Raw genomic sequence first — 115,343 nt, forward strand, 5'->3', positions numbered from 1 at the left:
TTTTTAAAGAAGGCGTTCAATAGGCCATTAGCCAGTTTACCAATCAACTTGACTCCCTCACGGGCCAGTGTCCGGCTCGCTTGTGTCTGAGCGGCTTCCATCGGGGTTTGCCTTCTAGACCGCGTAGCCGTTGGTCTACTCGCTTCTTTCTCTGCCTGCTGACGGGCCTTTGCTTCTTCTTTCAATCTATTGGCAGCCAACAACCTTTCCTCCAAGATTTCGGCTGCTGTCCGTCGCTCTATCCGTTCTTGATATTTTGTAAAAAAAGAAGATCCCTTGATGAGCTCTTCATACTGCGAACTAGCACAAGGCCCCATTACAGCCCGAGCGGGCACCAAATGCGTAGCCACCACCTCTGTCGGAATTCCCTTATCATTCAACACCGTTACTAGTGCCTGTCCTGTCCCCAGGGATGTAAGCACTTTATCTATCTGATAGAACTCCGAGGTCGGATAAGTCTTTACCGTCTTACGTAGATTCTCCGCATCATTGGGAGTAAAAGCCCGTAGCGCATGCTGTATTCTATTTCCTAATTGGCCTAATACACTCTCAGGAATATCCGTTGCTGCCTGAGTACAGAAGAAAACCCCAACACCTTTGGAACGAATCAAACGTACAATTTGTTCAATCTGTGTTAAAAAGGCCTTAGATGCCCCATTGAATAACAAATGAGCTTCGTCAAAGAAGAACACCAATTTGGGCTTGTCCAAATCTCCTACTTCTGGCAACTTCTTAAATAACTGTGCCAACAGACTTAATAAAAAGGTAGAGAAAAGTAACGGCTGGTCCTGAATGTCGGAGATATTCAAAAGAGAAATAACACCCTTGCCATCCACTTTTCCAAACAGATCATTGATATCAAACTCTCTTTCTCCAAATACATCGGACACCCCTTGTTGTTCTATGGCAACAATCTTTCGCAATATAGCGCCAGAACTCGCAGCACTGATTCTTCCGTAATCATCTTTGATCTCCTCCCCACCAGGTCCATCAGAAAGATAGCTCAAAAGTCTTTTTAAATCCGTAAAATCCACTACAGGTAATTGCGTATCCTCTGCATATTTAAAAATAGCGCTCAACACCCCCGACTGGGTATCATTTAAGTCCAAAATTCTGGACAAAAGCACCGGACCAAAGTCCTCGATAGTGACACGCATGGGAGCCCCTAGCTTGCCACTCAGCGAAAACAATTCTATCGGAAATGCAGAAGGCTCAAACGGAATACCGACAGCCTGCCCACGTTCAAGCAGTGCATCATTCGTCTTCCCTGCTTCGGCCAAGCCGGACAAATCTCCTTTCACATCCAACATAAAAACAGGAACTCCGGCATCCGAAAGCTGTTCGGCCATCAATTGCAGTGTACGCGTTTTACCCGTACCCGTCGCTCCGGCGATCAGCCCATGACGGTTCATCATCTTCAAAGCCAGATTCACCTTAGCATCTGTCACTACCTCACCATCTAAAATACCGGACCCCAATTGAATAAAAGGTCCTTTGGGATTATAAGAAGCTAGAACTTTATCAATAAACTGTTGTTTCATTATGTCAACAAATTAGTGTTTGTACTATCGAATTTATAAATAATCGGTCAATTATCTGAATTAAATAATCCCACAAAACAATACATATTGCCAAAAACAACAATAACTCAACCTTTATTCGCTTCTTTTGTAATTTTTTTATAATAAAATTTCAAATAACATCCTGTTTGCAGATTTTTATTTTATTTTTGTCAAAGTGAAAATAACAAAGAGCATATCCCTATTTAGCAAAGCACAGCGAATCATCGCTGCTAAAGTTTGCTTCTTTGTATTTTTTACCAAGATGCTAATATCTGCCTCTCCTATGTTTATGGATGTGTTGGACAAAGGCACAATATTACAAGTAGTCATGCAACTGGAGGTCGAATTGACCTCAAAAGGAGCCAACAGTAACAATGAAGACCTACACGAACATGGTGTAAAAGTTTTCAAACCTGACGCTATTGACTACCTTACCTTCAATCCTTCAGTGGAGAACAACGGAAAGCAACGCAACTATCTCCGTAATGAAAAGGGGATTTGTAGCTATCACCCATCTGTTCCCACTCCGCCTCCTAACTGTTAAGATAGATTTTTTAAACTCTTCACACACCTGATGTAGCCTTTTTGGGGACGCAATGGGGTATGAAATGTAGTTTACACGCTATTTTAAACAACACATTTAGACATTATTTAAAGTTTATGTTAGGAACACGTATGTCCGCTTTTCTAAAATTATCGAAAAGGGACTTAAAATATGACTTCCCTGCTAGTATTGTGGTCTTTCTTGTCGCCTTGCCCCTATGTTTGGGTATAGCAATGGCTTCAGGAGCTCCCCTTTTTGCAGGTATATTGACAGGAGTTATAGGCGGGCTAGTAGTAGCTTCATTCTCCGGCTCACAACTCAGTGTGAGTGGACCAGCTGCAGGATTGACCACCATCGTTTATGGTGCTATACAGCAATTAGGAGCCTATGAGACATTCTTACTCGCAGTAGTTATCGCTGGTATTGTACAACTCGTATTAGGTATTATAAAGGCCGGGATGATAGGCAATTTCTTCCCTTCATCTGTCATTCTTGGCATGCTGACTGCTATTGGTATCACGATTATATTAAAGCAGCTTCCTCTTGCCTTTGGCATGACCGGAGCCCACGCTTTCGAACTGGAAGACGGAGGAGGGATAGCGGCATTCAAAGACACCGTATTCGCTGCTGTCAATTTAGGAGCAGCAGTGATCTGTTTTCTTTCCTTAGCCATACTTATCTATTGGCCTACCATCAAAGGACTCAATAAACTTCCTGCTCCACTTGCTGTAGTTATTGTAGGTATAACGTTAGGATTTGCGTTTCAGGGAACACCCTTCGCATTGACTCTTGGCGAAACTCACTTTGTAGCCATACCTACTGTATCCTCCTTCGAAGAATTCACGGGATTATTTATCTTTCCAGACTTCACACAGATTGCAAATCCTGATGTATGGATGGTAGCGGTCACTATTGCTGTCGTAGCCAGTTTAGAAACGCTGCTTAGTATAGAAGCAGTAGACAAGCTAGATCCCTTCAAAAGAGTATCACCTACGAATAGGGAATTAGTAGCACAAGGAGTCGGAAATATGACATCTGGGCTGTTGGGAGGTATACCACTGACATCCGTTATCGTCCGGTCATCAGCCAATGCCAATTCAGGAGGGCGTACACGACAATCTGCTATACTACATGGTATCTGGCTATTATTAGCTGTACTCGCCATTCCATTTGTTATCAATTTGATACCGCTTGCCTGTTTAGCGGCCATCCTATTACACACCGGTTACAAATTAGCTAAGCCCGCATTATTCAAATCAATGTACGGCAAGGGATTAGATCAATTTATCCCATTTATTGTCACCGTGATCGCTATCGTGGCGACAGACCTCCTAAAAGGCGTAGGAATCGGTATTCTTGTATCCATGTTTTACATTTTTAGAGCGAACATACAGAATGCATTTATCTTCGATTTCACGAAAGATCCGGAAACAGACGATCAGGCAGATAGCAAAGTGGTGATCACGCTTGCCGAAGAAGTCACTTTCTTAAATAAAGCGGCCATACAAAAACAGCTTTATGACTTACCCAAAACCGTAAAGTCAGTTACAATAAATGGTCGTAACAGTAAATTTATAGACAAGGATGTAATCGAGGTTATTAAGGACTACGAACAAAATGCACTAAGCAAAGGCGTAGAAATATCCCTAATAGATATCGCCTACAAAAAGCAACCACAGAAAAATTTCAAACGCTCTAAAAAAGAAGTTTTAGAGAACTAAAGTCTGTGCTTGAACATAACACAACACACAAGAAATCACCCACATAAGAAAATATGTAGGTGTAAAATAATAGAATTAAAGTTAAAATGCTGTAACTTGGACTCGTTTAAGCAGTCCATATATTAAAAATAAACATGGAAAATAAAGAATTAGAATTAGGTTTTCAAAAAATATTAGACGGGAACAAAGACTGGGTAAACTTTGTCAGCAAAGACCAAACTGGTCGTTTCCAACAATTGGCAAAGGGTCAGAACCCAGAAATATTATGGATCGGCTGTGCGGACAGCCGTGTTCCTGCCAACGAAATTACAGGGACAAAACCTGGAGAGGTTTTCGTACACCGTAACATCGCAAATATGGTAATTCACTCCGATATGAGCATGCTATCTGTACTGGATTATGCCGTAAATGTATTAAAAGTAAAGCAAGTTATTATTGCTGGTCATTACGGTTGTGGTGGAGTTGCAGCTTCGTTAAGCCGTCAGCAATTTGGCATTATCGACAACTGGCTATGCCACATCAAAGATGTATATCGTATCCATGCTTCAGAAATAGATGCGATTACAGATCATGATAAGAAAGTAGACCGCTTGATTGAACTAAATGTAAAAGAACAAGTGTTCAATCTATGTACAACTTCAATAATCCAGAATGCATGGAAAGAAAGAAATGACCTTGCTGTACATGGTATGGTTATCAATATCGGTACCGGTGAATTAACAGATCTTGGTTGTACATTTACGAGTAACGACGACCTTGGCGATATCTTTGCTTATAAATAGGAAGATATAGAATCAAACAAAAAAAGCAATGAGAATAAGTCTCATTGCTTTTTTTGTTGTAAGGTGCCTATTATCAACTAAGCACCGACTTGACGCCAATTTTTTCGAGCGTGGTATAAACCTTGAACAATGCTCTAGGCACGTGAAAACAGCCCTTCCATTTCCCTCCTTTCAAGCTTAACAAAGGCTCTCCTTGACGATTCAGATAACCATACCACTCACCATACTGAGGGTCTGAAAACTTATCGAATGAATACTGATCTAACCGTTCGAACCATTCTTTACATTTTAAATTGCCAGTATAGGCATATCCTTTAGCCATACAAACTAAAGCTTCCAAATGTACCCACCACAATTTCTGATCCCATTCCAATTGCTGCAATGGTTTGTTTAATATATCTTTAAAGTATACTATCCCTCCATGCTCCTCATCCCAACCATATTCTAAAGCACGCAAAGCAATATCTACGCATCTCTGCATAAGTAAGGGATCTCTTTTACGCTCCGCAAGATCCATCATAAACCACATTGCTTCAATAATATGACCTGGATTTACCAACCTACCTTCAAAACTATCAGAAAAGCTTCCATCTAAATGAACATTTTCCATAATGAGCCCTGATTCCTCCTGATAAAAGACATTCATGACTTCATGAATAACCTTATCGATAAGTTCATCCACTATTTTACTACCGACTATATGCTCTAACTCTAAAGACAAGTTACTCAATATCATAGGTAACGCAAACCCCTTGAGCGATCTAGTATCAGGGTATCCCTTATCATACTTACCTTTAGGATTATCCTGTCGTTCTAAAATTCTCTTGAAAGTATCATGAGCTATCTGGCCATATTCATCTGTTCCGGTAATTTTATACAAAGAAGCTAACCCCATACTCGCAAAACAGTCCGAAAAAATATTGTAGGGCTGCACAAGAGCACACCCGGATCTATCCAAAGAAAAATACCAATCCCCCCGCTCATCTCGCCCATGATCCAAAATAAATCTCGCCCCTTGAATAGCCATATCTTTCCAGACAATGTTTTGCTCCACCTCATTATAGAGGGCGGACATTGTCCAGATCTGTCGTCCTTGTAGCCACATAAATTTGTCCGTATCAAAAACAGAACCGTCCCTATCTAAACAGGTGAAAAAACCACCATACTTTTCATCGTTGGAGTGCTTAACCCAAAAAGGCATCACATTTTCCAGTAATTCCCGCTTATATTTTTCAACAAATGCTTCCATCTCTTTATTTGCTCAGTGCTTCTATATATTCTTTATATCTATTGTACAAATGTCCCGCTTGCAGGTAGGCTGATTGAGGGCTCATAAAATGAGAAAACTCAAATGTAATTGCTTTATCGTACCCAGCCTTTTTCGCGGCTTCCAGTTTCAATCTTAATTTTTCAAACTTGATCGGTAAAAACTTGATGGGCATGTCCCGATCAAAAGATTCAGCATTAGTCCAGCATTCCATATTATATTTATCCGCCAGTTTTTTATTAACGCTAAAAAAGTCTTCCAATTCATGATAATCAATGTGTCCGTCTTGAAACGCAACTGCATCTACTGAGGTATGAATTTCATCAAAAATTTCGTTCCATTCCCGCTCATGTTCCTGAAGCGATACAACATCAGACTTTGTCAGGGATGAGGTAGCTGCCATCACAGCCTTCTTACCATCTATCCATGGAGAAATAAATGTTGGGAGCCCTCCACTGACTGCTTTACACTGCTCTCCCAGTATACGAAAAGCACTTGCTGCGCCTTTAGTCTGACGGCTTATCTCCATACTTAAGTACCATCCGCCAAAACTTTTATACGTACCGTACTTCGCCCACACTTCGTCAATCACAAAACGATTGGCATCTATCTCATGCTGCATATCTCCTGTATCCCAATACTTACCACTATCGTAAAGTCCGAAGAAAAACTTCATACCATGCTTATCAGCTAATTGAAGAAACATTTCGACCAAGTCGACCGGTGGTTCATAGCACCCCATTCGATCGATCAATAATGGTGAAGGGTAGGTGATAAATCGACGATAACCGCTACGGATCAAAATAACAGTATCAATACCTACGGCTTTCATATAGCCAAAATCACGATCCCATTCCGCTCTACCCCAGTTTTGATGAGGGATATCATGGCTGATTTCATCCAAAAAAGTTCCTGTTATCTTCATCTATAAATATTTATTTGCTTTTAAATAATTCACCCATTTTATATAAGCCTCCGTGTTCACATGAATTCCATCCATGGTAAATTCCTTCTTCAACACATAATCATCAGCTAGTACGGATTTGACATCGATGTAGATCACACCATACCTTCTAGCTAACTCCATAATGCCGCTGTTTAAGTCCTTTATCTTTTGTTCCTTTCCAAAAAGATAATCGTATTTAAGCACCGCTTCATTCAATGGCAGCGTACTTTGTACAAAGATTTTAGTCGCAGGACTTTCTCTTTGGATAGTTTGAATAATTTTTTCGTAGTTTTTTAAGCTCCATGCTGTAGACAAACCACGGCCCACATCATTGATACCCATCATTAAAAAGATCTTCTTAGGTTTTGAACTGATAGCTCCTTTTATACGGGCTTTCATGCCAAAAGTATTATCACCACCGATTCCCCTGTTACCAATTTTATATTTTCGACCAACCAATTCCTGCCAAGGCCCTCTTTCTGTTATACTGTTTCCAAAAAAAACAACATCATATTTAACAGCGTTTAGTTCATTATACAATTTTTCGCGACTTTCATAGTACCAGTTATTGTAGGTACTATCTTGAGATTTATCTTGAGCAAAAGCTGAGAACAAACCAAAAAAACCTAACAAACCCATAACCATCTTTTTCATAATTATAGTGCTTTTACTTTCCTTAAATAATTAACAACTTCAACATAAGCAGCCACTTCCAAATGGATACCATCTGGCGTAATTTCCGCACGGAGATTACCATTCCTATCAGCAACGATTGGGTGCAAATCAACAAACTCGACATGCTTATGAGCTGACGCAATACGCTTCAAACCATCATTCAATATCGCGATATCAGCATTATTGACAGCCTTAAACGATTCGATTAGTTTTTCAGGAAGAATCGGCAAAATACTATTGAGATAAATCTTGGTCTTAGGAGATTCCTTTTGGACACGGCGAACTATACGCTCATAATTCTGAATGATATTGCTCGTGGGAACACCTCTTTTCAAATCATTCACACCAATCATTAAAAACAGTTTTTGCGGTTCATGTCTTAATACCTCATCCAATCTCGCTAAAACCCCATATGAAATATCTCCACTAATTCCTCGATTTAGAATTGGCAAATCAGGCGCAATATCATTCCAACGCCCGGCGTCAGTTAAACTGTTTCCTAAAAAAACAACAGCACCTTTCAATATTGGCATTTTGCGGTATTGATCTAATCTTTCAGTGTATCCACTAAATACATAATTGCTATCGATACTCGTCTTTATCTGCCCATTTACAGCTATAGAAGCCAACATAGAAGCAATTATTAACACATGCTTTATCTTCATATTACTCAAATAATAAACTATTTATGATCTCCAAAACCATTTTTTGTTCGTCGCAAAATTGGTCACGATCACCATTAAAAAAATATAAACAAAGGTCCTCACCAATGCTAAATAAGGATTTACAGCAGCCAATGTATCAAAGAATGGCAATAGGTGCAGTAGTCCAAGAATAGGCGTTATGAAAAAAGCGGAAACACAATAAGCAATCATTGGATTCTGTCCATTTTTTACGACAGAAGTTATCAAGATGTTATCTGGAAAACACTTCGTTAGATAATCACATACGATGTAAAAAAGAAATGCCAGACCACTTGTTAAGAACCAATAACTAAAAGATGAGGGGTCTTTCTTAATACCACCATCCAAAGGTTCAAAGAATAAGGCAACTGTAGCAAATACAAAACCCCAACTTACTAATGTCTTATAAAAGGCAAATTGACCTTCGTTGTACTTCCTAAAAAAAAGAAGAAACAACAGCCCAAATAGAGCGTGTCCCAAAAGATTCAACCCCAACAGCCTCATGTACAAAGTCACAACGTGAAATACCACAAAGGCAAAACACAGCAAGGTGAGTACCCCAGCTTTGGGCCGTTCTTGATCTGAAAACACGCGATTAGTAATATCCTTGTTTGTGATTAGTAAATCCCCTAGAATAGAACCTGGCAGCACAATGCATAAATACTTTAAAAAAGAAAAATTATAAAACCACTTTAGATCAGGATGAAAATTCCATACGTACGAAGTCCAACTATCGGCAATATCTTTCGTGAACCAAATCCCCATAAATGCGATTAGAACAGCGATACGTAACAGAAAGCTCTTAGCCGTCAACAACCAAAACAAGGAACCAAATACGGCCATATTTGCCAATACAAGAATGATAATATTGCTTTTAGACTTATCAAATGTATTTCCCAGAATTGTACTGTGGTAATAGATTAAAGAAGCAAAAATTAAAAAGCCTAAAATCTGTATGCCATTCTTTTTAAGTTTGGTTCCTTCAAAGCGTAAAAAAACTAGAAAGAAAGCACCGAAGGCCACCAAAGCACTTAAATAGTTCACCCATTTCTCCCCTTTTAAGTTATCAGGAGTTAGATAGGCCAACATTATAGCAAAGAAAACTAACAATAATCCACGTCGAAGCAAACCTACTCCGATTACAGCATACTGTTTTGCTTCCAATTTTCCCCGGAGTGCCAGCGGAAAAGCTGCCCCCATAGCAAACAAGAAAAAAGGAAATACTAAATCCACCCACGTAATTCCTGGATTATTGGGATTAAATTTAAAATCCGGAGGTCCGACCTGTGCATGATACATCCAAGCGGGGAAGTCATTGGTCCAGGGAATAACCGCTGCCAACACCATACCGATTATGGCGAGCCCACGCAATAAATCTATACTATAATTCCTTTTCATCGTATTATATTAAAAGCCAGAGCCACTGATATGTACAACCTCGGCCCCTTTTGATTTTTCATCTACAGAAGCGTCAACCTTGAAGAACTGTTGTTGTGGACAGTTCATTTCTGTATACCTACCATCGTGAAAAGGAGTTTTTACAACTTTACCTTTTTCATAACGCAAAAGATCGGTATGGAGCCATTTTCCCATACTTACTTTGGTTGTAGTAGGCTGGACAGGTTTACCTTCATTTCCCATTTGATCGATCGCATTTACCCTTTTAAACTCACCAAGGCCGTCTAACGTATAACCGGCACATTCAAAAGTCGTCTCATACTTCTTTCCTGCACCTTCAATGACAAATTTCACCAGTCCTTTCCCAACTGTTTCTATTGACATAAAAACCTCTTCTCCTGGATACCAATAATAATCTTTTGTAGCTGGACCGTTTAAGAATACCGCTTGTTGACCTGATTTGTGAGAGGCTCTCCGTAAAAATGGACGAAATGCAACCCGTGCGTCAGATATATTGCCTTTTTCATCCTTTATGACCTCCCAACTCAAACCAATATCCGTCTCCTGCCCATCCACATGTCCACCCAGATAAATGGATGGATTATCAAGAAACTGTTGCTCTTTCTTTGGATTTTTTCGGGTCTGGTCAAAAGTAATCTGTGGCAATACTGCCGTCCCACTAATCCCAACCCAATGATCTACACTAGAAACCAACTTGCGGTAATAGGCTCCCTGAAAACAAGGTTTGCTTGCCGCAGGCTTAACCTCATTTGGGAAATACTTAGACGATTCTTGGGGCAACTCCGGCTTTACAACTTCCATCTTCTTTGCAGGTGCACAGGAGATGCAAAATCCAATCGTTACGGCAAATAAGAGACTCTTCATATTCCGAACTATAGATCTATTGGGACTAAAATCAATGGCGTTGGCAAACAGGAAGCCCCTGGAGGTGAGTAGGTAAAATTAATCTCCTGAACCTCTTTTGATGGATCTGGCTTATATATTTCCACTAAGATGAGCTCGGGTGCCGCTTTTGTAATTAACGCATCGCTAGGTAGCTGTCTAATAACTTTTTTCCCATTATTATCAAACAGTTCCATTGCCAATCCCATTCCTCCACACCATTTATTATCTGCAGAACGCGAATTCCAAGTGACCAATGCTAATGCTTTGCCGTCTGTACTTTTCCACTTTATCTTCGTGTTGTACAAAACACCATAATTCCCCGCATTCCGCGCATATGCTTTAGCTTCGCCTATTGTTCCTTCTATCCAAGGGTCATCTTTTCCATCCGCTATAATAAGCTGAGTAATACCCGATTTCGTGTCTAAAGTATCCTTACTCGAGACAGCATAGTTAGACGTACCGAAAAGTCCCCGGCCAGCATTGCCATGACTATGAGGGATTACATTCTTTATTCGTTCAAAAGCTTTAGGACCACTTACCTCTGGTGATGTCTGCAGTACAGAAATCTGTGCCGGTTGATCTACGACAAACTCATAAAATCCATGTACCAGCTCATCATACGCTACAATATTTTTCTCTAATTGTTCATCTATAGCGATCACCTCACCAGGTTTAACCTGCCGCACGTTCTTAGTGACATTAGAGGCGAAATAGTCTTCTAAGCCCTGTTTACCCACCTGGAAGTAATTCGTGCTTGGTCTCTGAGAGGAATATTTCAGCATACGCAAAGACATTACTTCTGTCCCCGTATTCTTGATAACAGCCGTAATTTTTCTTTTAATTTTTTGAGGTTCTTTTACTCCATTAACATTATACACATATAAACGTACTGCTCCAGGCACGACATTTTCCTGTAATGCAATAGCTTCTGGCACTCGGATATATTCAGGATCATCAGATATAATAAACTGAGGACCTGGCATTACCGTTTTGTTAAACTCAATCTTAGGAAAATCAGTTCTCAGAAAACCATCTAGCTTTAAAATACTGCCAACTTTTCCTTCACGAACAACTTTCTGTTCGTTTTCTGTTGCATAAAAATTTTGCTGTGAGGATTGTGCGATCGCACTGATATTAACACTTAACATTCCTCCAAAAAGGATGAAACCAAATATATTCTTCTTCATAAAATTATTTTACGGTTACTTTGACTGTTTTGACTGTTTCTTGGATATCGTTGTAATTCCCATTTACAAACACAAAGGATACTTCATATTCTCCCGGAGCTGTAAACTTGTAGACGTACTCTTCCATATCACTATCGGGATATTTCTTGATAGCTGTTCCTTGATCTGGACTCACCTTATTGGGATCAAAACGCTTTGAAATCGACCATTTTTCTACGTCTAGCAAATTACTTTCTGGGTTGTAATAAATCATATCTGCATTCGAATATACCCAAACACCCTTATCTGAAGGCAATATGGTGACAGAATTCCATGCTGCTCCAGCACGATTGGTTACCGGGATGGTTTCCGTATCTGAAAATCTATTTTGAACATTAAATTGGTATACACGCCAGGTTCGTTGCTGCGCACTACCGGTTGTGGAAGCTAATCCGACATATTTAAACGCAAAGAATACGGGTTTACCAGGTTCTATTAGATCTTTAATACTTACATATTCCGATACTGTACGCACACCCACAGCTCCGTTTGCAGCAGTACACCAAGTCAAGCGATCACTTATATCTGTCCATTTAGCGGTTTCAACATCCTGTTTTGTATATTTCCCATTAAAATTGGTCGAAACCAATAGCTTTAAATTATTCGGCTGAATACCATACAACACCTGTGTTTCGATATTTAGTCGTAAATCTCCACCTTCTAATTCTACACGGTTACGGTGCTTGTATTCCTTCCCTTTTTCACCAGAATAAAACGTAATCATATCAGCCGATCCATTCAAACTAAATCGAACCTCCTCATTAACTTTATATATCTCCCTGGCTGTAGTAACATTTACAGAAGGTACTGCCACTTCATCTCTGACACAGGAAACCATCATACTTGAAAAGATGGCAACAGCATATAATATTTTTGTTATTTTCATATGTATATAATTTGTCTTTTAATAGCCATATGGAATATCCAAACTATATTCATTCTTGTTTGTAAAGCCTGAGCTACATGGATATTTCATTGTGATAGCTTTAAAATTACCAACCTGCATTTTGTTTCATTAACTTATTAACCACCATTTCATCCCTTGGGATAGCATATAAAGTATCTCTTTCTGTAATATTCTCCGCTGTTCGAAAACCATATTGATAACTTGCATTTGCAGACGACTTATACGCGATCAAACCTTTCATCGTTGGCACAAATATTCCCCAACGAATCAGATCAAGACGTCGCTGTCCTTCAAAACCTAATTCCATGGATCGTTCCGATTGGAGGGCGATCTGAAAATCAATCTCATCTAATCCAGCTGGTAGATCTGCTTCATTGACATTGACAGCGCCAGCTCTCAATTTACCATAAGCTCTTCTTCTTACCTGATTTACGTACTCATCAGACTCCGAACTCCGATTCCCAGGAAGCATATTATCGGCTTCTGCATACATCAACAAGACATCAGCATACCGCAATAAAGGGAAATTGATAACTGTAGTATTTGTACTTTTGACACCTGTTTTCTCGTACTCACGACGCCATTTCGCGGCACAACGATTATAATATATAGTGGCAGAACTTCCTGTATATAGGATTCTATTGGTGCTAGGAGCAGCTTCATAGTAATAATCGTTGATATTCCAGTCACGTCGTTCGTCACCTGTTTTGAATAAGTCGTAATAAGACTTCATGATTTTTTGCGCTCCATAACTGTATCCAATGACTGTATTTGACGTACCAATACCATTGATAGATCCTACCGAACCTTCCTCATACTGTGCCCCCGAGATATACGCGAACTCGACCTCCCATATTGATTCTCTAGTATCATAGGCTTTTTGGGCGTGATTTTTAAATACCTGAGTATAATCTGTATTTAAGCGATGGTAACCTAGATCAATAACTTTTCCTGCCCATTTTTTTGCATGCGTATATCTTGACTTATCTCTTAATGGTGCTCCGGCCATCTTTAAGTTGACACGTGCCAAGACTCCCCACACAGCTGACTTTGACACCCTCCCAGCATGCGGGTAAGAAGTCACATCCGCGACCTTATCCGCTGCAAGCTCCATATCACTGACGATTTGCGTGTAGATTTCTGTCAGTGTACCAGGTTTCATATCGACTTCACTAGGAGACTTCGTGGCCTGAAGACGTAAAGGCACTCTTCCCCAGTTCGAGGTTAATACAAAGTAATAATAAGCACGTAAAAACAGCGCCTCACCTCTATACACTTCGCGAGTTGCATTAGGCATATCTGCTTTATCAATGTTTTCCAAAAGCATATTAGCACGATTAATCCCCTCATACAATGCAGTCCATGTATTTAACAACTTGGTATCACCGATATCATAATTGTAAAGCGCAATATCTTGCGTATTACTAGACAAAGCGAAAAATCCTTCATCACTCATATCCATTTCGAAAAACAAATAGCGACCATACATTGCAGACTTACCCAATACATCATATACCCCGCTCAGTGCAGATAGAACTTCCTTTTCATTTCTATAATAATTGGCCGGAGCTACAAAATCCGTCGGATTTTCATTCAAAAATTTATCGCAGGCCCCTAAAAGGGTAGAGATTCCTAAAAGACTATATAAAATTATCTTCTTCATTACTTACTTCAATTAAAATTTAAAAAGTAACATTTAAACCAAATGTGTAGGTCTTAGCCCTTGGGTAAGCCGAATAATCAAATCCAGACGTCAATGCCGAATTGCGCACAGATACTTCTGGATCGTATCCCGAATAGTTTGTCCAAGTATGTAAGTTCTGAGCCGAAAAATAAATACGGGCTTGCGCAATCTTGATCTTGTTGAGATATTCGGACGGTATATTATAGCCAAAGGCAACTGTCTTTAATCTCAAAAAAGAAGCATCTTCTACCACACGACTCGAATAGGTTTTGTAGATCACACCTTTTGCTGCGGGCAAAGTTCCTTCTGGATTGGAAGGAGACCAACGATCTTTATAGCTCTCAAACTGGTTCGTGTTGTATTTATAGCCAGACTCCATAATAATACGATTAGCATTCATCACATCATTACCATAAGACCACTGCAAGAATACATTCAGATCAAACCCCTTGTAAGCAAAGTTATTTGACCAGCCACCAAAATGCTTTGGTAAAGGATTACCTATTACGACTTTATCATCGTCATTGATGATCCTGTCTCCATTCAGATCCTTGTATTTAATATGTCCTGGTTGTACAGTAGTTGTACCATTGGTCGTAATAGTTGGTTTTAAAGTATAGTTTGCTCCATCAAAATCAAAATCATCATATCCATATACTCCATCCCAAAGCAAACCATAGAACTGAGAAACAGGCTGCCCTATCTTAGCAATATATCCAGGAACGGTTCTCCAATCATCCCCCCAGCCCATTGCAGTAAGTCGTGCTGTCTGATTATCCACCAATGCCAAAACCTTATTTCTGTTGAAGGAAATATTAAAATCAGAAGACCAAGTAAAAGCTTTCTTTATAGGCACAAAACCCAATGTAATCTCCAATCCATCATTCTGAATCTTTCCAATATTCTTGATTGAAGTACTAAATCCTGTTGATGGGGACATTCCCGCATTCATTAACAAATCGATACTCTTTTTGCGATATACATCCAATACTAAAGAAATACGCTCATTAAAAAATCCTAAATCCAGACCAAGATCCGTTTGTTCCGAGGTCTCCCATCTTAAATCAGCATTACCCAATGATGTTGGTATTACACCTCTAATAATATTCCCTCCAAAGCTGTAACCACTCGTATTTTGGCTTTGCAAAGCTGCATGAGCAGCAAAATTCCCTACGGCATTATTCCCAGTTCTACCCCAAGAAGCCCTTAACTTAGCGTTAGACATCCAGTTCAGATCTTTCATAAACTTTTCATTATTGATACGCCAAGCACCTGCCAATGAAGGGAAAAAACCATATACATTATCACCTAACAATCGTGAAGAACCATCCATGCGACTTGTGATAGTCAGCATATAGCGCGAGTCATAAGAATACATTGCACGTCCCATAAAACTAGCCATTGTTGCTGCTGAGGTTGTAGAAGTAATACTTGAAGGCTCGCCTTCATCCAAGCCTGACAGGCCAAGGTTTTCATTTTGTAGACGGATAGCCGAAGCACCAAAAGTCAAACTCGAAGCTCGTTCTGCTGTAAATGCAGCCATCGCATTGATATAATGTTTCTTTGCCAAGGTCTTGGTGAATGTCAATTGATTGGAAACATACCAGCGATCAGACTCTATAAAACTGCGTGAACCATTTAACTGCGAATTCGTAAATTCATGTCCTGTCCGAGAATTAGCTCCATTATAAGTATCATACCTCCTATTACCCTTATAGTACGTTCCTGATAGTTTGTATTTAAGAGACTTCAAAATCTCATATTCTCCATATCCATTCACTGTGAACGTAGTACCATAGTTTTCCCGCAGTTCATTCTGCGTGGTCATAATCGGGTTAAAACGATGCTCTTGGGATTGCTCAATTTCAGGATCTAGCCCTTCTTCCAAAAGGTTTGTATTCGTAACCGACACTGGCCTGAATGCCCAAACGCTAAATAGCAAGTTGAGTTCGTGGTTATAGTTTGACGTAGATGTAGGGGTTCCGTAATTCTTGTAGTTTGAGTAATTAGCATCTAAACCAACTTTCAACTTCTTGTTCACCTGTTGATCCAATGTCAGACGGCCTTGAGTACGACCAAAACCGGAATTCAGAATAATCCCCTCCTGATTAATCCGTGATAAAGATGCACTATACTTCGTTTGCGGAGTACCTCCACTCAAAGAGAGATGATGATTAGACATAGGTGCAACCCGCATGACCTGATTCTCCCAATTGATACCATCCAACAACTTATAATCCTCTATATCCACTTCGCCCCCCTGCAGGTAAAGTCCCTTTGTTCTGACAGGATCAATATCCCATTGCAACTTCACAAAATCATAAGGCTTTAACACCTTTTGTCTACGAGAGCTATTCTGAAAACCATAATATGTATTGTAACCGACCTTTGGAGCGGATAGTTTACCACGCTTGGTCGTTACGATCACAACACCATTACCACCTCTTGCACCGTAAATTGCCGTTGCAGACGCGTCTTTCAAAATATCTATAGACTCGATATCTGCTGGATCTAACGCATTTATAGGGTTTGCAGCAGCATTTCCATCGTTGGGGTTTTCGACAGGCATACCATCAATAACATAGAGAGGCCCCGTGTTTTGGGTAATAGAACCAATACCGCGAATCACAATATCAATATTAGAACCTGGCTGTCCTTCTGAGGAAGTTACCTGAACCCCTGCCACGCGTCCAGCTAATGCTTCATCAAATGATTTCACTGGAGCTTTTTGTAAATCCTTCATTTTCACAGACCCAATGGATCCTGTTAAATCCGAACGCTTTTGCTCTCCATATCCAATTACAACAACGTCCTCCAACAAAGAACTACTTTCGACCAGTCTTATCTGAACAACTGTCTGTCCATCCAAATCATAGTTTTGAGGCTCGTACCCAAGCGAGTTAAACAACAACTTACCCTTAAGACGATCCGTATTAATAACAAACTCTCCCCGTTTATTAGTTTGAACCGTAATATTACTTCCTTCTAATTTCACTGTTACAGCTTCGACTGGAGTACCAATATTATTGACTACCTTCCCGCTGATTTGACGCACCTGAGCATGTGCTAAAGATAGCGTTGCACCTATCCAGAAGATGGCTACACCTACTGCAGACCAATATTTATATTTTATCATTTTAGATTATTTTTGGTTAGTCTTAAAAAGCTTAGTTATTTGCCAGAATCAGATTACCTTTGAAATCAACCTTTTTTTCAAAAACTTTCAAATGATGGTCTAATAGGACCGCAACTTTTCTCCTATCCAATCTCGTTTCTTCATTCACCAAACCAGAAATACCAGTTTGACCGAAAATATCTTGAACTTCATTAAGCGTAATCTGCTTTCCAATCGCAGAGAATATTTCCTGTAGATCCCTGACATTCAAAGGCTCGCCAGAAGCAGTCCAATTGTTCAACAATTCAGGATAGTAGGTTCTTAATCCTAGCATCAGTTCATAGCCACTGATTTCACGTTCTGGATAAAACCAAGTTTGGTTCGCCCATTTGTATGGAATTCCAATACCTCGTAGTATACCCGTCGCCCCTATTTTATGTAGGATTTTAAACTGTGGATCTGTCGAAGGAACATCTATATAAGGCATGATATAGGCCTTATGATCAAGCAAAGTGGATTGAACATCCCGAATAGCAACCTTGGATGGATTTATTCCTTTTTGAACAGCTAGTGCGGCCACGACTCCTGAAGCTTGACCAATGCCCAAAACTACAGGCTGAAGGCGGGTAGCACCATTTACGATATTACTTACGCCAATACTTTTTTCTGCTACAATCAAACCTTCATAGTCTTTTGGTATCAAGGCCCCCATCGGCACGTTGTATGAGGGTACACGGATTTTGACAAAATCAATCTCGGGAGCATTGCCATATTTATAATGGTGATGATCGATTGTATAATCTCCCACGACCACTCCGGTACGATAATACGATTCTGGAGTTTCAAAAGGAGTCATGATATGTTGCAAGGAAAATAGCGACTTCGCTTGAAGCCTACGGGACTCTCTATGATAAGGAATCATAGGAAAACCGTCTTTGGTCGGATATTCGCTAAAATCTATCCCCAAGTGTTTAAAACCTAATTCAGCCTGGATATAATACACAAAGCGCAATGTCATCTGCTTGGCTTCTTCCAATAGCTTGACGCGTTCGGCAGGAGTTTTCTCAACAATATTCAGATAAATATCGTTTCCTTTTTTAGGCCAGTTGATCATAAACTTATTATTAGGAAGCCTCCCATACGTCAACATCTTAAAACAGTCGTTATTATCTTTAAGGAGCGTAGCCGGATCCGAAACATCACAACAACCTGCAAACTCTTCCTTCGAATAATTTTTCGGTTTTTTGATAGTCTTATCGACCCCCTTTCCAAAATCTTTTAGAGTGATGACGTAAGTCAGATCCTGAACGATATCGTTTCCTTCTACTAACGCAAAAGGCTCATTATTCAATGACTTACTATCCATTCCCAGGTAGTAAGGTACATTCAGAGAAGCCATTACATCGCCTAGCTCTGTAGCATCAATCAACACTTTACCTTCAACGCTTACTTCTTTACCCTTTTTATCTTTGGCTGTTACGATCCATCCTGTGGAAGTCTTGTCGGCTTTAGACCAAGTTGTCTCAAAGAGAACCTGTATATTCTTTTCTCTTTTTACCATTTCTTGTAGAATATTATTACCCACAGACGGCTCAAATAAAGTATTACTCACCCAACCCGTCTCGACGGCTTTTGGCCCACCATAATAATCATACAGCTTTTGGCGAAACTCGGCCCACAGTCCTGATGGCAGACGATGGTTTCCATCAATTGCGGAGACCCCAGCAGCAGTCAACATACCTCCCAACCATACCGTCTCTTCCAGAACAACTACATTTACACCAAGCCTAGATGCTTGAATCGCAGCCATTGTACCACTAGCGCCACCACCAATAATAACAACATCCGTCTTCAACTGTGCATAGCCAAGCTGAATCGTCGTGGCAATGATTAAAATAAATTGTAAAAAAATCTTCTGCATATCATCTATCGTTTTTTAACTAATACTGCGCTCACTACTTTACGCTCACCTGCAACATCTGAAGGCTTTATCGTAGTAACCCCATCGACAACCATCGATGAAGATCCTCCTCCATCTAAATTCACTGCTCCGACACACCCTACCTGAAGCATTACTTGCGCCACTTCTTTTAACGTTAAACCAGGTGCCCCATCCTTGTTACCACCTTCTGCAGCAAATAATACCACATTACCGTTTTTCAAATAACCGATTGCCGATCTAGCACGGGAAGATGTATTATCTACAGCGATAAGCTCTTGTACATCAGTTACATTTACACTAGAATCTTTAACCAACATAGGTGACCCACCAATCGCACTGTTCTGTTCCCACAAACTACCTCCTACAGGAAAACTTGCAGTCGGAACAGCCTGAGGCGCTTTTCCCTCTTCATTAGGACTAGGTTGTGGATAAGCATAAACTCCATTGCTTAAAGTGTATATCCATGAAACGGATGGCTTATTCTCTTTATTTAATCCGAATGCTGCACGTGTCGGGTAATATGGAGTACTTACCCCACCTAAAGTTCTATTCAAACTCTTAATATTATCTGCACTCTTAAGTCCATTAAATAAAACCAAACTATAACTAGCTCCCGTCCCAAAAAAGCCTCCATTTATGCAGGCATACACCTCGCCGGCCTCTTCGCTAAAAAATGTTGAAGGTGTTTTTGCTGTAGTTGACATAATAGGTTTAAACTCCAGATTCAGCTTGGGATTGAAAGCCAATATATACATGTTGGTTGCCTTACCATTCACGGCTTGATTACTTTTGTAAACCGCTATTCCTTTCGGAAATGTCGACATCAACCCCTGCTGCTTTTGCCAAACCGTTGTATCCAAATCAATTACAGGCTTGGGAGTTTTATATTTATCAAGCTGATAAATTGAATATAAGCCTACTTCTTCCTTTTTATTACATGCAGACTGCAATAATATAACTGCAATAAGAATGCTATTCAACAAAAATTTATGTATCATAAAGTCAATAATTAGGTATCTAAAACGCTAAATAAGAAAAAAAATATTGAAACATCAATTTATTTTTAATTTATTTTAAAAACAAAGTCTTTATTACACTATTTATTAATAATACAAATCAAGAGCAGAGTCGTATTTCAGGCAACGTAGCAACCAATTCATAAAAAAGGCGGGATAAAACCCGCCTATAAACTCAAACAAACAACACATTATTTTTTAAGACCTTCAGCGAGCTGTTCCCACCAACCATAATTGATGATATGCACAATATCAAACACCATCGCACCTTGCGATTTTGAACGGCACATCTTAAGAGCCTTTATAAATTGCTCTGGATGTTCCTTATATTGCTCCACGTAAAGCCCTGCATACACAGGTACTTTTCCCATAGTCACCTTATTCACCAGTTCTGCAGATCCTTCTACCGTATACCAATCATCTTTCTTCACCACCAATCCAGATTCTAACGTTTTCTCTGTAGTATCTGCTTTCTGTAACAATTCAGACTTCTCTACTTCAAAATAATAGTTCCCGGTAGTAAACAAATCAAGATATTCTGCGTACCCGGTATTTTTATAAGCTTTGTTTGCCCAAGGAAAATCTAGACTAGGATCGTAATCCTTACTTGCAAAATTAACCCCGACATCGTAATAAAGCGGATACCAAGATCCTGTATAGTCTCCAAAAACGATGTTCGGATTAATCCCCTTGATTTCATTACGGGCTTCTAAAATAAAATCATGAATAATTGTGGCCCTCCATTGCAACCAGTCATTAAACAATGGGCCATCAATCCGTTCTTTACCCTTGAAACTAAAGATGTCAACAGGAAAGTCTGTAATTTCTTTTCCCAGATGCTTCTCAAACAAAGCTTTGCTCTTTGGTGAAAAATCTGCGTTCAAGTTATCAAATCGAACACGATCCAAGATAATGCCGTCCAATTTAGGATACAATCCGACCAGCTCCTTCAATATAGACAGCTCATAGGCTTGTACTTCTGGTAAAGCCGGGTTAATCATGGCTGAATACTTGTTCTTTTGTTCCGTTATCAACTTAAATCCTTCTGGTAGATACGACATTGTCTGCCAAGCAGCTTTTGCTGTATCACTATACACCACCCCGCGATCAAAATAATTATGCCCTGCCACAAATACATTGGTAGAAGCATGCACCTTTAAGCCTAATTTCTGCCCCTCTTCAATAAACACCGTTAACATATCCCATGACAGATCTTTCTGAACCTTACTCTCTCCCCAAGAAGTCATAACAGGAGCGATCTTACTCGGGTACAAGACCTCTCCGGTAATCGGCTTTACATCGACAACAATATCTGTCACCCCAGCATCCTTTGATTTTTTGAGGTAATAAACGATCGAATCTTTAACACAGAAACGATCGAAATTGGCGGTAGCATCAAACCATAAAATGTTTCGATTGATAAAATAATTTGTAGTCTTCTCTTCTTTCGCAGCAGAAGAGCAGGAAAGAAATAAAACGGAAATAAACAATAAAGTTAATCGCATAATAAGGTATAGGATAATTCTAAAACAGCCTACCTTCTAAAGTAAATTTAGAAGGTAGGAATGAAATTATTTAGTCAGCATAGGTAGTAAACTCATGACACACCAAATATCCAAATGTACTTAGCATATAAACTTGAAGACGCTCACCATTCTCCGAAGCACCAACACAAATATCTCCAGTAGCGTTCAAATTAGCATTTCCCAAGAATAATTCAGATTGATACACGCGTAAGTCATTATAATTAGGAGCCGAAATAGATGTTCCAATCAATGATCTATTAGTGATATCATAGACGAACATCTGTGAATTATCATTTTTTTCGATCAATTTTAACTGGGCGACAATATCAGCATTATTGAATCTGATATAGGCGATAGAATTATTCATCACTGTATTTGGCACTGTTGGAAAACTAGCAATCCGTCCATAGTTCGACCCCGAGAGGTAAACCAATTCTGTATTTGCACTTGCGATATAGTTAGCCCCCTCATTAGCACTCATCGGAACATACTCTGCCAAGAACCCCAACGAAGTTTCACCATCCTTATATTCTTTTAAAACAGGCTGTGTACTTGTGAATGAACCATTCTCCATCCGCCACTCATAAAAGAATCTACTATTGGCCAATGATGCCGTCATTACTCCCTTACCAGTCAAACTTCCTGCCCATGCCACCTTACGTCCAATACTTCCATCACCAGGGGCAGTGGCTGGTTTCACATTTGTCCACTCCAACAGCTTAACTGGATTTTTATCATTTACATTATTATACCTGTATACAATAAAAGCATTATTTACAGGTGTGTAACTGGTAATCGCAAATGACTCAGTTCCATCACCAATTCCCTGAAATGACAAACGCCCTCCAGGCAAAGGACTAGTTATACTGTGCGAAAATACACCAGTAAATCTATTGTACACTTTAAATACAGACGGGCTACTTCTGGTAACAATAACTACATAATCACCACTGACGAACAGAGAAGTTTCATTATTTGCTGAAAAACCTAAATCCGCCGCAGTTTTCACAAATAACCGACGGCTAATTCCCAAACCACTATCCTTCTTCACGGGTTCTTTAACAACAAAAGTATAGTCAGATTTAGCATCACCTGGTGCTGAAACACTGAAAATTTTAGATCCAGTTCCTAAATCAACTGTACTACCGTTTGCAATAGATCCTGTTGAATGCTTATTGATTACATATTCCAACTTTACCTTACTCACATCGATACCGGGGAGAACAAAAAAGGTCACGGTTTTCCCTGTTATAATTCCTTCCACGACATCGGTACCAACAGTTATTGTCGCTTTACTTAACGCCGTACTTCCCCTTTTCAAGGCTTTGATCACATAATTCTGCTCTTCGCCTGTCCCCGACCGTACGGTTAAGGTTCGGGGTTCACTCAGATCAATGAAACCATTAAGCCCGGGAACTATCTGAGCATCTGCAGGCAAAGAAGCTCTTAAAAGCATACGTTTCAGATTCACTTCATTGTCCGAATCTATAGGGTAATAGTAATCTACATTTACAAAGAAAGTATCATTCGCAAAGGTACTATTAAACAAACGATCAGTAGCTTTTCCTTCTATCGTGGCATAAATATCCGCCAAGGTCTTTTTATCATTCCGCTGCCCATAGTCTGGCTTCTGGCAAGCATTAAAAGCCAACAAAACGAGGGCGCCGTAAACTATATTTTTTAATAACATTTTCATAATTTTTAAGTGAACGTATGATTACCAACCAAAGATTTGATTAAGCCCTAAATTCAGCTGCACCTCATTTTCTGGGATTGGCAAGTAATAAAGTTTTCCAGTGAAACTTCTATTGACTGCGTCTGCCGAAACAACCTCGTATGTATACCCCGTACCCAATCCAGTGATTTTATGACCAGTCATTTTCTTACCATTCAATTCGATATGTGCCTTTCTCCACCTACGCAAATCCCAAAAACGGTGTCCTTCAAAAGCTAGTTCTACTTTTCGCTCATGCTCTATAGCTTGCATCGCCTGAGTATTACCCGAAACACTAATAGCGTTAAGCCCTCTTTTATTCCGTAACATATTGATATAGGTCGTTGTTGAAGCATAATCATCCAATTGTGCTTTGGCCTCTGCCAATACTAAGACAATTTCTGCATACCGCATCTCAACCCAACTTTGCGTACTCTTATTCACAACAAAAGTCGTATTGTTCGGATCCAACATTTTCTTTGCGTAATACCCTGTAACTGTCCGCTTTGGATCTCCGCTTTTACCAAACTCTACAAAACCTTCTACAACATCGGCTTCCGTAGTATTGACTACACGTCCCTTCCAAATTGAGTTATTATGTAGAATTGTTGCTTCAAAACGAGGCTCCCTATTATTATAAGGATTAGCGGCATGCACAGGATTAGACCAGGAAAACTTAGTACCATCTGCCATTTCAAATTCATCAACCAGTTCTGCAGTGGGCACCCCGTATACAAGTGTATTTCCTGCGGCATCACGCGGAGGGGCATAACCCAAGTCATAATCGTGTGTTATATTAGGAGCTAGATAATCCACCCTAAAAATAGCTTCTTTAGTATCTTTCTTTCTAAATATCCCTGCAAAATCAGCATCCAGCGCATACAAGCCTTCTTCTGCCAATTCAACAACTTTTGTCGCAGCATTGGCGGCTATACCAAAATATTCTTTTGCCTTTGCTTGTGGGATTCCTGTCAGAGCATCCGTATTAAACTGCTTGTTATCATACTTTGCTATTGAACCAGCATACAATGCTACACGCGACAGCATACCATAAGCTGCACCTTTAGTTGCGCGTCCGCTCAGATTTGTTTTTGGTAGATTATCAGCGGCAAAAGTTAAATCTTCAATCATAAAATCATAAACTTCCTGTTCACTAGAGCGCGGTTTATCTTTCGAATTATAATCGCCTAATGACCTAAAAACAGGAAGGCTGCCATGCAATTTTGCCAACCAGAAATAAGTATAAGCTCGGACATAACGACCTTCTGCCTCATACACTATTTTTTGTTCCTCACTTAGTTTAGATTTTGTTCTTACTCCCTCCAGCATTTCATTAACACGTCTAATCCCAACAAAACCTGGATTCCAAAAGTTCAATCCTACTGTAGCAGGAGAGAAATAATTCGAATTAGAAATCAAAGTATTGACAGTACCATTTCCTAAAGTATTGGAAGTAAATTTCATACCATCTGCCAAAGCATCCATAGCATTATTATAACCCAGATTCGGGAAATTACCGAACTGAAACTTTTGAAATACCCCATACATACCTGAAACGTATAACTCGGCGGTATTGGGATCCGACCAGACACTCTCCTCGACAAGACGATCTTGTAGACTCAGATCCAGATTACACCCTTGAAAAGATATAGCCACCAGTGCTAAAATCGCTACACTCGTTCTTTTTATAGTTGTTTTAATATTTTTCATGAGAATCACTTAATGTTAGATAATGAATCAGACCTCCTTAGAAAGTTACATTTAAGCCAAATTCAAAGATGCGCTGTTGCGGATAAAATCCGTTATTTACGTTAGGCATCTCGGGGTCGATATACTTTAATTTATCCCAGGTAAACAAGTTTGAGCCAGAAACAAACAGTCTGATATTTTCAACTTTTATCTCTTGCAACATTGCTTTAGAAAAAGTATAGCCTAACTGAGCAGACTTCAATCTTAAATAGCTTCCATCGCGCACCCATCCTGAGTTAGAAAAACCATTTTGATTAGAGATGCCAGTTGCTTTATAAGCACTCAGTCGTGGAAATTCAGCATTTGGATTATCTGGTCTCCAAGAATTTTCAACTAAGAAATAAGGTGAGTTTCCGTAATTATAAAATGCTCTTGTAAATGGTGTATTGTCATCAACACCGCTAGTATTTGAAGACCCCTCATAAGTACCTGCCAAACTAATATTTACCTTAGTTGCTCCTTGTAACAGTGCTGAAAAATCAAACCCTTTATAAGCCAAATCTATATTCAAACCAAAAGTTAACTCGGGCACATTAGAGCGACCAATGTAAGTTTGATCCTCTGCCGCGGTGATTTTGCCATCTCCATTAAGATCTCTGAATTTAAAGAACCCAGGAGCCAAAGTACCTCCACTAGGTGTCGGGGTATTTCTAGCCTCTTCCCAATCTTGAATTATGCCATCAGAGATAAATCCGATTTTGGTACCGACAGGCTTACCGATCAAACTCTTCCATGCTGGTGTACCATCAGGTTCATCTCTTTTTAAAATGCGGTTACGAGCCCAATTCACATTACCTGTTATACCATATTTAAACTCCCCAACGCGATCATTATAACGCAACTGTGCATCAAAACCTCTATTATCTACAGAACCCACATTAACTAACGCCGGATAATAACCACCTATAGAGCCTGGGTACAAATTATTAACACGCTCAAGTATATCCTCTGTAAGACGGTAGAACCATTCAAAATCAAAACCCACTTTTCCATTTAAGAATCTAGATTCAAACCCCACATTCATAATCGTAGACTCTTCCCATCTCAACTTTGGATTCTGCAAAGGATTGGTATAGATAGGCATTACAGGTTTTCCTCCGATTACAACAGGAGGAGTATGCCCATGCGGTACAGTATTATTAATCGTGGTCTGAGAAAAAGTAGATAAGTAAGGGAAGGTACCTACTTGGGCACGATCATTTCCGGCTCTACCATAGGAGGCTTTCACCTTCAGAAAATCAACCGTCTCCAAAGCTTTTGCAAAGAAATCTTCTCGAGAGACAATCCAGCCTAATCCCACTGCAGGAAACGACTTCCAACGGTTTTCCTTAATGAAGTTTGCCGAAGCATCCCACCTCGATACCAACTCCACAAGATACTTATCTTGATAAGCATAGTTTAAACGCGCTACGAACCCCGCTCTTGCCGTTTCCGCATCACTAGAGCCCGTAGCCGCAATTAGATCATTGGGATCTGTTGATCCGTAGTTAATTTCTTGAATAATAGAAATTGGAAAGTTACTAGCCCCAGTTGCAAAAATATTGCCCTTGGTCCCGGAATATTCATATAGGGCCAACCCCGTAAAGGTGTGATCTCCCACAGTCTTGCTGTAGTTCAAACTCGACTGCATCGTCTTTCTATAAGATGCTTGGTAATCCTGTCTAAGCGTTGTTTTTCCTATACCCGGCACCACATCCAGTGCTATATAATCACCTGTCACCTGATCACGGGCACGTCCCATAGTACGGTAAGGCGTGGTCCACCTTTTGCCCTCTCTTCCAGTAAAATCATAAGCCCCTTGTACCTTCAACACGAGTCCCTCTACCCCTGGCACACGAAAATCAAGATTCGCCTGCCCTTGAAATATATTGGATTTATACTTCTGATATCCCGAATTTTCTACAGAAGCGACAGGATTCACCCAACCAGCACCAGCTTGGTAAGCCGTCGGAAGACCATTGGGTGCATACATCGGTAAGTTAGGCAACATACGAACCGCTTGATAAAAAGGATTCATATATTCTGAATTATCCGGCGAAATCCCAGGCGTATTACTAACTTGATTACGTAACCCAACATTTAAGGTGAGTGTAAGATAATCATTGATATCATTTTTCAAATTTGTCCTGACATTGTATCGCTTAAATCCAGTATTATCAATTACCCCATCTTGATCCATGTGACTTATAGAAGCAAAATATTGCGACTTACTTCCTCCTCCGGAAATAGTCGCCGCATGATGCTGTGAATAAGAATTATTATCAGTCAGCAAACTTACCCAGTCCGTATTTCCCAATAACGGGTTTGTGTTGGTACCGGAACGAACAGCGTCAATCATTTCTTGGCTGTAAACTAATCCCACCTGAGCCTGATTGGTGCTCAGTAAAAAATCATTATCTAGTTCTGTCCCTTTGTTGTACCAAGCCATATAATCTGGTCCATTCAAAAATTTGGGAAACCTCGTATTCTGACCAATACTATAGCCAAAATTATAGGAAACCCTCGTTTCCTCTTTACGTCCAGATTTTGTTTTGACGAGAATAATACCATTTGCGGCCTGCAGTCCATATGCCGCGGTGGCTACTGCATCTTTAAGAAATGAAATAGTTTCAATCTCACTAGGGTCTAAATACGCCAAAGTGGACAAGCTTCGTTCAATATCATCGATGATGACCAATGGTGATTGATTTTCCCCGTACGTGCCTACACCACGTAAATACAATGATGTATTATCAGCACCCGGTCTTCCCGACTGTTGCAATCCTGTTAATCCAGGGACTCGCCCGACGAGCGAGTTTGTAATATTCATGGATGGCGCTTTTTTAATATCATCAGCAGATATTTGCGTAACAGATCCCACAACATTGCTTCTTTTTTGCGTACCATAAGCTACAACCACAACCTCATCAATCTCTTTATCGCTTGAAGTCAATACAACAGTCACATTATCTGCAGTCCTAACAACCTGTTCTTTTGCTTGAAAACCGACATAGCTAATCTCTAAAGTCACAGGAAAGCTATCAGAATTAATTTGAAAAAAACCTTTACCATCCGAAAATACAGAGGCTGCCTTTCCCTTTAACTTAATGTTCGCCCCTGCGACAGGTTTGCTCCTTTCATCAAGAACGTGGCCTTTCAGCACAGATTGGGCAAACGTTACAACAGTTTGCATCAGCAAAAAAAGCAAACTAATGGTCTTTAGGCAAAAAGACCGCTTAAAGTTTAAAAATTGCATAATTTAGTTTTTAATGTTTATTTTAAATATTCATCTACTCAAAACATAGCTACTCGTTGAAATTATAATCAGTTAGTCAACAAGAATAGGAACCATAGCTATCCGGCATCCCCTTTTATCAAAAACAAGAATATTTTCCCACGAACAATACGATATCATATTTAAGCTTTGCTCGGTACTCCGACACTAAATACGAAATAAAATATCAAACAATCAATTTATTTATAATTTTTTTTAATATATATCACATAAAAAGACACATATAAAACAAAAAGAATATCAATTAAATAAATAAAATACTATTTAAACAAAAAAATCTCATCGCTTTTAGCAATGAGATTTCCGAAAAACATATATATATATTACGCTTCTTCCAATTCTTCAGGCTTTTTTAAAGGCACCAACCAAGTCACTATAAAAGCGGGTATTGTCGCAATCATGACCCATATAAAGAACTCCCTATACCCCATCATATCACTCAACCAGCCACTGATCATCGACGGTATCATAAATCCAAGATTCACTAGACCACTCCCGAAAGCATAATGTGCCATTTTATATTTTCCCGGGGCGATATTCTGCATAATGAACAGGATCAGTCCGACAAAACCAAATCCATAGCCAAAATATTCAATAACAACCGCACTCCCAATTATATATAGATTTTCAGGTTGTGTTACTGCTAGAAACGCATACGCAGCAAAAGGTATATTAAAAGCGGTACATAGGATCAAAAGCGATTTTCTATTTAATCCGCTCTTAGCAATAAAATTACCCGCTACAATAGATCCTAAAACAAAGGCGATAGCTCCAAAAACACCATACAACAGGCCAATCTGCGATGTACTTAATTCCAAGCCCCCTTCAGCACGCGATGACTTGAAGAAAAGGGGAATTATCTTGATAGCCTGCCCTTCGGCGAAACGATAAAAAACAATGAACGCTAGACTGAACCAGATATGCTTCTTCTGAAAAAAAGTAATAATGACATCTTTCAAAGTCGCCATCCCTTCTTTAAAAGTAGACGATTTCACAGTCGATTCTGTGGATGGTAGCACCCGCATATTATAGAATCCCAACAATAGCATTATAGCTCCATACACAAACATAACAATCATCCATGCGTTGTGGATACCAACTTCCCGTTCCAACTGCCCCGCAAAGTAAACCAATGCCCCCCCAGAGAAAACTTTAGCTACGTTATAAAATGCACCTTGCCAACCCACATATTTAGCTTGCTGTTTAGCAGACAACTCATTGAGATAAACACCGTCTGCGGCCGTATCATGAGTAGCTCCGCTCAATGCTATAATTGTCAATATTGCAATGGAAAAACTAAAAAAATGACCCAACTGCAACGTCAATCCCACCAATCCAAACAATATCCCTGTGAATATCTGCGTAATATAAACGAAGAATTTCCTTGTCTTATACAATTCCAAAAAAGGTCCCCAAAGTGGCTTCAGCGTCCAAGGAATCATAATCAGCGAGGTCCAAAATGCAATCTGCGTATCAGAGACCCCCATATTTTTATACATAATAGAACTCGCGCCTGATACTGCCACAAAGGGCAGTCCCATAGCAAACCAAGTTGTAGGTATCCAATACATTGGATGTAAAGTCTTCTTATTCTCCACTCGAAACGGTATTTGGTCTTTAAATGATTACTTGAAAGTTCAATTTTATCAAAAAAAAACTTAACACGCAACTTATTATTAAAATATTTTAAAAACATGCTATCATTAAAAGCTATCTATATCAGAATAAGTTCTTGTTGAGTAACTTTTTTACTATATTTAACCCTATTCATAGGGTAATCATTTTCGAAATGGGATCAAATTTTTTGACAGACTTACATAATGCCAACATCTCTGGTGTTGCATTTAAAAACATAAAGCTTAAAAAGAAAATCTTAGCATACTTTGCCGCTGAAGAGCTCGCGACTATAGCCGAACTTAGCAAAGAATTCAATATCAGCATTCCTAAAATCAATGAATCAATCAACGAACTCATTGAAGAGAAACTGGTTAAAGATTATGGAAAGCAAACCTCTAATGTAGGGCGAAAGCCAAATAATTACGGATTAGAAGCTAATTCGGCCTTTTTTATCGGTGTCCAGGTAAGCCATGACTTTTTAAGCATTGCGATGATCAATATGAAAAAGGAGCTTATCGCCAGTAAGCACGACATCCCCTATACACTAGAAAACAACGAGCAGTCTTTATTAGATATCTGTAAGGAAATAAAAGAATTTATTATCAAACTAAACATAAAGAAAGAAAAAATCTTGGGAATAGGTGTCAACCTATCTGGACGCATCAACTATAGGACCGGATATTCTTACAGTTACTTTAACTTTTATGAAGATCCGCTCTCCAATTTCTTTGAACAAGAGCTCGGTATACGGACATTTCTAGAAAACGACACAAAGGCGCTTGCTTACGGCGAGTTTTCGAGTGGCTTACTGACCAACGAAAAAGATGCTTTATTTATTAATGTTGACAACGGTATTGGTCTCGGTATACTGATCAATAACCAATTGTACTATGGCAAATCTGGATTCTCTGGCGAATTTGGCCATATTCCAATCTTCGATAATGACATTATCTGCAAATGTGGTAAAAAAGGATGTCTTGAAACCGAAGCATCCGGACATGCTTTACGCCGCATGGTGATTTCTCAATTAAAAGAAGGAGCTACCAGTACGCTAACGAAGAAATTTCAAGAAATTGAAGACATCCGCTTACATGATATTATTCAAGCGGCAAAAAAAGATGATACATTATGTATTGAGGCCATCAATGAAATCGGTGAAAAACTAGGCCGGGGATTGGCGGCTCTGATTAACATCTTTAATCCTGAACTCATCATCATCGGCGGAATACTAGCGTCATCCGACGAATATTTGAGTCTACCCCTGAAGAATGCGATCAATAAATATTCCCTTTCCATTGTCAACAAAGACACCAAAATTGTAATGTCAAACAATGGCCAAAAATTTGCGGCAATAGGAGCTTGTTTACTATTAAGAGACAGACTCCTTGAAATAACAGAATAATTCTATTGCACAACTATATCACATTGCGATAGCCTACGGGCTATCGCAATATTTTCCCTTCCCCATCGATAGCTTTGACATAAGGATCTGCATACCGATCCACCAAAACAGCAAACTCATATCGAGAGACAATATGCTCAGGATCATAAACTCCTTTAAACTTCAATTTTCTAGACCACTCTTTTTCTACCTCTCGGTTTACCTCATCCCCTCTCAGAGAAACATGTTTAATCAAATCCAGCAACTCTTTCAACTCAAAGTCCCTGTCCTCTTTATCGACAAACCACAGTTGGCTACGCGAATACAGACTATTGAAAACAGCTTTGACGGAACCAATCGAAACTGGTCTATCTCCATCAAATAAAATTCCTTTTTCAGTGTCTTCTACAGGAAAAAAAGATACTAAGAAAATCTTCTGTAACGATTTAAAGTTACTATCCGAAGAGGATATATCAGAAAAAGGCAAGATACGGGCATCAAAAGTCAACAACTCGGTCTGCAACTTCCGCATATCAATCTTATCCGCTGTAGTCTTGAAAAAAGAACAATATGCTGCCGCGGCACCTACCGCCTGTCCCAGATTAGCACGCAGTGACAGGCTATTGTCGTCTAGCCCTACCTGCACAAGACCTGCGGTAAAAAAAACATTGGAATTGCTTCGCGAGAACACATCAAACCACCTATAGCCATACAGAGCAGTCTCATACTCCCCCAGAGCCAGGAGTGTACGGCGCTCGTCGGCATTAATTTCTGGCAATGACAAAATACGGGACGGTTTGGCAAACAAATCCGTTGAAACGACATACGGCCTAGTATCTCCCTGTGGCGTAGCATCGACCATAGCACGAACGCCATATTTCCGCTTATTAGACAATGTTACTGTCAGTCCCTTTTTGCCTTTGGCTATCCCAACCACCTGCGTCCCGCTCACAAGCGTAAGGTTCTGTTGTTTGGCCAACATCCGCTCTAGCGCATTTCGCATTAGACGAGGATTTATATCTTTCTGAAGAGCCAAAATCAACGAATCTTCTTTGCTCTTTAACTGTCCAGTTTCAATAAGCAGATCTTTCCATATCCCACCCAGCAAATGCGCATTACAAGCGACAGGTAACGTCGAGTTCTCGACATCTGCCATATAGGTAGCCCCTTCAAATACCCATATCGTAGGCACATTAGAACGGGCTGCCTGCAATGCTGCGGCAAAAGCCTCCACACCATCACCATAAACCAGCAACGTTGGCTTAACCTCCTTTGCTATCGCCCCCGTGATTCCACAAAATAACATCAAGAGACCGATTATGCTAACTTTTAATCTTATCATACTCTAAAGTACATAAAAGTTCTGATTCCTTTCTGCTAACTTTCTTTACTTTTTCCCTTTTACTTTTTTCTAATATATTGCTTTAATGAGTAACTTTGCTACATGATAGAGGAAGATAAATCACTTAATTTTATTGAAGAAATTGTCGAAGAGGATCTTCGCAATGGAACACATGACGGACGTGTATTAACACGCTTCCCTCCCGAACCCAATGGCTACCTCCACATCGGACATGCCAAATCCATCTGTTTGAACTTTGGATTAGCGCAGAAATACAACGGAAAGACAAACCTTAGGTTTGATGACACCAATCCTGTTACCGAAGATGTAGAGTATGTAGAAAGTATAAAGAAAGATATACAATGGTTGGGATTCCAATGGGCAGAAGAACTTTATACATCCGACTATTTTGAGACTCTTTATCAATATGCGGTCCAACTGATTCAACATGACTTGGCTTATGTAGATGACAGTACAGCCGAAGAGATTGCAGCAGCAAAAGGAACTCCGACCGAACCGGGGGTACCCACTCCATACCGTAGCCGCTCTATTGAAGAGAATTTAACGCTCTTCCAAGAAATGCGTGATGGCAAGTATAAAGATGGAGAAAAGGTATTACGTGCAAAAATTGACCTCGCAAATCCAAACATGCATTTGCGCGACCCACTTTTGTACCGTATCAAACACGCACACCACCACCGTACAGGTGACCAATGGTGCATCTACCCGATGTATGATTTTGCCCATGGGCAATCCGACTCTATCGAAAAAATCACACACTCGGTATGTACTTTGGAGTTTATTCCACACCGTCCGCTTTACGACTGGTTGATTGAGCGATTAGAAATATTCCCATCCAAACAGTACGAGTTTGCACGCCTCAACATGACGTATACCGTGATGAGTAAACGTAAACTATTGCAATTGGTAAATGAAGGCCATGTCGAAAGCTGGGACGACCCGCGCATGCCTACCATCTCCGCATTCCGTAGAAGAGGTTATACGCCAGCAAGTATCCGTAATTTTTGCGAGCGTATAGGTATCCAAAAACGAGAGAATATGATCGACTTCAGTCTTTTAGAATTCTGTATCCGTGAAGATTTAAATAAAACTGCATGGCGCCGTATGGCCGTATTGGATCCTATAAAATTGATCATCACCAACTACCCTGAGGGAAAAATTGAAGAGCTTGTAGGTGAAAACAATCCGGAAGTTGAAGGCGGAGAAGGCAGTAGAGCCATCCCATTCTCTAATGAACTTTGGATTGAACGAGAAGATTTCATGGAAGAACCTCCAAAGAAATTCTTCCGCCTAGGGCCTGGTCTATCTGTACGTCTTAAACACGGCTATATCGTAGAGTGTCATGATTTCAAAAAAGATGAAACCGGAAAAGTCACAGAGATATACTGTACCTATGTAGCAAATTCCAAATCAGGCGAAGACACTTCGGGACTGAAAGTTAAAGGAACAATACATTGGGTTTCCGTAGCTCATGCCAAAAAAGCACAGGTGAGACTTTATGATCGCCTCTTCCAAGTAGAGAATCCTGCAGCAGAAGAAGACTTCAAGGCAAGCATCAACCCCGATAGCCTACATATTATCGAGAATGCCTACATTGAACCTGATTTAGCAAATGCAGTACCAGGAAAGGGATATCAGTTTATTCGTATGGGATACTTTACCCTCGATACCAAATCCAGCCCGGAGCATCTCGTATTCAACCGCACGGTGGCACTAAAAGATTCTTGGGCCAAAGAGGTCAAAAAAGGATAATAACAAAAAAGGAAGCTTAAAGCTTCCTTTTTTGTTATATAATCCCGGAGAGCTTGCCTCTCTAAGACAATCTCGATTAGGAACTCCACCTAAAAGCTGTTATATTAGAAGATAAAACCACAATTATAGCCTTAAAATCATCTTCTAAAGCTTTTTGTACTATGGCAATGAAGTTCAATATCCATGAAATCGTTAACGGGATGAACCCTGAAGCACCAAATAAATTCTATCTACGCCCCATAAGCTCCGGCGAAAAAAACCTGGATGAGCTCGCTGCTGACATCGCCCATTCCTCTTCCCTTACAGAAGCGGATGTATATGCTGTTCTTCAAAGTTTGGTGCGAGAAATCCCGCGGGCAATAGCCGACGGCTACATTGTAAGATTGGGCAACTTAGGGTCTTTCAGAATGAGCGTTAATAGCGCAGGTAGCCAAAGTGCAGATCAAGTATCTGAACAGAATATAACGAAAAGACGATTAATATTTAATGCCGGGAAGTCCGTTAAAAAAGAACTCGATAAAATAGTCTTCGTAAAGAATAAATAACAAACAGAACCAAATAAAAAAAGACTTAGGCAACTTGTAGAAATTGAACGCTCAATTCCCATAAAACGAGCGCTCAGATTATACATATTGAGCGCTCAATTTTATAGGACAGCCTACAGCCTTTTGCGCTCTTCCTTTAGAATTAGGACCTGCTCCTCTAATGCTAAAATAGTCTTTTCCTGCGAAGCGATAACCTGCTTAAGCGCATCAATCAGCGTCGGTTCAATTTCATTCACCACTACAGGCTCCTGATAAAAGGCCATATCATCGCGAACTACTGTACCGCCCTGTCGAAGCATCGGTCCATTACCAGTGACCAACCATTCTGGCTCAATATCCGGATATCTAGATAAAATACTTGCTACTGCATCCGAATTCAACGCTGTCATCTTCTGAATACCTTTAAAATTAGCATAAGAAAGTTCCAAATCTTTAAAAAAATCGGTCTTACTCACTCCCTTGTGTTCCGCTATCAACAATACACGCTCTTTAATGTTAGACATTTTTTTATCTAAAAATTATGATAAGATATTTAATTATCCTACTTTTGTTTTAAGCAGAGATAATATTATCCAAAAACCCTATTATAAACACTTTATGATCATGAAAGCTACAAAAAAGAAACTAAAGACCTAGCATGCATAGGCATTGATAACCTTTGTAAAATTCTAACCTCACTAAAAACAAACAATTATGACAACAACTAAAGAGTACACCTTTCAAGAAGAAGAAAAATTAGAAAGTCTAATACACAACTATTCGATATATAATGAAAAAGCTAGTTTCGAAAAATATTCTCGCTTACTAGATCAATGTTTCACAAACTTATTAGATTACACATCTTTATCTTCCGACCAGCAAAAAGATGCCAAGCATATACTGAATATTTTAGAATGCTGTATCAAAGATTTATATCGCTTACACCGAGCCGCGCAAGAAGAAAACTTCTATGTCCTTACTATTTCCCAGAAAATAACACCTAATCCCTACTGCAAAGAAGAGAAATTGGAAGAAGAAATTGCCGAAATGAAAAGAAAACTTTTTAAGCACAAAATCAGACATCTCGGATACGAAGAGATCTTCAACATATACCTGTTTTTAGATCGTCTGTTTGAAACTAATGGAATCTTGGATTGGCTAGACCTAATCAGCGAATGGAAAAAGGAGATCGAGAAAGAATATCGGTCTATATATAACAGCGAAATACACAGACCTGCTTGGATCTTTTTCCATTTTCATCAGATATTAGAAGCTTATTATATCATCATAAAATCCGGCATTGACTCTCATCCCAATACGCCTACTGAATATTACCACAGTGACAACTCAATAGTACATAGCGATGTCGCCACAGTAATCAACCCATTTGAATATCTGGAATGTCTAACTTACGACGTTCCAATAGTAAAAATGAAAGCAGACGTCCAACTCCTATATGACTATGCAACAAAAGATATCCCCAATAGAGAAAAATCAGCCCTCGATATCATTAACATTGCAGGTTATATCAAAGCCCTAATGGAGACAGCCTATCTAGTCACGCAAACGCCCTACATTCCTGATGACTGGTTAAAACCTGAAAAATGGCAACGATATTTAAATTATATCAGACCCATAATTGAACCGATAGCTTTTGAGTATCTATCTAAAAAAGAACAAAAAAAACCCTACAAAGCAATAAAAAAATATTTATGGAGTATTTGGAAATCACGTTACACACTAGATACCTGGGAGGAATATGCACTCGATCCCGAGAGAAAGCTTGAGGACAGGCGCAGTGAATTTATCGAAATCAATAAGATTATCGAAGCCATATACATCATCTATTACGACCTATTGAGCAAAGAGCAAATCACGGTCGAAGAGGGTAGTTCTAAAGTTGAATAGTACACCTCTTCAAACGATACAATACAACAAAGCGAAGTAACCCTTAAAACAGATTACTTCGCTCTTTAAACACAAACCTATGAATTAACAATCAACCATTGATCATTAACCATTATAATTTTACGCCAGCTGCTCCACGATCTTCTGCGTAGGACCAGGATTACTCATGGTATAAAAATGTAAAACCGGTGCTCCAAAATCAATCAACTCTTTACACATATTCACCATCCACTCCTGGCTTACAAGTTGCACATCTGCATTTGTTTTACAAACATCTACAGCATCACTCAACTCTTCTGGAATATCTAAGTGAAATATTTTAGGCAGTGCAATCAACTGCTTTTTAGAGGTCAGCGGCTTTAATCCTGGAATAATAGGTACATGAATACCATTGTCCCGACACTTTACCACAAACTCCTTATACTTATCAATATTATAGAACATTTGCGTCACGATAAAATCGGCTCCCATTTCTACCTTCTTTTTTAACCACTTAAAGTCTGTGTTAAAATTCGGAGACTCAAAATGCTTCTCTGGATAACCGGCGACCCCTACACAAAAGTCAGTCTGCTCCGAGCTCTCCATATCTTCATGTAGATAATGTCCAGAATTCATATCCAAGACCTGTTTTAATAAATCTGTCGCATAAGCATGCCCTCCGGGAGTTGGAATAAAATCCGCATCCCCTTTACGTGCATCTCCGCGTAGCACCAACACATTATCAATACCCAAAAAGTTAAGATCAATCAGTGCATTCTCCGTCTCTTCCTTTGTAAAGCCTCCACAAATAAGATGTGGCACAGCATCCACCTTATACTTATTCATTATCGCCGCACAGATCGCAACTGTACCGGGACGCTTGCGATAGGCGACACGCTCCAACAAGCCACTCGCATGTTCTTTGTAAAGATAATCCTCGCGGTGGTAAGTAACATCAATGAAAGGAGGGTTAAACTCCATCAATTTGTCCATCGTATTGAAAATACTCTGGATTCCCTTGCCTTTAGCAGGTGGAAGCAGTTCAAAGGAGAACAGGGTCTTTCCATCAGCCTGTTTAATATGGTCGATAATCTTCATACAAATATTTTTAAGGCCAAGAGAAAGCACACAAAGGCATTGTGAGTCTTCAGCTTATCTTTCCCACCGATTGGCGGGTAGAATGTAGCACCTTGACAAGTGTCAGGTTGCTAAGGCTTCAGCGGGTCTAGTCCCTCGGCCTTTCTCTATAAGCACTACTAATATCGGTTTAAAAAATGAAAAGTAAAAATGAAAACTCAAAAAGCGAATAAAAAAGTATCATTTTATTTTTCACAACTAATTGAAAATCTTACTCTTTATAAAGATCGACTAGGCCTTCAGGCAACTCTACTTCTATAATTTCTTCTTCTTGGTCGATACCCAGAATCAAATCATCAGAGAGCGGAAACATCATTTCCTTGCCATCCATATCCACTGTCGCAATAAACTGCTGTGGCATCTCCTGCACATCGATAATCTCGCCCAGCTCTCCGTGCTCCTCATCGATAACGAGATAACCAACAAGGTCTGTGTAACGAAAATCATCAGGATCTCTTTCCGGCATCTTATCATTTGGCAGGTACATCTTCTTACGCACTAATACCTGTGCTTTATCAATATGGTCTACATCTTCAAATGTAGCATAGGCTGTACTATTGTTATGAAGCTTAATCTGATCCACAAAATAAGGAACCAATTTCTTATTGACCTCCAAAAAGATAATCTCCAATTCCAGATCATCATAATCTTCGAACTCAAAAAACAACTGCACTTCCCCTTTAAGACCCCGAGTCTTACTTACGTATCCGATATAAAAACTTTCTTCTATTGTCATATTATCCGAGTAAAATCCAAAAATATAAATTAAAAACAAAAAGTCGGTCCATATCATGAACCGACCTTTTTTTGAATACTTTATGAAAGATTAACCTTCAGTTTCTTCTGTGTTTTCAGCACCTTCAGTTGCTTCTGGAACCTCTACTTCTGCTTCTTCAGCAGGAGCTTCTTCAACTGGAGCATTCTTAGCAGCTACTGCAGCAGCGATTTCTTCTTTTTTCTTAGCTTCAGCTACTAAAGCCGCCTTTTTAGCTTCTTCTTTAGCATTTGCTAGACCAGATTTTTTCACTTCGATTTTAGCTGCGTTACCTTCATTCCAGCTCGCAAAAAGCTCTTCAGCTTTAGCATCATCAAAAGCACCTTTTTTAACACCACCTTGCAAGTGTTTTTTGTACAACACACCTTTGTAAGAAAGGATAGCACGTGCTGTATCTGTAGGCTGAGCACCTTTGTTCATCCAATCTAACGCTTTATCGAAATCTAAAACGATAGTCGCTGGATTAGTGTTTGGGTTGTAAGAACCTAAACGCTCGATGAATTTACCATCACGTGGTGCACGCGAGTCTGCTACTACTACGTGGTAAAAAGGTTTTCCTTTTTTACCGTGTCTTTGCAATCTGATTTTAGTTGCCATGTTTGATTATTATTTATGTATTCAACATATCCCCCGTACTGCATGTAAGAGGGGATGCAAAGATAAAAATTAAAAAGGGAAAATTAAAGAACAACTGAATATTTCGTAATCAGTGAGTTATTGATAAATATAAGTTGTCGCAAACTGACCAAAAACAACATCTTTAGCCGTCTCAACATCTCCTTTTAAGATACAACTTGTTGTTATAGGTCTACCTCCTGCTCCTACAACAACTTCAAACTTTGTTTTCTTCGTCCAATCCGGTTGCACCTCTTCATCAACTTTTCCCTCAATTATCCTTGAGAAAAAAGCACTTGTCATGTTCCTGGAAATGACGAGATTCATATCAACAGGATTAAATCCCATTTGCGTATAAACAGTATATAGCGGATCTATAGTATTTGAATATTGAAAGAAAGAATACGTAATAAAATCCATATAATATCCTCCAGGAATACCAGTTATTGGGGCATTAAACATATACTGCTTTAAACGTTCTATATTGCCACTACCATAACTGTAAAGTCTTTCCTCTTCGCTCCCAATCAATCCGAACGGTTTATCCCATTTTTTATAGACAATTCTATCGGGCACGACACTCCCTCCAGCATAAGAATAGCTACTTAACAACACATCTCTGAATAGATACCCATTTCCACCTTCACCTATCCCTCCTTGAGCCGTAGTGCTACTACTATACAAACTATCGGCAACTACCTTCTTAAGACGATTTTGCTCATCCCATTCGTATCTCAGCCGCGTAACCCTTGCTGTACTCACACCATTATGTTGTTCTTTTACAGCGACACGGGAATAATCGACCCTCCCATTCGCTCCATAATGGAACACTTCATCATTTAATTTTACGACACGTCCCTGAGAATCATACTCGAACGCGTACCTATTGATAGAGCTTCTACCAAATTGAGTTGATTTTGTCTCTAACAGTACAAGTTTACGATTATCTGTTTCCTGTTGATCCTTTTTACAGGAATAATTCAACCCGGCGTATAAAAAAAGAAATAAAACGAAATACTTCATAAGACCTTTTTCAAGTTTAATAATTGTCGGCACCAAAGTAACAAATAACTTTTTAAGTTGTCCTTTTTAATTTTTACTTTGTAGGATGAACAACGTAGCTCCACTCAAAATCCTCAAAGCTTCCGCAGGTTCGGGTAAAACCTTTAGCCTTACCCTTCATTACCTCTCTTTATTGTTGGACAACGAGAATAACTATCGGGAGATTTTGGCTGTTACATTTACCAACAAAGCTACTGCTGAAATGAAAGAACGTATTCTTTCTGTTCTCCAAGGGCTTGCTGTAGGTGACGAAAGCCCTAAGATAGAGAGTTTCAGAACGTTGTTGATTGAGCAGAATCCCGGTTGGGATAGGATATCCATCCAACAAAAAGCACATCTCGCCTACCGCAGAATCTTACATGATTACAGTCACTTCACCATAAGTACAATCGATGGCTTTTCGCAGAAGGTAATACGGGCATTCACCTATGAATTAAATCTCGATGCCGCATACCGAATCGAGATGAATACCAATAAGGTCAAAACGGATCTTACGGTCATGCTCAATCAACTTCTTGATGAGCGCCCCGACCTACTGAACTGGATCATTGGCTATGCGGAGAAGAAAATAAACAACAATGAAAACTGGAACTACAGAAATCAGCTTGCGCAGTTAGCAGGTCTTATCTTTTCCGAAAACTTCCAAGAGTTTGATGGCGCCCTAACGACCGCCAATACCGATGAAGTCTTCAATCTGTTAAACACGGAGGTGATGGAAAAAACACAGGCTTACCTTGAAACATTGAGCCTTACGATTACCTCCTTTCAAGACACCTTTCGTACATTGGGTGTTCAGGCAGATGAACTTAAAGGAAAATCACGGAACAAACTAGTTACCGCAAATAAAGTTTCCCCCAGAGTCCACAAGCTAACGCTCTCTGAACTGGAGAAAACGATGGAAAAATTCATCGTACTCCTGGACAGCGAGGAGCCATTCACCGACGTGGACAAAAACATACGGTACGATTATATACAAGGATTTCAACCCATTCTACAGCAATTTGTGGAACTACAGAGACTGACACCAATATATATAGCCTACCAGGCTGTACAAGGGAACCTCTATTACCTTCGTCTGCTCAAAGAAATGAGCGATCTCTTGGGGACATGGCGTAAAGAAAATTCAGCGCAGCTCATTTCAGACTCACAGATGCTACTGAACAAACTGGGTCTAGACAATAACAATGATCCTACTTTCATTTGGGAAAAAATAGGCAATCGTTATAACTACTTCCTATTTGATGAGTTTCAAGATACCTCTAGAATTCAATGGAAAAACTACAGCCCACTTCTATTAAATGCCTTGGGTAATACCACGGGAAAACGCAACGAACATCTCATTGTAGGAGATGTCAAACAAAGTATCTACCGCTGGCGGAACGGAGACTGGCGCATCTTACTACAACAGGTAGAAAATCAGGTATCTGACGCTTTTCATCTCTCAAAAAGCCAAAGAAATGACTTTATAGAGAATGGGATCTTAGAAACAAACTTCAGGAGTCTCCCCAATATCATTCGTTTCAACAATTACCTTTTCCAAAAGATCCCAGTGCATCTCCAACATGTACTGAACGACAAAGTTGCTGAAGAGCTTTCGGAAGAAGGACTACGCTGGTGGAAGTCTGAGGAGAATGACAGCATGTTAATACGAGCTTATGAAAACAGTAGTCAATCAATACCACCACAAAAGGAAAACAATCCAGACCAGCAAGGCTCCATAGAAATCGACTATTTCCCGGTGAGTGACGGTCGGTTCAGAGCCAATCAAGTTGTGGATATGGCTGCTGACAATCTCTGTCAGAAAATAGGAAATTGGATTTCTACCGGAAGATATAATGCCAAGCAAATCGGGATATTGGTTCGTAGCAACGCACAAGCAATGCTCATTATCCAGAAACTAATGGCCTATAAAAATGCGAACAACCTCGCTTTTGATGTTATTTCTGGCGACGCTTTGTCTTTGTCTTCTAATGATGCAATCATCCTACTTATCGAGACGCTAAAGGCGATCGTCTATACTTCAGACCAACATATCATACACCATGCGCGTATCGCATACCTCTATCAGCTCATCCAGCGGCAAGAAACCTTCGACCCTGCGCTATGGCTACAGTTTAAAGCCAATGAAATACAGGCTTACAAAGGTATACTGCCCGACGAGTTAATTTCGAATTGGGAGCTTTGGCAAAAACTCCCATTGATCCACCTCATAGAAAAGCTTATCGAGATTTATGGTTTCACCTCCCTTGAAAACATACACCTACCCTATATCCTGACGTTCAAGGATATCGTTGGAAATTTCACCGCAAACGGAGAACGTGGAATCACACAATTTCTCGAGTTCTGGGAACAAGATGGCAGTAAGGCAGTCCTTCCCTCCAATGGAAAGGTCAATGCCATTGAGGTCACCACGATTCACAAATCTAAAGGACTCGCCTATGACGTCGTGATGATTCCTTTTTGCTCCTGGGGTATAGATGGTATGCTGAACGGGGATTTTTGGATCAATACAGACAATTCACCATTTGCACAACTGGGAAAAATCCCAATCAAATACAACAGCAATGTAGCGCGTTCTATTTTTTATCAACAGTACTATGAAGAGATGCTATTCAACTATATGGATTCGCTCAACACCCTGTATGTCGCAACCACTCGCGCTATAGAACATCTTTATATCAGTGCTCCGGCATTTAAAGACGTTGTAGACAAGAAAACAGGTGAAATCACAGGCTTAGACATCAAAAACGAACTGATTTCGGATGCACTTTATCAGGTGCTTGCCCACGACAACTCCCCTTTCTTACTGGAAGACAACCATGTATCTGTAGATCAGACTATTTCGCGTTCTACGGACTCCCTATCAGCCAGCGATGACGAAACAAGCATTGCCCTAGCATACTATCCTACTTCTAAAGCTATGGAGAGTGCACTCAATAAGGCAAGCCATCGGGGAATAAACACCATTTTGATGATGGAGAAGGCATCCCAATATGGGATTTTGGCACACGAAATCATGTCAGAAACGGCAAAAGAAGCTGACATCGCCCGGATTATAGCCCGCTATATAGATGAAGGTATACTTGCCCTAGAGAACAAAGAAATTCTAGAAAAGGAAATCCATCAGATCTGGCATCATCCACAGATACACCCTTGGTTGATCGGCAACCATAAAATCTGGAACGAGTCTGCAATAATCACTTCCGATGGCAGAACGCTACGGCCAGACAAGGTATTCACCAATGAACAAGAAACAATCGTATTGGACTTTAAATTTACCAGTGACAATTATATCGAGCACAAGACGCAAGTAGATCAGTACATGAAAGCCCTGCAAAACCTAGGCTATGAGCATGTAAAAGGATATTTATATTATGCCAAAGCAAATGAATTAGTCGAAGTGAGATAATGAATAAAAAATGTATTGACGATTCGACCATTGAGAAAGATTCTCAATACCCAATACTCAATACTCAATACTATAAAAATGGTTCCTTTTTTAAAGCAAGTCGCAGAAGATATACAGCATCGGTTTGGCAATGACCTCTCCGATATAGCTATCGTTTTTAACAATAAGCGCCCTATTACCTATCTTAAAAAGCATTTGGCAGACACCTATGCCCAGGCAATATGGTCACCTCAGTTTTTCACCATACAAGAGTTCTTCGGACTATCGTCCAACGGCGAGCAGATAAGCCAACTTACGCAGTTTTTTTATCTATTCGACCTACATAATGAATTGCTCGCAAAAGAAGGACTTTCTCCCGAATCGCTGGAAGAGTTTTATCCCATTGCCGAAATCATCCTAAGTGACTTTGGTCAGCTGGATTATGACCTTGTTCCTATTGACCATATTTATATGGAACTGTACGACACCAGCCAGATAGACATCGAATTTCAGCACCTGACGGCCGAGCAACAAGAGTTCATACGTCAATTTTGGCAGTCATTCCATATGGCTGGACATACCGGTGTACAGCAACGGTTCCTCAAACTATGGAAACGTCTTCCAACACTTTACAAGAATTTCAAAGCGAAGTTGGAGACCCTCCGTCAGACCAACTTCCCAACGATATACCGTAATCTGGTAGACGGAAAAATAGACAATCCGGACTTCCTCCTTCCCTATAAAAAGATATTATTTGTAGGATTCAATGCGCTAAACAGAACGGAAGCTCAATTATTCCAACGCTGGCAAGAGGAAGATCGTGCCTTATTTTATTTCGATACTGACACCTACTATCTAGATGACATACAACAAGAAGCCGGGTTATTCATCCGTCGCAATATTTCTCAGACAGGGTTGATAAATGCATTGGGAGACAGCCCTGATATCATTGGCAAACGTAAGGACACGGTACACCTCTATGCATCCACAGGAAAAGTAAGCCAGACAAAGCTACTCCATAAGGTCCTGACTGATCATGAAAAGGAGGGAAAAAGTGCGGCCATTCTGCTAGCTGATGAAACACTTCTCGTCCCCTTATTGCAAAGCCTTCCCGAACTAAAAGTAAATATTACAACCGGCTTTCCGTTGACACAGTCGCCTATATTTGGAGTGTTAAACCTCTGGATGGATGTACACGAAACAATCTCACACTTAAAGAAAACAAAACTGCCCTACCAATACCTAGAGACCTTTTTGAATAACCCTATGACAAGGGTAGCTGTAGCGGAGAAAAAAGTAAACCAAGATTTTATAAATGAAAAGCAGCTATTCGAAATCGATGTACAGGATATACAGGTAAAGAGTAGTGCCTTACCCCATTTTTTTAAACCACTGACGGACAACAAAGAAGTCGTCCCTACTCTGATTTATATTCTGGACAACCTGTTGATCGCTCTCGCACAGGACACACAAATTAAGCAGATTGACGCCAACTTGCTTATCGAAACAAAAAAAGTTCTTAACCAACTCCATCTTGGCTTCTCGAAGATAGCTCAATTGAGTGTACTGTTTCAAATTGGCCTGATACGCAAAGCCATTGTCTCTATCAATTCGGCTATTGAGGGGGATCCGCTAGATGGCGTACAGATTATGGGGCTATTAGAAAGCCGCTGTCTCAACTTCGATCACGTGTATATCCTAGGTGCCAACGAAGGCATATTACCTAAAACCTCGGCAGGTATTACCTTCTTGCCTAACAATCTCCGTCGTGCCTACGGACTTCCTATTTTAGAAAATCAAGATGCACTTACGGCCTATCTTTTCTATAGGCACTTTCAATACAGTAGCCAAATACACATTTTCTACAACGGCATTGTAGACGAAAACAGTACGGGAGAAGAAAGTCGTTTTATACGTCAGTTGGAATTTGAAAGTCAGATTCAATTTCAAAAACAGCAACAACAGCAACCAATTAAGTTTCCTCCCGTAGCGGCAGAGCTGGTTATTCCAAAAACCGATGCCATATGGGAGAAAATGTACCGAACATTCATACAGGGAGGCCGTAGGATATCAGCGACCGCGCTGACAACCTACCTCGCCTCACCGTTACAGTTTTTTCTGAAACATATTGCCGAGATAAAAGAACCGCCGTCAATATCTCAGGAGTTCGAGATGAACCGGCTGGGAACAGTAATCCATGAGGTCATGGAAAAAATACTTCAGCCCTATAAAGGCATAGAATCGTTCACGTCTACCTCCGAACTCAAGGACAAAATCGAAACCGTAGATGCCTTGGTACAACAAGAGATTGCGGCGCAATATCATATTAACGTACAATCGCTAGGCGACTTTAATAGTCTGCAACGTATCATGCACAAAATCGCCACCGAATATGTCAAAATGTACATACAATATGATGTAGACAACTACCAATCCTTCCGCATTGTCGAATTAGAAAATGATGAAGATTACACGATGGACTTTCCCATTCAGATCAACAATAAAACAGAAACCGTTACGCTCTACGGTATAATAGACCGGGTAGATCAGGTGGTGACAGACTTGGGGGAAGTAAAAACCCGGATTGTAGACTATAAAACTGGAGCTGATATGGTAAAGTTCTCCACTATGGAGAAAGTATTCGCTCCCAATACGGAAAACAAAGCTTTGGTACAGACTCTCTTTTATACATACGTATTCGAACAGGTCACCGGACACCGCAATCTAGAGCCGCACCTCTATGTAGCTCGAAAAATGCGCGAAGAGGGCACTTTATTTTACGGAAGCTATGGTGCACTGATGGAAGGTGAATTCTTAGCCCAACAGAAAGAAGAATTTGTAAACTTCCTTACCAGCACATTGGAGGAAATCTTCAATCCGGAAATACCATTCCAGCATAATCCAGACGCTCATATTTTCCCATCCGATCCCTATACACTTTTCTATCGCAATGTAAGCGAATCCATCGAACCATAGCGATACTAGATGTGATCAGAGCAAGCTCCCCATAGGAGGTCATAAAAAAAGCGAGCTAAATTAGCTCGCTTTCGTTATTTATTATGTCGTTTTATTGCTTTATCAGCACGTCGTGTCGCAACCTCTATTTTATAATCCAGCCATTTATCTTTGAGCATCTTCCGCATCGTGTCATCAAAGAACCGCGTTATAAAAAGATTACGCGCACCCTTTAATTTTTCGCCCAGCGAGTTAGCAAGTGCCCGTACAGATATAGAGTATCCTTCAGTTTCATATTGAATATAATGCCACCATCCTGCTGGCATATAACACGTCTCTCCAGGGCCAATAACTGCCTCATAACCATCTAAAAGCTTAAGAGCGGGATATTCATCCGTACTACTGGTCTTAAGATTCGCAATACTGTGAAAATTGTATGGAAGCTTATACATCAAATCAGACTGATCATTGGGAAACAACCAAATACGCTTATACCCCTGAAACTGCGAAATGAATACATGAGACATATCGATATCAAAGTGATTACGCGTTGATGACCCCTCTCCTCCAAAAAACATATACGGAAGACCTTGAATCACTTTCCCACCGGTCACGTCATTATAGATTACATCTTTCTTAAGTTCTGGTCTAATTTTCAATAAATTGAACAGAAAAAGTCTCAACTCGGTAGGTTCTGCGGTGATTTTATCCAGATACTCTCCAAATGTCATCTTGCCAACGGGAGGGCTAGCAGCATAATTCTGACTCTCTTCCTCTTTTCCGTAAACATTTATTACCTCATTTCCTGCTATCTCTTTGAAATAGTCGTAACTCCACTTCGTCCAACAGGCACTGTCTGGGCTTATAAAGTCCTTAATGATTACAGGTTGTCCCTTAGTTAGGTAATCCTTCACAAAATCTTTTGAAGTGATTCCCGATATTTTATTGACAGGTTGTAGTTTCACAAGCTTTTTATTTTATTCCCCTAATATGCAATAATACAAACCAAACCATCATTAGATTGATATTGGTAGTGGAAAATCTATCGCTATCTATTTAGAAAGATTCTAAATGCTAATTTGGGAAATTATTCTGAAAAACAAGCGATTTTCATCACTTATTTTAAATTAATAAGACCACAAATCTTGTTCCCAATCCATAATGACCTTCTTGATACGCTCAGACTCCATGAGTCTTTCAATATCATCCTGTATATAATCTTTTATACGAAGGTCTTCTGGATTATCCTGTTTGATGATATAACTTGCAAACAGACGCTTGATAAATATATCATCATAACTCAGACCTGTAGCGGCGTTATGTCTATTCACAGCTTCTTTATTGACAAATACATGTCTCGCTTCTGGAAAATAAATCCAAAATGCTGGAGTAGCATCTACCGTCGGTCCAAAAGCATCTGCAGTTGGAATAGCTGGAGCTCTTTCCGGTGTTGTCGAATTTTCATTAGTTGCACCTTCCGGTTTGACCGCGAAAGGATCAAAAGGATCATAGCTATCTCCGGCATTTGTAGCCGCACTATGCTGAACTGCATTTTCCATTCCTGGAATCTGCGGTGTAATCAGAGGTGCAATACCTACAATACGTGGTTCAAAAACGGAACGTTGTTTATCAAAAATCCAATCTTCTTTAATCCTGAACTTGATCACATTCTCTCCACTGAAGGAGCGACTTTCGTATTTAGAACTAATAACCTCATTATTTTCGTTGAATTGCTCTACTAAAACACTATCACCTCCAAGGCGTGCCATCACCTGATCAACAGGTAGTATTTGCATCTTCTCAAAGTTGTCTCCCGTAGGATTATCCGCAGTCGGTGTTGGATCATAGGCAGTCAGCTCTCCAGCTTGGATCGCTTTGACAATGATATCCATCAATCGAGCATTAGGCGAAGCAAAAATCTGGTTCATCTTCTCTCTCAAATCGAGTTCTCTCCACACCCGTTTTCTATAAAAAACGTCTGTCTGTCTGATCGGCGAATAAGGAATCACCTTACGGTTTTCAATATCTGTATTTTTATAGTACCCATCCATAGGGGGCTCATCCGCTTGTGTGCGAACAGGCTTCGTGCTATTCGACAAGTTAGCATCCTGTGCTACCCCTGCAAATACCATCCCTATACAGGCTATAGATAAAACTATCTTTTTCATAATAATACTTATTATGCGCTTAATTTGTAACCTGGAAAGTAATTGGCTCCAAGTTTTGTGCCACACCATCAGGTCCGACTCCTACAATATCATAAATCATTACAACCGAACCTGCTTTAATCCCACTCAACCCTGTTTTCATCTGTGCACTGAAATCATTGCCAGACGCAGAATAAGGTCCTATTGGATCTACTCGAGGTATAGCTATATACATACTAAATTTAGTAACCTTAAATTTAGCATCGAAATCAAAATTATCCAACGAAGCTGACACCACCGTCTGTCCACGCAATTGCGAAGCAGAGATACGTCCTCCTGTTTTACCTCCGACACGAGCCGTTGGTTTTGGTATACGTTTCACACGAAACTTAGAAGTTCCCAGGTTTTGCGTCTTTCCATCTACAGTAGCTGTTACCGCTAAAGAGACATCTCCTGGAGAAGAAACCCGTGCAATATACTTAGCGTCTCCCTTTGACGTCAAATTCACTCCAGATCCCGACACCTTCAAGCTCTCGACAGGTACGCCTGGCGCAGAAATTGAAATAGGGTTATCAACACCGATATACAATACATTCATTGCATCAGGAGACACAACTGCTGAAGGTTTAGAAACCTGAAACGTCATTGGTTCTGTTTCATACGTCTTCACCGTTCCATCTGTTTGTTGGACACGGATAGATCCACGCCAGGTATGTGTACCCACACCGGGAGTTAGCGAATATGTTCCTTGCCCATCGACAACCGGTATAGAAGATCCATTTACCGAAATCTGAGGACTTGATTTAGAATCATAAGCGGTAAGGAATACCTTAGCAGTGTAAGGCTGTCCTGCGATTAAATACGATGTTGGTGCTACAGCTACAGCCGCAAATTTATCAAGATTAACCACCGCCTGATCCATCTTACCAAATATGTGTTTGACCACAGCAGATTCCGCATTTTTCGCATCTGCATTTATTTTATCCAGAGCTGTAATTGCTGCTGTCAAAGGAATACCGTCACCAAAATTAACATCTTCCCAACTTTTCTTAACACCCCCTCTAGGAACTGGGTCTTCTGCCGACAACGCAAAACTTACTTCATTATTCGTCAGTTTTTTTAGCTCGTCAGATGTCTTATTGATCAAATCGCGTAGCTGTTTACCTCTTCCCTCATTGATCATCAATCGAGCAGATATATCTGTACTGCTACGGAACTTAACATCACCAGTCTCTTCGTCCATACCACCACCTTCTCCAGATAATGTTTGATTATACTCGGTAAGCTTAGCAGTCAATTGAGCGACCAACTTCTGAGCTTCCTCGGCTTTGATCAACAGTGGCTGCGCACGTTCGGGATTCTCCTTCATCTTGGTCTCCCGAAAAGCTAAGAACATATTATCAATACCAGCCTGTGTATTTTGAGTCGATGTATTTAAACTATTTCCTAGGTTTCTAAAAGCATCCAGAATAGAATCCGATACATTTAGCGCTACTAAGCCTAGTAGCACTAGATATAGGATTCCGATCATCCGCTGTCTAGGTGTTTCCTTATTTCCTGCCATAGTCTCTAATTTTCCTTAAAATCTATTGTTCAATTAAAGTTCTACTTAGGAACGATTAGCATTCATTGCGGACAACATATTACCATAGATTGCATTCAATGATGTCAAGTTTTTATTAAAAGTACTTACCTGTTCTTTAAATTGCTGCATATCGCCGGAAGCTTCATTAAAAGTCTGTAGATCTGCTGCAGCACGCTCAAACGCATGGCTAAGCTGTGAAGCACCTGTTGAAGCCGCGTTCAACTTGTCCGCAAACTGATTTGTAGCAGTCGCTGTATCAGCAACTTTAGAAATCGCTGCTACCTTGTCTCCAAATGTACGCAGCCCATCTCCTAAGTTTCCAATCAGGTTTTCATCAATCTTAGCATCCTGCAACAATTTGTCTAAGGCCGCCGTATTACCTACTGCCACAGGCTGCGCAACAGCTGCTACCGCACTACGCTTAGGAAGCTCTCCATTAAAATCTTCGTCCAGCTCTGGATACACACGAGTCCAATCCACATCTTTCTCTCCTGCCATGAATCCCATGATGAAGAATAACAAAGCCTCAACTGCCAGACCGATACCGATCATCCACTCACCTCCTTTGAAGTGAAGAATTTTAAACATCAAACCGATAATAACTACAGTCGCTCCCCAGTTGATAAGCGTGTTGATACCGAAACCAAATTTCTTTTTGCGTGCCATGTGACTAATGCTAATTTACAATGCGTTATTAATATTCTTGACTCTTTTTATTTTCTTAATAGGCTACTCCTGGATACCTCGTCACCGATCTAAAACCGATATATGATTTTGCTGTATCCTGGTATTCATATTGTCTAGTTCCATTCTGCAGGAAAAAACCAACATCCTTCCACGATCCTCCACGGATTACCTTGCGCTTCATCGTCTCATGATCCGATGCTTTTGCGTTGTAACTATAAGTAGGGTTCATATCATGTACGAATGAATATGCTGATTCGTTATAGCTGGACTGCGTCCATTCGGCCACGTTGCCTGCCATGTTATAAAGACCGAAATCGTTGGGCCAGTAGGAATATACTGGAGCAGTATACGCTACACCATCGTCGATATAGTTACCACGACCTGGCTTAAAATTGGCCATTAGACAACCTCTCGCATTTCGCGCCGTAGGTCCTCCCCAAGGATACTGCGTACCAACTTTACCGCCTCTCGCTGCATATTCCCATTCTGCCTCTGAAGGCAGCTGATAATCAAACCTCGGTTGCATGCGGTTCTTTGCAGCCTGGTTATTAAAGAGTTGTGTCCGCCACGAATTAAACGCCTGCGCCTGGCGCCAAGTCACTCCCACAACTGGATAATCATCAAATGAAGGATGTGAAAAATATCCATTGACCATAGGTTCATTGGCGGCATAACTAAAATCAGCAAGCCATACTGTGGTATCTGGGTAAATCAACATTGTATCGCGCATAATAAAATCGGAGCGTCTTTTGGATGGATCATTCTTTCCACGTACGGCTGCCTGCTGGTCGTACCATTCGAAATGATATTTCAACAGACGTACATCCAACTCATTACGACCAAAAACACGGTCCTCACCTTGATAATACATGCTTCCCAAACGCTCCCGCTTATCCTTATCTCCAGTCTTCCAAGGAGACTGTTTGTTAACCTTATCCCAGTCAATGAAACGCTCGCCACTACCATCTTCGGTCGCAATAAAATAAGAATCATCCCCCAAAAAGTTGTGAATAAGAATAGAATCTCTCACCCAATATACAAACTGACGATATTCGCTATTGGATATTTCAGTATCGTCCATATAAAAAGGTGCGATAGTTACCTGGCGGTTTTGGGCTGTTTGCGAAAAGCCGATATCTTCGTCCGACTGTCCCATAATAAAAGTACCACCCGGAATAAGAACCATCCCGTGCGGTGTTTTATTCGCTTTCAACTTATCCAATCGTACGCCTACTAGCTCACCTGTATTACTTGGTCCTTTACATCCCAATGCAGCTACCGCTATCAGTGCGCATAGAAAACCATAAGACAATCTGTAACGATTAAATTTCATAAACTAATAATCTAAGCTAAACCTTCTCTAAGAGCTTCCACATCAACCATCAAAAAGCTAACCAAAAAAAGCTAATTCCTGATGTCTTAAGTCAAAAAACTCCAAGAAAAAAAACTTCTCTAAACTCAATCAGCAAAAGAAGCACCTAAAAATAGGTGTTAATTATGTTATTCAATCAAGAATCTTCAAAAAAAAGTAAAAAAAATAGCAGAAGCCCTTTTTTAACACTTTTTAACGCTAGTCCTGAATTTGATAAATGTACTATTTATTGACCTGTTTGATATACTGCTCTACTGCCATCGTCATACTCGGCGCACTAGGTGTAGGTGCTGGAATATCCAACAATAACCCTTTCTCCAATAAAGCCTGCTGTGTGCTCGTACCAAATGCCGCTATACGCGTATTATTCTGTACAAAGTCTGGAAAATTCTCATAAAGAGACTGCACGCTAGAAGGGCTAAAGAAGACAATAACATCGTAGAATACATCTTTCAGATCAGCAATATCACTGATCACAGTTTTGAACAACACCGCTGGCGTAAAATCATAGCCGTTGTCCTGAAGCCACTTCTGTGTCTCCTCATTAGCTACATCCGAGCAAGGGAACAAAAACTTCTCTTTACTATGCTTTTTCAGAACTTCTTCCAAATCTTTGGCGGTTTGCTTTCCAAAGAATATCTTACGCTTTCTGTATTGAATATATTTCTGCAAGTAAAGTGCAATTGCCTCAGAGATACAAAAATATTTCAACTCTGCCGAAACCTCAAAACGCATCTCTTCACATACTCTGAAGAAATGATCTACCGCGTTTTTACTTGTAAATATTACCGCAGAAAAGTCAGAAAAATTTATACGATCTTTTCTAATATCTCTAGCAGGAACTCCCTCTACATGAATAAAACCACGAAAATCCAATTTTAGATTATACTTTTCCGCTAACGTAAAATAAGGTGACTTATCATTCTCAGGTTTTGGTAAAGTAACCAACACACTTTTTACTTTTTTTGCTCTCGCAACGTCGATCTGCATAAAATTCTATCTTTAATTGTTTAGTGTTTTCACTAATATTAAAATCGGTGCAATTTCTAAGCTGCAAAGATACAGAATTAAATAAAAGATTGAAAACCTAAGATTTCCCACAACACTATAAGCTGTTCGTAAAAAGCGGTATAAGAACAAGATAGACACCACAATAAGAAAGAAAATTAATATTATCTTAAAGTAGGAAGTAGGAAAAAAGGTAACGAAAAGTAATAACGGCATTAATATTAACATACTATTAAAGTACACTAAATATAAGACGGCTATATATTCCCGAACGAGTCTTTCGACCTCAAACACTATAGCAATAATACGAACCATCAATATCTTGGCTACGAACAGGATACCCACAAGCACCGATATCTGGATAAAATTAGCGACAGTAACTTCGCTCATAGGATTATACGCGGAGCGATAGAGAAGAATAAATAAACCTAAAGAAAAACTAAATATGATATATAGAAAAATATAAGGCCAAGAGGTCATCACATTATCTTCCTTACTGATCTGAGCCAGTACCCTATCATTGAAGAACCCGTATATAATATTCTGAAAGTTGGAATAAAAAAATAGCCGAACTAAACCTATCCCCAAAAACAACAAGATCAATACACCGATTATCCATAGAGGACGATCGACCTTTTGTAACGCTTGCATCGTAGGCGCCTGCTTATCCTTATTGAGACTCGCTGTAAACTCCATCCAAGAAACAAAGTCATTATCTGTCACGGTAATTTTCCGACGTAGACTATCTAGGTATGGATTCGGTCTATTATTGTCCACAAAAACATATAACCTCGCTAAAGAATCTTTTTTTACCTGCACAGCAGATAACGAATCCTGCGTAACACGCAGCAATGAATCTGACAAAGGCGCGACCTGTGCCCTCAAGCCGGCAAACGAGAATACTACTGCAAATAGCATCAAAAGATATTCCAATTTTTTCCTAATTTGCAGTGGCCTATTCTTTGTTTCCATGTATGCTCAAAGGTAGGATTTTTGTCAATAAAAACTAAACGATTCTATGCGAGATACAATCAATAGGTGCCCATGGTGTGGAGACGACCCGCTGTATGTAGAGTACCATGACAAAGAATGGGGAAAAAAGGTGACCGATGACCGTATCCTATTCGAATTTTTATTACTGGAATCTGCTCAGGCGGGATTGAGCTGGATCACTATACTACGAAAACGCGAGGGATACCGCGAACTTTTTGCTGACTTCGACCCTATCAGGGTAGCAAAATACACACAAGAGCAAATCGACACCATAGTTCAAAATCCAGCTATCATACGCCACCGTGGCAAGGTCGCTGCAGCAGTTACTAACGCACAGATTTTTCTGGATATACAGAAGGAATTCGGTTCATTCTACAAATACCTGTACACTTTCATGCCAAATGGGGAGTCTATAAAAAATAACCTTACCTCCATGAAGGATGCGCAGGCCAGCACCCCCGAATCGGATGCACTTTCAAAAGATCTTAAGAAACGAGGTGTCAAATTCTTTGGCACCACCATATGCTATGCATTCATGCAAGCCACTGGCATGGTTAATGACCATTTAGACTCCTGCCAATTTAAAGGCTAGGCTCCGCCGGAGACCTCCTTGTAGATATCAGGGAGGTTTCGGCACTGCCCGTTATAATCCAACCCATACCCTACGACAAACTCCGGTACAATTTCGAAACCTACATACATGATATTATCAAATTCATGTTGCAGACATGCAGGTTTAAGCAGTAAAGTACACACTACCACACTTGCAACCCCTAGTTTCTCCAGGGCCTCCATCGTATACTTCAATGATCGGCCAGAATCAACCACATCCTCCACGATAACGATATTGCGCCCCGTCAAATCCATCCCAACACCTATTAACTCATGTATGTTACCTTGCGCTGTACCTGCATAAGAAGCCAATTTAACAAAGGACATCTCACAAGGAATATGTACCTGTTTCATCAGATCGGCCATAAACATAAAAGAACCATTCAGCACACCGATAAAGACCGGATGCTTGTCCGCGTACTGTACATTGATATCTATACCGATCAACCGAATCCTCTTTTTTATTTCATCATACTCGATAAAAGGCTCAAATTTCAAATTATCAATCTCAATTGTACGCATCTTCTTTAGTTCTTTTTTTCTTTGTTAAATAATTTTTCGAGGATGGATTTCTTTTCCGTTTCCTCTCGTTCCATTTCTTCTATCAGACGTTCGTGTTCATCAACCACATCTAGAGACACTGTATCCCTTATCAAGGGAGCAGGCGGGCGTAAGCCGGGCTGTAACACGACGTCATAAAAGCCGTAATTGGCGGGTACATTCACCTCCTTCAGATCCCCCACTTTGGTCATAATATATCCATAGGTATTGAAATGACGCTGCACCCACGGCTTAAGATGTCCTGTATAGTCAAATGAAGCCAAACCCGTCTTAGGTCTAGGCACGATACTCGACAAGAAAAGACTCTCCCCCAGATTGAGCTCCTGTGGCCGCTTTTTAAAATAATATTGAGAAGCTTCTGCAATGCCATATACATCTTTACCCCATTCGATTACGTTCAGGTAAATTTCGAACAACCGATCTTTACTGACCTGTCCCGATGCTTCCATCAACCAAACCAACAGAATTTCTTCAAACTTACGCGTCATTGTTTTTTTACGGCTCAAAAACACGTTTTTCACCAATTGCATAGAGAGCGTACTGGCTCCACGCTTAAACTTCCGCTCCTTAATATTCGTACGGATAGACAGTTTGAAAGCTTCTTCTTCAAAACCATTATGTGTATAGAAAAAGGGATCTTCGGTATTACGTACCGTTGTTTTCAACACATAAGGAATCTGTGCCAAAGGGGTAAAATTAGGGTTGCTCGGTCCCACCACAATATGCCTTACAAACGTAGTATCGTCATAAGCATCATATTCAAAAGGAAAATTGAGCGAATCGACTTTTGCTTTTCCCCAGCTCAATACCTTCAGGTCAGTATCATCGATCGATGACTTAAACATAATATTGTCCGGATTGTCCAGTTCAACCGCAAAATCTAGGTTATAATCCACCTGCCCTGCAACTTGTATGCCTTCTAGACTTTCAAACAAACCGCCTGGGATAGCATCGAAAAAATTCTGTGCCGTAAATGGTCCCGTCCTTAGAGATAATTCAATCTTCTTATTGGGCTTGATTGTAAACTTAGCTTTAGGAGAAACGGAGAACTCTTTGACTGTAATTTTAGATTTATCAGTCAGGGCGATGTAATCATTCGCTATGGCTATTCCTCCCGTCGCCAAGCCATGTGGCAATATTACGGCTTCGTCAGAGAGCCGTCTATGCTTGACAACCAGGTTATCGTATTCGACTGCCCCAGTCACATGCAATAAATCCTTTTCTACTTTACGGACCCCCGTAAGATCAAAAACCAATCGGTCAAAACTGATTCCTAATCCATACTTTCCTCTCAAAAAAGGCAACTCGGTATTCTTCTCTTTAGAGGAAACTTCAACTTTTAATTTTTGTCTATCTCCATCCACATGTCCTTTCAAGCGCCATTCCGCATCGTGATCATTGAGAAAAAGACTTGTTTCAAAATCTCCATCATCAATAATCGCCTGAGGCACCCGTATACGCTGATGTAACAAGCTGTCGCGGTACGAGATCTCAAAGTCATTCATCCGCATATTACTAGGTACCTTAGAAAATATCTGCTTAGCAAGCCGTTGCGCCCATTCTGCGAAGTTACGCTCATTGGGTTCTTCTATTGCCGTCGAATCTTTCTCCTTTTTACGGAAGAGAAAATCATAGTTGCTCACGGTATCCCTCTTCACAAAAGAAACCTTTCCGTGATCAAGGTCAAAACGCCCGATCTTGACATCTCCAAACAACAAAGGCCATATCCGGATACTGACCCCGAGATGATCCATCGCCGCAAGCGTATCCCGTCCCGCAGGCACTACCGTAACACCATCAAAAACAACAGTAGTCAAACCATCAAACCGATAACTATCCACCTTAAAATCGATCTGATAGTCTTTTTTCAGCTTCACCTGTGCTCTACCAACAGCAGCATCAAGGTAACCTTCACGTTTGGACATTGCAAAAGCAAACGCTCCACCGATTAAAATAATAAGGGCACCCAAGGCTATTAAAAGCCACTTTTTCCGTGATACTGACAATCGCATATCTAACTCGATCTATTTGGATGTTAAACTTAGATAAAAAGCTTGGAAATATCGAAAAATGCAGAAAAAATAGCACTTTAATTGACAATAATCTATCTGCGCTCATTAGCGTATGCCTTATATTCCGTTAGCCGCACCCTGCTAAATACCAATGAAAGATTACCTACGTGAACTCGCAAGCTCGGTCTGTAAACTATACCGCCCTTGCGAGGCACGAAGGAACCCCGAAGGGCTCATCGTAGATAGTTTTTTTTAATAATGAGACTGCTTCATTTCATTCGCAGTGACGGGTATCGCTACCCATGAACTGCACTTATCTACTTGGAATAAACGAAGAATAGTATTATTTTAGACCATACTTAAACATAAACGCTACTATATTATGAACAAACGGGAATTTTTAAAAAGCAGTGCAATAGGTGCGTTGGGGCTTCTTCTTTCGCCTTCTATTCTAAAAGCTTTCCCTACAGATCGCCGCTTGCGGACTGCACACATCGGTGTTGGCGGCATGGGCAGGGCAGACTTGGATGCCATTTCCTCCCATCCGAATGTGGATATTTTCGCGTTATGCGATGTGGATGCCATAAACCTAGGTGAAGCGCACAAACTACACCCTAAAGCTCGTATCTTTTCCGATTATCGGAAGATGTTGGCGGAACTTGGTGACCAGATTGACGCCGTCATCGTATCCACCCCCGATCATACCCATGCTCCGGCTTCCCTATTGGCCATGCAGATGAATAAACCTGTTTATTGCCAAAAGCCCCTAACGCATTACGTATCCGAATCACGTGAAATGAAAAGAGTGGCAGCTGAAAAAAAATTAGTCACTCAGATGGGTATTCAGGTACATTCTTTTTACGACTATAAGCTGGCTACACTTTTGATCCAGTCTGGTATAATCGGAAAGGTGCACACCGTACACGCCTGGTCTCCAAAAAACCACGGCTACGATGGCCCACCTCCCCAAGGAGAGGACCCAATCCCAGAAACCCTAGACTGGAACTTATGGGCAGGCACATCGCCTAAAAGACCCTATAAAAAAGATGTATATCACCCAGGACGCTGGAGACAAATAATGGACTACGGTTGCGGAACGTTGGGCGATATGGGTGTACATATCTTTGATACCCCATATAATGCACTCCAGCTTGACGTACCACGTACGATCATCAACGAGTGCCGACCTACGAACGGATTTGGTTTTCCGGAGCACAATAAAGTTACCTATGAATTCCCAGGTACCGCATATACTACCTCATCGTTAAAATGGATCTGGTATGATGGCCCCGGTGCGCCAGCAATCAATGAAGACCTAACGCTACCCAATATGCAAGCTGCTAAAAAAGAGGTAAAGAAACAGGACGATCCAGGGGTGTTATCTTTAGACCCAGGAATAGCAGGCGATGGCCAACTCCCTGAGCAGGGCGCTATGTTTGTCGGTACCAAAGGACGTTTGTTATTGCCACACTTCATGCAGCTACCACGAAAAATAGTTGATGGTCAATATGTTGATATCTCTACAGAAATAGAAAAGGTATCAGCCAAGCACAATCTAGGTAAGCCCGTCCGTGATTATGATAAGGAAGGTGCTAAGCACTATCACCAGTTTGTAGACGCCTGTTTGGGTAAAGCAGAATGTTCTGCTCCTTTTGATTATGCTTCCCGACTGACAGAAACCATTCTTTTAGGCACTATTGCCGGACGCTTCCCTGGGGAAACCTTGCATTGGGATGCTAAAAAGGCTAAATTTAAAGAAGAAAAAGCAAACCAATATTTACAAGGTAACTATAGGTCTTTTTAAACAACTACTGTTTATTTTATACAGAAAAGGTTTCTATCCTAAGGATAGAAACCTTTTCTGTTACATGATCAAGCTAGAAGTCTTCTGAGAGGCAAAATTTGCTTATGTGACTTATTTTCATTATATTACAAAATTCAGACTAAATCATACAAACCGTCTGAACAGATTTCTTTCGATTTTCGAACGATATCTTAGGGATAAACAAACACATCACACGCTCCCTTGTATTCAAAATAAAAAAATCACTAAGCATATGAACAATAACATTTTAATACATTACCCCAAGGCAAACTCGAGGCCCGTTAGTGTCAACTACAAAGTATCGAATGAAGGTGACCTGAAAACAATTACCTGTATTGTCCCCGATAAAGACAACACCCCATCCTGGCTTGAATTACAGAAATTCGAACTCGTTGCCATGAAATTTGACAATGCCTATGACCTGGTATTCGAACAGCGCAAATTTGACCGCAATCTAGATACTGTATTATTCTTAGACAAAGTCTTCGAAAAGATTATGGATTTGAGGCAAGCATGACATGTTTGTCTACAGCAATGTGTAGCTTTGTAATAGAATTACGAAGTTATGATTACAAAAGAGCAGATATTACACGCATTGAGCCATGTAGAGGATCCGGATTTGAAAAAAGATCTGGTGACACTCCATATGATTCAAAATATTGAGATATATCCGAACAAATTAAAATTTGATGTGGTACTCACCACACCGGCATGCCCGATGAAAGGGCATATCGAGCACGCCTGTCGTAACGCGATTGCCCTATTTGTGGACAAGGATATCGAAGTCGAGATCAACATGACTTCCAATGTGACAAGTGTAGACACCTCACAGCTTAAAGGCATCAAAAATATTATTCTTGTTTCCTCAGGAAAAGGTGGTGTGGGTAAGTCTACCGTAGCCAGCAACCTTGCATTAGCCCTAGCCGAATCAGGGGCTAAGACAGGGCTACTCGATGCAGATATCTATGGCCCATCGCTACCGATTATGTTCGGTCTAGAAGGTGCTAAACCAATGGCTACGCAGATGCCGGATGGTAAAACGAAAATCGAACCCATCGAGAAGTTTGGATTGAAACTTCTTTCTATTGGTTTTTTCACCGATCCCAACCAACCTATCCCTTGGCGTGGTCCTATGGCGACAGCAGCGATCAAGCAACTCTTTAACGATGCTGATTGGGGCGAACTGGATTATCTGATCGTGGATATGCCACCGGGTACGGGCGACATTCATATCACCGTATCGCAGACCTACCCTATTTCGGGGGCTGTCATCGTGACCACACCGCAACAGGTAGCACTTGCTGATGCAATCAAAGGAATAGCGATGTACCAGATGGAAGGTATCAATGTACCTATCGTCGGTATTGTAGAAAACATGGCTTACTTTACGCCTGCTGAACTGCCCGAAAACAAATACTATATCTTTGGTAAGGATGGTGGCAAGCGATTGGCAGAAGACAATAAAGTTCCATTCCTAGGCGAAATTCCATTGATCAAAGCCATCAGTGATGCCGGAGACAACGGCTTCCCTGTAGTACTGGACGGAGACGAGGATATATCCGAATCATACAAAAGTATAGCCGGTCGTGTAGCTCAGGAAGTCAGCATATTGGCGAATAGATAATATTTAAAGAGCAGGCCTAGCCTGCTCTTTAAATATTACTGTTAAAGTCTTAAAACAAACCAGAACTGTTAACATATTCATTTAGACAAAACACCTCTGATAATACCTTCCGCTTCTAATAAAAAATCAGCCAGTACTTTATTTTCCCAGTAATTTTACTTGAGCTCAAATCAGCCTGTAGAACATTCTATATACCGATATAAAACTGTTGAAATCATCACTTCTTCGCTAAAAATCAATATAAAAGAACGCCCTCTCGCTACGTAACATGGATACATTCTTGTACAAGTAGATGAGAAACTGAACCAAAAAGATTAGAAACCAGCAACAGTAATTGAGAGTCTGGTCTACGTTTGTGACAGACTCATACCAGTATCTGCTATTTTTAGATCACTTTCTACAGTTGCTACGCAGCAATTGGGGACAAAATCATGATTCTATCCGTAACTGCTCTTACTTTACGGCTTACCTGTACCAGACTACGAGAAACTGAACAAAGACTATCACGCTCTTAATTAACTATAGAGAATATTCATTACCAATTAAAGCAAACTATCTTTTCCTTAAACGCATGTTACGTAGCGAGAGAATAGACAATGAAGACTTTCTTTTATAGTTGCACAGCATTATTTGTTACTTGTACCAGATCAAGAACTATTCGTATACCATTGCCAAATACTTAATACCCTAAATGTGAAAGTAGTATCACTTCACAGATATGCCTCGGAGCATTCGCAAAGACTCGTATCATAACTTCTTAATTGTGTGTCCATTTAAGTTTTAGTATATTGAGTCTGCTTATTAATGACGTGCATTTATAAACTACTTGACCTTTTTTGTTTTAATTATGAAGTATATCCGTGCAAAAGCGAACTTTTTCCGATTGGCCGATGAGAAGTTAATTGTCTTGGGAGCCCGCATTATAGAGTGCATGAAGACATCAGAGGTCTTTACCGATCCCACTCCTACCATAGTACAATTGGAAGAAGCTTATGAGGCCTACTATGAAGCGGTAGTACCAGCGGCTAGTCGAAGTAGAGAGACACAAGCCCTGAAACGTGAACGGAAGCGCGTACTGGCAGATTTATTTCAGCAACTCGTCTATTACGTCAATACAGTAGCGGACGGACAGTTATCCCTGCTATACAGCTCCGGTTTTCCAGTGTTGACCGGCAAGCGAACAGGCGTAATCCCAGACACCCCAACAGGGATAGTACTGGAGGACGGTAGACGGACCGGTGAGGTCGCGTTCCGCTTTACCCCAGTAGGTAGGGACATGCAGTATGAATATAGCTTTGCCGTAGAAGACTTAAACAAAAAAGAGTTGGTATGGGGAGAATCCTTATTTACTACTAGATCCTTCAAAACCTATCAGGATGGGTTTACTGCAGGAATCTACATTTACTTTAAAGTCAGAGCTCGCAACAAAAACGGAGTAAGCGATTGGTCTACAGCAGTTCGTTTTTTGGTGCGGTAAGCTAAACATTTAGAGTTCAACTCTCCAAAGTTTCTCCGAACAACATGTTTTACTGACTAACATTGGCGATTTAAGTGGTCAAAAAGGGAGACGATCAACTGTCTCCCTTTTTTATTTTATATTACATAGCATTTTGTTTCACAACACCTAAAGTTCGATCTATCTCACCTTGAGGTATCAAGAACTCCCATTGCTTATCACCAACAGGGACATCAAATGTAACTGTCAGAGTAGCATTATGGTTTGCTCCATTTCTATCCAACGCCATATTTAAACGTTTTAGATCATAAAATCTAAAACCTTCCCCCCACAACTCGACTCTACGGTGTGTAAGAATTTCCTCAACCAAAGCTCCCCCACTATTCGTTGATAAAACGTATGCAGGATCTCTGGTGATTACCAGATCGTACAATGCTTTTCGTGCATCAATCTCACGTCCAGATAAGTTAGCAAGAGCCTCAGCCTCTATAAGATACATTTCAGCAGCTCTCATAAACATTAGATCACCATTACTATTTGCAGGATTAGGCAACGTAAACTTTCTAGTCATATACGGTTGGCGAACTCCACTTGCTGCCACAGGAAACCCCACTTCTTTGGCTGTGGGATCCCATAGCTTCTTTCTAATATCGGTTGCTGATATTTTATTATACAACAATGAACTAATTGCCTTCGGGTTCCCTCTCGTATTGGTCGAACTGAAGTTACCTATATACGCGTAAAACGAGAAGAAATAAGTTGGTTGATCTTCCCGATGTTGGATACCCCACATCCATTCCGAATTTGAAAAATTAACAAAAGAATTCAAGTATTGATTTCCGGTCATTAATGAAAAACCGGTTCTTGCCTCTTTCGCCATTTGGGCTGCAACATCATAATTCTGCTGCGTCAATGATACTCTTGCCTTAATTCCTTTTGCTACGTTTACGTTTAGATGAGAGATATCTGGTCTAGCAACAGCGTTGCCAAAGAGACCAATAGCTTCATCTAAGTCTTTATTGATTTGTGTATATACCTCCTCAACAGAGTTTCTCGGTATGGCTCCTACAGTCTTTTCAAGAATCAAAGACATCCCCATAGATGAGTTATCTCCCCCCTTAACGTAGCGCTTACCAAAAAGCTGTACCATTTGATAATAACTCCAAGCTCGATAAGTAAATGCTTGTGCTTTTAGAAAATTCCTCTCTTCTTGAGGCCCAACCGCAGCATCGATGTTTGCAATGATTTCATTGGCATTTCCTATCAATGCATAATAAAACCCATAATTAAAGGTCAAAATACTAGCATTAATATTTCTATGAGAAAGCCATTTATACTCTGAATTAAAGAATCCATTAGCTGCTCCAGTCATTACAAAATCCTCACCTAACACCTCCATATAGAGCATATTACCAGACTGACCTCCGGCAGCCTGATTACTATGCCATTGTGCATACATCAATCTATGCATTCCATTGATCGCCGCATATGCGTTCTTTGTCGTTGCAAATGTAGTCGACGGAGCGATTCTTGTCGTAGGATCCTTTTGCAAGAATTCTTTCTTACAAGAAGAGAACAGACATACTAATACTACAAGAGAAAGAAAACTGCTATTTATGTTTATTTTTCCAATTAGTCTCATAACATTAAAATCCGAAGTTAAAACCAAAATTAACTGTCCTTGCGTGGGTATATGCCGAATTATCCGTTGGTGAAGTAATCCCTCCAACAGGATTAAAACCTTTCCTACCTGACCAATAAAACAGATTCTCTGCACTAGCAAACACCCTTGCTCGTTTAATTCCCACTTTCGATATGACTTGGCTCGGCAATCGATAGGCAAAATTAACTGAGCTAATATTCAAGTAGGATGCTTTCTGTAACCATCTTGACGAGGCAGCTCCATTTTGTGCAGTACGATTTAAATCCATTAATGGAATATCCGATACATCTCCAGGGTTCTTCCATGCTCCAAATAAATCGCGATGAAGATTCGCTCCATTCGACGGCCCCGAAGACATTAATCCAGCATACTGTCCTTCATAAAAATATCCACCAAGACTGTATGTCAACACAAAGCCGAAGTCAAAATCTTTATAAGAAAAGCTATTGACAATGCTTCCATAGACCGGAGGTAAGGCAGATTTATTCAACCAATCTTGACGTGCGGAATTATGATCAAATGTAATTGTATCGACAACACCGTTTCCCTTATCAATAAGTTTATGATCTACATTTTTCGGATCATATGCAACATCTTCTGACAATCCCAAATACATCGCCCTTCCTGTTTCAGGATCCACACCATAGTATGTCCGTGTATAATAATCATACATTGACCTACCTACAGCTCTTTTATATGGGGAAGAAACAATCTCTGGGGTTTCCTCAGGCATTTTAGTCATTTTGTTCTTAATAGTCGTCAGGTTCAATGTTAGATTCCAATTAAAATCTGGCTTCCGAATTAAATTTCCAGTCAAAGAGACCTCGAATCCTTTATTCGTCACAGAACCGACATTTTTTTGTATAGAATAAGATCCACTGGTTGTACCTCCATTATGGTAAGGCTGATTCACATTGAAAAGTAACCCGTTCGAGTTTCTATGATAATACTCCATTGTACCATGAATACGTCCCTTCAAGAAGGAGAAATCTACACCAACATCAAGTGGCTGTTGTGACTCCCATGTCAAATCCGGACTTCCCAATGAGGTCAAAACAGCGCCAGGAGCTGAAGCGTTATTATAACCGATAGAATATCCTGGTTGATATGGATAATAGTTCTGATCTCCAGATGATGTTAGTAACTGTGCATTCCCAAGTTTCCCATATGAAGCTCTAACTTTTAATAGATCAGTAAAATCATTCTTAAAAAACTCCTCTTTATCCAAACGCCAAGCTCCTCCAATTGACCAAAAATTTGCCCATCGCAGGTTAGATATGAAGCGGGAATTACCATCCCTACGTATCATCGCGCTTAGATAATACTTATTGTCAAAATTGTAATTTGCTCGTGCAAAGTAGCTCTCGATAGTACCTTCTAACAATCCTGAAGTTAGAGAACTGATATCTGAAAAATTTGAAAAAGTATATAAGCCGTCAAAGCCTTGCCCAGTACGCCTACCAGATATTTCGTCTAACCGATAAGAGTAATTTTCATGTCCAAGAACGGTTTCGAGATTATGGTCACCCAAATTATTATTACTACGTAACAATTGATTGAATGTATAGTTGAATGTTCTATACCAGTACTGATTATACCGACCAGCAGGAGCACCATCTCCAACCTCTGTATTCTCATACCCTTCTTCTCGGTAACTGGTAATATCTGGACTAAAAGTAGTACTAAACGTCAACCACGGTAAAATATTCACATCAATATACGCTCTTGCAGAAACAAAATCTCTATTCGCTTTACTTTGATTCTTGAGTGTTTCAGCTAATGCGTGCCGCCCGCTGTTAAAAGGTCTTGACAAGCCAAACTCAGAAACCAGATTTCCATAATCGTACCGTCTATTTCCTAAATTATCGTACAACATCTCACCTGTTGTAGGATCGTGCACATACACAGGATATATTGGTGCAATAGCTCTTGAAAAATAGAAAGGATTATTTATACTCCCAGAAGCCGATGAAGCATAATCGTAAACATTACTTGCTCCAGATAAGTTGATTCCTGTTTTTAACCAAGAAGCTATTTCAGTATTCGCATTAACTCTACCCTGAAAACGATCCATCGAAGACCGCAATCCCCATCCATTATCTTCTAAGTAACTCATTGAAGCGTAAATATCTGTTTTCCTTATTCCTGTCGAATAGTTAATACCATATTCATTACGTCTCCCTTTTCTTGTCGACTCATCTTCCCAAGATGGAGCTCCTTTATATTTTATTTGAGCATTAGAATTAAGCTTGCCATTGACATCTACCAACTCATTATTCGCAACATTAAACGCATTATACCCCCCTAAATATTGAACGATATCATTATATGTCTTTCCATTGTAAATCTGTTGACCTGCTGAATTTCGAGGTAGTAGTCCTGATCCGATCTGACGAGCAATATCTAAAGGTATACGATTTGCAGCCGAGGAAGCATAGGCTAAACTATTGGTATAGGCTTGCCACATTAATTCATAGTATTCTCCCGCAGAAACTGTATTATAATTAGGTACCCCGTTCTCGTTATACCCGATTTGTACCTGAGCATTAAAATCTGCTTTCCCTTCTTTACCTCGCTTAGTTGTCACCATGATTACTCCATTAGCACCTCTTGAGCCATACATAGCAATTGTTGCCGCATCTTTCAATACGGTAACACTCTCCACATCCGCAGGGTTTATATTGGCCATACCCCCATCAAACGGAGCCCCATCTACAACGATTAAGGCATTATTTGATGCAGAATAAGATCCAATACCGCGAATACGAATATTAGGTGAAGAACCTGGAGCTCCAGATGGTGCCGATGTTTGTAAACCAGGTCCAGCTCCCTGCAAGGCAGTCAACACATTGGAAATCGGTCTTTTGTCAATCTCTTTTGTACCAATCTGTGTTGCTGACCCCGTGAAGTCAGATCTCTTAACCGTTCCGTAGGCCACAACAACCACCTCATCTAATTCATCGTCTAGCGCTAGTGTTACAATAAGATTTTCTTGATTTCTGATGACAACTTCCTTCTCTAGGTACCCAATATATCTAACAATCAAAGTGGCCCCTGTGTTAGCCTGAATCGAGAAAGCTCCCTTCCCATCTGTCATAGTTCCAGACGAAGTGCCCTTTACTGCAATAGAAGCTCCTGCAAGTGGAGCCCCATCAGCGTTTTTCACAACTCCATTTATTCTATTTTGAACATCTATTATCCCGTTAGATATGATAATATCTCTTTTTGCACTTCTATTAATGGTTATGGTTCCATCAATAATTTTAAAAGCCATTTTATTGCTTTCCAAAAGTTGGGTCAAAGCTTCAATTAAGTTTCTCTCTTCCAAACTTATACTAACACGACTTGCTCCTTTCATCACCGCATCATTATATAAAAACTTATAATTAGTCTGTTTACTTATTTCTTTAAAAGCTTCTTCTAAGGTGGCGTTACGCAAGGAGAGTGAAACTTTTTGTGCTTTTCCACTCCCATAGACACAAGTCATAAAGACCAGCATCAAAGCCGTTGTTATCTTCATAATCCTGAAAATTATTGGAAAGGGGATTTCCGAGAAGGCATAGCGTCCTTTGCCAAATGATAAGTTATTCATACATTTGATTAATTAAGTTAATGTTAATAGTTTAATTCTGATTAGCTTAACGATTTTGAACAGGGGTGCTGCAACACCTCTGTTCTCGTTTTTTAGTACATGTTGTTTTATGTCATATGTTCCTGTTTTTTTGAAATTAATAATTTATTGTTCTCTATTTTAAAAACTAAATCACTTACAAATTCCAACATTTTTAAGACTTCACTTAGGTTTGAATCGCGTTTGATCTCTCCAGTGTATGTCTGTGATAAAGAAACCTCTCTAGAAAAAGAAATGTCTACACCGTACCAATTTTGCAGCTGCTTAGCGATAGATACTATATTATCGCCCTTGAAATAAAATAAATTGTTTTTCCAGGCTAATTCTTTTAGAAGATCAGCCTGACGCACATCGATTCTATTTTCCATAACCTTGGCTCTTGTCCCTGGCAACAGCGTCTGCTCTAATTCATCCCGATACACGAGAACCTTGCCTTCCTCCAATGTAGTAGTCGGAGCATCATCATAAGCTGAAACATTAAAACTCGTACCAAGTACCTTCACATTTCCGCCTAATGTCTCTACCGTAAAAGGCCGCTTCACATCCTTAATCACCTGAAAATAAGCCTCTCCTTTCAACTTAACTTTTCGCTGATCCTTAGCGAAACGACTTGGAAAATCCAACTCACTATTTGCATTTATCCACACTTTTGTGCCGTCAGAGAGCGTTAAATTCAGAAAGTTTGCCGTCGGTACAATTAGTTTATTGAGAGCCATTGTTCCACCTTCTAACACGGTCTTTTTCTTCTCTGTGAGTACAGTCCCATCCTCAAGTAGCACGATGTTGTCATCCACTTTGACCTCTACACCATCCGCTAAGATAATTTTCGCTCCCTTAATTGCTGGAAGCACATCTTCCTTGTATGGCTGATCCTTAGTTTTCATAAGAGATAGCGTTCCTAGCTCTTCTTTGCTTCTTAAAAAGAAGAAAGAAATAGCACAAACTACTGCTAGAACCGCCGCAACACGCCCCCAACGCAATAGAGACCGCTTACGCCTTTTCTTTTGTATTCTAGACCATGCTTGATCCTCGTCAAAGGATTTGATAATATGCGTATCTACCCCTCTTTTCATATCTTCTTCTAGAATCTGCAACAACTGAAAATTACGCGGATCCTGCGCAGACCACTCCTGAAGGACACGCGCCTCCTCTTCGGTCAATTCGTTATTGAATTTTCTACGTATTATTTGGGCAATATAGAAAGGGTCAGTTCTCATAGCTTATAAGATTAAGAAACGGAAAGAGAATAAATGGGTGACAAAGAATTAACTTATTTTTAACAAAACTTTCATTATTCCATTGGAACACAAACGGGAATGAACGAAGTACGATAGTATCATGGTGAGTTCTTGAAGACCAATGGTTACAAGGCCATAAAAAAGCTCTTGATGGACTAACTAACATATACCTTCAGAACAAAAACGCCGAAAATTGACGGCAACTTGGTTTAATTATTGGTGAGCACCAACAACAAGATAACAAAAAAGAACTCGGGATGGATCTTTTTACGTAATACCTGAAGCGCGCGTTGCTTCTGTGTTTTAATTGTATTTATAGATAGCGCTAGTTTATCGGCAATTTCCTGATTAGAAAGTCCATCTAGGTAACTTAGCTTAAATATACGCTGACATGAATCTGGCAATCCATCGACAACTCTTGATATTTCAGCCATAAATTCAGCACGAATTATCTTATGCTCATAATCAATCTCATCAGCTTCATTTGCATATTGACGATCTAAGTATTTTTGTATCGTTTTGCTCTTACGACTTTGATTATATACCGCATTACGTATTGCACTATACAGGAAAGAACGAATCGCTAAGGGATCAGATGAAATCTTATGTTTATTATTTAAATAAGCCATAAATGCGTCCTGCACCAAGTCTTCAGCAACCTCGGTATCCCTTACCATTTCCCAGGCAAAGTAACACAAGACCTTATAATGTCTTTTGAATTCAATTTGATCTTCGAAATACATATTTGCTCTCCGATAGGGATATAATTTGATAGCATACATTATTTAGCATGCACTAGTAAATATAGTATATATGGAGATAAATGGCAAGTGGAATGAGCTTACTATATTATTAATTACATTCCCGTTCAGAAATTTAATTCGTGTAAAAATAAAAATCAATTAAAAACATCCCTTTAAAGAAATGCTACCAAGTAAAAAATTAAGGGACATATTTTCATACATCCCTTAACTTCATTTCCTAGTATCTTTATTAATAATTAGGGTTCTGTTGTGCTCTCAGAGTAGGGTTCGCATCCATTTCGCTTGTTGGCAAAGGCCAAACAAATCTATGATCACTATAAGCTATAGCGCCATATGAAGGAGTCAGTATAGTAGAACCGTCATAAATACTCAATCCTCCTGTTAATTGTGCAGGTCTCACCTTAGCAGGAATTCCACCAGTACCGTACTGAGAATTTAATGCCAATCGGTGAACGTCTGACCACCTTTTACCTTCACCGGTAAACTCAATTCTTCGCTCTTGATATATGGCAAGTTTCAGATCACTAGGAGCTTGGGTGAATTCAGCGCCTGCAGGTACCGATCTATTCCTCACAGCATTAAGCAATGCTAAAGCTTGAGCTGTATTTCCCTGATAAGCATACGCTTCTGCAACATTCAAAAGAACTTCAGCATATCTCAAAATTGGATTCCAGTCATCATTAATACCATAACGAGTATACTTTTTATTGTATACAAATTGTCTTGTACCAACAGACTGTCTGTATTGTAAATCTGTTTTTCGACGGTCACCTGACAACCAAAACGAAGCATTATAAAGATTGGGACTTGTAGCAATCAAATCACGCCCGTCTAAACCTGATGGACTAAACATACTTGTAATGGCACCGTTTACTCCTCCGTTAGAATTCAAACTCTGCGCTACAGAAAATATTGATTCCGTATTTGCTTTAAAATTAACGAAGGGAGTAACAGGATTTGCTTCTAGCTTATACCCACCAATTGCAGAAGTAAAAGATCCATTTGTTGCATCTGTACCAAGCTTTTTACCTTCGTCAATTACTCCTGGGTAATCTCCCATATGAAGTTTTATTCTAGTTTTCAATGCTATTGCAGCACCTTTTGTGGCCCTAGAAATAGACAAAGCTGCATTCGACTGAGAATTTGGCAACAATGTCTCAGCCTTATCTAAATCCGATAATAACAGTGCATAACAAGAAGCAACTGTGCCACGATCTACGGATAATCCTTCATTTGCTAAAGTTCCATTAGTAACTCCTTTAGTTCTATAAGGTATTCCCATGTTACTTCCGTTATTATCCGCATAGGGTCTTGAATAGTGTATCAATAATTCATGATGCGCCAAAGCCCTGACAAACAATGCTTCTCCCTCATAAGGATCAGCAATAGCTTTTGTAATCACTCCTTTCTGAACTGCGCCGTTTAATCCGTCAACAATAACATTCGCTTGATTAATCAATTGATACAATTGCTCCCAATGATTAACATTATTAGCAGTAGTCACTGTATAATTCCCTAAATATGTTATTTCATAAAATGCTTGCAGATTCACCATATCTTCGCCTCTCATTTCCCCTTGCTCGATTGATGCACCACCGAAAGGATATCCCCGTCCTGCAACAAGCCCCGTCCCAGGATTGTAATAACCGACGCCAGCATGCCAATACATACCATTGAGCGTTAAATCAATGTTTTTAGCGGTTGAAAAAGCATTTTCTTCTTTAAGATTATTGAGGGGGTTAATCTCAGTAAACTTTTTATCACAAGACGATACTAGTAAAACCCCCGTCCCAAGCACGGCGATAGCCATTGCTCTAATTCCATTATTAAATTTATACCTTGTTTTCATTATTATGCCATTAAGATTAAAAGCCCACATTAATACCTACAGTAAATGTTCTCGGAACAGGATTAGAACGAATGTCGATTCCTACCTGACTATTGGCTTGACTATTCGTTTCAAAACTGTTAGCCGCTTCTGGATCTAGACCTGTATATTTCGTGATAACAAATGCGTTTTGCACCTGTGCAAAGATTTTAAGTTTGTTTATATAAAGATTTCTCAAAAAGACTTCATCACCAAATGTATATGCTAATCCAATATTCTGGGCTCTCAAGAAATTTCCATTTTCCAAAAACCGACTATTCAAACTTCCGTCTAGATTCATTGCATTACCAGCACCATAAACTAGTTTAGGTACATTTGTGTTTTGTCCAACAGTAGTCCATCTATCTAATTGTTCTTTCCCTCCATTAGCAAAATTTTGATTATTAAGAGACTCTTGGCGAGTTTTATTATAGATTTTATTACCTCCTGAAAAACTCACAAAAATATTTAGATCTAAATTCTTATAGGAGAAAGTATTATTAAATCCACCATACCAGGTTGGACTCGAATTCCCCAACAGTCTCTTATCCGCAGCACCTAAAGAAGCATTTTTACTAATATCACCCTTATTATTAGGATCATAAACTTTATACCCAGAACCTATATTCTGAACAAAAGTTCCATTACTTTTCTCATATATTGCCGCTCCATTTTCTGTATTCACTCCAGCAAATTGATAACCATAAAACGAACCTATAGATTGACCTTCTCTATTAATCGTATACGGATAAGTAATATCCTTACCATCCACCAATTTTTCTATCCTGTTTTTGACAAACGTAGCATTAACGTTAGAACTCCACTTAAAGTTTCCTTTGTCTATAACAAGCCCTCCTAAAGTAAATTCAAACCCTTTATTGGACATTCTACCTACGTTCATATTAATTTCATTATCTGGAATTCCTAAAGATGGAGCAAATAATACTGCAAGGATCATATTATCTATATCATTCTTAAAGTAATCTGCAGTAAAGGATAAACGGTCATTTAAAAACGCTAGATCCAATCCAATGTTTATTTTTTTGCTCGTTTCAAATTTCAGATCAGGATTTCCGGCTTGAGAATAATCTATACCTGTATAATCACCATATAGTTTTGCTGAGAACAGTCCAGCGTAAGGGTAATTTCCTATTTCCGTATTTCCAACTTTAGCATATCCTCCTCGTAGTTTAAACTGACTAATCAATGACGATGTGAAAAACTCCTCTTTTGCGATATCCCACCCAACAGAAACACCAGGTAATACAGCTCCCTGAGATCCAAACGGTAACGCTGATAAACGATCGTAACGCAATGTTCCTGACACAAAATATCTATCCAAGAAAACATAATTTGCTCTACCAAATAAAGAATACAATGAGTTTTCAGTTGCTCCTCCTCCCAATAATTGATTAGTAAGGGACCCCGATATAATATTTTCGTTTTCAGCAAAATAAGTCGAAGACAAATCCGTTCCGTGCGCAAAGAAATATCTAGAACTAGACTTTTGATATTCAGTACCAACTATAGCATTTATTTTATGTTCCCCAAAAGTTCGATTATAGGACAATGTGTTTTGCCAATTGTATCTTAAATTAGGAATGAAATATTGATAAATACGACCATTAACTGAGCGACCGTCTCCATGTACAGGGTTATAATACATATAATCTTCTCCTAATAGGTACTGAACACCAACTGTGGTTTTTAAATCCAATCCTTTCAAAAGTTCAATATTAGCAAATGCATTACCGTTAAAATTTAAACGTGCGCTTTTATATATATTATGATCTAATGTATATTTCAAATTTGTGTAGTTACCATGTATACCTAATAGATTTGCTCCTGGACCTAGTGCCGACCCGTCGGCTGAAATATTATAAGTTCCATCAGCCCATTTGATAGGAACATTCGGCAGAGCATATAATGCTGACCCCATATTTCCAGAAAGACCATTATCACTATTATTGAATCCGTAATCTGTCGTATTTACAACATTGGTATTAATCCCTAAGGTCAACTTGTCATTAATTGCCTTTTGCTCTACTCTTCCTCTTACATTATATTTACGTTGACTATTACCAACTGAAACACCTTTTAAATCGGTATAGCCTCCTGAAAAATAATAATTTGTCTTTTCAGTTGCTCCACTTAACGAAATCGCGTGATTATGCTGAAAAGCTCTCCTAAAAGCGACATCTCTCTGCCAATCTATATCATATTCTTCTTTTGATATAGGATCGATGGTCGGAAAAGCGTAATCATCCGTCTCACCTATATTACGAGTTTTTTCATTGGCAATCTCAATAAACTCTTTGGCATTTAGCAAACTATAATATTTAGACGGAGCCGCGGACGCAAACCAATTATCATATGTTAATTTAGGAGCTCCACTTTGTCCTTTTTTTGTGGTAATTAAGATTACCCCTGCCGAAGCTCTGGAACCATAAATCGCTGTTGCAGCCCCGTCCTTTAAAATTTCGACACTCAGTATATCTGTCGGATTAATATCAGAAAGAGGATTATTAGTAAAAACCTGACTTTTATCACCTGTAATATACGGCACACCGTCCACTACATACAAAGGATCAGAAGAACTGGAGATAGAACTAGTTCCCCTAATACGAATTTTTGCAGGCTGACCTAACAATCCAGAGACTGATGATGCTTGCACACCAGCAACTTGCCCCTGAAGAGACTTATCGATAGAAGGCGATGCAATATCTTTAAATACCTCACCTTTTATTGACGCAATCGAACCAGTAACTTCACGTTTAGTTTGAGTACCATACCCTGTTACTACGACTTCTTCTAGAGCATTGTCTTCAGAAATCAACTGTACATTTATCGAATTACGGTTACCCACCGCTACACGTTGAGCACTGTAACCAATAAAAGAGAAGTTAAGCGCCCCCCCTTGCCCTACAGAAATAGAATAGTTTCCACTTCCATCGGTTTGTGTAGCGGTAGAAGTTCCTACTACGGATACTGATACGCCTGAAAGTGGCGCCCCATCAGTTGCAGAAGTAACCTTACCACTCACTTGCCGATTTTGCGCCATAGACACGCCTATTAGGCAAGTCAGCACAAAAAATAAACTGAGTAATTTTTGTTTCATGTGTTTATGTGTTTAGTTAAAAATTGTGTTTAATTAATTATTGATTAATCACAGGTGCATACGCCCCATTCCCTTTGCCAAATGACGTGAGCAAAAGAAACAAGCAGTAAAACGTTTTATCAAAAAGAAAAAGCGTCAACCGATCAACAGCAGGATAAACAGCCGTTTAGATTATCAAAAAAGTTTACATATCCAGCTCGGTGAAATAAACCAAGCTAACTCCGACAGAAAAGTCTAAATCCGGAGATAACGGGATGAAGTGAGTAATTTTTGTTCCATTTTGTGTGTGTTTAGTTTTTATAAATTGTTTGTGTGTTAGTAGCGTCATATCGTAACAACGATATTACTATGCAAACATATAAAAAAAAATAAGTTTTCACACTTTTTAACATTATTTTTTTTTGAAACAGTGGTTTAAACAAGAAAAAAGATGGAAAAACACAACAACTAAAACACACTGTAACATTTCCGAAGAAACACACTTCTTATTACATCAGCACTCTGGTAAACTATGAGCTTTCTATCACGTATTATAAATCATGTCCCCCTTGAGTGGAGACATAAGGAAGATTGCTGAATAAAAATCTCATAACACTTTTCATATGATTTAAGGTATTTAAAGATAATAGCATACACATCATCAGATAAACGAGATTAAATAAACCCTCTATTTCTACCCTACAAAAAGGGCGATAGAATTCTATCGCCCTCAAACAATATTATAAAAACTCTATAATGGGTTATTTGGCAGAATATCGCTATTCGCATCCACCTCCGCCTGAGGAATCATAAATAAAAACTTATTATCTCCCGCAGAAATATTGAATTTCCCATAGTTAGGATGGTTTGTATCAGGATAATCTCTAACTACACCTTGTTTCAAACGCTTCAAATCAAAAAATGCAAACCCCTCGCCCCACATTTCAATACGCTTTTGCAAAATTATTTCATCAATTAAATCCGCACCACTTTTAGTAGAAAGTGTATAATTAGGATCCCTCTGATGCGTAATTTCGTACAGAACCTCTTTAGCCTGAGATTCTGTAGCAGCATTACGCGCCAATGCCTCCGCTTCAATATAATACATCAATGCAGAACGTAGATAAATATAATCTCCTGCGGTTCTATTACTTGTCAAATCCCTAAATTTTAAACTGATATATGGATCATAGGTTTTTCCTTCAAATTGCCCACCTGTAGCACCTAAGAAGGCACTTTTTCTAAAATCCTGATCAGACATTGCTTCATACAAGCGTTTGTCAATAGAAATGTTGCCTCCTTCTGAATACCCGGTATTCGTATTATCAAAGTGGGAAAAGAAACTCGCAACAAAAGATGTCAACTCTGCATTGATATCGGCCCCCCACATTGTTTCATTTTGAGTCAGGTCATAGAAGCCGTTCTTCCACTGGGACTCTGTCAATAGAACATATCCCTGTCTAGCTTCATGTGCTGCACTCGCGGCATCTGAATACAATCCCATCTCTAAATATACATCTGCTAAAAAAGCAAGAGCCACACTTTTATCAATCAGCTCACGACTCCTTCCCCTACTGTATCCGTCCAAAAGATCAACAGCACTTTCCAAATCGTTCTTTATTTGAGCATAGACCTGTTCCACTGTATTACGTTTCGAGGATAGTGTAGCAGCATTAATTGGAACAGATAATGCTGCCCCATTCCCTACATAAGTAGGTCCATAAATACGAGCTAACATAAAATGAAAATATCCTCGCAATGCCAAAGCTTGACCACGCACCGCCTTAAGATCTGCGTCGCCTGTATCTTCAGGTATATTTTGGAGAATTACATTTAAGTTGCGAATTTGCTTATAGTATGTAAACCATGGATAATGCGAACGGGAATTTGTGGAAATCCGTCCCGAATAATTATAATTAAATCCTCCCCAATTTAATGTGTTCATTACAACGTCATTGCCCATCAGATCTAATACAGACAAAACACCTTTGTGCCCGTAATCCTCATGACCAGCATAACCCGATGTTTCTGCAGATCTCAAAGTAGCAAGTACACCTCTTAAACTTCCTAAAGCAGCAGCAGCAGAGGAGTTTAATTGTTCTTGGTCAATCGTTGACTCAGGAGTTACATTTAAAAAGTCACTTTTACATGCTGTAAATAAAAGCACTCCGGCCAATCCATATATAATTTTTTTGTTTCTTTTCATGACATTAAAAATTAACAGTTAATCCTAGAGAAATAGTCCTAAGTAGTGAATAATTGTTCAACGTACGCCCATTGTTTGTTTCTCCACCTAACTGCATCATACGGGGATCCATGCCTTGACGCTTAGACCACATGTACAGATTATTTCCCATAAGGGTTAACTTAGAATTTCGAATTCCAACATTATCAAATAGGCGGTTCGAAATATCGTAGGTAATCCCAACATTTTCTAAACTTAAATAACTAGCAGACAACAAAAAGGCATCAGAAGCATCATATTGTTGTTGATAAACAACTGACAGTAATGGCATTTGTGCTGAAGTATTTTCTGGAGTCCAGGTTTTATAGATATCTTTGTGAAAATTTGCCCCACTAGCCCCCATACCTACATCTTCTTTAAATAAGCCTTGATAGACTTCATCAAAAATATATCCTCCTAATTGATAAGCAAAACCTACGTTAACAGCAAACTTCTTATAGCTAAAATCAAATCCAAAACCACCGTATAAGTCAGGGTTTGCTGTTTTATCTGTCAACAAATATTGCGTTGCTGATGTATAAGCCTCAGTTGTTGTCTTTTCACCTGATGTCATACCTGATTTAGGATCTTTGTCTCCTTTATTCCAAAGCGCATTACCAGTCTCGGGATTTACACCAGAAAACTCTCTCATATAGTAGGTGTAAGCACTTTGACCTTCAACAAATCGAAACAACCCACTTACAAATGGATCAGGTAAACGTGTAATTTTATTTTTATAATGTGTAGCATTCACCCAAAGATTTAAATTCATATCGGTTGTTCGAATCGCATCTCCATTGACACTGATTTCCACCCCGGTATTCTTCATATCTCCTATATTTTTAGATATAGCCGGAACACCGGAAGATGCTGCCTGCGGGAAGTTATACAACATATCAGAGACTTTTCTGCTAAAATACTCAATATCAAAATTTAATCTATTGGCGAATAAGCCAAATTCGAAACCAGTATTAAAGTTACGAGATACTTCCCATTTCAGATCTTCTGTTCCTTTGTAAATAGGAGAAATAGAAGGGTTTCCTTCTGCATCTGTAACAATCTCGTATTGATCTTTATATGGAAGATAATTACGAGAAAAACCGAAATGGTTCCTATGCGCCATATTTACATAGGTTGGATAGTATAAATTATCATTCCCTTGCTCTCCGTAGCTAACTTTGAATTTCAGATTGGAAATCAACGCATGATTTTGCAAGAAATCTTCTTTAGATATAATCCAAGCTCCACCTAAACCAAAAAAATTACCCCATCTATGATCAGGATGAAATACAGAGGATCCATCTCTTCTAAAAGAAGCGCTCGCATAATACTTACTATTGTAATTATAATTCACTCTTGACAAATACCCCTCTACCTTATAGTTGTCATTATAGCCATTTAAAGAACTGTACTTACTTGCATTACCAATTATAACATTATTGGGGATAACAAGATTTGTTTTAGTTCCAGCTAGCATTTCGCTTTTATAATCTGAAACCTCATGGCCCACCATGATGTTCAAATCATGTAATCCGAACAACTTTTTGTAGGTTATAAATTGCTGGTTAGTAAATGTTTTATCGAAAATTGTTGCGTTCGTAATCGAACCTCCATAGGGTTGATCATCCCCCCCCTCTTCAGTGCCATAACGAAAACGATTACCAGATAAATAATCATATGACAGATTATATGTGAAATTAAAGTCACGGAGAAAATCTATGGATGCAAAAGCACGTAAACCTAAATTCGCATTACTATTTGTTTGAGTATTTAATAATGTAGTCGCATAAGGGTTCATATTCGCAATATAGGGTCTTCGTAATGATCCTACGGTTTCTCCTCTTCCCCAATCATATAATTCTCTTCCTTCATTATTCCTCAAAATGTTGCCTGATGCATCTCTAGCAAAAATTGGATATATAGGCGCTATATTTCGTGTCCAAGAGAATAGATTCGAAAAGGTAGTGGTTTCTTTACCTGCTTGAGGATTTTTCATCTTTGTGCCAGCATAGTTTAAATTCGTACCCACCTTTAGAAACTCATAGGGTTTAAACTCAACATTTGCTCGAGCACTTGCACGATCAAAACCAGAATTTACCACATAGCCATTGTCTTTAAGATATCCTCCAGACAAATAAGTAGTCACTTTATCGTTTCCATAACGGATGTTTAAGTTATGCTCTTGTCTGAAACTGTTTTTAAACAGATACTTTGACCAATCATCTTGATAAAGCAAATTTGCAGAGGGATTGATTTTCCCAGTCAAAGGATCCACAATTGCATCATTAGCTACATTAAAAGGATTTATTCCCAAATCGTCAAATAAATCATTTGTCGCACCTTGTCTCGCATCAGCATCGCTATCACCATATGCCATATACCCTATACGAAGCCTTTGCCATCTTAATTCCATATATTCGGCCGGATCTTTGATAATATCATAGTCCTTCACTGCTCGTGAATTATACCCGCCTCTTGTTTCAAAACTAATCTCAACATTTCCTCTACCTTTCTTTGTTGTAATGATGATTACTCCATTTGCGCCACGACTACCATACAAAGCGTTAGCTGCGGCATCCTTGAGAAAGGAAATCTCCTCAATATCCTGAGAAGAAATAGACGCTATATCTCCGTTATAAGGAACACCATCAACAACATATAACGGATTATTAGAAGACGAAATTGACCCCAGCCCCCTGAAACGAACCGTGGGTTCTGAACCAGGTTGCCCTGTCGTTGATCTTATCTGTGCACCGCTAATTTTTCCTGCCAAAGACTGGATAGCGTTTCCTGTCTGAACCTGAGCAAGATCCTTAGCTTTAATCGTTGCGATAGATCCTGTCACAGACTCCTTGGTCTGTACACCATAAGCCGTCACGATAACCTCTTCCAACGCGTTATCTTCAGAGCTCAACTGTACATTTATCACATCTTTATTACCTATACTAATTCTTTGTGAACTATATCCTACAAAAGAAAACGAAAGAGATGCCGCCTGACCTACAGTAATTGTATAATTCCCTCCTCCATCAGTCTGTACAGCGGTAGAAGTCCCCACTACAGACACTGATACGCCTGAAAGTGGGGTGCCATCGGCTACCGAAGTAACCTTCCCACTCACCTGCCGATTTTGTGCCATAGACACGCCTATTAGACAAGTCAGCACAAAAAATAAACTGAGTAATTTTTGTTTCATGTATTTATGTGTTTAGTTAAAAATTATGTTTAATTAATTATTGATTAACAACTGACATATAAGCACCATTCCTTCCCCAAATAAAATATTAAAAGAGATAACGATAAACTGTTTTCATTTCAACAAGGCAAAAAACAACTAGCGGAAGATTAAACCACAGTTTAAATCGTCAAAAAAGTGTACAAATCCAGCTTGGCGAACATCAATCGACCTCTAAATCAGAAAACAATGGGGTGAAGTAAATAATTTTTGTTTCATCATGTGTGCTTAGCTTTTGTAAATTGTTTGTGCGTTAGTATCTCTATAACTGAAACAGCTATATTACTATGCAAACATATAAAAAAAATGATTTTTTACATTTTTTAACATTATTTTTTTTTGAAATAATAGTTTAAACCGTAAAATAAATGGCGCACTCCACCAAATGTAACAACACGGACTAATACTTGTGAAACCGGATTAACGCAAATAGAAGGAATCAATGTCCAAATAAAACTGAGTAATTTTTGTTTCATGTTAATCAATATATGTTTGCAATAATAATTTTCAATGCTTAAACGTTAGTATATAATACAACTGTTAATTCGCACGAACCAAATTGCGATATGCAAAATTTAGAAAGTGCTAAAACACCACTTTTCACAATTAAAGAGAAGATAAATAGTTAGTATGCCTTCATCCAAAAGAATCAGGGGGACAAATATAACAGACATAAGTTGTCATTACAAGTTTTTTAACTATTAACACCTTTCGTTAAAATAAACACAAGTAAAATATTCTACCGATAAAAATCAGGCAACCTCAAGCTCAGATTTAATATCTTTTAAGAAAAACATGATATTCGAAATAATATTTTGAATATCACTCTATTTCGGAATAATATATCATACAAAAGGTTTCACTAATTAGATTCAGTCTGACTATATTCTTATATTATTTGTTGCAACATCTATATATCTTAAAAGTTATTGTAACATTTTGCACGAAAATAGGTCCCCAATAGCTGATTGTATAAGTCATCTATCGAGATGGAAACATTCGTGAATGCAAAGCATTTTCTTTAATTTTGCCGCATGAGATTTGACATCATTACAGTACTTCCCTCCCTATTGGATAGCCCTTTTGCACATTCTATATTACAACGTGCGCAAAAAAAGGGATTGAGTGAAATTCATGTGCATAACCTAAGGGACTATACGTCTAACAAGCAGCGGTCTGTAGACGATTACCCGTATGGTGGTGGCTCAGGAATGGTAATGCAGATCGAGCCTTTCGCTACCTGTATTGAAAAACTACAGAGTGAAAGAACCTACGATGAGATTATCTACATGACACCTGACGGTGAAACATTAAATCAGTCTATTGCCAATGACTTATCGACGCGAGGCAATATGATTATATTGTGTGGTCATTATAAAGGGATTGACCAGCGTATACGGGATATATTTGTGACCCGCGAAATATCCATTGGAGACTATGTCCTATCGGGAGGCGAACTCCCGGCTGCTATTCTGGTAGATGTTATCGTACGACTAATACCTGGCGTGTTATCTGATGAGACATCCGCATTGTCTGATTCTTTTCAAGATGGACTGCTTGATGCTCCGATTTATACAAGGCCTGCCGAATGGCGTGGACACAAAGTGCCAGATATCTTACTAAGTGGTAATGAAGCCAAAATCAACGCATGGCGTGATGATCAGCAGCTCCAACGCACACAAGAAAGAAGGCCGGATTTATTGGGTGATAATGAACAGTAACCCCAACTGTTGATAATTAGCTAAGCATTTGTAACTTTTTTTATTTTTTTAACAAAAAGAATTTGATTATTTAAAAATTATTCTAAATTTGTGGTGTAATGATAACACAAAGTACATATCAATTTTGGTGGTGGCCCGGAGCAAACAGCGTCGGGAGGCACCTCTATTGGTTTTCAGAATAAGGATTTTTTAATCAACCAAAACCATAAATCAAAAAGCCCGACGTATTTCGTCGGGCTTTTTTTGTGGAATAAACTCTGAAAAGGCTCTAACAATCTTCAAAAAAAAATAGAATTAGCAACAGAATAAAAAACATACATATGACCTATACATTCAAAACAAATCATAAAAAAATACTGGCAGACACAACAACCCCTGTCAGTATTTACCTCCGTCTCCGGGATACCTTCCCGAATAGCCTCTTGTTAGAAAGCTCTGAGTACCATAGCAGGGACAACAACATCAGCTATATATGCTGTCAACCACTAGCGGGACTGGTGCTAAACGAAGAAAATCTAACTGTTAGCTATCCGAATCAGGAAAAAATTGTTAAACCGGCCTCAGCAATAAACCTAAGAAGCGAAGTTTCGGCTTTCAGACAATCTTTTGATGAAAAGCCTATTGCAGATACGAATGTCATTTCAAATGGTCTATTTGGATATTTCACCTTTGATACTGTGGCTCATTTTGAAGACATCACACTTACTGCCAAACTGGACGAATCCCGCAAAATCCCCTTTCTACAGTACCATGTTTATAAATATGTGATCGCCATAGACCACTTCCGTAACCAGCTGTATATTTTTGAGCACCTGTTGGACAACGAACAAAGCCAATTGGAGAGGTTAGAATACTTAATTCAAAACAAGAATTTCCCAGAGTACTCTTTTCAGACGAAGGGCAATGAGCAGTCAAATACGACAGACGATGGCTTCAAGGGACTTGTAGAGAAAATGAAGTCCCATATCCGCAGAGGGGATGTATTTCAGATTGTACCCTCCCGAGCATTCTCTACAGCTTTTTCTGGAGATGAGTTCAATGTCTACCGCGCATTAAGATCAGTCAACCCTTCACCCTATCTTTTTTACTTTGACTACGGAGACTTCAAACTGTTTGGTTCATCTCCAGAAGCACAATTAACAATAAAGAGAGGAGAAGCCACGATCTATCCAATTGCAGGGACTTTTAAACGAACAGGTGATATTGAACAGGACGAAAAAATAGCAGAAGATTTGAAAAACGACCCTAAAGAATCTGCAGAACATGTGATGCTCGTGGATCTCGCACGCAATGACCTAAGCCGACACTGTACGAATGTACAGGTCAAATCATATAAAGAGGCGCAATACTACTCACACATCATCCATCTGGTTTCCAAAGTGGCCGGTAAACTGAAGCCTACAGTTAATCCATTTGACATCGTTGGCGACACCTATCCCGCCGGAACACTATCTGGCGCTCCAAAGCATATGGCCCTCACCCTAATTGATCGCTACGAAGGATTACAGCGCTCTTTCTACGCTGGTGCAATTGGTTTTATGGGATTCAATGGGGATTTCAACCATGCCATTATGATACGCTCTTTCTTAAGTAAAAAGAACGTACTTCATTATCAAGCTGGAGCCGGTATCGTACTCGATTCCGATCCAGAGAAAGAACTACAAGAAGTGAATAATAAAATAGCTGCATTACGCAGAGCCCTTGAAATAGCACAAACCCTATGATACGTCCACTCGAATACTGTGAAAACACAGCACAAATAGCTTCAAGTATCAATACTATTGACTCTAGAATACTGGAGCTTCTACAGCTTAGAAAACAATACGTTGCCAAAAAACAACGAATACTAGGCACTGAAGAGACAGATTTAATAAATTTGTCTGCTGTTAATGAGGATATCAAACAATTAGTAGAAAACAATCAATTGTTACAAAATGAGCAAAAATAAGATTCTCGTCATCGATAACTATGATTCTTTCACCTACAATCTGGTGCACTTGTTGCAAGAATTAGGCGAGAGTTATGAGGTCGTTCGCAACGACAAATTCGAACTGAGCTATGTCGACCAATTTGATCATATCTTGTTATCTCCCGGGCCAGGAATCCCCGAAGAGGCTGGATTACTCCTAGATGTCATCCGCACCTATGCAGCCAGCAAATCCATATTAGGAATCTGTCTCGGGCAACAAGCAATTGCTGAGGTATTTGGCGGCACCCTTTATAACATGCCCAAGCCACTGCACGGTGTGGCCTCGTCCATCATCGTTACCGACAGCGAGGAAAAGCTTTTCCAGGAGTTTCCCGAAAATTCTAAAATAGGCCGCTACCACTCTTGGGCAGTAAATAATGAAAATCTACCCGAGTCGCTTAAGGTAACTGCTGTAGACGAAGATGGTGTTATCATGGCGCTAACACATCGAGAATATGATGTACGCGGTATGCAATTTCATCCGGAATCCATATTGACCGACAATGGCAAAAAGCTAATTGAGAATTGGTTGAAATAATAAGTGAACAGGTTATCAAGTGAACTAGAGTACATGATAACTGGATCACAAGATAACTCGATAACTACAAAAAATGACTATACTAGATAAAATTGTCGAAAGAAAAAGAATAGAGGTTGCAGATGCAAAAGCCAAAACTACGTTACAGCAACTCGAACAATATCCGCTGTTTGGCAGAACTTGCTATTCTTTAAAAGACTCGATTGAAAACCCGAAACGAACAGGGATCATAGCGGAATACAAAAGGGCTTCCCCCTCCAAAGGGATTATAAATGGGATATCCACCGTACAAGAGGTTGTCCAAGGCTATCAAGATGCCGGAGCATCAGCTATCTCGGTCTTGACGGATTCCGATTTCTTCCAGGGTGACCTTGCGGATCTCACTGCTGCTAGAGCGGTATTGCACCTCCCATTACTACGCAAAGAATTTATCATAGACAGCTATCAAATCGCGGAAGCAAAAGCATATGGGGCTGATATTATTCTTCTTATTGCGGCCTGCCTTAGCCCTGAGGAAATAAAATCCTTAGCCTTGTATGCCAAATCATTGGGTTTAAATGTGTTATTGGAAGTGCACAACGAAGAAGAACTAAAACGTAGTATTTCTGATAATATAGACGCTATAGGAGTAAACAACAGGAACTTAAAAGACTTTTCGGTATCACTGGCACATTCGCACGATCTGGTTGATAAAATACCAGCCAACTTCATTAAAGTTTCAGAAAGTGGAATTTCAGATCCAAGCACGATCAACGATTTACGAAAACGCGGTTTCCAATCCTTTTTAATCGGCGAGAATTTCATGAAAACAGAGAATCCGGGAGAGGCTATGAAAAAATTTGTTGTCGAATTGGACTTATAGTGGCTCAATGCATTCACGATTTTACAGTTTAACTACAAAAATATTCCTAATTTTGCACCATGTCTGTAAAAATTGGCGAAAACATAGATTTGGGGGAATTCCCTCTCCTATTAGCTCCCATGGAGGATGTTAGCGATCCACCATTCCGTTACGTATGTAAACAGAATGGAGTAGATATGATGTACACCGAATTCATATCCTCGGAGGGACTGATTCGGGATGCTGCCAAATCGGTACAGAAATTGGACATCTTTGAGTATGAACGTCCTATTGGCATACAGATATTTGGTGGTGATATTGAATCAATGCGCCAGTCTGCAGAAATCTGTACTAAAGCTAATCCGAATCTTATCGATATCAACTATGGCTGTCCGGTAAAGAAAGTAGTCTGTAAAGGGGCTGGCTCCTCGTTGTTACAGGATATTGACAAGATGGTAGCAATGACCAAAGCTGTTGTTGAGGCAACTCACCTGCCTGTAACTGTAAAAACAAGATTAGGTTGGGATGACACCACCAAGAATGTATACGAAGTAGCGGAACGCTTACAAGATGTAGGTATCAAAGCTTTAGCTATACATGGCCGTACTAGGGCGCAACTTTATAAAGGACAGGCTGACTGGTCGATGATACGGGATATAAAACGTAATCCTCGAATAAAAATCCCAATCTTTGGTAATGGAGATGTAGACTCCGTTGAGAAAGCTGCCGCCTGGAGGCAGGAGTATGAAGTCGACGGCATCATGATAGGACGGGCATCGATTGGTTATCCATGGATATTTAGAGAAATAAAGCATTTTTTCCAAACTGGAGAACACTTGGATGGTCCGACCATTGCAGAACGTGTAGAAGTATGCCGTACGCACCTTACTAAATCGATCGAATGGAAAGGAGATAAGCTAGGGATATTCGAAATGCGGAGGCACTACGCCAATTACTTTAAAGGTATACCCAATTTTAAAGAATACCGCATGAAGCTAGTCGGCCTTTCGGCTCATGACGAAATTCAGGAAGTTCTCGAAGAAATTAAACATAACTTTGTTGGAGAGGCCGTTTAATCGGCCTTTCTTATAATTTGTAAAATTGTTTTTTTCTCGAGCAAGACAGTGGTAATACAGAAAGCGATCAAAAGAAGGTTTCCAACCCAGACATTACTATCAAATATAAAATAGCTCGCTAGCGAAATACCCAACCCTCCCATCAAATAGGCAGTGATACTTCCGAAAGCATAGGGTATCGGATAGTACCTCTGCCCCCATAGCAACGATAAAGCAATCATAATGCCGTAGACTACAGTAGTTGACGCCACAGCACCTACGTAGGAATATCTTGGTATAAGTAGCATATTCAAGAGAACAGTAACCAGTGCACCAGCCCCCGAAATATAGATCGCATACTTGGTCTTATCTGTCAGCTTATACCATACAGAAAGATTCATATATATCCCCAATAAGACATAATTAAAAAGTAGAATGGGAACAATTTTTAACCCTTCCCAATACACTTCGGGTTGCAACTCTGTCCCCCGGATAAAAACCTTCAACCAACTAATATTTGCCGTTATCCCCACCATGACCATCACCATCAATACGACAAAATATTTCATAATCATAGCGTAAGTCCTTTGTGCATTTTCACTCTTCGCATGTGAAAAGAAAAAGGGCTCTGCCCCCAAGCGGAAAGCAGTCACAAACAAACTTAGAAATACCGCAATCTTCGTCACCGCACCGTATATCCCCAATTCTATTTTCCCAATTTCACCAGGTATAAGTTTTGGGAAAAACATTTTATCCAGATTTTCATTTATAATAAATGAGATATTAGCGATCAAGATTGGAAAACTGTAAACCAACATGCTCTTCATCGTCTCCTTATCAATCTTAAACCGGACCTTCGATAATTCGGGCAAAAGCAAAACAAGCGTAACAACACTCGCTATAAGATTAGAAAGAAATACATAACCTATCCAGCCCTCTAAAAACCAATCTCCAGCAAAATCAGCCCAAAATGCGGACTCCTTCTTCCACGAAGGAAGATACACGATGAAAAACAAATTGAGACCAACGGTTACAAAGATATTTATGAACTTGAGGTAGCTGTAACGAATGGGTCTTCCCTTCGCGCGCAGACGGGCAAAAGGAATGACTGCCAACGCATCGGCAACCAGAATAAATGCGAAGTACTTTATATATTGAACATATACGTCGACATTACCTCCCTCTGCAAACCAGGAGGCTATCGGACGGGTATAAAGAAAGACTGTAACAAGCAATAGCCCAGACATGAATAGGGTAACAATAAAGCTATTGTTATAAATCTTGTCCTTATCTTCTTCTTTCTGCTTCTGCAGGTATCTGAAATAGGTAGTTTCCATACCAAATGCAAGAATTGCATTCAACATAGAGACCCAGGCATAAAAGTTTGAATAAACCCCATATACTGCGGCATCTTTAAATTTCCGCAGATATATAGGCGTCATAAGAAAACTAATCATACGGGAGATAATGGTCGTAAAACCATAAATCACCGTATCACTTAAAAATTTCTTTATAGAGGACACAACAGGTTATTTACGATGTTTGAGCACTTCAAAATCCTTAAAGCCTTTGAGTTCGGCCTGCTCTTCATAAGTCACAGCTTCTACTTCAGCCCTATCAGGGCCTTCTTCGCAATATTCCAACAACGACTCCAATCCAAAGTCATCTCCTTCAGCTTCTATATAAACAGAGCCATCGGTCTGATTAATAACATATCCTTTTACACCAAGCTGATCAGCTACAGCTTTTGTTGTAAGTCTAAAGTAAACGCCCTGAACCTTTCCTTTTACCGTAATATTGTAATGTTTCATCAAAATGAATTCTTTATTGATGTAACTCACTCTAATGACGAAAAAGCCCATAGCAAGCAAATCCGTCATTCAGATCGAGTCTATTACCGCAAAAGTAATCAAATTATTTAAGCAATACGTTCTATCTCCACTTTGTCGGTCAACTTGAAATGGTTTATATTTTTAACCAATAACAAGCCTGGAGTTTTCCCAACCTCTAGAGAACCCATACTTTCTTCCACTGCCAGTGCTTTAGCGCCGTTAATAGTTGCCCATTTCAACGTTTGGCTAAAGTCTAAATCTGGGAAATGCTTGTGCAACACCTTCAATTCATCTAATATACTTAGACTATCGTTAGAAGCTAAACTATCTGTTCCAATAGCGATTTCGCAACCATTCTGTTCAAAAATACTAACTTTTGGAAGTGCATCTTCTATATATAGGTTGGCTTTTGGACAAAGACACATTACCACATCTCTTCCCATTCTTCGGATAAAATCCAAATCCTTCAGTGAAGTATAGGTATTATGTACAAGTATCACCTTATTCCCTGTCGGAAGATAGGACATATAGGTCTGTACGGAGTTTCGAGCTTGCGCTTTAAATTCGTCTGCAGGAAAGCCGATCCGTTGATAAAAATCTAAAAACTCACCTGTTTTATAACGGAACAGTTTGTTTTCTTCTTCACTCTCCTGATTGTGAATCGAGATGATGTTATCGTCTGACACCGATTTTTTAAACGCTTTAAAAAGAGCTTTAGAACAAGAATATGGAGCATGCATGGTAATCGAAGCATGACCAGAATCAAAATTAAACTCAATTTCGCGTGCCTCATCAATCTTCTGAGCAGCCTCTTCTTCTTTGAGACCCAGTATCTCCACAAAAGTATGATAGGTAATCTTACTGTTTTCTTTTACTTTCGCCGAGATAGCAGAATTAACATGATCACCGACCGCCTGTATACCGTTTGCATACATTGCACGATCGGCCGCGGCCATCGCTTCCTGAACAAGATCATCGTCAGCACCACGGTTAGACATCACCTCAGTAATGAACTTAACCAAGCCCTGTTTCTGCGGAATCTTACCTAATAGGTGCGACAATTCTAAATGACAGTGTGCATTAATAAATCCCGGAATTAGAACTCCCTTCAGGCGTTCTATTTCTACATCTTTAGGCACAGAATCATTATCATATATTCCTAAGACTGTACCATTTTCGTCCATTGCAATGACCCCATTCTTTATAGGGCTGGACGTGACTGGCATCACATAATCAGCTGAATAATAATGAACCATTTATATACCAATAGTTAGTGTGTGTGTATTTTCTAAAGGCTAAAGACTTAACCCGTTAGAAAATGTAAATCTACTACAAAATATTGCTTTAAACCAATAGCGATGACAAATTAAGCAATTTTTTTTACAGAAAGTTGATGGTTGTTTTTTTTGTAATAAAAATAACCTATGTTTGCGACATCGAAAAGGGGTGCCTTGTTCATTCAGAACACAAAAAAGGCTGAGATTATACCCTGTTCTGCTAAGCAGAACACACCTGATCTGGATAATGCCAGCGTAGGGAAGGGCGGTTAAATGTAACGCTATTGTGACCCCTTGCAGTAGTATGGTTTAACTCAAAATACGTTTAAAATCTTATGATTAAGCATTTTTTTGCTACTTGGCTGTTAACGCTATTGGTTACAATAAGCGTCATTGCGCAACAAAAACTAACAGTTCGCGTAACAGACCAACAAACGCTGCCTATTCGGGGAGCCACTATCACTATCGATGGTAAATCAAAACAGACTAATGAGAATGGTCTAGTTACTTTTTCCTTAGAACAAGAAGGTCCAAAAGACATCAAGGCACAATATCTTGGATTCAAGACTTCAACAACGCGTCTCACAGGTGGCAAAGGGCATATTGACATCACCCTCGATCCCTTGCATCTGCAAACTGGCGAAGCTTTTGTATACGCAACACGAGCAAAGGACAATGCGGCAACAACATACAAGAACCTCAATAAGGAAGAGCTACGCAAAGCAAATCTCGGACAGGATATTCCCTATCTGATTAATCAGACACCCAGCGTGGTTGTGGGGTCAGATGCAGGTGCAGGAATCGGATACACCAATATTACAATCCGTGGGTCAGACAGTGAACGCATTAATGTAACTTTAAATGGTATTCCACTCAACGATGCGGAAAGCATGGGTTCATTCTTTGTCAACCTCCCCGACTTTGCCTCAAGCATGGAGAGTGTACAGATACAACGCGGGATAGGAACTTCTACCAATGGAGCTGGAGCTTTTGGTGCTTCATTGAACATACAAACCGACGCTTTGGAAAACAATCCCTACGCTGAACTCAACAACAGTTTTGGATCGTATAATTCATGGAAAAACACCGTAAAAGTGGGATCAGGATTAATCAATGATAAATATGCATTCAATGCACGTCTATCGCGAATAGCTTCCGATGGTTACATGGAACGAGCCTCTTCAGATCTTAAATCATTCTATATAGATGGAGGACTTTACACCGAAAAACATACATTGAAAGCAACCTTATTCTCAGGAAAACAGAAGACCTATCAAGCCTGGACAGGTGTACCTGAACCTTTGATCAAAGGAGATCGTTCCTTACTTACTGATTATGCAGGAACGGGACTGGGAATATACGATGGCCCTGAGCTGGATCGGATATTGCAGGCAGACCGTCGCTACAACGTATATACTTATGACAATCAAACCGACAACTACACACAGACCCATGCACATCTGCAGTACACCAATCGTATCAGTGAGAAACTAGACCTCAACACAGCGCTACATTATACCCGTGGGGCTGGATACTACGAAGAGTACCGATTGGGAGACAAACTCGCTAAATACAATATAGAAGACGTGACACTAGGTGGAGAAAAAATAAAGAAATCTGACCTTATCCGTAGGAGATGGCTTGACAACCATTTCTATGGTTTGACCTATGCACTAAACTACAGGCCTACAAGTGCACTCAACATGACTTTAGGTGGTGCATACAATCAATACAAAGGGGATCATTATGGCGAGGTTATTTGGGCAAGATATGCTTCAAACAGCGAGTTAGGAGACAAATATTACCTCAATGATGCCAAGAAGAATGACTTCAATGTATTTGGTAAGTTAGATTACCGGATGGATAAATGGTTGCTTAATCTCGATGTGCAATACCGTAACATTTATTATCAGGTACAGGGCAATGATGATAAAGTCAAGAACATGGATTTTGACAACAATCTGAATTTCGTCAATCCAAAGGCAGGCATCACTTACTTTATAGATCCGAACTCTAACTTCTATGCCTCGTATGCCTATGCCAACAAAGAACCTGTCCGTAAAGACTATGTCGAAAATCCACGGAATGAGTTCCCAAAAGCCGAAAAAATGCAGGATATCGAAGCAGGATACCGTTTTAACAACAATGTTTTCAAACTAGGAGCCAATCTATACGCAATGCTATACAAAGATCAGCTCATCCCTACAGGATCCATCAACGATACTGGAGGGGCTTTACGCATGAATATTCCAAAAAGTCACCGTATTGGAATCGAATTGGATGGTTCATGGAAAGTCAGCAATCATTTCTCTTGGGCAGCCACCTTGGCATTAAGCGACAATAAAATTAAGAACTTTGTGGAATATGTCCCCGTATATGATGATGACTGGGTCAAGATAAGAGAAGAAGTAATTGAACATGGCGACACGCATATCCTGAAGTCAGCTTCCACTATTGCCTCTAATAATTTCACCTACATGCCCATAGAAGCGCTATCATTAAGCCTACAAAGCAAGTATGTATCGCGGTTATATTTAGACAATACGTCCAGCAAGGAGCGTTCAATAGATCCGTCATTCGTAAATAACGTTGTAGCTCAGTACAGCTTTCAGGCCTTAGGTCTACAACGTGTTGATTTGAGCTTGGCAGTCAATAACATCTTCAACAGCAAGTACGAATCACATGGTTACACTTGGAGACAAATGTTCGAATCCAAAGGCACTATAGAGCATTACAACTTCTATTACCCACAAGCAACAACGAACTTTATGCTTGGATTAAATATTAGATTCTAGTTGTTACAAACTACATTTGAATAACATATAATAAAACAAGCCCCGGTCAGTCCTTAAAACTGATCGGGGTTTATCATATCAGCGCACAAGTTCCCCACTGTTTTTCTTATAAATATACTGTATCCGTTATAGTACAGGCAACAAATATTTAGGCACGATATCATTACAGAGCATTTAATTGTTTACTTTTAAACCATGCGAGCAGTAATACAACGGGTGACCCAGGCATCATGCACAGTAGAAGGACAAATTACAGGAAAAATTGAAAATGGATTATTGGTATTAATCGGCATTGAGGAAGAGGATGAAAAGCAGGATATGGAATGGCTCTCCCAAAAACTCATCAATCTTCGGATATTCAGTGATGAACAGGGACTGATGAACAAATCAATACAGGATATTGACGGAAATATCCTTTTCATTTCTCAGTTTACACTCTTTGCACAGAAAAAAAAAGGAAATCGCCCTTCTTTTATACGAGCTGCCAAACCCAGCAAGGCGGAACCCATGTACCTAGAAATGGCCAAACATCTTTCATTATTATTGAGTAAAGAGGTACAGCTGGGAATATTCGGTGCCGACATGAAAATCGACCTACGGAATGATGGTCCGGTCACCATCATAATGAATACAAAAGACAAGGACAATTATTAAAAAATTAGGTTGTGAGACACTAGATAGAAGATATGTAAAGCCAAATCTTTAAAGATGGTAAGCCACTCAAAACTCTCAGATCTCCATACTCACATCTAACTACTCAATACTACAACATGACAATAAAAGAAGCACAAGAAATAGTCGACAAATGGATAACGACTACTGGAGTACGTTATTTTAACGAATTGACCAACACAGCCATGCTTATGGAAGAAGTTGGTGAAGTAGCCCGTATCATGGCGAGACAATACGGCGAACAATCCTTCAAAAAATCGGATAAAGAGGTCAACCTAGCCGACGAGATGGCGGATGTGCTTTTTGTACTGATATGCCTGGCCAACCAGACGGGAATAGATCTAACCGAAGCATTGGAAAAAAATTTAGACAAGAAGAATATGCGAGATGCCGAACGCCATAAAAACAATGAAAAGTTAAAGTAGAGTCGGGACTCTACTTTAACTCGATCTCTGCATACAACGGCAAATGATCCGATGGATAAGAAGCGTCGATGACCTGGTATTTCTTCCATTTAAACTTAGTCGGGTTGGAAATTAAAATATAATCGATTTCCTCCTTTGTCCCCACGTTTGGAAAAGTCGGTTTATTGCTTTTTTTATTCCGGACAAAGCGCTGTTCTAAAGTTTGTATAGCTTTTGAATCGGGCGAAGCATTTAAATCTCCAACTAAAACTAAGGGATTACCATAATTTACCGCTAGATTGTTAATAAACTCGGTCTGTGCAGCTCTATTCTCCTCTTTTAGATCTAAATGTGTATTAGCGAAGGAGATTTTCTTTCCATTAGCCAACACAATATCCACTATTGCCACAGACCGGTTTTCACTCTTCAAAGGCATTGGCAAATCTAAACGACGTTTATCTTCTATCTTATGCTTTGTCAGAATAAGTACGCCGTATTCCCCTTTTTCCAAATCAATTCCTTTGGAAAAAAAATAATTTGTATTTGTCAACTCGGCCAATCGTTTCGCTTGATCTACATTTTCTGAACGTGATACATTGACATCGACTTCCTGAATTCCGATCACATCCGCGTCAGCCTGTTTAATAACCTCTGCTATAGCTTCCAAATCAATAATACCTGGTTTTGAAGGAGGATTTCCGTGATGAATATTATAAGTGAGTATCTTAACAGTCTGTGCCTGCAAAAAAAAGACAATAAATAGGAATAGAAAGGTAACTATATAGCGCATAATTCGATAATTTATGTGAATATAGCTATCTTTAGTTGGAAAGACTAAACTAATTTTCAACCAAAAAGCTAATCAATAACTAGACTATTGGGCCTATGATCACTACGAGAAATATTCCTAATAAACATAAAACAACATACACTAAACAAATCCATACATTATGATCAAACATCTTTGGCTATTTGTGGTCGTATCCTACATCACAACTGGCTGTAGTACATCACAGCGCACCCAAAATCAAGATACAGAAGTTTTCGACAATGGAGCAGTAGTTACAGCTCACCCCCTTGCTTCAGCTATCGGCTTAGAAATATTACAAAAAGGAGGCAATGCAATAGATGCCGCTATTGCCGTCCAATTTGCACTAGCTGTAGTATACCCCAATGCTGGAAATATAGGAGGGGGAGGCTTTATGGTATACCGGGATAAGAATGGAGAAGTATCGGCACTAGATTTTCGGGAAAAAGCCCCCTCTGGAGCTAGCAGAGATATGTATCTAGACAAACAAAATAATCCTATAGTAGATCTAAGTCTATATGGTCAGCTCGCAGCTGGTGTTCCCGGGTCAGTAGCAGGGATGGATGAAGCCTATAAAAAAAAGGGTAGCTTACCCTGGAAAGAACTGCTAGCCCCAGCGATACGTCTAGCAAAAGAAGGCTTTCCCATTACAAGGCAACAGGCTGGCGAATTCAATCGTTACAAAGAAAGATTCCAACAGCACAACAAACAAGGAGCGGCTATCATCAAAGAAACGGAATGGGAAGAAGGCGATCTGTTTATTCAAGCACAACTTGCCGAAACCCTAGAACACATCGCTCAACACGGTCGTGATGGTTTTTACAAAGGCCCAACAGCCGACTATATCGTCGGGGAGATGAAACGAGGGAATGGCATTATTTCCCACAAGGATCTCGAGGATTACCAAGCAATCTGGCGTGCCCCTATAATAGGCTATTACAAAAACAACAAAATTATTTCGATGCCACCTCCATCAAGCGGGGGAATCGCCCTACTAGCGTTACTCCAGTCCATCGAGAACTATCCTCTAAAGCAATGGGGATTCCAATCCGACAGTACAGTACGTGCTATTGTTGAAGCAGAGCGTAGAGTCTATGCAGACCGAGCTACTTATCTCGGAGACCCTGACTATTACAAAGTACCTGTGACCGAACTCACAGATGCCACTTTCAACAAAAACAGAATGGCTGGAGTTTCATTAGCCAAAGCAACAGATAGCGAAAAGGTGAAAGCAAGTACATTCCCGGGATATGAATCCGAAGAGACAACACATTTTAGTATTGTAGACAAAGATGGAAATGCTGTTTCTCTAACCACCACCATAAATGGATCATATGGATCTTGTGTTTGGGTGGATGGTGCAGGCTTTTTATTGAACAATGAAATGGATGATTTTTCCGTGAAACCGGGCTCACCAAATATGTATGGTTTATTGGGAGGTAAAGCGAATGCCATAGAACCGGGCAAACGCATGTTGTCCGCCATGACACCCACCATTATCGAAAAAGATGGAAAACTAAAAATGGTCGTGGGCACACCTGGGGGATCTACTATTATCACCTCCGTATTGCAGACCATTCTAAATGTATTAGAATTCGATATGACTGCACAGGAATCTGTAAATGCACCACGTTTTCATCACCAATGGAAGCCAGATCATATTGATGTGGAAGAAAAAGCAATAGACGCAAAAACGCGTGCTAGCTTAGAAAAAGACGGGTACAAAATCAATAAACGCAGTGCAATAGGACGTGTAGAAAATATCGTTGTCTTGCCCGACGGTCGACTACAGACAGGCGCCGACCCGAGGGGTGACGACAAAGCTATGGGCTATTAACCTAGCCCTCGCCTAAAAATCGCTCGTCGATTTGCTTGTTTGCTTTAGCACCCAAGACTTTTAGATTCTCAACCTTCCGGACTATATTCCCTGGTCCGGAAGAAAGTTTACGCATGGCCTCACCATGCTTTTCAGCAGCCTTATCGAGGTGGGCCTGTATCTGTTCCATATCGCCCAAAAATCCGACAAATTTATCATAAAGCAATCCCGCTTCGCGTGCAATATCTAGTACATTCCTATTCTGACGCTCCTGCTTCCAAATCGCCGCGATAGTACGTAAAGTCGCCAGTAGCGTTGATGGACTAACTATCACGACCCTCCTATCCCAAGCATCTGAAAACAAATCCGGCTTATGCATTACCGCCACACTTAATGCCGACTCTATAGGCATAAACAGCAATACAAAATCTGGAGAATGTATACCATAAAGGCTATGATAATTCTTTACAGAGAGTTCACGTACGTGATTCTCTACCGATTGAACATGGGCCTTGAGGTACAAAGCCCGTTCCTCATCCGTATTTGCATTTACGAATCTGTCATAGGAAACCAGTGATACCTTCGCATCTACTACCAGCTGCTTGTTATCGGGTAAATCAATGACCGCATCGGGCTGTAAGCGCCTCCCCTGTTCATCTGCAAGAGCGACCTGCATACGATACTCTTGGTCTCGGTTCAACCCTGAGCGCTCCAATACCCGTTCCAAAACGACCTCTCCCCAATTCCCCTGCTTCTTGGAATCGCCTTTTAATGCCCGCGCTAGATTTCCAGCTTCATTCTTTATTTCCAAACTCTGCTGCATCAATTGCTCAACGACCCCTTTCAACACATTACGTTCCGCAGCTTCTTGATTGTAAGTCTTTTCTACCCGTTCTTCAAAACTTTTGATCTTATCTTTCAACGGATCCAACAGCTTGCCCAATTGTTCCTGATTATAGGCCGTAAATTTTTGGGTTTTTTCTTCTAGAATCCGATTGGCTAACACCTGAAAATCAGCATTAAACTTTTCCTTAATCTGTGCTATTTCTTCTTTTTGTTCAACATATTTTTCTTGTTGTGCTTGTAGGTAGGCATTCGTCCCTTCCAGGGTTCGTTCTACAGCCTGTCGTTCCTGTCGCTCCTTTTCTAACATGCTTTTTAATGACTGTGTTTCAAGAGTCAATAACGAGACATGATGTTCGGCAGTTGAAGCCTTAACCTCCATTTGCTGTTTTGCTTCAACCGCCTGCTGATAATCTCCTGCTGACACAGCTCTGCCATTACGCCACATCAGATAAGCACAGACAACCATAAGAATTGCCAATATAAAAAACAGTATATACTCCATAGTATCAGAAATAGGAACAGCTATTGTAATTTTTGATGGGTCCGCCACCATAAATCAGGCATTTCGCCAGCTACAGCAAGCTGATAGTCCTCATAACGGCAAGGAACCAGATAATAACGTTCATTAATAGATTTTGTGCCGAAATAAGGAACTTGCATCCACCAACGATCCGACTTTTTACTTTTCACAAAGACCAACTCATGTTCTTCGCTTTCTAACTGTGTACGATAAATGATATAAGCTGACTTTGGAATCAACGGAGCATCATTTTTACGATTATAATAACCATCTACAAAACACCAGATCATCTGTGAAACCAACATTGCCGTCTGTTCCATAGGATCGAAAGTGGGATTGAATTCGTAGAAACCAATGGAGCTACATTTGTCAGACATTCCAGCGTATCGTGCCAACTGACAGGCTTCATCCCCAAAAAGACCATTAGGTACTGCATTGGCATTACCTGGAGCTTCCGAAGCGCGAATTGCACCAATATCAAAGCTAATAAGATCTGCTGCACGGATGATAGGCTCTGCCTGATCAAGTTTACCTGCAATCATACCGACCCGCTGTGCATTAAAAAAGAGTTTATCATACATATTAATAGACTCTTTACTAACTAAGTAGGTCTGATAAGCCACATTATTTAAATTGAATAAATAATCAGGTTGGTGCAAGATAATATGATTCAGGTAAGTCTGTGAATTCAATGGCGTCTCTTGGGTACTTGCCTGATCAAGGTCAAACTTAGCATCGACAATAGCAACCTCCACCCTTTGCTCCAAATCTTCATAGCCTCTATACTGCGCATAGGTCAGATCTTGTCCCCCTCCAATAATAATAGGAACAATATCAGATTTAACCAGTTCTTCAACCACTAGCCGAAGAGCGGCATACGTGTCTTCCACACGACTACCTGGCTTAATATTCCCTAAATCAGCTATCGCTACAGTGTAATCACCTTGATACAACTCGTACAAATGCTTCCTTACCGCATTAGGAGCCTTTGCCGCCCCCTTGTTGCCAATGGATTGCCTATCTTCCTCAACCCCCACAATCGCAAGGTGCGGTCTGCTGTCTGGATTGTCCAACACAGGAAATTCATCCGTATATGCCTGAATGGAATGCCCAAATTGAGAATTGAAATATTCGCCGTTGACTGAAAAATCAGTAATAGTGAGGGGAGAGAAAAAGTCTGCTAATGACATAGATTTAAGTGAAAGATCAGAAGTAAAAGTATAAAAACCACATGCATTCTGTTGCAATCAGGTTTAGCTAAATCTCGCTATATTACAAAAATGCATTAATTAATACAGGAAACGGCTAAAAAATATCCACAAAATGTGGGAAAGTTGATTAATTTGCATAGGAATTAGCAATGGGTTATCTTTGAGAACATCAAGTATTTCAACAATAAAATAGCAAGTGATATTAGTAACAGGAGGAACAGGTTTTTTAGGCTCGGCAGTGATAAAACGCCTAGTTGAAAAAGGAAATGCGATAATAGCCCTAAAAAGGGAAAGCTCATCGATCCCCGATAGCCTGAAAGCGTCATCCTTGATTGAATGGATAGACGCCGACATTACCGACTATTTCGCCCTAGCGGACATCTTCAGCCGGGTCACACAGGTCTATCACTGTGCCGCCAAGATCTCTTATCAAAAACAAGATGCCAATCAAATGTTGCATGTCAATGTGCAGGGTACCCAACATATTGTCAATCTATCATTGGAATACAAAGCCCGGCTCGTCCATGTCAGTTCAATAGCTGCACTAGGCACAAACAAACTCGGCAGACCAGTCGACGAAGAGGACAAATGGGAATATGATATTAATATGTCCAACTACTCATTATCAAAATACAAGAGCGAACTAGAGGTATGGCGTGGGATCACGGAAGGCTTGGATGCCGTAATCATTAACCCTTCTGTCATCATGGGAGTCAATCCGGCTAAATCTGGCTCTGCTGTCATTTTTGACCTGGTAGACAAAGGAATCAAGATCTATCCTCCGGGTTCGGTAGGGATTGTAGATGTTGATGATGTTGCGGACATTATGACCCTGCTAATGGAGCGTACAGACATTACAGCCCAGCGTTATGTACTAAACAGTGAAAACATTTCTAATAAGCAACTGCTAACAGACATAGCGGACCTGCTTGGAAAAAAAGCACCGACAATAGCAGCAAAACCATTTATGCTTCAGCTCGCATGGCGTGTTGCAAAACTCCTGGCTAAACTAAAGGGAAAAAAGCCTACACTTACAAAGGAATCTGCCTATGCCGCAGCAGCAAAGCTAGCCTACTCTAACGCAAAAATTGTCAAAGAAACAGGATATACCTTCAAACCTTTAGCCCAGACACTGCAAGAAATAGCAAACACATATTCATAAAACACATACAACAACCTAAACCCAATGAAACCTAAAGGAGTTCGACCATAAGGCCCCTAGAGGTATCATTCTAAAACCGTTTATTGCAATGAAAGATTATTACATCATTGATTTTGACAGCACCTTCACACAAGTGGAGGCTCTTGATGAGCTTGCCCGGATATCACTGGAAGGTGATCCCGAACAAGAAAAAGTATATCGGGAGATCGAACGCTACACCAACCTAGCTATGGAAGGTAAAATTTCATTCCGCGAAAGTCTAGCTGGCCGTATCAGTTTACTGAAAGCCAACAAAAGTCACCTGAACAAGCTAATAACCCACCTTAAAAAAAAGGTTTCCAAATCATTTGATCGCAATAGGGAATTTCTGAAGAATAATACGGACACCGCATGGATTGTTTCGGGTGGCTTTAAGGAATTCATTACCCCCGTCGTATCGCCTTACGGAATAAAAAAAGAAAACATTTATGCGAATACGTTTCTTTTCGATGACGAGGGGAATATTATCGGCTATGACGACACTAACCCTTTATCGGATGAAGGGGGGAAAGTCAAGCTCCTTCAAGAGCTTAAAATCCAAGGGCGCCTCTTTGGAATAGGGGATGGCTACTCTGATTTCCAGCTCAAAGAATCTGGTTTGATCGAGAAGTTTTTTGCTTTTACAGAAAACATATCCAGACAGAGCGTTACTGAAAAGGCGGATCACGTCACGCCAAGCTTTGACGAATTTTTATATGTCAACGATCTTCCCCGTGCAATATCCTATCCTAAAAACAGGATCTTATGCCTCATTGTCGGCGATGTACCCGAAATATCAAGCCACATACTGAAGAGAGATGGATTCTCCATCAGAGTCAAAGACACCTTTGAAGAAAAATACACAAAAGATGTAGGTATGTTATTGTTAGGTCCTGGAGTTGACATCGCAGACGAACAACTAGAAAGAGCGGCAAAACTAAAAACCATCGGTTATCTGGGAGACGTCAAAGGCCACATGAGTAAACATATATGCAGTCAAAAAGGTATTGTCGTCTTTGATGACAAAAAAAATAAAGCGCACAATGCTGAGTTTATTCCAAGACGTATGGCCGAATTTATCAATAATGGAGATACCGATCAAAGTCGAAACTTCCCCAACCTTATACTTCCAAAAAAGATAAAAGGCCATCGCTTACTTCATATCCATAAAAATGTACCAGGGATAATGGCACAACTCAATAGTGTCTATGCGGAAAATGAAATCAACATTCTAGCTCAATTTTTGATGACACGAGGCGATATTGGCTATGCCGTAACAGACATTGATACCAACTACGATAAAAGTCTGTTAAAACAGTTAAAGCAAATAGACGACACCATTAAATTCCGTGTATTATATAAATAGAGATAATTAGGACTAAGCATACTATTTACACGCACGTGATTACAAGCATGTGGATTGACGAAAGTTTTTTGTAAATTCACGTCGACAATTAACACTAAAAACATTTGTATATGAACAAGATAATTCTTTCAATAACAACAGCGGCATTGCTTTTCCTAGGAACAGAGCTAAGCACCGCACAGGTGAAACTACCTCCTTCAAGCAGTAGCCAAACTATTACTCAAGGGTTAGGTATTAAAGATATCGTATTGAGCTACCAACGTCCCAACAAAAACAACCGTGTGATTTTTGGCGGACTTGTTCCTTATGGAGAGGTATGGCGCACAGGCGCCAACAATATCCCTAGTATTACATTTGCGGAAGAAGTGTCTATTGAAGGCAACAAGGTGCCAGCTGGTACCTATGGATTATTCACTATTCCTAACAAAAATGAATGGACTATTATCCTCAGCAAGAATGTAAAACAGTGGGGCGCCTATCAATACAAAAAAGAAGAAGATTTGTTACGTTTTAACGTAAAGCCACAAGTGCTGGCAAATAATGTAGAAACGTTTACCATTGCATTTGAAGATGTAACGGTAAAATCTGCAAAAATCACATTAGCGTGGGAAAAAACTAAGGTAGGCTTCAATATCACCACCGATCAGTCAAAAGAAATTCTTGCTAATATTGACCAGGCTATGCTAGGCGAAAACAAGCCTTATCTTCATGCTGCACAATACTACCTGAACAACGGTTTGGATATCAACAAATCGGTCGAGTGGATCAAGAAAGGAGACGAAGGAAATACTTCGGCCCCACACCTGAAATATTGGAAAGCTAAAATATTAGATAAAGCCGGAGACAAAGCTGGAGCACGAAAAGCAGCACAGGAAGGTATTGAAATGGCTACGAAATTAAACAATCCGGAGTACATCAAAATGAACACGGAAATGTTAAAAGCTATAAAATAAACTATTGCATATAGCTTATTTGACGGTCATCGTATGAATATAATACGATGACCGTTTTTTTTGGAAGTGTCTGCTTTATTGATTTAACATTGTATTTCAAGGCTTCAATGAGCTCTCTTCGTTCGGTTTAATGGACACCAAGAGGCTTGCCTGTCTGTTGGTGATCCGTCAGCTGGCGGACTAAGAAAGTTTTAGAAGACAAGCGCCTGATATAATACTTCGACAGGATGCACGGCACCGACACCTGTACCATCTTTAATCTGGTGCCGGCAACTGGTCCCTGGTGCGATAACAATCTCTCGTTCTTCTTTTCGCTTGACCGCAGGAAACAGGACTAAGTTTCCAACCTGCATCGACAGATCGTAGTGCTCACGCTCGTACCCAAATGAGCCAGCCATACCGCAGCATCCCGATGATATTACCTTCACCGTTGCTCCTTTCATAATCTTCAATACACTTTCAGTATAGCCTTGTAGCTTCCAAGCTTTCTGTTGACAATGGGTATGGAGCAAAATATGACGTTCACTTTCATCAAACATCGATGCAGAAATATTCCCCTTTTCATACTCTTTAACGAGAAACTCCTCAATGAGCATGGCATGTGGAGCAATTCGTCTTGCATCGGCTTCCAGTTCAGGAGAAACCAAGTCTACATACTCATCACGGAATGTCAGTATTGCCGAGGGTTCTACAGCCAATAACGGCGTATCTGCCGACAAACGGGAAGAGAATATTTTAACATTCTTATCTGCTAGTTTTTTAGCATCACGCAACAAGCCCTTGGACAGTAATGCTCTTCCACTCGGTTCATGAGGTATAAGTAACACCTCATACCCCAGCTTCTCCAAAAGCAAGACAGATTTCTGCCCGATTTCTAAATCATTATAATTGGTAAACTCGTCACAGAAAAAATATACAGCTCCTTTTGACTCACTTTCCTTACGAGTTGGTTTATCCCTAGTCAAAAACCATTTTCTCAAAGGCACTTTCCCGAGCAAGGGCAAAGTTCGATCTGTAGCAAAACCTATCATACGCTTGGCCAGTTTGCCAACAATAGGGTTCTGAACGGACCAATTGTAAAAGCTCGGAACATAAGCCATCAGGCCCATCATTTTATCCACATGACCTATCATCCGGCTACGCAATGGCACACCATGCGCATCGTAATACTGTTGCAGAAAATCGGCCTTCATTTTGGCCATATCGACACTAGAAGGGCATTCAATCTTACATCCTTTGCAGCTGAGACATAAATCCATGATCTCTTTTATTTCTGGATGATCAAATGGATTTTCCTTTGTCGAATGTGTCAAAAACTCCCGTAGGATATTAGCACGTGCACGCGTAGTATCCTTTTCATTCCGGCTCGCCATATAAGAAGGGCACATCGTACCTCCAGACAATTCTGATTTCCTACAATCACCAGAACCGTTGCACTGTTCTGCGTGCCCCAATATATCTTGTCCAGGATATCTAAAAACCGTTTTCAGCGTGGTACGTGCGGCTCCTGGTTCGTAACGCAGGAAGGTATTCATTGCTGGGGAATCCACAATCTTGCCTGGGTTGAAGATACACTCAGGATCCCATTTTTCCTTAATATCTTTTAGCAACTGGTAATTGCGATCACCGATCATATAAGGGATAAACTCACCACGTAACCGCCCGTCCCCATGTTCGCCACTCAGCGACCCTTTAAATTTCTTGACCAATTTTGCAATCTCCAGAGCAATTTCTCTAAAAAGTCGATTCCCCTCTTCGGTCTTAAGATTCAAGATAGGACGGAGATGTAACTCGCCTGTTGCAGCATGCGCATAATGCACAGAGTACAATCCATATTTTGCTAAAATCGTATTGAACTCCGCAATATAAGCTGGGAGATCTTCAACAGCTACTGCCGTATCCTCAATTACGGCAACCGGCTTTTCATCGCCTGGCATGTTGCTCAATAAACCCAAACCTGCCTTGCGCAAATCCCAAACCTTCTTTCTATCACTTCCGAAAATAATCGGAAAATAATACCCAACTCCCGCTTTTCGCATAGCAATCTCCACTGCAGCGACTTTTTCCCGAATATCCTCCTCATTATCACCCTCATATTCAACAATCAAGATTGCCTCAGGTGTACCCTCAACAAAAAATCGATTATGCCGTTGTTCTAAATTACTCGCCGTACACTCCAAGATATAGTGGTCCATAAGCTCACTCACCAGTGGTTTATGTTCCAATGCAATCAGATTGGCCCGTAAAGCCTCGTCCAGTGTCTTGAAATGAACACATAACAAGCCAGTAGGGCGCGTTGCTAATTTATCAACATGAACCTTAATCTCTGTCATAAAGAACAAAGTCCCCTCAGAGCCGCAAATAAGCTTACAGAAATTAAATTGGTCCCCACCAGCTGTAAATGGATCGCTTTCTAACAACAGGTCGATCGCATAACCTGTATTACGTCGATTGATACTTGGCTTGGGAAATTGTGCACGTATCTCTTCTTGATTACTATAATCTCCCAGTATGGTTCGGACTTGCCTATAAACCTCTCCCTCTAATGATTGTAAATCACATTTAGCAATAAATTCATCAAAAGACAAGGCTTTAAAAGAAGTTTTAGTCCCATCCGAAAGAAAACCATGAACCTCTAATGTATGCTCCCGTGTACTGTGGTAAATCAATGAATTCGAACCACAGGAATTATTTCCGACCATCCCCCCTATCATAGCCCTATTCGCAGTCGAAGTTTCTGGGCCAAAATAAAGTCCCAGAGGCTTTAAGAACATGTTCAGCTCATCCCGAATCACCCCCGGTTGTAATCTGACCCACTGTTCTACAGCATTTACTTCCAAAATATTGGTAAAATGCTTAGATACATCAACCACGATACCTCCTCCTACAACCTGTCCTGCCAAAGACGTTCCTGCCGTACGCGGGATGAGCGACGTTTTATTCTCTAGCGCAAATTCAATAAGGTGTCGAATATCAGCTTCGCTCCGCGGTAATGCAACGGCCAGAGGCATCTCCCTATAGGCAGAGGCATCCGTTGCATAGAGTGTACGCATCATCTGATCGCTATACAGCTCACCCTCCATCAAATTCGCTAATTGCTGCAACCTCTCTTCCACAATCAAACTTCTTAGGATCCCTTTATCTGTGTTGTATAGGTACTTTCGAAAATCTTGTCCGCATTATTTGTCTCGAATCCATCTCTCCGATGCACAGGGCGAATCTCCTCTTTGGACAACCCCTTAAATTCTGGCAACACGCTACGCTCAGCAAACTCCACATAACTACCTGCTATCTCCAACGTCTTTCCGTCAGAGAAAGTAGCTTTATACAAAGCGGAGACTGTACTGCTTTGTCTCAACAAACCATCATCGCTAGTCTTGATAACTCCTCCTGAGTTATTTAACTTAACACCAATACTCGTTAGAAACGCGTTGAATTCTTCTAACGTATTATACCCGTCTTTCAACTCATGAATACTGATGGTATAATGATTTAAATAATACCTGTTATAAATAACCCAAGCTGCGTACTCGCTCTCCTCCAGCAACAATTTATAGTCCTCTGAAGTCGGCAAATCCCACAAAGGTTTCTGAAGAAAATCCGCTACTTCCTGTCCATTCTCTAGATTGATCGAATCAACCGGGTCTTCGACAATAGGTGAGGTATATTTCTGAATAACCTGCTGTACTTCAGGGCTCAGATCCTGAACACGCAACTCCGAAACGAATATCCGTGGATATCCTTCCTGTGGAGGAGCAAACCAATAAGCATCTAATTTTTTACCCTCAAAATAGAAATAGTCCTTTTTTTGATAACCAAAAGCCAAGAAAATTTTTTCAAAGGACTTGATTCCCAAATGAGGTACCCCTAGTGTACGAAAAGCGATATGGTCATTGACAATATCTTCCTGCGAGTTTACAACTCCTTTTTCTAATAGGGCTTGGGTGATTTTATTGACATCCGAAACATTTGCTCTATAATGATCAAATAGATCATTCAACACAACATCTAGCGGTTTATTTTCATCAAAATGCATATGACCAAAATTTAAAGTTTATACTACAGTAAATTTAGCAAATAGATTTTAATAAATCACGAAAACAAAAGGTTTATCGAACAAAAATCAGCCATATTAATGTTTTTTAGAAAAAAATTCTAAAAAAACACTCTCACACAGAATGCTACAACTCTTCCTTCAGGAGTTCTTCCAATTCTTCAGGACTTAGGTTCATATTTACATTCCCATCTTTGGCAAATGAAATTTCTCCTGTTTCTTCAGAAACAATCACAGCAACAGCCTCAGACACTTCCGTAACTCCTATCGCTGCGCGATGCCTTAACCCAAACTGAGGGGGGAGGTCCTCACTATCTGACAAAGGCAACACCGAACTCGCTGTCATAACTCGAAAATCGACAATAACAACAGCGCCGTCATGCAAAGGACTATTCTTAAAGAAAATACTCTCCAACAATCTCTTTGAAACTGGCGCATCTATATATTCTCCACTGGATTGATAGTACTCTTCATCAAAATACTTAGAAAAGACCAACAAAGCTCCTGTCCGCGATCGGGACATACTCCTACAGGCATCAATGATAGGCTTGATTTTTTCGGAATGATCCTGCTGTGCTGTTTTCTTCGCCCCTAAGAAGGTCCAAAAAAACTTCTTTCTCCGCATGGATATATTTTTACCGACATGGAGTAAGAAACGTCGTATTTCCTGTTGAAAAACTACAATTAAAGCAATGGAACCTACAGAAATAAATCCTCCGAATATTTCTGTCAGAAGACGCATTTCCAATTGTTTGACCACGAGATATATCCCATAGAACAACCCCACCCCCAATAAGATGTTGACAGCAATCGTACCCTTTATCAAGCTATACACATAATAAACAATGACAGCTACTAAAAAGATATCAATGATATCCAATAAGCGAAATCCATCTAGGAGATTAAAACTTAGTCCTTCCATTTGTTATGCAATTTAAAAAATTTAATACTAAGATTTATCTCTCTTTCCTAGTTTTATAAATGTAATACCTCGATTTCCATCGTCTGATCTTCATATCGTGTAAATATTAGGAAGTTTCTTAGTGACATAAGACATAATCTAAAGTCTACGAATTAAGCCTTAAAGCGATTCTTCAATTATCAATTAATAATACCAGTACTATAGGCATAAAATACACATCTTAGCTAAATCTCGCCTGTGAAGATTTTGGCATTAGTAGGCGGAAACTCTACACTTACAGCCAAAATGTCCGAGCGAGGAGTTTTGGTTAATTTTGCGGTCAAAAGTACCATGCCTTGTGCTGGCATAGAGGCGTCAAAAAAATCTTTTCTTTTTTAATTATCTTTGTACTAAACATAATGACAACCATGACAAAACTATCCGTAAATATCAACAAAATAGCTACCCTTCGTAACTCAAGGGGCGGTAATACCCCCAATGTACTTTCGACGGCATTAGCCTGCGAACGCTTCGGTGCCGAGGGAATCACTGTCCATCCGCGTCCCGACGAAAGACATATCCGTTACCAAGACGTCTATGACTTAAAAGCCGAAATTCAAACAGAATTCAACATAGAAGGCAACTGTCAGGAGCAAAAATTCATTGATCTGGTTTTAGCCAATACCCCTACACAAGTAACTTTGGTTCCTGATGCTACCGGACAATTGACTTCTAACCATGGCTGGGATACAATTACACACAAAAACTACCTCAAGGAGATGGTCAGTCTATTCCAAAACGAGGGAATCCGGGTTTCTATTTTTGTAGACCCCGTCGTAGAAATGATAGAAGGAGCGGCAGAAACAGGCACCGACCGTGTTGAACTTTATACAGAAGCATATGCTTCGGAGTTTGGCTTTGATAAAGAGAAAGCTATAGCACCATACTACCGAGCAGCCGTAAAAGCACGCGAGCTTGGGCTAGGCCTGAATGCAGGCCATGACCTAGATCTAAATAACCTCGCCTATTTCAACCAGCACATCCCGAATCTATTGGAAGTCAGCATAGGACATGCCTTAATCTCCGATGCGTTATACCTCGGTCTGGAAGAAACCATCAAACGTTATCTAGCAGCCTTGAAGGCATAGTGAATAAAACCTTGCAAAAGGGTAAAAAGCAAAACCGTAAAGATTATCTAACTAATCTTTACGGTTTTGTATTTAACACTACGATCCGTTGTTTACGAATTTACAGTCTCAACATCTAATTCTAGAACTACTTTATTCCTCTAAAGATTCTATTCCAACGGATTTTACTAAAGAACGTTCCATCTTTATCCCAGCTCAACCAAGTGAATAGAGCTTTACCGACGACGTGATCTTCTGGAACAAATCCAAAGTCACGGGAATCGAGCGAATTATCTCTATTATCTCCCATCATCCAATAGTAATCCATTTTTATAGTGTAGGTATTTGATTTTACACCATTGAGATATATACCGTCAGCCTGCTTTTCAAGTTTATTACCTTCATATACGGTAATCAAACGTTGATAGATCGGATAGGTCAGGTCATTTAACTGAACCACATCACCTTTCTTAGGCACAGTAAGCGGCCCAAAGTTATGGAAGTTCCAATTGTACTGTGCATCCTTCGGAAATGCAGGACTATCATTATTGTAAGGAACAACTTCTGTCACAGTAGACCACCCTTTCACTTCTTCGATTTCTTCCTTCGTAACATGCAACAAATAAGCAACAATACGTCCATTTTCATCTGGAAGCTCCATATACTCAAAACGTTTGTCCACCAAAATATCCGGATTCAGACCACGCTCATCCGTGTATACAATATATGCCGTCTGCACATCCGCAGACCCAAAACCAGGCTTACCATTTACCATTAGGTTGCCACCCTTCATCTCTACCACATCTCCTGAGACACCAACAGCACGCTTGATATAATTCTCACGCTTATCTACAGGACGGTTGAAAGGAGCATCCGCTTCCATAGGGAAGTTAAACACCACCACATCATTACGCTCTATATTTTCAAATCCAGGTAATCTTTTATAGGGGATCTTAATCAATTCAGAATAAGCTTTCCCTCCTGTAACCGGCATGGTATGATGTGCAAACGGAAATGCTAACGGTGTATTAGGAATGCGTGGTCCGTAATTCAATTTACTCACAAAAAGGAAATCACCGACCAACAGGCTACGTTCCATAGATCCTGTCGGAATCATATAGGCCTCAATCAAAAAACCTCTAATCAACGATGCTGCCACAGTAGCAAATATAATAGCATCCGCCCACTCACGCGCTACAGTTTTCTTGTACGGATATTTCTTCTTAAACTCCTCCGTATTAGATTGTCCCAAATACTTTACAGTAGTATCTCGGCCCCACATCGGAAGAACGATAAACGGAACCAAGACCGCAGCTGCATTCTCCCAAAAACGGCGTTTACCAAAAGACTTGATCAAATCGAGGTAAAAACCATAGAATATAAATATATTTACGATAGGTACAAACAGCCAAACAATCCACCAGGTAGGCCTGCCTACCAATTGTGCCATCACATACTCTCTATAGAACGGCACGATAGCTTCCCAGCCCTGCTTTCCTGCTTTTTTAAATAATAGCCATAATCCATAAAGCGAAATGACCGTTAGTAATCCAAAAATTATATACCACATAATAGTAAAAATTAAAAGTCAGAAATTAAAAACCCGACCGAAAGCCAAAAGTTATCATCATGACTTTATTATATGTCGACCGATCAATTTATATGTTACAGTAATAATAGTTATTTATTAAAATCAAAGATTTCTGTGACCTGAAAAAAGCCTTTACGCCCCTTAAGCCATTCTGCTGCCACGACAGCCCCTAATGCAAAGCCATCTCTATTATGTGCGGTATGCTTAAATTCAATCTGATCTACCTCAGAACTATACAAGACAGTATGCGTCCCAGGCACCTCTTCTATCCTCAGGCTCTCGATCAGTAGCTCGTCTGGCTTATTAATAAGGTCACTATCTTCTCCCACCACTTCATTTACCCAAGAAGACTTGGAAGAACTATTTTCTATAATCCCTTCAGCAATGGTAATCGCTGTACCGCTGGGTGCATCCAGTTTGTGAATGTGATGAATCTCCTCCACTTGCACATCATATTGTTTGTACGGATCGACTGCCTGAGCCAACAGCCTATTGACGTGAAAGAATATATTCACACCTATGCTAAAATTAGATCCGTACAATAAAGACTGCTCAGCTTCTAGACAGGTCTCACGAACTTCTTGCATATGCTCATACCAACCCGTAGTACCTACTACTAGTGGCAGATTGGATTCGAAACAAAGGCTGATATTCGACAAAGCTGCCTCAGGTGTACTAAAATCGATAGCGACATCGGCATCTTCTAAATCCTGTGCCGTAATGCTGTCTCTATTATGAGCATCCACAATAAGAACAACCTCATGTCCTCTCTTGAGCGCAAACTTTTCAATAAGCTGGCCCATTTTTCCATATCCGAGTAAAACAATCTTCATATCTTATGGTTTAATAACTGCCAAATTAACATTAATTATTTAATAGTAAACGTCAACTTCACTCCTGGCGTAAAATAATTGGCAAGATTAGGTTGATAGGCCATTGTCGGTGTTGTGGGCATCAAAGTGGGGGTTATTTTAAGTCCTAGATCATCTCCGATATTGTAACGGTTACGTAGCATGGAATCCGTATATGCTTCGACTACGTTACCGACCCACCATACCGCCGTAATCAAAACAGTCATATCCCGATTCCGTCTAAAATTATCCTTTTGTCGGATTATCCCTTCTTTACTTAAAAACCGTAAATCCTCATTCAACCAACCGTCAGTATGGTCAACACGATATGCGGCCTCCTTGGCAAACATCCGATAATAGTAATTCCAGTAATCAAACACAAAATAAGCTGTGATAAATCCGCCATAAATGATTGGCAGTTTGACCCAGACCCAGCGGCCACCATTGGTTATTTGCCCCCAGCCAGGTGCTATCGCCGAACGACGCCAGGCAACACGGGATACATGTTCTATCGCTAGTCGCGTAGAATCTTTAAGTATATCTTTATAATAGTACTTAGCCCGTTCCTTTTCCGCTTTTTCTCTTTCTTTACGTTCCTTCCTCGTTTCCTTTTTTACCGAGTCTTGAACCGCAGCCGTATCTAGACTCACCTTTGTTGAATCCTTAAGCTGCTGCAGGGAGTCTATCTGAGCATAGGTCCCTTGCATCGACAAAAAGAAAAATATAACGACTAAGAATTTAGGCATTACCAATCGAGCAATTCTAATATACGACTTAAATCATCCTCTGAGTCAAACGGGATCTCAATAGCTCCCTTACCCCGACTATTTTTCAAATTGAGACGTACTCGGGTAGAAAACCGCGATGCCAAGTCATCTTCTATTTTTTGGTATTGAAAATCCAGTTGCTTACCAACATCTTGATTCTTTTTAGGCTTCAACTGCTCCTGTATATTCCGCACGAGAATCTCGGCCATACGCACTGAAAGCCCTTTATCTATAATCTCCTGGAACACGTACAATTGCTTATCTACTTCACCGACGTTAATGAGTGCACGGGCATGCCCCATAGAAATCTGCCCGTCCCGGATACCAGCTTGAATTACTGGTGGTAATTTCAACAAACGAAGATAATTGGTTACTGTAGAACGGTTTTTAGAAACACGGTCACCAAGTTCTTCCTGTTTCAAATTACACTCTTCAATCATCCGCTGAAAACTCAATGCTACTTCAATAGCATTCAAATTCTCCCGCTGTATATTTTCGATCAGCGCCATCTCCAACATCTGTTGGTCATTGGCTGTACGAACATACGCAGGTATGTCTACAATTCCGGCTAATTTAGAAGCACGTAAACGACGCTCACCACTAATTAACTGATATTGATTTTTACTGACCTGACGTACAGTAATAGGTTGGATCAACCCCTGTAATTTGATCGAGTCCGAAAGCTCTTGCAACGCCTCCTCATCAAAATCTGTACGTGGTTGAAACGGATTGACGGCGATGTGTTCAACTTTAATAAAATTGATACTCCCCGCTGCTGCTCCTCCTAAATCGGCAGTCTCTTTTTGTGACGATGCCGACGAAACACTCATTTCATCCTGCAACAAAGCACCTAACCCCTTGCCTAGCCCTGTTTTACGTTGTAATGCTGCCATTTCTTATACGATCGCTTTTTCTTTATTCTGTTCTACTAAACCATTTTTCTGTAATATCTCACGAGCCAGATTCAAATAGTTCACAGCTCCCTTACAGGATGCATCATGCATAATCACAGAAATACCAAAACTAGGAGCCTCACTCAAACGAGTATTCCGTTGAATGATCGTCTCAAAGACAAGCTCAGTAAAATGTGTACGCACCTCTTCTACCACTTGGTTAGATAAACGTAAGCGTACATCATACATTGTCAGAAGAATTCCCTCAATTTCTAAATTGGTATTTAGTCTATTTTGAACAATTTTTATAGTATTCAATAATTTACCTAGTCCTTCTAGAGCGAAATACTCACACTGTACAGGAATAATTACAGAATCAGACCCCGTAAGTGCATTAATCGTAATTAATCCCAGTGAAGGAGAACAGTCAATGATGATAAAATCATAGTCATCTTTGATTTCATCCAACATTTTTTTCATTTTGTACTCGCGTTCATTGAGATTTATCATCTCAATCTCTGCTCCTACCAAATCAATATGTGCGGGCAAAAGGTCTAAAAAAGGAGTTTCTGTTGCTTGGATTGCCTCCCGAGGAGGTAAATCATTAACCAAGCACTCGTAAACGCTAGCCTTGATATTACGCGGATCGAAACCAATACCAGACGTAGAGTTTGCTTGTGGATCTGCATCCACTAGAAGCGTCTTATACTCCAAAACAGCCAAACTAGCCGCTAGATTTATAGAAGTAGTTGTTTTTCCTACGCCACCTTTTTGATTTGCAATTGCAATTATTTTTCCCATGAGATACCGAACCTTTTACAATTTTTGTTTACAAGTAGTGTTCTCCACCCAAAAATACATTTCCATTGCTTAGGAAATGCTTAAATGATGTTAAAATTACTAAATTTGAGAACTTCCTGATACTATTACTCAGGATGCTAAGATACAAAAAATTGGTTTACGATTTGACAAACTCGTTCATTGATTATTATAAGTAGCAACATTACAATGAATTTAATTATATCAGGAACAAATCGACTGGGTAGTAACTCATTAAAAGTCGCAGAATATTATAAAAAAGAATTGAACAAGAAAGGGGAAGACTGGCAGGTGCTATCACTAACTGATTTACCACACGACATTTTATTCACAGATCTGTACGGCAAACGGTCAACTGCATTTGCTCCTATTCAAGAATTGGTCGCTCGGGCTCAAAAATTTGTATTTATTATTCCCGAATACAACGGCAGTTACCCCGGCGTACTCAAGACATTTATTGACGCTTGTGCTTATCCTGTTTCCTTTTATCACAAAAAAGCAGCATTAGTGGGAGTTTCCACAGGAAAATACGGAAATATACGAGGGGTAGATCATTTTACAGGCGTATGTAACTACATGCGTATGCACGTCATGCCCTTAAAAATTCATATTCCAAGTATACAAGGAGAATTAAATAATGAAGGAAATCTACAAGAGGATACTACCTACAAGTTTGTGCAGGAGCAACTTGATGAGATTATCCGTTTTTAAGAAGAATTTAACGTCCTACTTTAATACGATCAAGGATACTATCTAGCGTATAGGACAAAGGCGACTCATGCAATGGATATTTACCAAGCCTATCCTTTTGTTCTTCATAATGAAACATGGTCCATTCCTGATTGTGGTATTCTAGTGCCGAGAGATTTTCAATCCAGTCACCAGAATTCATATACACACATTTCCCCTTCTTAGTCTCGACAGTGCGGATCTGTGGCTGATGGATATGTCCACAGAATACATAATCATAATGGCTTTCTATAGCTAACTCCGAAGCTGTTTGCTCAAAATCACCTATAAATTTTACGGCTTTCTTGACTGAGTTTTTTATTCTTTTGGACAAGGAGTATTTTTCACGTCCCATCCTATTCAATCCCCAGTTAATTAAATTGTTTAGCCGAATAAGCATATCATAACCCCAGCCCCCAAGTTTGGCCAACCATTTGGAATGTTGTACCGATGCATCAAAAACATCCCCATGAAAGAACCATGCTTTTTTGTCCCCCAGATGAAGCACCAACTTGTCCACCAATTTAATATTACCAAAACTGATATCCGAAAATTTACGTAACATCTCGTCGTGATTTCCAGTAATATAAATCAGCTCTGTCCCCTGATACGCCATATCAAACAAATATTTGATAACACGGAGGTGCTGATCCGGAAAATAACTTTTCTTAAACTGCCATATATCGATTATATCCCCATTTAGAATCAATTTTGAGGGCTTTATCGAATATAAATAATGTAGCACCTCTTTGGCTCTACACCCATAGGTTCCTAAATGAAGGTCGGACAAAACGACCAAGTCTACTTCTCTCTTCATAGTTGATTGATACAAATAAAAAGAACGAAGATTAACTTATCATTTTCAGATAGTTAAGAAAATTTTAATTATAACACTATTGGGCCATCTCCACTGTTACTTTTGCCCTGCGGGTATTTTGCTTCTTTTTTATCTTCTTTTTCTTACCCCACCATACATAAAAGCCCGTAATCGGCAATGAAGCGCAGATTAGACTGGCCATAAAATAGAGCACCTTTGTCCACATACCACCGATAAATCCAGTATGCAATGCATAATTTGACCGTGATATCCACTCTGCCGTCCCTGCTTCGCGT

Annotated in this window: 86 protein-coding genes and 1 riboswitch (2 of these 87 running past the window's edge); of the genes, 29 read left to right on the forward strand and 57 right to left on the reverse strand. The window is 39.9% G+C overall.

Going from position 1 to position 115,343, the window contains the following annotated elements; translation table 11 throughout:
- On the reverse strand, positions 1–1,541 hold the 5' portion of the coding sequence (locus JKG64_RS21035) for a helicase HerA-like domain-containing protein (RefSeq protein WP_210356240.1). 7 nt of this gene lie to the left of the window's left edge; the window shows 1,541 of its 1,548 coding nt (coding positions 1–1,541); its start codon is at positions 1,539–1,541; the stop codon falls past the left edge of the window.
- Positions 1,542–1,737: 196 nt separating this feature from the next.
- On the opposite strand from JKG64_RS21035, the gene JKG64_RS21040 reads away from it, so the two are divergent.
- From JKG64_RS21040 to JKG64_RS21050, 3 genes are all read left to right on the forward strand, one after another.
- Positions 1,738–2,106 (forward strand): hypothetical protein, encoded by a 369-nt coding sequence (locus JKG64_RS21040; RefSeq protein ID WP_246512740.1) that lies wholly within the window; start codon positions 1,738–1,740, stop codon positions 2,104–2,106.
- 116 nt (positions 2,107–2,222) lie between these two features.
- Entirely contained in the window at positions 2,223–3,827 is a 1,605-nt protein-coding gene (locus tag JKG64_RS21045) for a SulP family inorganic anion transporter (RefSeq protein ID WP_210356241.1), read from the forward strand.
- 134 nt (positions 3,828–3,961) lie between these two features.
- A complete protein-coding gene (locus tag JKG64_RS21050; RefSeq protein ID WP_210356242.1) occupies positions 3,962–4,609 on the forward strand; it encodes a carbonic anhydrase in 648 nt (215 codons plus the stop codon).
- A gap of 73 nt (positions 4,610–4,682) precedes the next feature.
- Here the strand turns inward: JKG64_RS21050 and JKG64_RS21055 are convergent, their stop codons facing one another.
- The 17 genes from JKG64_RS21055 to JKG64_RS21135 form a co-directional block, all read right to left on the reverse strand.
- Complete coding sequence (locus tag JKG64_RS21055) at positions 4,683–5,858, reverse strand: AGE family epimerase/isomerase (protein WP_210356243.1); 1,176 nt, start codon at positions 5,856–5,858, stop codon at positions 4,683–4,685.
- A gap of 4 nt (positions 5,859–5,862) precedes the next feature.
- Entirely contained in the window at positions 5,863–6,801 is a 939-nt protein-coding gene (locus JKG64_RS21060) for a DUF4434 domain-containing protein (protein ID WP_210356244.1), read from the reverse strand.
- A complete protein-coding gene (locus tag JKG64_RS21065; protein ID WP_246512741.1) occupies positions 6,802–7,476 on the reverse strand; it encodes a GDSL-type esterase/lipase family protein in 675 nt (224 codons plus the stop codon).
- Between the two features lie 2 nt (positions 7,477–7,478).
- Positions 7,479–8,129 carry a GDSL-type esterase/lipase family protein gene (locus tag JKG64_RS21070; RefSeq protein WP_210356245.1) on the reverse strand — a complete coding sequence of 217 codons (651 nt, stop codon included), beginning with the start codon at positions 8,127–8,129 and terminating at the stop codon, positions 7,479–7,481.
- A gap of 54 nt (positions 8,130–8,183) precedes the next feature.
- Entirely contained in the window at positions 8,184–9,578 is a 1,395-nt protein-coding gene (locus JKG64_RS21075; protein WP_210356246.1) for a DUF5009 domain-containing protein, read from the reverse strand.
- Positions 9,579–9,587: 9 nt separating this feature from the next.
- Positions 9,588–10,463, reverse strand: a complete 876-nt coding sequence (locus JKG64_RS21080; protein WP_210356247.1) for a hypothetical protein — start codon at positions 10,461–10,463, stop codon at positions 9,588–9,590.
- An 8-nt stretch (positions 10,464–10,471) separates the two neighbouring features.
- Positions 10,472–11,671: a copper amine oxidase gene (locus JKG64_RS21085; RefSeq protein WP_210356248.1), complete on the reverse strand. Its 1,200-nt coding sequence runs from the start codon at positions 11,669–11,671 to the stop codon at positions 10,472–10,474.
- A gap of 4 nt (positions 11,672–11,675) precedes the next feature.
- Entirely contained in the window at positions 11,676–12,596 is a 921-nt protein-coding gene (locus JKG64_RS21090; protein ID WP_210356249.1) for a DUF5017 domain-containing protein, read from the reverse strand.
- 106 nt (positions 12,597–12,702) lie between these two features.
- Positions 12,703–14,280 carry a RagB/SusD family nutrient uptake outer membrane protein gene (locus JKG64_RS21095; protein ID WP_210356250.1) on the reverse strand — a complete coding sequence of 526 codons (1,578 nt, stop codon included), beginning with the start codon at positions 14,278–14,280 and terminating at the stop codon, positions 12,703–12,705.
- A gap of 19 nt (positions 14,281–14,299) precedes the next feature.
- Positions 14,300–17,437, reverse strand: coding sequence for a SusC/RagA family TonB-linked outer membrane protein (locus JKG64_RS21100; RefSeq protein WP_210356251.1), 3,138 nt, complete (start codon positions 17,435–17,437; stop codon positions 14,300–14,302).
- 31 nt (positions 17,438–17,468) lie between these two features.
- Entirely contained in the window at positions 17,469–19,337 is a 1,869-nt protein-coding gene (locus JKG64_RS21105) for an FAD-dependent oxidoreductase (RefSeq protein ID WP_210356252.1), read from the reverse strand.
- Between the two features lie 5 nt (positions 19,338–19,342).
- Entirely contained in the window at positions 19,343–20,356 is a 1,014-nt protein-coding gene (locus JKG64_RS21110) for a phosphodiester glycosidase family protein (protein ID WP_210356253.1), read from the reverse strand.
- Between the two features lie 209 nt (positions 20,357–20,565).
- Positions 20,566–21,879: an alpha amylase family protein gene (locus tag JKG64_RS21115; protein ID WP_210356254.1), complete on the reverse strand. Its 1,314-nt coding sequence runs from the start codon at positions 21,877–21,879 to the stop codon at positions 20,566–20,568.
- A 70-nt stretch (positions 21,880–21,949) separates the two neighbouring features.
- Positions 21,950–23,596: a DUF5018 domain-containing protein gene (locus JKG64_RS21120; RefSeq protein WP_210356255.1), complete on the reverse strand. Its 1,647-nt coding sequence runs from the start codon at positions 23,594–23,596 to the stop codon at positions 21,950–21,952.
- Positions 23,597–23,617: 21 nt separating this feature from the next.
- Positions 23,618–25,324 (reverse strand): RagB/SusD family nutrient uptake outer membrane protein, encoded by a 1,707-nt coding sequence (locus tag JKG64_RS21125; protein ID WP_210356256.1) that lies wholly within the window; start codon positions 25,322–25,324, stop codon positions 23,618–23,620.
- 37 nt (positions 25,325–25,361) lie between these two features.
- Positions 25,362–28,535 carry a SusC/RagA family TonB-linked outer membrane protein gene (locus JKG64_RS21130; RefSeq protein WP_210356257.1) on the reverse strand — a complete coding sequence of 1,058 codons (3,174 nt, stop codon included), beginning with the start codon at positions 28,533–28,535 and terminating at the stop codon, positions 25,362–25,364.
- 425 nt (positions 28,536–28,960) lie between these two features.
- Positions 28,961–30,208: an MFS transporter gene (locus tag JKG64_RS21135; protein ID WP_246512742.1), complete on the reverse strand. Its 1,248-nt coding sequence runs from the start codon at positions 30,206–30,208 to the stop codon at positions 28,961–28,963.
- Between the two features lie 218 nt (positions 30,209–30,426).
- Here JKG64_RS21135 and JKG64_RS21140 point away from each other — a divergent pair, with 218 nt between their 5' ends.
- Positions 30,427–31,656: an ROK family protein gene (locus JKG64_RS21140; RefSeq protein ID WP_210356259.1), complete on the forward strand. Its 1,230-nt coding sequence runs from the start codon at positions 30,427–30,429 to the stop codon at positions 31,654–31,656.
- A gap of 40 nt (positions 31,657–31,696) precedes the next feature.
- On the opposite strand, the gene JKG64_RS21145 is transcribed toward JKG64_RS21140, so the two are convergent.
- Positions 31,697–32,977, reverse strand: a complete 1,281-nt coding sequence (locus JKG64_RS21145) for an FAD-dependent oxidoreductase (RefSeq protein WP_210356260.1) — start codon at positions 32,975–32,977, stop codon at positions 31,697–31,699.
- 102 nt (positions 32,978–33,079) lie between these two features.
- On the opposite strand from JKG64_RS21145, the gene JKG64_RS21150 reads away from it, so the two are divergent.
- Positions 33,080–34,750, forward strand: a complete 1,671-nt coding sequence (locus tag JKG64_RS21150; RefSeq protein WP_210356261.1) for a glutamine--tRNA ligase/YqeY domain fusion protein — start codon at positions 33,080–33,082, stop codon at positions 34,748–34,750.
- A gap of 161 nt (positions 34,751–34,911) precedes the next feature.
- Entirely contained in the window at positions 34,912–35,295 is a 384-nt protein-coding gene (locus JKG64_RS21155; RefSeq protein ID WP_210356262.1) for an HU family DNA-binding protein, read from the forward strand.
- Positions 35,296–35,408: 113 nt separating this feature from the next.
- Here JKG64_RS21155 and JKG64_RS21160 read toward each other — a convergent pair whose 3' ends face one another.
- The gene (locus JKG64_RS21160; protein WP_210356263.1) at positions 35,409–35,798 is read right to left on the reverse strand and encodes a hypothetical protein; all 390 of its coding nucleotides are present in this window, start codon (positions 35,796–35,798) and stop codon (positions 35,409–35,411) included.
- A 190-nt stretch (positions 35,799–35,988) separates the two neighbouring features.
- Between JKG64_RS21160 and JKG64_RS21165 the strand changes: the two genes are divergently transcribed.
- Positions 35,989–37,182, forward strand: coding sequence for a hypothetical protein (locus JKG64_RS21165; RefSeq protein WP_210356264.1), 1,194 nt, complete (start codon positions 35,989–35,991; stop codon positions 37,180–37,182).
- Between the two features lie 120 nt (positions 37,183–37,302).
- Here JKG64_RS21165 and JKG64_RS21170 read toward each other — a convergent pair whose 3' ends face one another.
- The 4 genes from JKG64_RS21170 to JKG64_RS21185 all read right to left on the reverse strand — a co-directional run bounded on the left by JKG64_RS21170 (position 37,303) and on the right by JKG64_RS21185 (position 40,711).
- Positions 37,303–38,259, reverse strand: coding sequence for a methylenetetrahydrofolate reductase (locus JKG64_RS21170; protein WP_210356265.1), 957 nt, complete (start codon positions 38,257–38,259; stop codon positions 37,303–37,305).
- Between the two features lie 51 nt (positions 38,260–38,310).
- Positions 38,311–38,414: riboswitch (SAM riboswitch) on the reverse strand.
- A 95-nt stretch (positions 38,415–38,509) separates the two neighbouring features.
- Complete coding sequence (gene rimM, locus JKG64_RS21175; protein WP_210356266.1) at positions 38,510–39,034, reverse strand: ribosome maturation factor RimM; 525 nt, start codon at positions 39,032–39,034, stop codon at positions 38,510–38,512.
- Positions 39,035–39,124: 90 nt separating this feature from the next.
- On the reverse strand, positions 39,125–39,670 hold the full coding sequence (locus JKG64_RS21180) for a 30S ribosomal protein S16 (RefSeq protein ID WP_210356267.1): 546 nt from the start codon (positions 39,668–39,670) through the stop codon (positions 39,125–39,127).
- A gap of 117 nt (positions 39,671–39,787) precedes the next feature.
- Positions 39,788–40,711, reverse strand: a complete 924-nt coding sequence (locus JKG64_RS21185) for a hypothetical protein (RefSeq protein ID WP_210356268.1) — start codon at positions 40,709–40,711, stop codon at positions 39,788–39,790.
- An 85-nt stretch (positions 40,712–40,796) separates the two neighbouring features.
- Between JKG64_RS21185 and JKG64_RS21190 the strand changes: the two genes are divergently transcribed.
- Both JKG64_RS21190 and JKG64_RS21195 read left to right on the forward strand, forming a co-directional pair.
- The gene (locus JKG64_RS21190; protein WP_210356269.1) at positions 40,797–44,159 is read left to right on the forward strand and encodes a UvrD-helicase domain-containing protein; all 3,363 of its coding nucleotides are present in this window, start codon (positions 40,797–40,799) and stop codon (positions 44,157–44,159) included.
- A 78-nt stretch (positions 44,160–44,237) separates the two neighbouring features.
- Positions 44,238–47,114: a PD-(D/E)XK nuclease family protein gene (locus JKG64_RS21195; protein ID WP_210356270.1), complete on the forward strand. Its 2,877-nt coding sequence runs from the start codon at positions 44,238–44,240 to the stop codon at positions 47,112–47,114.
- Between the two features lie 74 nt (positions 47,115–47,188).
- Here JKG64_RS21195 and JKG64_RS21200 read toward each other — a convergent pair whose 3' ends face one another.
- From JKG64_RS21200 to JKG64_RS21230, 7 genes are all read right to left on the reverse strand, one after another.
- Positions 47,189–48,058, reverse strand: coding sequence for a cupin-like domain-containing protein (locus JKG64_RS21200; protein ID WP_210356271.1), 870 nt, complete (start codon positions 48,056–48,058; stop codon positions 47,189–47,191).
- 162 nt (positions 48,059–48,220) lie between these two features.
- Positions 48,221–49,261: a type IX secretion system ring subunit PorN/GldN gene (gene porN / locus JKG64_RS21205; RefSeq protein WP_210356272.1), complete on the reverse strand. Its 1,041-nt coding sequence runs from the start codon at positions 49,259–49,261 to the stop codon at positions 48,221–48,223.
- Between the two features lie 19 nt (positions 49,262–49,280).
- Positions 49,281–50,804: a type IX secretion system motor protein PorM/GldM gene (gene porM / locus JKG64_RS21210; protein WP_210356273.1), complete on the reverse strand. Its 1,524-nt coding sequence runs from the start codon at positions 50,802–50,804 to the stop codon at positions 49,281–49,283.
- Between the two features lie 45 nt (positions 50,805–50,849).
- Positions 50,850–51,491: a type IX secretion system motor protein PorL/GldL gene (porL, locus tag JKG64_RS21215; RefSeq protein WP_210356274.1), complete on the reverse strand. Its 642-nt coding sequence runs from the start codon at positions 51,489–51,491 to the stop codon at positions 50,850–50,852.
- Between the two features lie 55 nt (positions 51,492–51,546).
- Positions 51,547–52,845 (reverse strand): T9SS ring complex lipoprotein PorK/GldK, encoded by a 1,299-nt coding sequence (porK, locus tag JKG64_RS21220; protein ID WP_210356275.1) that lies wholly within the window; start codon positions 52,843–52,845, stop codon positions 51,547–51,549.
- A 261-nt stretch (positions 52,846–53,106) separates the two neighbouring features.
- The gene (locus tag JKG64_RS21225; RefSeq protein ID WP_210356276.1) at positions 53,107–53,874 is read right to left on the reverse strand and encodes a uroporphyrinogen-III synthase; all 768 of its coding nucleotides are present in this window, start codon (positions 53,872–53,874) and stop codon (positions 53,107–53,109) included.
- A gap of 12 nt (positions 53,875–53,886) precedes the next feature.
- On the reverse strand, positions 53,887–54,810 hold the full coding sequence (locus JKG64_RS21230) for a DUF4271 domain-containing protein (RefSeq protein ID WP_210356277.1): 924 nt from the start codon (positions 54,808–54,810) through the stop codon (positions 53,887–53,889).
- A 100-nt stretch (positions 54,811–54,910) separates the two neighbouring features.
- Here JKG64_RS21230 and JKG64_RS21235 point away from each other — a divergent pair, with 100 nt between their 5' ends.
- Positions 54,911–55,477, forward strand: coding sequence for a DNA-3-methyladenine glycosylase I (locus JKG64_RS21235; RefSeq protein ID WP_210356278.1), 567 nt, complete (start codon positions 54,911–54,913; stop codon positions 55,475–55,477).
- Here the strand turns inward: JKG64_RS21235 and JKG64_RS21240 are convergent.
- Both JKG64_RS21240 and JKG64_RS21245 read right to left on the reverse strand, forming a co-directional pair.
- Positions 55,474–56,019, reverse strand: coding sequence for a phosphoribosyltransferase (locus tag JKG64_RS21240; RefSeq protein WP_210356279.1), 546 nt, complete (start codon positions 56,017–56,019; stop codon positions 55,474–55,476). The two genes, JKG64_RS21235 and JKG64_RS21240, sit on opposite strands and share 4 nt — an antisense overlap.
- A gap of 5 nt (positions 56,020–56,024) precedes the next feature.
- Positions 56,025–58,070 (reverse strand): transglycosylase domain-containing protein, encoded by a 2,046-nt coding sequence (locus JKG64_RS21245; RefSeq protein ID WP_210356280.1) that lies wholly within the window; start codon positions 58,068–58,070, stop codon positions 56,025–56,027.
- Between the two features lie 382 nt (positions 58,071–58,452).
- Between JKG64_RS21245 and JKG64_RS21250 the strand changes: the two genes are divergently transcribed.
- From JKG64_RS21250 to JKG64_RS21265, 4 genes are all read left to right on the forward strand, one after another.
- Positions 58,453–59,874, forward strand: coding sequence for a Gfo/Idh/MocA family protein (locus JKG64_RS21250; protein WP_210356281.1), 1,422 nt, complete (start codon positions 58,453–58,455; stop codon positions 59,872–59,874).
- A gap of 253 nt (positions 59,875–60,127) precedes the next feature.
- The gene (locus JKG64_RS21255; protein ID WP_210356282.1) at positions 60,128–60,412 is read left to right on the forward strand and encodes a hypothetical protein; all 285 of its coding nucleotides are present in this window, start codon (positions 60,128–60,130) and stop codon (positions 60,410–60,412) included.
- Positions 60,413–60,460: 48 nt separating this feature from the next.
- A complete protein-coding gene (locus JKG64_RS21260; protein ID WP_210356283.1) occupies positions 60,461–61,519 on the forward strand; it encodes an Mrp/NBP35 family ATP-binding protein in 1,059 nt (352 codons plus the stop codon).
- Positions 61,520–62,366: 847 nt separating this feature from the next.
- Complete coding sequence (locus JKG64_RS21265) at positions 62,367–62,996, forward strand: hypothetical protein (protein WP_210356284.1); 630 nt, start codon at positions 62,367–62,369, stop codon at positions 62,994–62,996.
- A gap of 121 nt (positions 62,997–63,117) precedes the next feature.
- On the opposite strand, the gene JKG64_RS21270 is transcribed toward JKG64_RS21265, so the two are convergent.
- The 8 genes from JKG64_RS21270 to JKG64_RS21305 all read right to left on the reverse strand — a co-directional run bounded on the left by JKG64_RS21270 (position 63,118) and on the right by JKG64_RS21305 (position 80,655).
- Positions 63,118–64,617: a RagB/SusD family nutrient uptake outer membrane protein gene (locus tag JKG64_RS21270; RefSeq protein WP_210356285.1), complete on the reverse strand. Its 1,500-nt coding sequence runs from the start codon at positions 64,615–64,617 to the stop codon at positions 63,118–63,120.
- 4 nt (positions 64,618–64,621) lie between these two features.
- Entirely contained in the window at positions 64,622–68,230 is a 3,609-nt protein-coding gene (locus JKG64_RS21275) for a SusC/RagA family TonB-linked outer membrane protein (protein ID WP_210356286.1), read from the reverse strand.
- A 107-nt stretch (positions 68,231–68,337) separates the two neighbouring features.
- Entirely contained in the window at positions 68,338–69,486 is a 1,149-nt protein-coding gene (locus JKG64_RS21280; protein WP_210356287.1) for a FecR family protein, read from the reverse strand.
- Between the two features lie 230 nt (positions 69,487–69,716).
- Entirely contained in the window at positions 69,717–70,289 is a 573-nt protein-coding gene (locus JKG64_RS21285) for an RNA polymerase sigma-70 factor (RefSeq protein WP_210356288.1), read from the reverse strand.
- A 211-nt stretch (positions 70,290–70,500) separates the two neighbouring features.
- A complete protein-coding gene (locus JKG64_RS21290; RefSeq protein ID WP_210356289.1) occupies positions 70,501–72,120 on the reverse strand; it encodes a RagB/SusD family nutrient uptake outer membrane protein in 1,620 nt (539 codons plus the stop codon).
- Between the two features lie 16 nt (positions 72,121–72,136).
- The gene (locus JKG64_RS21295; protein ID WP_210356290.1) at positions 72,137–75,256 is read right to left on the reverse strand and encodes a SusC/RagA family TonB-linked outer membrane protein; all 3,120 of its coding nucleotides are present in this window, start codon (positions 75,254–75,256) and stop codon (positions 72,137–72,139) included.
- A 730-nt stretch (positions 75,257–75,986) separates the two neighbouring features.
- Positions 75,987–77,441 (reverse strand): RagB/SusD family nutrient uptake outer membrane protein, encoded by a 1,455-nt coding sequence (locus JKG64_RS21300; protein ID WP_210356291.1) that lies wholly within the window; start codon positions 77,439–77,441, stop codon positions 75,987–75,989.
- A gap of 4 nt (positions 77,442–77,445) precedes the next feature.
- Positions 77,446–80,655, reverse strand: coding sequence for a SusC/RagA family TonB-linked outer membrane protein (locus JKG64_RS21305; RefSeq protein ID WP_210356292.1), 3,210 nt, complete (start codon positions 80,653–80,655; stop codon positions 77,446–77,448).
- A gap of 1,073 nt (positions 80,656–81,728) precedes the next feature.
- Here JKG64_RS21305 and trmD point away from each other — a divergent pair.
- The 6 genes from trmD (at position 81,729) to dusB (ending at position 86,839) form a co-directional block, all read left to right on the forward strand.
- Positions 81,729–82,415, forward strand: coding sequence for a tRNA (guanosine(37)-N1)-methyltransferase TrmD (trmD, locus tag JKG64_RS21310; RefSeq protein WP_210356293.1), 687 nt, complete (start codon positions 81,729–81,731; stop codon positions 82,413–82,415).
- 320 nt (positions 82,416–82,735) lie between these two features.
- The gene (locus JKG64_RS21315; protein ID WP_210356294.1) at positions 82,736–84,139 is read left to right on the forward strand and encodes an anthranilate synthase component I family protein; all 1,404 of its coding nucleotides are present in this window, start codon (positions 82,736–82,738) and stop codon (positions 84,137–84,139) included.
- Positions 84,136–84,363 (forward strand): hypothetical protein, encoded by a 228-nt coding sequence (locus JKG64_RS23100; protein ID WP_246032805.1) that lies wholly within the window; start codon positions 84,136–84,138, stop codon positions 84,361–84,363. Before JKG64_RS21315 ends, JKG64_RS23100 begins: the two co-directional genes overlap by 4 nt.
- The gene (locus JKG64_RS21325) at positions 84,350–84,922 is read left to right on the forward strand and encodes an anthranilate synthase component II (RefSeq protein ID WP_210356295.1); all 573 of its coding nucleotides are present in this window, start codon (positions 84,350–84,352) and stop codon (positions 84,920–84,922) included. The genes JKG64_RS23100 and JKG64_RS21325 overlap by 14 nt, the downstream gene beginning before the upstream one ends.
- Before the next feature lie 73 nt (positions 84,923–84,995).
- A complete protein-coding gene (trpC, locus tag JKG64_RS21330; protein WP_210356296.1) occupies positions 84,996–85,784 on the forward strand; it encodes an indole-3-glycerol phosphate synthase TrpC in 789 nt (262 codons plus the stop codon).
- A gap of 59 nt (positions 85,785–85,843) precedes the next feature.
- Positions 85,844–86,839 carry a tRNA dihydrouridine synthase DusB gene (gene dusB, locus JKG64_RS21335; protein ID WP_210356297.1) on the forward strand — a complete coding sequence of 332 codons (996 nt, stop codon included), beginning with the start codon at positions 85,844–85,846 and terminating at the stop codon, positions 86,837–86,839.
- Here dusB and JKG64_RS21340 read toward each other — a convergent pair.
- The 3 genes from JKG64_RS21340 to JKG64_RS21350 are packed head-to-tail and all read right to left on the reverse strand — an operon-like array spanning position 86,836 to position 89,906.
- Entirely contained in the window at positions 86,836–88,341 is a 1,506-nt protein-coding gene (locus tag JKG64_RS21340; protein ID WP_317195855.1) for a lipopolysaccharide biosynthesis protein, read from the reverse strand. The genes dusB and JKG64_RS21340 overlap by 4 nt on opposite strands.
- Before the next feature lie 6 nt (positions 88,342–88,347).
- The gene (locus tag JKG64_RS21345; protein ID WP_317195856.1) at positions 88,348–88,698 is read right to left on the reverse strand and encodes an acylphosphatase; all 351 of its coding nucleotides are present in this window, start codon (positions 88,696–88,698) and stop codon (positions 88,348–88,350) included.
- A 38-nt stretch (positions 88,699–88,736) separates the two neighbouring features.
- Positions 88,737–89,906: an amidohydrolase family protein gene (locus JKG64_RS21350; protein ID WP_210356298.1), complete on the reverse strand. Its 1,170-nt coding sequence runs from the start codon at positions 89,904–89,906 to the stop codon at positions 88,737–88,739.
- A gap of 356 nt (positions 89,907–90,262) precedes the next feature.
- On the opposite strand from JKG64_RS21350, the gene JKG64_RS21355 reads away from it, so the two are divergent.
- The 3 genes from JKG64_RS21355 to JKG64_RS21365 all read left to right on the forward strand — a co-directional run bounded on the left by JKG64_RS21355 (position 90,263) and on the right by JKG64_RS21365 (position 93,819).
- A complete protein-coding gene (locus JKG64_RS21355) occupies positions 90,263–92,722 on the forward strand; it encodes a TonB-dependent receptor (RefSeq protein WP_210356299.1) in 2,460 nt (819 codons plus the stop codon).
- A gap of 195 nt (positions 92,723–92,917) precedes the next feature.
- The gene (gene dtd, locus JKG64_RS21360; RefSeq protein WP_210356300.1) at positions 92,918–93,376 is read left to right on the forward strand and encodes a D-aminoacyl-tRNA deacylase; all 459 of its coding nucleotides are present in this window, start codon (positions 92,918–92,920) and stop codon (positions 93,374–93,376) included.
- 116 nt (positions 93,377–93,492) lie between these two features.
- Positions 93,493–93,819 carry a nucleotide pyrophosphohydrolase gene (locus JKG64_RS21365; RefSeq protein ID WP_133586099.1) on the forward strand — a complete coding sequence of 109 codons (327 nt, stop codon included), beginning with the start codon at positions 93,493–93,495 and terminating at the stop codon, positions 93,817–93,819.
- Between the two features lie 10 nt (positions 93,820–93,829).
- On the opposite strand, the gene JKG64_RS21370 is transcribed toward JKG64_RS21365, so the two are convergent.
- The gene (locus JKG64_RS21370) at positions 93,830–94,588 is read right to left on the reverse strand and encodes an endonuclease/exonuclease/phosphatase family protein (RefSeq protein WP_210356301.1); all 759 of its coding nucleotides are present in this window, start codon (positions 94,586–94,588) and stop codon (positions 93,830–93,832) included.
- 160 nt (positions 94,589–94,748) lie between these two features.
- On the opposite strand from JKG64_RS21370, the gene ggt reads away from it, so the two are divergent.
- A complete protein-coding gene (gene ggt, locus JKG64_RS21375; RefSeq protein WP_210356302.1) occupies positions 94,749–96,443 on the forward strand; it encodes a gamma-glutamyltransferase in 1,695 nt (564 codons plus the stop codon).
- A 1-nt stretch (position 96,444) separates the two neighbouring features.
- On the opposite strand, the gene rmuC is transcribed toward ggt, so the two are convergent.
- Together rmuC and JKG64_RS21385 are read right to left on the reverse strand one after the other, a co-directional pair.
- Positions 96,445–97,770 carry a DNA recombination protein RmuC gene (gene rmuC, locus JKG64_RS21380; protein ID WP_210356303.1) on the reverse strand — a complete coding sequence of 442 codons (1,326 nt, stop codon included), beginning with the start codon at positions 97,768–97,770 and terminating at the stop codon, positions 96,445–96,447.
- A 20-nt stretch (positions 97,771–97,790) separates the two neighbouring features.
- A complete protein-coding gene (locus JKG64_RS21385; RefSeq protein ID WP_210356304.1) occupies positions 97,791–98,978 on the reverse strand; it encodes a formimidoylglutamase in 1,188 nt (395 codons plus the stop codon).
- Between the two features lie 217 nt (positions 98,979–99,195).
- Here JKG64_RS21385 and JKG64_RS21390 point away from each other — a divergent pair, with 217 nt between their 5' ends.
- The 3 genes from JKG64_RS21390 to JKG64_RS21400 all read left to right on the forward strand — a co-directional run bounded on the left by JKG64_RS21390 (position 99,196) and on the right by JKG64_RS21400 (position 102,498).
- The gene (locus JKG64_RS21390) at positions 99,196–100,161 is read left to right on the forward strand and encodes an SDR family NAD(P)-dependent oxidoreductase (RefSeq protein WP_210356305.1); all 966 of its coding nucleotides are present in this window, start codon (positions 99,196–99,198) and stop codon (positions 100,159–100,161) included.
- 88 nt (positions 100,162–100,249) lie between these two features.
- On the forward strand, positions 100,250–101,545 hold the full coding sequence (locus tag JKG64_RS21395) for an HAD-IB family phosphatase (protein WP_210356306.1): 1,296 nt from the start codon (positions 100,250–100,252) through the stop codon (positions 101,543–101,545).
- A 110-nt stretch (positions 101,546–101,655) separates the two neighbouring features.
- Complete coding sequence (locus tag JKG64_RS21400; protein WP_210356307.1) at positions 101,656–102,498, forward strand: DUF2911 domain-containing protein; 843 nt, start codon at positions 101,656–101,658, stop codon at positions 102,496–102,498.
- Positions 102,499–102,689: 191 nt separating this feature from the next.
- Here JKG64_RS21400 and JKG64_RS21405 read toward each other — a convergent pair whose 3' ends face one another.
- From JKG64_RS21405 to cdaA, 3 genes are all read right to left on the reverse strand, one after another.
- Entirely contained in the window at positions 102,690–105,614 is a 2,925-nt protein-coding gene (locus tag JKG64_RS21405; RefSeq protein ID WP_210356308.1) for an FAD-binding and (Fe-S)-binding domain-containing protein, read from the reverse strand.
- An 11-nt stretch (positions 105,615–105,625) separates the two neighbouring features.
- Positions 105,626–106,534, reverse strand: a complete 909-nt coding sequence (locus JKG64_RS21410) for a DUF1338 domain-containing protein (protein WP_210356309.1) — start codon at positions 106,532–106,534, stop codon at positions 105,626–105,628.
- A gap of 145 nt (positions 106,535–106,679) precedes the next feature.
- Positions 106,680–107,474, reverse strand: a complete 795-nt coding sequence (cdaA, locus tag JKG64_RS21415; RefSeq protein ID WP_210356310.1) for a diadenylate cyclase CdaA — start codon at positions 107,472–107,474, stop codon at positions 106,680–106,682.
- Positions 107,475–107,881: 407 nt separating this feature from the next.
- Between cdaA and JKG64_RS21420 the strand changes: the two genes are divergently transcribed.
- Positions 107,882–108,601: a pyridoxine 5'-phosphate synthase gene (locus tag JKG64_RS21420; protein ID WP_210356311.1), complete on the forward strand. Its 720-nt coding sequence runs from the start codon at positions 107,882–107,884 to the stop codon at positions 108,599–108,601.
- A gap of 127 nt (positions 108,602–108,728) precedes the next feature.
- Here JKG64_RS21420 and lepB read toward each other — a convergent pair whose 3' ends face one another.
- The 5 genes from lepB to JKG64_RS21445 all read right to left on the reverse strand — a co-directional run bounded on the left by lepB (position 108,729) and on the right by JKG64_RS21445 (position 113,483).
- Complete coding sequence (lepB, locus tag JKG64_RS21425) at positions 108,729–110,150, reverse strand: signal peptidase I (protein WP_210356312.1); 1,422 nt, start codon at positions 110,148–110,150, stop codon at positions 108,729–108,731.
- Positions 110,151–110,260: 110 nt separating this feature from the next.
- Positions 110,261–111,004, reverse strand: coding sequence for a 4-hydroxy-tetrahydrodipicolinate reductase (dapB, locus tag JKG64_RS21430; RefSeq protein WP_210356313.1), 744 nt, complete (start codon positions 111,002–111,004; stop codon positions 110,261–110,263).
- 35 nt (positions 111,005–111,039) lie between these two features.
- Positions 111,040–111,768 (reverse strand): DUF5683 domain-containing protein, encoded by a 729-nt coding sequence (locus JKG64_RS21435; protein ID WP_210356314.1) that lies wholly within the window; start codon positions 111,766–111,768, stop codon positions 111,040–111,042.
- On the reverse strand, positions 111,768–112,682 hold the full coding sequence (locus JKG64_RS21440; protein WP_133586114.1) for a ParB/RepB/Spo0J family partition protein: 915 nt from the start codon (positions 112,680–112,682) through the stop codon (positions 111,768–111,770). The genes JKG64_RS21435 and JKG64_RS21440 overlap by 1 nt, the downstream gene beginning before the upstream one ends.
- Before the next feature lie 3 nt (positions 112,683–112,685).
- On the reverse strand, positions 112,686–113,483 hold the full coding sequence (locus tag JKG64_RS21445) for a ParA family protein (RefSeq protein ID WP_133586115.1): 798 nt from the start codon (positions 113,481–113,483) through the stop codon (positions 112,686–112,688).
- Positions 113,484–113,690: 207 nt separating this feature from the next.
- Between JKG64_RS21445 and JKG64_RS21450 the strand changes: the two genes are divergently transcribed.
- Positions 113,691–114,212, forward strand: a complete 522-nt coding sequence (locus JKG64_RS21450; protein WP_210356315.1) for an NADPH-dependent FMN reductase — start codon at positions 113,691–113,693, stop codon at positions 114,210–114,212.
- Between the two features lie 7 nt (positions 114,213–114,219).
- Here the strand turns inward: JKG64_RS21450 and JKG64_RS21455 are convergent, their stop codons facing one another.
- Positions 114,220–115,047 (reverse strand): UDP-2,3-diacylglucosamine diphosphatase, encoded by an 828-nt coding sequence (locus JKG64_RS21455; RefSeq protein WP_210356316.1) that lies wholly within the window; start codon positions 115,045–115,047, stop codon positions 114,220–114,222.
- 76 nt (positions 115,048–115,123) lie between these two features.
- Positions 115,124–115,343 carry the 3' end of a PepSY-associated TM helix domain-containing protein gene (locus JKG64_RS21460; RefSeq protein ID WP_210356317.1) on the reverse strand. 935 nt of this gene lie beyond the right edge of the window, so 220 of the gene's 1,155 nt are visible here — the last part of the coding sequence; its start codon lies off the right edge, out of view — the gene reads right to left on this strand; its stop codon occupies positions 115,124–115,126.

Source organism: Sphingobacterium tabacisoli, assembly GCF_017908035.1.
Taxonomy (GTDB): Bacteria; Bacteroidota; Bacteroidia; order Sphingobacteriales; family Sphingobacteriaceae; genus Sphingobacterium; species Sphingobacterium tabacisoli.

Coding starts and splice junctions, on each gene's coding strand:
- JKG64_RS21385 (WP_210356304.1), bottom strand. CDS start 98,978: ATGTCATTAGCAGACTTTTTCTCTCCCCTCACTATTACTGATTTTTCA.
- JKG64_RS21160 (WP_210356263.1), bottom strand. CDS start 35,798: ATGTCTAACATTAAAGAGCGTGTATTGTTGATAGCGGAACACAAGGGA.
- JKG64_RS21245 (WP_210356280.1), bottom strand. CDS start 58,070: ATGCGATTGTCAGTATCACGGAAAAAGTGGCTTTTAATAGCCTTGGGT.
- trmD (WP_210356293.1), top strand. CDS start 81,729: ATGAGATTTGACATCATTACAGTACTTCCCTCCCTATTGGATAGCCCT.
- porK (WP_210356275.1), bottom strand. CDS start 52,845: ATGAAATTTAATCGTTACAGATTGTCTTATGGTTTTCTATGCGCACTG.
- JKG64_RS21410 (WP_210356309.1), bottom strand. CDS start 106,534: ATGCATTTTGATGAAAATAAACCGCTAGATGTTGTGTTGAATGATCTA.
- JKG64_RS21150 (WP_210356261.1), top strand. CDS start 33,080: ATGATAGAGGAAGATAAATCACTTAATTTTATTGAAGAAATTGTCGAA.
- JKG64_RS21130 (WP_210356257.1), bottom strand. CDS start 28,535: ATGCAAACTGTTGTAACGTTTGCCCAATCTGTGCTGAAAGGCCACGTT.
- JKG64_RS21090 (WP_210356249.1), bottom strand. CDS start 12,596: ATGAAAATAACAAAAATATTATATGCTGTTGCCATCTTTTCAAGTATG.
- cdaA (WP_210356310.1), bottom strand. CDS start 107,474: ATGGAAGGACTAAGTTTTAATCTCCTAGATGGATTTCGCTTATTGGAT.
- JKG64_RS21085 (WP_210356248.1), bottom strand. CDS start 11,671: ATGAAGAAGAATATATTTGGTTTCATCCTTTTTGGAGGAATGTTAAGT.
- JKG64_RS21125 (WP_210356256.1), bottom strand. CDS start 25,324: ATGAAAAATATTAAAACAACTATAAAAAGAACGAGTGTAGCGATTTTA.
- JKG64_RS21450 (WP_210356315.1), top strand. CDS start 113,691: ATGAATTTAATTATATCAGGAACAAATCGACTGGGTAGTAACTCATTA.
- JKG64_RS21060 (WP_210356244.1), bottom strand. CDS start 6,801: ATGAAGATAACAGGAACTTTTTTGGATGAAATCAGCCATGATATCCCT.
- JKG64_RS21350 (WP_210356298.1), bottom strand. CDS start 89,906: ATGGTTCATTATTATTCAGCTGATTATGTGATGCCAGTCACGTCCAGC.
- JKG64_RS21115 (WP_210356254.1), bottom strand. CDS start 21,879: ATGCGATTAACTTTATTGTTTATTTCCGTTTTATTTCTTTCCTGCTCT.
- JKG64_RS21295 (WP_210356290.1), bottom strand. CDS start 75,256: ATGAAACAAAAATTACTCAGTTTATTTTTTGTGCTGACTTGCCTAATA.
- JKG64_RS21140 (WP_210356259.1), top strand. CDS start 30,427: ATGGGATCAAATTTTTTGACAGACTTACATAATGCCAACATCTCTGGT.
- JKG64_RS21080 (WP_210356247.1), bottom strand. CDS start 10,463: ATGAAGAGTCTCTTATTTGCCGTAACGATTGGATTTTGCATCTCCTGT.
- JKG64_RS21440 (WP_133586114.1), bottom strand. CDS start 112,682: ATGGCAGCATTACAACGTAAAACAGGGCTAGGCAAGGGGTTAGGTGCT.
- JKG64_RS21285 (WP_210356288.1), bottom strand. CDS start 70,289: ATGTATGCTATCAAATTATATCCCTATCGGAGAGCAAATATGTATTTC.
- JKG64_RS21420 (WP_210356311.1), top strand. CDS start 107,882: ATGACAAAACTATCCGTAAATATCAACAAAATAGCTACCCTTCGTAAC.
- JKG64_RS21240 (WP_210356279.1), bottom strand. CDS start 56,019: ATGCGTACAATTGAGATTGATAATTTGAAATTTGAGCCTTTTATCGAG.
- JKG64_RS21455 (WP_210356316.1), bottom strand. CDS start 115,047: ATGAAGAGAGAAGTAGACTTGGTCGTTTTGTCCGACCTTCATTTAGGA.
- JKG64_RS21145 (WP_210356260.1), bottom strand. CDS start 32,977: ATGATAAGATTAAAAGTTAGCATAATCGGTCTCTTGATGTTATTTTGT.
- JKG64_RS21280 (WP_210356287.1), bottom strand. CDS start 69,486: ATGAGAACTGACCCTTTCTATATTGCCCAAATAATACGTAGAAAATTC.
- JKG64_RS21095 (WP_210356250.1), bottom strand. CDS start 14,280: ATGAAGAAGATAATTTTATATAGTCTTTTAGGAATCTCTACCCTTTTA.
- dtd (WP_210356300.1), top strand. CDS start 92,918: ATGCGAGCAGTAATACAACGGGTGACCCAGGCATCATGCACAGTAGAA.
- JKG64_RS21355 (WP_210356299.1), top strand. CDS start 90,263: ATGATTAAGCATTTTTTTGCTACTTGGCTGTTAACGCTATTGGTTACA.
- ggt (WP_210356302.1), top strand. CDS start 94,749: ATGATCAAACATCTTTGGCTATTTGTGGTCGTATCCTACATCACAACT.
- JKG64_RS21105 (WP_210356252.1), bottom strand. CDS start 19,337: ATGCAGAAGATTTTTTTACAATTTATTTTAATCATTGCCACGACGATT.
- JKG64_RS21250 (WP_210356281.1), top strand. CDS start 58,453: ATGAACAAACGGGAATTTTTAAAAAGCAGTGCAATAGGTGCGTTGGGG.
- JKG64_RS21045 (WP_210356241.1), top strand. CDS start 2,223: ATGTTAGGAACACGTATGTCCGCTTTTCTAAAATTATCGAAAAGGGAC.
- JKG64_RS21110 (WP_210356253.1), bottom strand. CDS start 20,356: ATGATACATAAATTTTTGTTGAATAGCATTCTTATTGCAGTTATATTA.
- JKG64_RS21065 (WP_246512741.1), bottom strand. CDS start 7,476: ATGAAAAAGATGGTTATGGGTTTGTTAGGTTTTTTTGGTTTGTTCTCA.
- JKG64_RS21265 (WP_210356284.1), top strand. CDS start 62,367: ATGAAGTATATCCGTGCAAAAGCGAACTTTTTCCGATTGGCCGATGAG.
- rimM (WP_210356266.1), bottom strand. CDS start 39,034: ATGACAATAGAAGAAAGTTTTTATATCGGATACGTAAGTAAGACTCGG.
- JKG64_RS21055 (WP_210356243.1), bottom strand. CDS start 5,858: ATGGAAGCATTTGTTGAAAAATATAAGCGGGAATTACTGGAAAATGTG.
- JKG64_RS21230 (WP_210356277.1), bottom strand. CDS start 54,810: ATGCTATTTGCAGTAGTATTCTCGTTTGCCGGCTTGAGGGCACAGGTC.
- JKG64_RS21180 (WP_210356267.1), bottom strand. CDS start 39,670: ATGGCAACTAAAATCAGATTGCAAAGACACGGTAAAAAAGGAAAACCT.
- rmuC (WP_210356303.1), bottom strand. CDS start 97,770: ATGGAGTATATACTGTTTTTTATATTGGCAATTCTTATGGTTGTCTGT.
- JKG64_RS21345 (WP_317195856.1), bottom strand. CDS start 88,698: ATGACGGATTTGCTTGCTATGGGCTTTTTCGTCATTAGAGTGAGTTAC.
- JKG64_RS21255 (WP_210356282.1), top strand. CDS start 60,128: ATGAACAATAACATTTTAATACATTACCCCAAGGCAAACTCGAGGCCC.
- lepB (WP_210356312.1), bottom strand. CDS start 110,150: ATGTGGTATATAATTTTTGGATTACTAACGGTCATTTCGCTTTATGGA.
- JKG64_RS21155 (WP_210356262.1), top strand. CDS start 34,912: ATGGCAATGAAGTTCAATATCCATGAAATCGTTAACGGGATGAACCCT.
- JKG64_RS21050 (WP_210356242.1), top strand. CDS start 3,962: ATGGAAAATAAAGAATTAGAATTAGGTTTTCAAAAAATATTAGACGGG.
- JKG64_RS21370 (WP_210356301.1), bottom strand. CDS start 94,588: ATGCGCTATATAGTTACCTTTCTATTCCTATTTATTGTCTTTTTTTTG.
- JKG64_RS21395 (WP_210356306.1), top strand. CDS start 100,250: ATGAAAGATTATTACATCATTGATTTTGACAGCACCTTCACACAAGTG.
- dusB (WP_210356297.1), top strand. CDS start 85,844: ATGTCTGTAAAAATTGGCGAAAACATAGATTTGGGGGAATTCCCTCTC.
- porL (WP_210356274.1), bottom strand. CDS start 51,491: ATGGCACGCAAAAAGAAATTTGGTTTCGGTATCAACACGCTTATCAAC.
- JKG64_RS21270 (WP_210356285.1), bottom strand. CDS start 64,617: ATGAGACTAATTGGAAAAATAAACATAAATAGCAGTTTTCTTTCTCTT.
- JKG64_RS23100 (WP_246032805.1), top strand. CDS start 84,136: ATGATACGTCCACTCGAATACTGTGAAAACACAGCACAAATAGCTTCA.
- porM (WP_210356273.1), bottom strand. CDS start 50,804: ATGGCAGGAAATAAGGAAACACCTAGACAGCGGATGATCGGAATCCTA.
- JKG64_RS21290 (WP_210356289.1), bottom strand. CDS start 72,120: ATGAAAACAAGGTATAAATTTAATAATGGAATTAGAGCAATGGCTATC.
- JKG64_RS21305 (WP_210356292.1), bottom strand. CDS start 80,655: ATGAAACAAAAATTACTCAGTTTATTTTTTGTGCTGACTTGTCTAATA.
- JKG64_RS21315 (WP_210356294.1), top strand. CDS start 82,736: ATGACCTATACATTCAAAACAAATCATAAAAAAATACTGGCAGACACA.
- JKG64_RS21235 (WP_210356278.1), top strand. CDS start 54,911: ATGCGAGATACAATCAATAGGTGCCCATGGTGTGGAGACGACCCGCTG.
- trpC (WP_210356296.1), top strand. CDS start 84,996: ATGACTATACTAGATAAAATTGTCGAAAGAAAAAGAATAGAGGTTGCA.
- JKG64_RS21070 (WP_210356245.1), bottom strand. CDS start 8,129: ATGTTGGCTTCTATAGCTGTAAATGGGCAGATAAAGACGAGTATCGAT.
- JKG64_RS21445 (WP_133586115.1), bottom strand. CDS start 113,483: ATGGGAAAAATAATTGCAATTGCAAATCAAAAAGGTGGCGTAGGAAAA.
- JKG64_RS21365 (WP_133586099.1), top strand. CDS start 93,493: ATGACAATAAAAGAAGCACAAGAAATAGTCGACAAATGGATAACGACT.
- JKG64_RS21300 (WP_210356291.1), bottom strand. CDS start 77,441: ATGAAAAGAAACAAAAAAATTATATATGGATTGGCCGGAGTGCTTTTA.
- porN (WP_210356272.1), bottom strand. CDS start 49,261: ATGAAAAAGATAGTTTTATCTATAGCCTGTATAGGGATGGTATTTGCA.
- JKG64_RS21275 (WP_210356286.1), bottom strand. CDS start 68,230: ATGAATAACTTATCATTTGGCAAAGGACGCTATGCCTTCTCGGAAATC.
- JKG64_RS21165 (WP_210356264.1), top strand. CDS start 35,989: ATGACAACAACTAAAGAGTACACCTTTCAAGAAGAAGAAAAATTAGAA.
- JKG64_RS21135 (WP_246512742.1), bottom strand. CDS start 30,208: ATGTATTGGATACCTACAACTTGGTTTGCTATGGGACTGCCCTTTGTG.
- JKG64_RS21190 (WP_210356269.1), top strand. CDS start 40,797: ATGAACAACGTAGCTCCACTCAAAATCCTCAAAGCTTCCGCAGGTTCG.
- JKG64_RS21260 (WP_210356283.1), top strand. CDS start 60,461: ATGATTACAAAAGAGCAGATATTACACGCATTGAGCCATGTAGAGGAT.
- JKG64_RS21100 (WP_210356251.1), bottom strand. CDS start 17,437: ATGATAAAATATAAATATTGGTCTGCAGTAGGTGTAGCCATCTTCTGG.
- JKG64_RS21400 (WP_210356307.1), top strand. CDS start 101,656: ATGAACAAGATAATTCTTTCAATAACAACAGCGGCATTGCTTTTCCTA.
- JKG64_RS21195 (WP_210356270.1), top strand. CDS start 44,238: ATGGTTCCTTTTTTAAAGCAAGTCGCAGAAGATATACAGCATCGGTTT.
- JKG64_RS21075 (WP_210356246.1), bottom strand. CDS start 9,578: ATGAAAAGGAATTATAGTATAGATTTATTGCGTGGGCTCGCCATAATC.
- JKG64_RS21225 (WP_210356276.1), bottom strand. CDS start 53,874: ATGCAGATCGACGTTGCGAGAGCAAAAAAAGTAAAAAGTGTGTTGGTT.
- JKG64_RS21120 (WP_210356255.1), bottom strand. CDS start 23,596: ATGAAAATGTTATTAAAAAATATAGTTTACGGCGCCCTCGTTTTGTTG.
- JKG64_RS21325 (WP_210356295.1), top strand. CDS start 84,350: ATGAGCAAAAATAAGATTCTCGTCATCGATAACTATGATTCTTTCACC.
- JKG64_RS21185 (WP_210356268.1), bottom strand. CDS start 40,711: ATGAAGTATTTCGTTTTATTTCTTTTTTTATACGCCGGGTTGAATTAT.
- JKG64_RS21170 (WP_210356265.1), bottom strand. CDS start 38,259: ATGAAGATTATCGACCATATTAAACAGGCTGATGGAAAGACCCTGTTC.
- dapB (WP_210356313.1), bottom strand. CDS start 111,004: ATGAAGATTGTTTTACTCGGATATGGAAAAATGGGCCAGCTTATTGAA.
- JKG64_RS21435 (WP_210356314.1), bottom strand. CDS start 111,768: ATGCCTAAATTCTTAGTCGTTATATTTTTCTTTTTGTCGATGCAAGGG.